This window comes from Billgrantia endophytica (genome assembly GCF_002879615.1).
GTDB lineage: Bacteria > Pseudomonadota > Gammaproteobacteria > Pseudomonadales > Halomonadaceae > Halomonas > Halomonas endophytica.
Genome location: NZ_PNRF01000017.1, coordinates 1 through 115,343 on the forward strand (window position 1 = coordinate 1; position 115,343 = coordinate 115,343).

The 115,343-nt window shown below is 64.0% G+C and carries 98 protein-coding genes and 2 tRNA genes; 44 read left to right on the plus strand and 56 right to left on the minus strand.

What is annotated here, in order from left to right:
- Both C1H69_RS08625 and C1H69_RS08630 read left to right on the plus strand, forming a co-directional pair.
- Nucleotides 1-876, plus strand: an 876-nt coding sequence (locus tag C1H69_RS08625) for an SDR family oxidoreductase (RefSeq protein WP_205738440.1), incomplete at its 5' end; no start/stop codon positions are given.
- 14 nt (nt 877-890) lie between these two features.
- The gene (locus C1H69_RS08630; RefSeq protein WP_102653002.1) at nt 891-1,652 is read left to right on the plus strand and encodes an SDR family NAD(P)-dependent oxidoreductase; all 762 of its coding nucleotides are present in this window, start codon (nt 891-893) and stop codon (nt 1,650-1,652) included.
- 533 nt (nt 1,653-2,185) lie between these two features.
- On the opposite strand, the gene C1H69_RS08640 is transcribed toward C1H69_RS08630, so the two are convergent.
- Nucleotides 2,186-3,127 carry a LysR family transcriptional regulator gene (locus C1H69_RS08640; protein WP_102653004.1) on the minus strand — a complete coding sequence of 314 codons (942 nt, stop codon included), beginning with the start codon at nt 3,125-3,127 and terminating at the stop codon, nt 2,186-2,188.
- 86 nt (nt 3,128-3,213) lie between these two features.
- Between C1H69_RS08640 and C1H69_RS08645 the strand changes: the two genes are divergently transcribed.
- On the plus strand, nt 3,214-4,131 hold the full coding sequence (locus C1H69_RS08645; protein ID WP_102653005.1) for a DMT family transporter: 918 nt from the start codon (nt 3,214-3,216) through the stop codon (nt 4,129-4,131).
- Nucleotides 4,132-4,255: 124 nt separating this feature from the next.
- On the opposite strand, the gene C1H69_RS08650 is transcribed toward C1H69_RS08645, so the two are convergent.
- The 5 genes from C1H69_RS08650 to thiS all read right to left on the minus strand — a co-directional run bounded on the left by C1H69_RS08650 (nt 4,256) and on the right by thiS (nt 10,183).
- Complete coding sequence (locus tag C1H69_RS08650) at nt 4,256-6,919, minus strand: EAL domain-containing protein (protein ID WP_165789445.1); 2,664 nt, start codon at nt 6,917-6,919, stop codon at nt 4,256-4,258.
- 185 nt (nt 6,920-7,104) lie between these two features.
- A complete protein-coding gene (locus tag C1H69_RS08655) occupies nt 7,105-8,361 on the minus strand; it encodes an RNA polymerase factor sigma-54 (RefSeq protein ID WP_102653007.1) in 1,257 nt (418 codons plus the stop codon).
- The gene (gene trmB, locus C1H69_RS08660) at nt 8,358-9,104 is read right to left on the minus strand and encodes a tRNA (guanosine(46)-N7)-methyltransferase TrmB (RefSeq protein WP_102653008.1); all 747 of its coding nucleotides are present in this window, start codon (nt 9,102-9,104) and stop codon (nt 8,358-8,360) included. Before trmB ends, C1H69_RS08655 begins: the two co-directional genes overlap by 4 nt.
- A gap of 30 nt (nt 9,105-9,134) precedes the next feature.
- Nucleotides 9,135-9,932 (minus strand): thiazole synthase, encoded by a 798-nt coding sequence (locus tag C1H69_RS08665; RefSeq protein WP_102653009.1) that lies wholly within the window; start codon nt 9,930-9,932, stop codon nt 9,135-9,137.
- A gap of 50 nt (nt 9,933-9,982) precedes the next feature.
- A complete protein-coding gene (gene thiS, locus C1H69_RS08670; RefSeq protein WP_102653010.1) occupies nt 9,983-10,183 on the minus strand; it encodes a sulfur carrier protein ThiS in 201 nt (66 codons plus the stop codon).
- Between the two features lie 106 nt (nt 10,184-10,289).
- Between thiS and C1H69_RS08675 the strand changes: the two genes are divergently transcribed.
- The gene (locus tag C1H69_RS08675) at nt 10,290-10,667 is read left to right on the plus strand and encodes a DUF423 domain-containing protein (RefSeq protein ID WP_102653011.1); all 378 of its coding nucleotides are present in this window, start codon (nt 10,290-10,292) and stop codon (nt 10,665-10,667) included.
- On the opposite strand, the gene C1H69_RS08680 is transcribed toward C1H69_RS08675, so the two are convergent.
- Nucleotides 10,664-11,077 carry a PaaI family thioesterase gene (locus tag C1H69_RS08680; protein WP_102653012.1) on the minus strand — a complete coding sequence of 138 codons (414 nt, stop codon included), beginning with the start codon at nt 11,075-11,077 and terminating at the stop codon, nt 10,664-10,666. The genes C1H69_RS08675 and C1H69_RS08680 overlap by 4 nt on opposite strands.
- 172 nt (nt 11,078-11,249) lie before the next feature.
- Complete coding sequence (locus tag C1H69_RS08685) at nt 11,250-13,424, minus strand: malate synthase G (RefSeq protein WP_102653013.1); 2,175 nt, start codon at nt 13,422-13,424, stop codon at nt 11,250-11,252.
- A 366-nt stretch (nt 13,425-13,790) separates the two neighbouring features.
- Between C1H69_RS08685 and C1H69_RS08690 the strand changes: the two genes are divergently transcribed.
- Entirely contained in the window at nt 13,791-14,774 is a 984-nt protein-coding gene (locus C1H69_RS08690) for an alpha/beta hydrolase (RefSeq protein WP_102653097.1), read from the plus strand.
- Nucleotides 14,768-15,250: a hypothetical protein gene (locus C1H69_RS08695; RefSeq protein WP_102653014.1), complete on the plus strand. Its 483-nt coding sequence runs from the start codon at nt 14,768-14,770 to the stop codon at nt 15,248-15,250. The genes C1H69_RS08690 and C1H69_RS08695 overlap by 7 nt, the downstream gene beginning before the upstream one ends.
- Nucleotides 15,251-15,254: 4 nt before the next feature.
- Here C1H69_RS08695 and C1H69_RS08700 read toward each other — a convergent pair whose 3' ends face one another.
- Together C1H69_RS08700 and C1H69_RS08705 are read right to left on the minus strand one after the other, a co-directional pair.
- The gene (locus tag C1H69_RS08700; protein WP_102653015.1) at nt 15,255-16,760 is read right to left on the minus strand and encodes a YifB family Mg chelatase-like AAA ATPase; all 1,506 of its coding nucleotides are present in this window, start codon (nt 16,758-16,760) and stop codon (nt 15,255-15,257) included.
- 75 nt (nt 16,761-16,835) lie between these two features.
- Nucleotides 16,836-17,168, minus strand: a complete 333-nt coding sequence (locus C1H69_RS08705) for an accessory factor UbiK family protein (protein WP_102653016.1) — start codon at nt 17,166-17,168, stop codon at nt 16,836-16,838.
- Nucleotides 17,169-17,458: 290 nt separating this feature from the next.
- Between C1H69_RS08705 and C1H69_RS08710 the strand changes: the two genes are divergently transcribed.
- The 3 genes from C1H69_RS08710 to glnK all read left to right on the plus strand — a co-directional run bounded on the left by C1H69_RS08710 (nt 17,459) and on the right by glnK (nt 19,583).
- On the plus strand, nt 17,459-17,797 hold the full coding sequence (locus C1H69_RS08710; protein ID WP_102653017.1) for a P-II family nitrogen regulator: 339 nt from the start codon (nt 17,459-17,461) through the stop codon (nt 17,795-17,797).
- 39 nt (nt 17,798-17,836) lie between these two features.
- Nucleotides 17,837-19,087 carry an ammonium transporter gene (locus C1H69_RS08715; RefSeq protein WP_102653018.1) on the plus strand — a complete coding sequence of 417 codons (1,251 nt, stop codon included), beginning with the start codon at nt 17,837-17,839 and terminating at the stop codon, nt 19,085-19,087.
- A 157-nt stretch (nt 19,088-19,244) separates the two neighbouring features.
- Nucleotides 19,245-19,583, plus strand: a complete 339-nt coding sequence (gene glnK / locus C1H69_RS08720; protein WP_102653019.1) for a P-II family nitrogen regulator — start codon at nt 19,245-19,247, stop codon at nt 19,581-19,583.
- Nucleotides 19,584-19,717: 134 nt separating this feature from the next.
- Here the strand turns inward: glnK and C1H69_RS08725 are convergent, their stop codons facing one another.
- The gene (locus C1H69_RS08725; RefSeq protein ID WP_102653020.1) at nt 19,718-20,494 is read right to left on the minus strand and encodes a ferredoxin--NADP reductase; all 777 of its coding nucleotides are present in this window, start codon (nt 20,492-20,494) and stop codon (nt 19,718-19,720) included.
- A 146-nt stretch (nt 20,495-20,640) separates the two neighbouring features.
- On the opposite strand from C1H69_RS08725, the gene C1H69_RS08730 reads away from it, so the two are divergent.
- Nucleotides 20,641-21,567, plus strand: a complete 927-nt coding sequence (locus tag C1H69_RS08730) for a LysR family transcriptional regulator (protein WP_102653021.1) — start codon at nt 20,641-20,643, stop codon at nt 21,565-21,567.
- 156 nt (nt 21,568-21,723) lie between these two features.
- Here C1H69_RS08730 and C1H69_RS08735 read toward each other — a convergent pair whose 3' ends face one another.
- The 5 genes from C1H69_RS08735 to phnD form a co-directional block, all read right to left on the minus strand.
- Nucleotides 21,724-22,152, minus strand: coding sequence for a host attachment protein (locus C1H69_RS08735; RefSeq protein WP_102653022.1), 429 nt, complete (start codon nt 22,150-22,152; stop codon nt 21,724-21,726).
- Between the two features lie 111 nt (nt 22,153-22,263).
- On the minus strand, nt 22,264-23,073 hold the full coding sequence (gene phnE, locus C1H69_RS08740; RefSeq protein ID WP_102653023.1) for a phosphonate ABC transporter, permease protein PhnE: 810 nt from the start codon (nt 23,071-23,073) through the stop codon (nt 22,264-22,266).
- Nucleotides 23,067-23,885 (minus strand): phosphonate ABC transporter, permease protein PhnE, encoded by an 819-nt coding sequence (phnE, locus tag C1H69_RS08745; RefSeq protein ID WP_102653024.1) that lies wholly within the window; start codon nt 23,883-23,885, stop codon nt 23,067-23,069. Before phnE (C1H69_RS08745) ends, phnE (C1H69_RS08740) begins: the two co-directional genes overlap by 7 nt.
- Nucleotides 23,872-24,678 (minus strand): phosphonate ABC transporter ATP-binding protein, encoded by an 807-nt coding sequence (gene phnC, locus C1H69_RS08750; RefSeq protein ID WP_102653025.1) that lies wholly within the window; start codon nt 24,676-24,678, stop codon nt 23,872-23,874. The genes phnE (C1H69_RS08745) and phnC overlap by 14 nt, the downstream gene beginning before the upstream one ends.
- Nucleotides 24,679-24,767: 89 nt before the next feature.
- Nucleotides 24,768-25,769: a phosphate/phosphite/phosphonate ABC transporter substrate-binding protein gene (phnD, locus tag C1H69_RS08755; RefSeq protein ID WP_102653026.1), complete on the minus strand. Its 1,002-nt coding sequence runs from the start codon at nt 25,767-25,769 to the stop codon at nt 24,768-24,770.
- 157 nt (nt 25,770-25,926) lie between these two features.
- Here phnD and C1H69_RS08760 point away from each other — a divergent pair, with 157 nt between their 5' ends.
- Complete coding sequence (locus C1H69_RS08760; protein WP_102653027.1) at nt 25,927-26,517, plus strand: histidine phosphatase family protein; 591 nt, start codon at nt 25,927-25,929, stop codon at nt 26,515-26,517.
- A 128-nt stretch (nt 26,518-26,645) separates the two neighbouring features.
- Nucleotides 26,646-27,077, plus strand: a complete 432-nt coding sequence (locus C1H69_RS08765; protein WP_102653028.1) for a hypothetical protein — start codon at nt 26,646-26,648, stop codon at nt 27,075-27,077.
- A 29-nt stretch (nt 27,078-27,106) separates the two neighbouring features.
- Here the strand turns inward: C1H69_RS08765 and C1H69_RS08770 are convergent, their stop codons facing one another.
- The 10 genes from C1H69_RS08770 to C1H69_RS08815 all read right to left on the minus strand — a co-directional run bounded on the left by C1H69_RS08770 (nt 27,107) and on the right by C1H69_RS08815 (nt 39,795).
- Nucleotides 27,107-27,835: an amino acid ABC transporter ATP-binding protein gene (locus C1H69_RS08770; protein ID WP_102653098.1), complete on the minus strand. Its 729-nt coding sequence runs from the start codon at nt 27,833-27,835 to the stop codon at nt 27,107-27,109.
- Nucleotides 27,836-27,983: 148 nt separating this feature from the next.
- Nucleotides 27,984-29,084 (minus strand): amino acid ABC transporter permease, encoded by a 1,101-nt coding sequence (locus tag C1H69_RS08775; RefSeq protein WP_102653029.1) that lies wholly within the window; start codon nt 29,082-29,084, stop codon nt 27,984-27,986.
- A gap of 9 nt (nt 29,085-29,093) precedes the next feature.
- Complete coding sequence (locus C1H69_RS08780; RefSeq protein WP_102653030.1) at nt 29,094-30,284, minus strand: amino acid ABC transporter permease; 1,191 nt, start codon at nt 30,282-30,284, stop codon at nt 29,094-29,096.
- Between the two features lie 115 nt (nt 30,285-30,399).
- Nucleotides 30,400-31,428: an amino acid ABC transporter substrate-binding protein gene (locus tag C1H69_RS08785; RefSeq protein WP_102653031.1), complete on the minus strand. Its 1,029-nt coding sequence runs from the start codon at nt 31,426-31,428 to the stop codon at nt 30,400-30,402.
- 195 nt (nt 31,429-31,623) lie between these two features.
- Nucleotides 31,624-32,646 carry an amino acid ABC transporter substrate-binding protein gene (locus tag C1H69_RS08790; RefSeq protein ID WP_102653032.1) on the minus strand — a complete coding sequence of 341 codons (1,023 nt, stop codon included), beginning with the start codon at nt 32,644-32,646 and terminating at the stop codon, nt 31,624-31,626.
- 211 nt (nt 32,647-32,857) lie between these two features.
- On the minus strand, nt 32,858-34,414 hold the full coding sequence (gene ahpF, locus C1H69_RS08795) for an alkyl hydroperoxide reductase subunit F (protein WP_102653033.1): 1,557 nt from the start codon (nt 34,412-34,414) through the stop codon (nt 32,858-32,860).
- 180 nt (nt 34,415-34,594) lie between these two features.
- Nucleotides 34,595-35,158, minus strand: a complete 564-nt coding sequence (gene ahpC, locus C1H69_RS08800) for an alkyl hydroperoxide reductase subunit C (RefSeq protein ID WP_102653034.1) — start codon at nt 35,156-35,158, stop codon at nt 34,595-34,597.
- Between the two features lie 138 nt (nt 35,159-35,296).
- The gene (locus C1H69_RS08805) at nt 35,297-37,261 is read right to left on the minus strand and encodes a M1 family metallopeptidase (protein WP_102653035.1); all 1,965 of its coding nucleotides are present in this window, start codon (nt 37,259-37,261) and stop codon (nt 35,297-35,299) included.
- A 13-nt stretch (nt 37,262-37,274) separates the two neighbouring features.
- Nucleotides 37,275-38,432, minus strand: coding sequence for a ChaN family lipoprotein (locus tag C1H69_RS08810; RefSeq protein WP_102653036.1), 1,158 nt, complete (start codon nt 38,430-38,432; stop codon nt 37,275-37,277).
- A gap of 31 nt (nt 38,433-38,463) precedes the next feature.
- Nucleotides 38,464-39,795, minus strand: a complete 1,332-nt coding sequence (locus C1H69_RS08815; protein WP_102653037.1) for an MFS transporter — start codon at nt 39,793-39,795, stop codon at nt 38,464-38,466.
- Nucleotides 39,796-40,064: 269 nt separating this feature from the next.
- On the opposite strand from C1H69_RS08815, the gene C1H69_RS08820 reads away from it, so the two are divergent.
- Nucleotides 40,065-40,385: a hypothetical protein gene (locus C1H69_RS08820; protein WP_133154962.1), complete on the plus strand. Its 321-nt coding sequence runs from the start codon at nt 40,065-40,067 to the stop codon at nt 40,383-40,385.
- A 206-nt stretch (nt 40,386-40,591) separates the two neighbouring features.
- On the opposite strand, the gene ligB is transcribed toward C1H69_RS08820, so the two are convergent.
- From ligB to C1H69_RS08865, 9 genes are all read right to left on the minus strand, one after another.
- Nucleotides 40,592-42,337 (minus strand): NAD-dependent DNA ligase LigB, encoded by a 1,746-nt coding sequence (gene ligB / locus C1H69_RS08825; protein ID WP_338066168.1) that lies wholly within the window; start codon nt 42,335-42,337, stop codon nt 40,592-40,594.
- Nucleotides 42,338-42,385: 48 nt separating this feature from the next.
- The gene (locus tag C1H69_RS08830) at nt 42,386-43,354 is read right to left on the minus strand and encodes a CobW family GTP-binding protein (RefSeq protein ID WP_165789446.1); all 969 of its coding nucleotides are present in this window, start codon (nt 43,352-43,354) and stop codon (nt 42,386-42,388) included.
- Nucleotides 43,314-44,936 (minus strand): amidohydrolase, encoded by a 1,623-nt coding sequence (locus C1H69_RS08835; RefSeq protein ID WP_102653041.1) that lies wholly within the window; start codon nt 44,934-44,936, stop codon nt 43,314-43,316. The genes C1H69_RS08830 and C1H69_RS08835 overlap by 41 nt, the downstream gene beginning before the upstream one ends.
- Nucleotides 44,937-44,948: 12 nt before the next feature.
- Nucleotides 44,949-46,118: a M20 aminoacylase family protein gene (locus C1H69_RS08840; RefSeq protein ID WP_102653042.1), complete on the minus strand. Its 1,170-nt coding sequence runs from the start codon at nt 46,116-46,118 to the stop codon at nt 44,949-44,951.
- Nucleotides 46,119-46,194: 76 nt separating this feature from the next.
- On the minus strand, nt 46,195-47,859 hold the full coding sequence (locus tag C1H69_RS08845) for an ABC transporter ATP-binding protein (protein WP_102653043.1): 1,665 nt from the start codon (nt 47,857-47,859) through the stop codon (nt 46,195-46,197).
- Between the two features lie 4 nt (nt 47,860-47,863).
- Nucleotides 47,864-48,748 (minus strand): ABC transporter permease, encoded by an 885-nt coding sequence (locus C1H69_RS08850; protein WP_102653044.1) that lies wholly within the window; start codon nt 48,746-48,748, stop codon nt 47,864-47,866.
- Nucleotides 48,748-49,689, minus strand: a complete 942-nt coding sequence (locus C1H69_RS08855; RefSeq protein WP_102653045.1) for an ABC transporter permease — start codon at nt 49,687-49,689, stop codon at nt 48,748-48,750. Before C1H69_RS08855 ends, C1H69_RS08850 begins: the two co-directional genes overlap by 1 nt.
- A gap of 119 nt (nt 49,690-49,808) precedes the next feature.
- A complete protein-coding gene (locus tag C1H69_RS08860; protein ID WP_102653046.1) occupies nt 49,809-51,422 on the minus strand; it encodes an ABC transporter substrate-binding protein in 1,614 nt (537 codons plus the stop codon).
- 53 nt (nt 51,423-51,475) lie between these two features.
- Nucleotides 51,476-52,984 carry a M81 family metallopeptidase gene (locus C1H69_RS08865; protein ID WP_102653047.1) on the minus strand — a complete coding sequence of 503 codons (1,509 nt, stop codon included), beginning with the start codon at nt 52,982-52,984 and terminating at the stop codon, nt 51,476-51,478.
- Nucleotides 52,985-53,150: 166 nt separating this feature from the next.
- On the opposite strand from C1H69_RS08865, the gene C1H69_RS08870 reads away from it, so the two are divergent.
- The 9 genes from C1H69_RS08870 to C1H69_RS23550 all read left to right on the plus strand — a co-directional run bounded on the left by C1H69_RS08870 (nt 53,151) and on the right by C1H69_RS23550 (nt 63,866).
- The gene (locus C1H69_RS08870; RefSeq protein ID WP_102653048.1) at nt 53,151-53,960 is read left to right on the plus strand and encodes an IclR family transcriptional regulator; all 810 of its coding nucleotides are present in this window, start codon (nt 53,151-53,153) and stop codon (nt 53,958-53,960) included.
- Nucleotides 53,961-54,064: 104 nt separating this feature from the next.
- Nucleotides 54,065-54,466 (plus strand): hypothetical protein, encoded by a 402-nt coding sequence (locus C1H69_RS23800; RefSeq protein WP_205738441.1) that lies wholly within the window; start codon nt 54,065-54,067, stop codon nt 54,464-54,466.
- 247 nt (nt 54,467-54,713) lie between these two features.
- Entirely contained in the window at nt 54,714-57,707 is a 2,994-nt protein-coding gene (gene fdnG, locus C1H69_RS08885; protein ID WP_240609889.1) for a formate dehydrogenase-N subunit alpha, read from the plus strand.
- 12 nt (nt 57,708-57,719) lie between these two features.
- The gene (fdxH, locus tag C1H69_RS08890; protein WP_102653051.1) at nt 57,720-58,640 is read left to right on the plus strand and encodes a formate dehydrogenase subunit beta; all 921 of its coding nucleotides are present in this window, start codon (nt 57,720-57,722) and stop codon (nt 58,638-58,640) included.
- Nucleotides 58,637-59,338, plus strand: coding sequence for a formate dehydrogenase subunit gamma (locus C1H69_RS08895; protein ID WP_102653052.1), 702 nt, complete (start codon nt 58,637-58,639; stop codon nt 59,336-59,338). Before fdxH ends, C1H69_RS08895 begins: the two co-directional genes overlap by 4 nt.
- 1 nt (nt 59,339) lies before the next feature.
- Nucleotides 59,340-60,272: a formate dehydrogenase accessory protein FdhE gene (gene fdhE / locus C1H69_RS08900; RefSeq protein ID WP_205738442.1), complete on the plus strand. Its 933-nt coding sequence runs from the start codon at nt 59,340-59,342 to the stop codon at nt 60,270-60,272.
- 82 nt (nt 60,273-60,354) lie between these two features.
- Nucleotides 60,355-61,821 (plus strand): L-seryl-tRNA(Sec) selenium transferase, encoded by a 1,467-nt coding sequence (gene selA, locus C1H69_RS08905; RefSeq protein ID WP_102653053.1) that lies wholly within the window; start codon nt 60,355-60,357, stop codon nt 61,819-61,821.
- Nucleotides 61,818-63,746 carry a selenocysteine-specific translation elongation factor gene (selB, locus tag C1H69_RS08910; RefSeq protein WP_102653054.1) on the plus strand — a complete coding sequence of 643 codons (1,929 nt, stop codon included), beginning with the start codon at nt 61,818-61,820 and terminating at the stop codon, nt 63,744-63,746. The genes selA and selB overlap by 4 nt, the downstream gene beginning before the upstream one ends.
- A 24-nt stretch (nt 63,747-63,770) precedes the next feature.
- Nucleotides 63,771-63,866 (plus strand) — tRNA-Sec (locus tag C1H69_RS23550).
- A gap of 53 nt (nt 63,867-63,919) precedes the next feature.
- Here C1H69_RS23550 and C1H69_RS08920 read toward each other — a convergent pair.
- Complete coding sequence (locus tag C1H69_RS08920; RefSeq protein ID WP_102653055.1) at nt 63,920-66,649, minus strand: AsmA family protein; 2,730 nt, start codon at nt 66,647-66,649, stop codon at nt 63,920-63,922.
- A gap of 415 nt (nt 66,650-67,064) precedes the next feature.
- Between C1H69_RS08920 and C1H69_RS08925 the strand changes: the two genes are divergently transcribed.
- The 4 genes from C1H69_RS08925 to C1H69_RS08935 all read left to right on the plus strand — a co-directional run bounded on the left by C1H69_RS08925 (nt 67,065) and on the right by C1H69_RS08935 (nt 70,273).
- Entirely contained in the window at nt 67,065-68,066 is a 1,002-nt protein-coding gene (locus tag C1H69_RS08925) for a sugar kinase (protein ID WP_102653056.1), read from the plus strand.
- Nucleotides 68,067-68,152: 86 nt separating this feature from the next.
- Nucleotides 68,153-68,290, plus strand: coding sequence for a hypothetical protein (locus tag C1H69_RS23555; RefSeq protein ID WP_165789448.1), 138 nt, complete (start codon nt 68,153-68,155; stop codon nt 68,288-68,290).
- Nucleotides 68,291-68,583: 293 nt separating this feature from the next.
- On the plus strand, nt 68,584-68,826 hold the full coding sequence (locus C1H69_RS08930) for a DUF1127 domain-containing protein (protein ID WP_102653057.1): 243 nt from the start codon (nt 68,584-68,586) through the stop codon (nt 68,824-68,826).
- A gap of 154 nt (nt 68,827-68,980) precedes the next feature.
- Nucleotides 68,981-70,273 (plus strand): MFS transporter, encoded by a 1,293-nt coding sequence (locus tag C1H69_RS08935; RefSeq protein ID WP_102653058.1) that lies wholly within the window; start codon nt 68,981-68,983, stop codon nt 70,271-70,273.
- Nucleotides 70,274-70,327: 54 nt separating this feature from the next.
- Here the strand turns inward: C1H69_RS08935 and C1H69_RS08940 are convergent, their stop codons facing one another.
- A complete protein-coding gene (locus tag C1H69_RS08940; protein WP_205738443.1) occupies nt 70,328-71,053 on the minus strand; it encodes a FadR/GntR family transcriptional regulator in 726 nt (241 codons plus the stop codon).
- A gap of 155 nt (nt 71,054-71,208) precedes the next feature.
- Here C1H69_RS08940 and C1H69_RS08945 point away from each other — a divergent pair, with 155 nt between their 5' ends.
- From C1H69_RS08945 to C1H69_RS08960, 4 genes are all read left to right on the plus strand, one after another.
- Nucleotides 71,209-72,093 carry a fumarylacetoacetate hydrolase family protein gene (locus C1H69_RS08945; RefSeq protein ID WP_102653059.1) on the plus strand — a complete coding sequence of 295 codons (885 nt, stop codon included), beginning with the start codon at nt 71,209-71,211 and terminating at the stop codon, nt 72,091-72,093.
- Between the two features lie 123 nt (nt 72,094-72,216).
- The gene (locus C1H69_RS08950; protein WP_102653060.1) at nt 72,217-73,326 is read left to right on the plus strand and encodes a Bug family tripartite tricarboxylate transporter substrate binding protein; all 1,110 of its coding nucleotides are present in this window, start codon (nt 72,217-72,219) and stop codon (nt 73,324-73,326) included.
- 86 nt (nt 73,327-73,412) lie between these two features.
- Entirely contained in the window at nt 73,413-75,383 is a 1,971-nt protein-coding gene (locus C1H69_RS08955) for a tripartite tricarboxylate transporter permease (RefSeq protein WP_102653061.1), read from the plus strand.
- A gap of 96 nt (nt 75,384-75,479) precedes the next feature.
- Nucleotides 75,480-75,956, plus strand: a complete 477-nt coding sequence (locus tag C1H69_RS08960) for a peroxiredoxin (protein WP_102653062.1) — start codon at nt 75,480-75,482, stop codon at nt 75,954-75,956.
- 13 nt (nt 75,957-75,969) lie between these two features.
- On the opposite strand, the gene C1H69_RS08965 is transcribed toward C1H69_RS08960, so the two are convergent.
- The 9 genes from C1H69_RS08965 to urtA all read right to left on the minus strand — a co-directional run bounded on the left by C1H69_RS08965 (nt 75,970) and on the right by urtA (nt 84,915).
- On the minus strand, nt 75,970-76,302 hold the full coding sequence (locus C1H69_RS08965; protein ID WP_102653063.1) for an FmdB family zinc ribbon protein: 333 nt from the start codon (nt 76,300-76,302) through the stop codon (nt 75,970-75,972).
- A gap of 10 nt (nt 76,303-76,312) precedes the next feature.
- Nucleotides 76,313-77,542: a formamidase gene (gene fmdA / locus C1H69_RS08970; protein WP_102653064.1), complete on the minus strand. Its 1,230-nt coding sequence runs from the start codon at nt 77,540-77,542 to the stop codon at nt 76,313-76,315.
- Nucleotides 77,543-77,684: 142 nt separating this feature from the next.
- Nucleotides 77,685-78,743, minus strand: coding sequence for an AAA family ATPase (locus C1H69_RS08975; protein WP_102653065.1), 1,059 nt, complete (start codon nt 78,741-78,743; stop codon nt 77,685-77,687).
- A gap of 19 nt (nt 78,744-78,762) precedes the next feature.
- Entirely contained in the window at nt 78,763-79,809 is a 1,047-nt protein-coding gene (locus tag C1H69_RS08980; RefSeq protein WP_102653066.1) for an aliphatic amidase, read from the minus strand.
- Between the two features lie 176 nt (nt 79,810-79,985).
- Complete coding sequence (urtE, locus tag C1H69_RS08985; RefSeq protein WP_102653067.1) at nt 79,986-80,675, minus strand: urea ABC transporter ATP-binding subunit UrtE; 690 nt, start codon at nt 80,673-80,675, stop codon at nt 79,986-79,988.
- Nucleotides 80,676-80,689: 14 nt separating this feature from the next.
- Nucleotides 80,690-81,436 (minus strand): urea ABC transporter ATP-binding protein UrtD, encoded by a 747-nt coding sequence (urtD, locus tag C1H69_RS08990; protein WP_102653068.1) that lies wholly within the window; start codon nt 81,434-81,436, stop codon nt 80,690-80,692.
- The gene (urtC, locus tag C1H69_RS08995) at nt 81,433-82,644 is read right to left on the minus strand and encodes an urea ABC transporter permease subunit UrtC (RefSeq protein WP_102653069.1); all 1,212 of its coding nucleotides are present in this window, start codon (nt 82,642-82,644) and stop codon (nt 81,433-81,435) included. The genes urtD and urtC overlap by 4 nt, the downstream gene beginning before the upstream one ends.
- A 15-nt stretch (nt 82,645-82,659) precedes the next feature.
- A complete protein-coding gene (gene urtB, locus C1H69_RS09000; RefSeq protein WP_102653070.1) occupies nt 82,660-83,580 on the minus strand; it encodes an urea ABC transporter permease subunit UrtB in 921 nt (306 codons plus the stop codon).
- Between the two features lie 87 nt (nt 83,581-83,667).
- The gene (urtA, locus tag C1H69_RS09005) at nt 83,668-84,915 is read right to left on the minus strand and encodes an urea ABC transporter substrate-binding protein (protein WP_102653071.1); all 1,248 of its coding nucleotides are present in this window, start codon (nt 84,913-84,915) and stop codon (nt 83,668-83,670) included.
- Nucleotides 84,916-85,220: 305 nt separating this feature from the next.
- Between urtA and C1H69_RS09010 the strand changes: the two genes are divergently transcribed.
- Both C1H69_RS09010 and C1H69_RS09015 read left to right on the plus strand, forming a co-directional pair.
- A complete protein-coding gene (locus tag C1H69_RS09010; protein ID WP_102653072.1) occupies nt 85,221-88,574 on the plus strand; it encodes a hybrid sensor histidine kinase/response regulator in 3,354 nt (1,117 codons plus the stop codon).
- Nucleotides 88,571-89,479, plus strand: a complete 909-nt coding sequence (locus C1H69_RS09015) for a response regulator transcription factor (protein ID WP_102653073.1) — start codon at nt 88,571-88,573, stop codon at nt 89,477-89,479. The genes C1H69_RS09010 and C1H69_RS09015 overlap by 4 nt, the downstream gene beginning before the upstream one ends.
- A 53-nt stretch (nt 89,480-89,532) precedes the next feature.
- Here C1H69_RS09015 and C1H69_RS09020 read toward each other — a convergent pair whose 3' ends face one another.
- Nucleotides 89,533-90,630 carry a substrate-binding domain-containing protein gene (locus tag C1H69_RS09020; RefSeq protein WP_102653074.1) on the minus strand — a complete coding sequence of 366 codons (1,098 nt, stop codon included), beginning with the start codon at nt 90,628-90,630 and terminating at the stop codon, nt 89,533-89,535.
- A gap of 131 nt (nt 90,631-90,761) precedes the next feature.
- Between C1H69_RS09020 and C1H69_RS09025 the strand changes: the two genes are divergently transcribed.
- The 11 genes from C1H69_RS09025 to atzF all read left to right on the plus strand — a co-directional run bounded on the left by C1H69_RS09025 (nt 90,762) and on the right by atzF (nt 104,925).
- A complete protein-coding gene (locus C1H69_RS09025) occupies nt 90,762-91,256 on the plus strand; it encodes a formate dehydrogenase subunit gamma (RefSeq protein WP_102653075.1) in 495 nt (164 codons plus the stop codon).
- Nucleotides 91,253-92,797 carry a formate dehydrogenase beta subunit gene (locus C1H69_RS09030; protein WP_102653076.1) on the plus strand — a complete coding sequence of 515 codons (1,545 nt, stop codon included), beginning with the start codon at nt 91,253-91,255 and terminating at the stop codon, nt 92,795-92,797. Before C1H69_RS09025 ends, C1H69_RS09030 begins: the two co-directional genes overlap by 4 nt.
- A gap of 19 nt (nt 92,798-92,816) precedes the next feature.
- Nucleotides 92,817-95,699, plus strand: coding sequence for a formate dehydrogenase subunit alpha (gene fdhF / locus C1H69_RS09035; RefSeq protein WP_102653077.1), 2,883 nt, complete (start codon nt 92,817-92,819; stop codon nt 95,697-95,699).
- The gene (gene fdhD, locus C1H69_RS09040; protein ID WP_102653078.1) at nt 95,696-96,535 is read left to right on the plus strand and encodes a formate dehydrogenase accessory sulfurtransferase FdhD; all 840 of its coding nucleotides are present in this window, start codon (nt 95,696-95,698) and stop codon (nt 96,533-96,535) included. The genes fdhF and fdhD overlap by 4 nt, the downstream gene beginning before the upstream one ends.
- A 10-nt stretch (nt 96,536-96,545) precedes the next feature.
- On the plus strand, nt 96,546-96,800 hold the full coding sequence (locus C1H69_RS09045; protein ID WP_102653079.1) for a formate dehydrogenase subunit delta: 255 nt from the start codon (nt 96,546-96,548) through the stop codon (nt 96,798-96,800).
- 251 nt (nt 96,801-97,051) lie between these two features.
- On the plus strand, nt 97,052-98,665 hold the full coding sequence (locus tag C1H69_RS09050; RefSeq protein ID WP_102653080.1) for an ABC transporter substrate-binding protein: 1,614 nt from the start codon (nt 97,052-97,054) through the stop codon (nt 98,663-98,665).
- Between the two features lie 10 nt (nt 98,666-98,675).
- Complete coding sequence (locus C1H69_RS09055; protein ID WP_102653081.1) at nt 98,676-99,704, plus strand: ABC transporter permease; 1,029 nt, start codon at nt 98,676-98,678, stop codon at nt 99,702-99,704.
- A 3-nt stretch (nt 99,705-99,707) separates the two neighbouring features.
- Nucleotides 99,708-100,595: an ABC transporter permease gene (locus C1H69_RS09060; RefSeq protein ID WP_102653082.1), complete on the plus strand. Its 888-nt coding sequence runs from the start codon at nt 99,708-99,710 to the stop codon at nt 100,593-100,595.
- Nucleotides 100,596-100,606: 11 nt separating this feature from the next.
- Complete coding sequence (locus C1H69_RS09065) at nt 100,607-102,283, plus strand: dipeptide ABC transporter ATP-binding protein (RefSeq protein WP_102653083.1); 1,677 nt, start codon at nt 100,607-100,609, stop codon at nt 102,281-102,283.
- The gene (locus C1H69_RS09070) at nt 102,280-103,014 is read left to right on the plus strand and encodes a GntR family transcriptional regulator (protein ID WP_102653084.1); all 735 of its coding nucleotides are present in this window, start codon (nt 102,280-102,282) and stop codon (nt 103,012-103,014) included. The genes C1H69_RS09065 and C1H69_RS09070 overlap by 4 nt, the downstream gene beginning before the upstream one ends.
- A gap of 75 nt (nt 103,015-103,089) precedes the next feature.
- Nucleotides 103,090-104,925 (plus strand): allophanate hydrolase, encoded by a 1,836-nt coding sequence (gene atzF / locus C1H69_RS09075; RefSeq protein WP_240609887.1) that lies wholly within the window; start codon nt 103,090-103,092, stop codon nt 104,923-104,925.
- 244 nt (nt 104,926-105,169) lie between these two features.
- Here the strand turns inward: atzF and C1H69_RS09085 are convergent, their stop codons facing one another.
- From C1H69_RS09085 to lhgO, 5 genes are all read right to left on the minus strand, one after another.
- Complete coding sequence (locus tag C1H69_RS09085; protein ID WP_205738444.1) at nt 105,170-106,309, minus strand: XRE family transcriptional regulator; 1,140 nt, start codon at nt 106,307-106,309, stop codon at nt 105,170-105,172.
- 344 nt (nt 106,310-106,653) lie between these two features.
- Nucleotides 106,654-106,730 (minus strand) — tRNA-Arg (locus C1H69_RS09090).
- A 78-nt stretch (nt 106,731-106,808) separates the two neighbouring features.
- Nucleotides 106,809-107,954 (minus strand): hypothetical protein, encoded by a 1,146-nt coding sequence (locus C1H69_RS09095; protein ID WP_102653086.1) that lies wholly within the window; start codon nt 107,952-107,954, stop codon nt 106,809-106,811.
- Entirely contained in the window at nt 107,951-108,793 is an 843-nt protein-coding gene (locus tag C1H69_RS09100; protein ID WP_102653087.1) for a hypothetical protein, read from the minus strand. The genes C1H69_RS09095 and C1H69_RS09100 overlap by 4 nt, the downstream gene beginning before the upstream one ends.
- Before the next feature lie 44 nt (nt 108,794-108,837).
- Nucleotides 108,838-110,037 (minus strand): L-2-hydroxyglutarate oxidase, encoded by a 1,200-nt coding sequence (gene lhgO / locus C1H69_RS09105; RefSeq protein ID WP_102653103.1) that lies wholly within the window; start codon nt 110,035-110,037, stop codon nt 108,838-108,840.
- Nucleotides 110,038-110,326: 289 nt separating this feature from the next.
- Between lhgO and C1H69_RS09110 the strand changes: the two genes are divergently transcribed.
- Nucleotides 110,327-111,250 carry a c-type cytochrome gene (locus C1H69_RS09110; protein WP_102653088.1) on the plus strand — a complete coding sequence of 308 codons (924 nt, stop codon included), beginning with the start codon at nt 110,327-110,329 and terminating at the stop codon, nt 111,248-111,250.
- An 81-nt stretch (nt 111,251-111,331) separates the two neighbouring features.
- Here the strand turns inward: C1H69_RS09110 and rep are convergent, their stop codons facing one another.
- The 4 genes from rep to pyrE form a co-directional block, all read right to left on the minus strand.
- Nucleotides 111,332-113,383 carry a DNA helicase Rep gene (gene rep / locus C1H69_RS09115; protein WP_102653089.1) on the minus strand — a complete coding sequence of 684 codons (2,052 nt, stop codon included), beginning with the start codon at nt 113,381-113,383 and terminating at the stop codon, nt 111,332-111,334.
- A 3-nt stretch (nt 113,384-113,386) separates the two neighbouring features.
- The gene (gene trmL, locus C1H69_RS09120; RefSeq protein WP_102653090.1) at nt 113,387-113,869 is read right to left on the minus strand and encodes a tRNA (uridine(34)/cytosine(34)/5-carboxymethylaminomethyluridine(34)-2'-O)-methyltransferase TrmL; all 483 of its coding nucleotides are present in this window, start codon (nt 113,867-113,869) and stop codon (nt 113,387-113,389) included.
- A 69-nt stretch (nt 113,870-113,938) separates the two neighbouring features.
- The gene (locus tag C1H69_RS09125; RefSeq protein ID WP_102653091.1) at nt 113,939-114,511 is read right to left on the minus strand and encodes a YfaZ family outer membrane protein; all 573 of its coding nucleotides are present in this window, start codon (nt 114,509-114,511) and stop codon (nt 113,939-113,941) included.
- Nucleotides 114,512-114,554: 43 nt separating this feature from the next.
- Complete coding sequence (pyrE, locus tag C1H69_RS09130) at nt 114,555-115,211, minus strand: orotate phosphoribosyltransferase (protein ID WP_102653104.1); 657 nt, start codon at nt 115,209-115,211, stop codon at nt 114,555-114,557.
- Nucleotides 115,212-115,343: the final 132 nt, after the last annotated feature.

Consider the following 115,343-nt stretch of genomic DNA (forward strand, 5'->3'; position numbering starts at 1 on the left):
CGAAGCTCCCATGGAACCCCGGCCGGTACGGTCGGCAGGTTCCGCACTCAACCGACCTGGAAAAAAATGACCAAGACAATGCTGATTACCGGTGCCTCCAGCGGCATCGGCAAGGCAACCGCGAAGCTTTTCGCAGCGCGTGGCTGGAACGTCGTCGCCACGATGCGCACACCTGAAAAGGAAGTGGAACTGCGCGCGTTCGACAACGTCCTGGTGACCCAACTCGACCTGACCGACGCGGCGTCCATCCGCTCGGCCGTGGAAGCCGCCATCAGCCGCTTCGGCCGCGTCGACGCCTTGTTGAACAACGCCGGATACGCCGTCTGGGGGCCGCTTGAGGCCGTGTCGACGGACGCCATGCGCAAGCAGTACGAGACCAATGTCATCGGTGTCATGGAGACGATCAAGGCCCTGGTGGGCCATTTCCGCGCCAATCGTGCAGGTCTGATCCTCAACGTGTCGTCGATCGGCGGGATCCTTACCTTCCCCCTCGGAACGCTGTATCACGGCACCAAGTTCGCGATCGAAGGGCTTTCGGAAGCCCTGAGCTTCGAGATGCGCGAGATCGGCGTCACCGTCAAGATCATCGAGCCGGGCGACACGCTGACGGGCTTCAAGGTCGAGTTCGCCACGGACGATGCGATGCCCGAGTATCAGCCGGTGATCGAGAAATTCGCGCAAGGCTACAAGCCGATCAAGGCGGCGGGCTCCGAGCCCATCGTCATCGCCGAGGTCATTTTCAGGGCGGCGACCGATGGCACGGACCAGTTGCGCTATCCGGCGGGCGACGATTCGGTGGCCAAGGTTGCCAAGCGAAAAGCCGAGGATGAGGCGACTTTTCTCGCCGATATACGCCGCCAGTTCGCTATCAACTGAAATAGGAAGCCGCGATGAAGTCTCGATTCGAAAACAAGGTCGTGCTGATCACCGGTGCGGCCGGCGCCCTCGGCGAGGCGATGGCTCGCGTCTTCGCCGCCGAAGGCGCAAGCGTTGCGTTGGCCGCGCGCTCCCATCACCAGGAGAATGCCACCAGAGTGGCGGCCGAGATCGGCAACGACTCCCTGTTCGTGCCGCTCGATGTGGCGGACGAGGCGAGTTGGACCGACGCGGTCGCCCGCATCGAGGATCGCCTCGGCCCGATATCGGTGCTCGTTCTCAACGCGGCCCATGCGGCCAACGGCGGTGTCGAAAAGGTCGAGACCGCGCAGTGGCGGAAGTCGATCGAGACCAACCTGACCGGAAGCTTCCTCGGCATCCGCGCGGTCGCGCCTTCCATGCGCAGAGCCGGCGCCGGTTCGATCGTCATCGTCTCGTCCGTCGCCGCCCTCGACAAGGCGCCGGGTCTGGTCGCCTACGGGGCGAGCAAATGGGGCCTGAGGGGGCTGATGCGAACGGCGGCCTGGGAACTGGCGCGGGACAAGATCCGCGTGAACGCGCTGCATCCCGGGATCATCGAAACGCCGCTGGCCTACAATCCCGACACCGGCAAGCAGTGGGCGCCGACCGACAAGCTCGCCATTCCGCGAAATGCCGAGTCCGCGGAGGTCGCCAGGTACGTGCTGTTCATGGCGTCCGACGATGCCGCCTACACCACCGGCGCGGAATGGCTGGCTGACGGCGGCTTCATGCTCGGTCCTGTGGAGCCGTCATAGCGGCCATTGACAGCAACACCTGTATGGATGTCGTACTCGTGGCTCGCGTGGAGATGCCTGGCAGTGCCACCCGCGCGCTTGGGGCACATGGGTCGCCGGGAGGCTGGGCATGTATGAGAAGTCGCTGAAATCACTTCCGGAATGGCCACGACCCGGCACGGGGTGCGGGGTGCAGTCTCTCCATCTGGCGGCACTGAACTCCGGCATAACAAAAAAGATTCGCATTTGCGTTGACAAGGTAAATGAGAATGATTACATTGAGGATGTGGCGTTGATGAGGCGCCACGCCATAAGAGGAATCGCCAGTTTTCTCGTTATGGTTTCTCCCTCTCATTGCTAGTCACGGTCTTGCCGCGCCCTCCCAGAGGGCGCTTTTTTTTGGTTCATCGCACTTTGTCGGGAAACGCGGCACGGATCTTCAGGAAAAAGTACGCCAGTCGCGACGCGGAGCGGCGCCCCCACAGGGAGGCAGGAACAAACCGCTGTCGGAGGCAGCGTCAACTCGCGACTGCGGTGGTTTCCCAGGCCGGCGATCATCGCCACGACGGCGGCCTGCGGCTTTCAGGTCCTGATGATCCGCCAGTCCGCCAAGGTCCTCGCTGGCTGAGGCGCTCACGCAAGAGATTGGCCAGGGCATCCACCGCGGGCTGCGATGCGGCGTCGATATGGCGAGCGAAATGCAGCCTCGCTTCACAACGCTTCAGCGGTGGCAAGCCGTCTTCCGGCCCGAGTTCACGCATGGCCGTGGTTAGCCTCTCACGGTCGAGCACACTGATCGCCAAGCCCATTTCCACCGCCTTTTCCACGGCATGAATGCTGGTACTGGTGAATACCGCATGCCAGGACTTGCCGATCGCTTCCAGTGACTCGATCGCCAGCGCGCGATAGGGGCAGTCGACTTCATGGAGAGCCAGGGGCAAGCGTGGCCTGGTGCCAAGGCCTCCCACTCGCGGCCCGGCCCACACGGGCGTGGTAAGCCACAGGGTTTCTCCACCCGGCAGCGAGTGCGGACGATCCAACACCACTCCCAGCGTCAGCTGGGAGCGGCTCAACTGACGCGCCAGCTCACCACTGGTTGCGGTCACGACCTCGAGCAGAACGTCGGGATGATAGGCCATGAACTCTGGCAGCACACTGCCCAGCAACTCGCGTGCGTAGTCTTCCGGCAACCCCAGGCGCACCTTGCCGCCCAGCCCACGGCCGGTGAAGCGGGACAGCATGCCGTCGTGCAGGCGCAGTAGCTCGCGAGACTCCTGCAGCAAGGCCTCGCCTATTGCCGTCGGCGTCACGCCACGAGAGCCCCTCTCCAGTAGTCGTGAGCCCAGTGTCTCTTCCAGGCGCTTGATCTGCATGCTGATGGCGCTGACGGTGCGATGACGCTGTTGCGCCGCCGCCGCCAAGGAGCCGAGTTGGGCGGCAGCCTGAAAGCTACGCAACAACTCGAGGTCCAGCGCTGCGACAGGGACTTCAGGCATGTTGAAACCTATATGCAGGATTAGTCGATTTATTGAAGTCTACTTTTCTCTCATGCTCTGGGCTAGTTCATTGCAGGGGAGAAAAGATGCGCCCGTCATGGCTGTCATTTCTGGTCGCCTTCGGCTTCGTGGTGTGCTGGAGCTCGGGGTTCGTCGGCGGAAGGCTGGCGACCGAGGCCGAGACACCGGTGCTGGCACTGTTCGCCTGGCGCTTCCTGCTGGCCAGCCTGTTGGTCGGCCTGTGGTGGCGGTGGCGCTGGAGCGGTCCGCTGGCGCACCGCGATGTCCTGCGTGAAATGGCGGTAGGCAGCCTGACCATGGGAGGCTATCTGCTGGGGGTGATCCTGGCGATAGAGCAGGGAGTCAGCACCGGAGTCACCGCGTTGATCACCGCGCTGCAGCCGCTACTGGCGGCGGCGCTCGCCGGACGCTGGCTTGGCGAGCGCCTCGCCCCCCGAGGCTGGGTGGGCATGATGGTCGCCATGCTGGGCGTGGTGGTGTATGTGGTCGATGATATCGAACACGGCGGCAGTGCTCCCCTCTGGGCCTACGTTTTGCCATTGGGCTCGGTAGTAGCGGTGACGCTGGGCAGCCTGCTATCCGTGCGCTGGGCAACGACGATGCCACTGTCGGCAACCTTGGCGACGCAGCTCCTCGCCGCTACCGGGATTTTTACGCTGGCCGCCTTGATCGACGGCAGGGGAGCCCTCCCGTTTCCCAACGGCCCGCTCAGCATCACCGCGATAGGCTGGCTGGTCGTCCTGTCGAGTCTTGGCGGCTATGGATTCTTCGTCGCCAGCCTGCGGCGGTTCGGGGTGACACCGACCTCGGCCCTGGTTTACCTGACGCCCGCCGTGACCCTGCTGTGGGCGGCGGCCATGTTCGGTGAGCGTCCGAGCATCCAGGGCATCGTCGGCATGGGCATTGCCATCGCCGGAGCGGGCCTGGCTATGCGCGGCGCGCTATGCTCAGATCCCATACCGTTGTGCAAGGGCCACTGCTGATCGATCCATCAGGTGGCACTGGAAGTGCCTGCATGATTCCTGCAGCGTGACCTGCCGGCACAAGAACCGCCTGTGAAGCAAAAGACCGAGTCTTCTCCTCCTTGCCCCTTTCATCCGCGCAGTATCATGGGCGAGATAACAAACCAGAAGCCCCATCCCACCTTGTCCCAGCCTCGATATAGGAACCAATGAAAGACAAGGTTTCGCTCCTGGCCATGGGCCGGGCGAAGAGATAGCCCTGGATTTCGTCGCAGCGATGCTCCCGCATGAAAGCGAGTTGGGCATCGGTTTCGATACCCTCGGCGACGATCTTCAGCCCCATGTTGTGAGCCAGGCCGATGGTGGCGGCAACGATGGAGGTGTCGTCGGCGTTGCCCGGCACCCCGGAGACAAAGGACTTGTCGATCTTGAGCACCTGTACCGGAAAGCGCTTGAGGTGGTTGAGACTGGAAAACCCGGTGCCGAAATCGTCGATGACCAGCGATACGCCAAGGGCATTGATCTGACACATGGTCAGGATGGCCTGATCCACCTGGTGCATGATCATGCTCTCGGTGATTTCTATTTCCAGCCGGGCGGGTGCAAGTCCGGTCTGTTGCAGAATGCCGGCCAGCCGCTCCGCCAGGTCCGACTGCCAGAACTGCCGGGCGGAGAGATTGACGGCGATCTTGATCGGATGGCCCAGGGTGGCTTCCAGTTGGCGACTAAACAGGCAGGCTTGGCGGATCACCCATTCGCCTAGCGGCACGATCAGGCCGGTCTCCTCCGCCACGGAGATGAAGCGGTCCGGCGCGATCAACCCGTGCTCGGGATGTTGCCATCTGACCAGCGCCTCCAGGGCGGTGATGTGCCCGCTTTGCAGGTCGAGCTGAGGCTGGTAGTGGAGCACGAACTGCTGCCGTTCAAGCGCCACATACATTTCCTCCTGGATCTGCAGGCGCTCACGGGCCTTGCGGTTCAGATCCTTGGTATAGAACTGGGCGTTGTTGCGGCCCTTGGCCTTGGCCCGGTACATGGCCGCATCGGCGTTGCGCAGCAGTGCCTGGGTATCCTCGCCATCGCGGGGATACAGGGCGATGCCGATGCTGCAGGTCACGTGCAGGGTCTGGTCATCCACGAAATACGGCCGATGCAACGCCGCTAGAATTTTCTCCGCGATGGCGGTTACCGTATCCTCGCGGACCTCTTGCAACAGGACGACGAATTCGTCGCCGCCCAGGCGGGCAACAGTATCCACCCGGCGCACGCTGCCGCGGAGGCGAGTGGCAACGGCTTGCAACAGCCGGTCGCCGGTGGCGTGCCCGAGGCTGTCGTTGATGTGCTTGAAGAGATCGAGGTCGATAAACAGCACCGAGAGTGTCTCCCGGTGGCGTTCGGCCGCGCTGATGGCCTGTTGTAGACGATCCAGGCACAGCGCCCGGTTGGGCAGATTGGTCAGCGAGTCATAAAAGGCGAGATGCTGGATTTTGTCATCGGCGCGCTTGCGGTCAGTGATGTCGAGCACCGTACCGACAGCCCGCAGCGGGACACCGTCGGCATCGACTTCCAGTTCGGCCCGCACATTGACCCAGCGGGTTTCCCCGCCAGGGACGATGCGGTAGTCGACGTTGTATGGGGTACCGTCCTCCAGTGTTTTCCGCCAGGCATCGGTGACCATGGACAGGTCTTCCGAATGGACGGGAACGGCGCCGCAGGAAGGCGCCTGACTCGTGGTGACACCGAAGATGCGGTAGGTTTCGGCGGACCAGCTCAGGTGATTCTCCGCCAGGTCCCAGGACCAGCTACCAATGCCGGCCACGGCCTGCGCCCGGATCAACATGGCCTGGCTCTCCCGTAGCGCCCGCTCCTGACGCTCCCACTCCGTCAGGTCCTTGATGATCACCAGAAGCCCCGCTTCTTCTCCTTCTCCTTCTCCTTCGCCTTCTTCTCCTTCTTCATGAACGATGCCAGTCAGTGTGACCGAGACCGGTTTCCCCCCGGTATCACCGGGCTTGCCCAGGCGGTAGATCAGATCCTGATGCACGCTGTGATCCAAGGCGGTTGCCTTGGCGAGATCGATGAAGCTGTCGGGGGGCGCAAATTCCTGTTCTAGACGAACGACGCTCAGAAGAGGCTGGCCGTGAACCTGCTCCGGGTCGAGATCCAACTGGCGCAGAAACGCCCGGTTGGCGGATAGAATCGTGAGATCGGTGGAAAGCACCACCAGGCCATCGGGGATATGGGCGAACACCAGCTCCGTGTATCTCTTCAGGGCGAGAATGGTCTGCTTGCTGGCGTGGTTGTATGTGTCGATGGCCAGGCTCATATCGAACAGGACGATCTTGATGAGCGACTGCAGTGTGGCAATGAGCTCGCCGTGGCCCCCCTCGAGCCGCTGGTGAATCGTCGGCAGCAACCCCACCAGATAGTGAGCGTAGGCGCCGAGGTACCAGGTGGGATCGAGGCCGATACGCTGGTGGACGATGCCCACCTTGAGCCGGTGGTGAACGTAGCGCTCGCCGTAGTCACCGGCGGTCAGCGTGTCGAAATAGGCGGTCTGACTGGCCTGCAGCCGCTGCAGGGTGGCGGTGTCGGGGATGAGGGAGCGGGTTTCCTCGAACTGCAGCAGATGCTCGTAGAAGTCCTCGGCAAAGGGGTGGTCCAGTTCCTCGAGAGCACGATGGAGCCGTTTCAGTCGCTCGATGTCATCACGGCCAAACTGCAGGAACGCCTTGCGGTTGGAGATAGAGGCCTCGTCCAGCCCGAGTGAGTGGACGAGGCTGCTCACAAGCCCCTGCACCGACTTCATACCGTGCACCCAGGACAGCCAAGGGTATGAGACGAGCTTGCTTGCTTGCTTGCTTGCTTGCTTGCGCAATTTATTCTCCACTCTCACGCGCATTGGAGGCCAGCCGCCAGTCGTGGGGTACTCTCACTGGCTATCAAAAGGGCGCGGGTTTAGACTGACCAGTCCTATCTCTCCTATCTCTCACTTTACGGACTCATCCGGTTGCACTGGGGCGGCGAGCCGAAAATTCTACAAAAAAGCTGATACAGGTCACGTTCCGCCTGCCGCCAATTCTGATCGACCAGGTTGTAGCGCACCCGCGCGTACCCTTTTGTGATGTACCGGTACAGCACGTGATTTCCACTCCTGCCGCTGTGATGATCACTCAGGCGCTTGCGCAGATTACCCGCTGAACCGATGTACACGATATTGGATATCGGCAATGGCTGGATGTTCTTTAGGGTTTCCTGCTGTAGGGGGTTTTTCTGTCGTGTGTCTTTCGCATCCATCGTCAGCGAGTGGGACGGCACCCGTATTTCGTAAACGCCAGGGCAAGTGGGCACGAAGGTCTTCAGGGCCTGGCGGTTGAGGACGACCGGGTTGGAAAAGGTTTCGGTAGCGGAAAGGTACCCTCGCCCCCCGTGGCGGTGGCGGTAATCGGGAATGGCCAACTCATGCCGTATGTCGGTAACGGTTCTGCGCAGCAGGGGCACGCCGTGGCGCCGCAGATGATTGGCGATGGCCTGGTCCGTGAGGGGCTTCTCCAGAGTGCCGTGCGCCATCCACTGCCGCTCCCGCCGGATGACATGCTCGACCAGGTGGGCATAAACCTGCCGGGGGCGGGGCATCAGGCTGGCCAACTGCACGGGAGCACCCTGCGACAGCACGATGGGCAGGTCCCGGGCCAGACGGGAAATACGGCTGGTATCGACCACCATGTCCAGGCTGCCTTGGGCCTGTAGGTGACTCGCGCACTGGGTCTGCGTCAGTGGCCGCAACAGGGTGCCGTCGCCGCTACCCAGGTAGGCCGCCTGCTCGTGCAGGATGAGCCTCACCAGAGCCAGGGTCAGCCGGTTTCTGGTGTTGATCAGGCGCAACTTGGGCAGCAGGGCCCGGATATGACCTTCTTGCCGGGCGAGCAAAGGAAGCTCTTCCAGGGCGTCGCCAACGACGAACCGGTACTCACACGCATAGTGACGTTTCAGAAAGTGCAGCTCAAATCCGTCCCCACCGCTTCTGACCACGCCAAGACTGCCGGCGACGTTCCCCGGCGGGGCATTGGCAAGAACCGCGCCGTCGAGCAGCCGGGGAAGCAGTTGGGATGCCAGAGCCTGATACTCGCGGGACTGTTCGACCCGAACGACGAAGCGACGAAAGGCGGACAGAGGCATTTCGAGGATACGCGCCAACGAGATCTTGCCCAGCAGAGCTGGTTCGAGATGCCTGGTGGTCGGGGTGCTCAATCGGCACGCCGATAGATCAAATCCCACACCCCATGCCCGAGCCGCTCGCCCCGGGCCTCGAACTTGGTCAGCGGACGAAAGTCCGGGCGCGGCACATAGGGTGCCGTTTCGCTGGTGGCAGTGTTGACGTAGCCCGGCGCCGCATCCATCACCTCGGCCATCCACTCGGCATAGGCCGCCCAGTCGGTGGCCATGTGCAGCTTGCCGCCGAGCTTGAGCCGCGTGCGAATCAATTCGACGAAGGCGGGCTGGACGATGCGCCGTTTGTGGTGCTTCTTCTTCGGCCACGGATCGGGGAAGAAAAGCTGCAACGTATCGAGGCTGCCTTCCGGCAGGCACTGCTCGAGCACCGCCAGGGCATCCTCGCGGTAGATTCGGATGTTGGTCAGGCGACGCTTGTCGGCCTCGTCGAGCAGCTTGCCTACCCCCGGGGCATGGACTTCGATGCCGATGAAGTCGGTTTCGGGGTAGCTCTCGGCCTGCTCGATCAGTGAGGCACCCATGCCGAAGCCGATCTCGACCACCCTGGGCGCCTGGCGCCCGAAGAGCGCATCGAGATCCTGGCGCCCCTCCGCCAGCGTGAGCCCCAGCCGTGGCCAGATCTCCTCCAGCCCCCGGGTCTGGGCCTGGGTCATGCGCCCGGCACGCAGCACATAGCTCTTGATGCCGCGACGATGCAGGGGTGCGTCCGGCCCGTCCGGGCCGGTTGTCGAGGAGGCGTTGTCGTGGGGCTGGTCGTTCATGGGATCGGTCAGGGGCTCTCTGGCGTTGGTTCAGCCGTTGATACGGCCGGCGAAGGGAGAAGACGGGGCGGCGCTTTGTCGGCGTGGCATGCGTCCAGCCAGGAAGGCTTCGCGGCCGGCCTCGACGGCCTTCTTCATGGCGCTGGCCATCAGCACCGGCTGACGGGCATGGGCAATGGCCGAGTTCATCAGTACGCCGTCGCAGCCCAGTTCCATGGCCATGGCGGCATCCGACGCCGTGCCGATCCCCGCATCCACCAGCACCGGCACGCTGGACTGCTCGATGATCAGGCGAACGTTGTGGGGATTCTGGATGCCGTGGCCGGAGCCGATCAATGAGCCCAGCGGCATGATGGCACAACAGCCCATCTGCTCCAGCTCGCGGGCGACGATGGGATCGTCGCTGGTGTATACCATGACGTCGAAACCGTCCCCGAGCAGCGCTTCGGCCGCCTTGAGGGTCTCGACCACGTTGGGGTACAGGGTGTGGTCGTCACCCAACACTTCGAGCTTGACCAGCTTGTGGCCGTCGAGCAGTTCCCGGGCCAGCTTGCAGGTGCGCACCGCGTCCTTGGCCGTATAGCAGCCGGCGGTGTTCGGCAGCAGGGTGAAACGCTCGGGCGGCACGATATCGAGCAGGTTGGGCTCACTGGCCTCCTGGCCCAGGTTGGTGCGACGCACGGCAAAGGTGACCACCTCGGCGCCGGAGACCGCGATGGCTTCGGCGGTCTCGTCGAAATCCTTGTACTTGCCGGTGCCGACCAGCAACCGCGAGCCGAAGACGTGGCCGGCGATCCGCAGCGGCTGGTCCTGAATGAAGTCTGTCATCGAGTGTGCCTTTGTCTTGAGTCTGGAAAAGTATTGCTCACCGTTCCGGTTCATCCGCCGCCGATGGCATGGACGATCTCGATCCGGTCGCCCTGGCTCAGGCGTGTCGCCTCGTGCTCGCTTCTCGGCACGATCTCTTCATTGAGCTCGACGGCTATCCGTCGCCCGGTCAAACCAAGGGTATCGATCAGCTGCGCCACCGTGAGGTCTGCGGTGAGGTCACGTGCCTCTCCGTTGAGCTGGATCTGCATGGCGTCCTCTCCATTGACGAGTGTCGCGGGCCAACATTGTAGCCGGTTCCCGCTCCCCGGGGTACGGTGGGCAACGATGCAACCCGCAAGACGAGGAGAGATATCGATGCAGGACCGACTCTGGTGGAGCGTAACGGCACTGTCGGGCGCGCTGGTTGTGATGGCGGGCGCGTTCGGCGCCCATGCCCTGGAAGGCCAGTTGGCCCCGCGGCTGGTTGCCGCCTTCGAGACGGGGGTGCGCTATCAGGCCTGGCACACCCTGGCGATGCTGGGCGTTCTGGCCTGGCGCGCCTCACACCCTTACCGCGGTCAGGGCCTGGTACTGGGGCTTTGGACAGCAGGAATCGCGCTGTTCTCCGGCTCCCTTTATGCCATGGCACTATCCGGCGTGCGCGGGCTGGGCATGATCACGCCGATCGGTGGCGTGCTGATGATCGGTGGCTGGCTGGCACTGGCGGCCTGCGTCCTGCGCAGCCGGCCCTAGTCGTTGTCGGGCAGCACGTAAGTGGCCGTCACCAGTGCCACCGGCGCTTCGTCACCGGCGGAAAACAGCTGCACCTCGCCCACCGCCAGGCGTCGGCCCAGCTTGAGGAGGCGCGCGTTGGCGATGACGTCACGGTCCCCCCGGGGCCGGCGCAGGAAGCGGCAGTGGAGGTCACTGGTCACGGCCATGGGCTCCGGACCGATCTGCGCCAGGATCGCCACGTAGAGGCAGACATCGGCCAGCCCCATCAAGGTGGGGCCCGACACGCTCGCCCCGGGCCGCAGGTGCTCGTCCTCGATGGCCAGGCTCATGGTGGCCCGCATGTGATCGACACCCTCGATGGTCCCGGCGCGCTGGGGAAAGACCTCGTCGAGAAAGTCTTCGATGGCGGCGGCGGTCATCACGGTCATGGCATGGCTCCCTGCGGAAAAATAATGATGGTGCGACCGGATCAAGATAGTCGAGGCGGCCCGGCCCGCACAGTATCCGAACGTCGCCGGCTTCAACGAAAACGCCCCCACGGTCGAAACCACGAGGGCGTAACGTAACGCCTTGCGTGCGGCGCTATCAGACGACGGCGGCCTACTTCGCCTTGTGCACGGCGCGCCAGTGGTGCAGCAGCGGCTCGGTGTAGCCGGAGGGCTGGACGCGCCCCTTGAAGATCAGGTCGGAAGCGGCCTTGAAGGCTGTCGAGCCGGAAAAGTCGTCGCTCATGGGTACATAGGACGGGTCCCCGGCGTTCTGGCTATCGACCACCTTCGCCATGCGTTCCAGCGTTTCCTGAACTCGCTCGGCGTCGACCACGCCATGGTGCAGCCAGTTGGCGATGTGCTGGCTGGAAATGCGCAGGGTGGCACGGTCTTCCATCAGGCCTACGTCGTGAATATCCGGCACCTTGGAGCAACCCACGCCATGCTCGACCCAGCGCACCACATATCCGAGGATGCCCTGGCAGTTGTTGTCGAGCTCCTGCTGGATCTCCTGGTCGGACCAGTTGGCCTCGGCGGCCACCGGCACGGTGAGCAGGTCATCCAGCAGATCGGACTCGCCCTGGGCCTCCAGCTCACGCTGGATGCCGGTCACGTCCACTTGATGGTAGTGCAGTGCGTGCAGGGTAGCGGCCGTGGGAGACGGCACCCAAGCGGTGTTGGCACCCGCCTTGGGGTGGACGATCTTCTGCTCGAGCATGGCGGCCATCAGGTCCGGCATGGCCCACATGCCCTTGCCGATCTGGGCACGGCCGCGCAGGCCGCAGGCCAGGCCGACCTGGACGTTGTTGCGTTCGTAGGCACTGATCCAGGCGGCGCTTTTCATGTCGCCCTTGCGGATCATCGGGCCCGCCTCCATGGCGGTGTGCATCTCGTCGCCGGTGCGATCGAGGAAGCCAGTGTTGATGAACACCACGCGAGAGGTGGCCTCGGCGATACATGCCTTGAGGTTGACCGTGGTGCGACGCTCCTCGTCCATGATCCCCATCTTCAGGGTGTCACGGGCCATGCCCAGCAGGTCTTCCACGCGACCGAACAGCTCGCTGGAGAACGCCACTTCCTTCGGGCCATGCATCTTCGGCTTGACGATGTAGACGGAGCCCGTGCGTGAATTGCGCGCCTCGCCGGCACCCTTCTTGAGGTCGTGCAGTGCGAGCAGGCCGGTGACGATGCCATCGAGGATGCCTTCCGGCAGTTCGTTGCCATCGGCATCGAGCACCGCCGGCGTGGTCATCAAGTGACCGACGCTACGCACGAACATCAGCGAGCGCCCCGGCAGGGTCAGCTTGCCGCCATCCGGCGTGGTGTAGTCGCGATCGGCGTGGAGACGACGGGTAATGGTCTTGCCGCCTTTCTCGACCTGCTCTTCCAGGTCGCCCTTCATCAAGCCCAGCCAGTTGCCATAGACGCCGACCTTGTCCTCGGCGTCCACCGCCGCCACGGAGTCCTCGCAGTCCATGATCGTGGTCAGGGCCGCTTCCACGAGCAGATCCTTGACTCCCGCCGGATCGGTCTTGCCGATGGGGTGGGAGGGGTCGATCTGGATTTCCAGGTGAAGTCCGTGATTGACCAGCAGGATCGCCTCGGGCTTGGCGGCATCGCCCCGGTAGCCGACCAGCTTGCCGGGATCCTTGAGCCCGGTCTCACGGCCGCCGTCCAGGGTCACCACCAGGTGGCCATCGCGAAGCACGTACTTCACGGCGTCACGGTGGGAGCCTGTTGCGAGCGGAAGGGCACGATCCAGCACGCCGCGGGCATAGGCAATGACCTTCTCGCCACGCTTGGGATTGAAGCTCGCGCCCTTTTCGGCACCATCCTCTTCGGAAATGGCATCGGTGCCATACAGCGCATCGTAGAGGCTGCCCCAGCGAGCGTTGGCGGCATTCAGCGCATAGCGGGCATTGCTCACCGGCACCACCAATTGCGGGCCGGCCTGAATGGCGACTTCATTATCGACGTTGGCGGTAGTGACCTTCACCTGGGAGGGGACATCCACCAGGTAACCGATTTCCTTCAGGAAGCCACGGTAAGCGGCCATATCACGCACCGTACCGGGATTCTCGCGATGCCAGACGTCCAGCTGTTCTTGCAGATTCTCGCGTTCGGCGAGTAGTTCACGATTCTTTGCTGTCAGATCATGAAAGATGGCGTCGACACCGGCCCAGAAGGTCTCGGCATCGATGCCGGTGTCCGGCAGAGCCTGCTCGGAAATGAAGCGATCCAGCTCGGCGGCCACCTGCAGGCGGTGGTGAGTGACGCGTTCTGACATGGGTATCTCCTCGTGCATGGCGGCGGAACACTACGATCCGCCGCCGCAATCCGTGGGGGTGAAACCACTGCTATGGCGCCAATTTTGTGGAAAACTGTTCCATATGTAAACCCAAGGAGGGATCTACCGTACTAGACATAGGGTTAAGTGTCAGCTTTTCACTGCGCCGAGCCTGGCTATCAACCTATGCGCTTCGGGTCCATGCCGCCATCGGCAATGTGCTCGGGAGCCATATGGAAGACCTTATGATCGGCAGACTCGAAAGTCTCGCCGGGTCATGTGTAAACTGCCCTCAAGCGCCATGGCGACTGGTGGCCGTGAATGATGGTTCACGGAGCGAGCCTGCCTTACCTGTCGGAGGATGCGATGACCGACTTCAGTCCCCTGCAGGCCCTGGGGCCGATAGCCCCTTTCAGCTCGGATGCCAGTGAGCCGCTGGCCGGCTATCTCGATTATTATGGGCTGTCGCCATTGCTGACCGAGCATGTTGGCCTCTACGTGGGCTACCTGGAGACGAAACGCTATCAGCTCTGGACCCAGGTATGGAGCCCGCCCGAGGCAATCGGCACTGCCTTCGTCGTTCACGGTTACTTCGATCACCTGGGGCTCTATCGCCACCTGCTGGAGCGGCTGCTTGAGCGAGGCTGGCGCGTGGTGCTCTGGGATCTGCCCGGACACGGTCTTTCCAGCGGTCGCCGTGCCTGCATCGATGACTTCGCCCACTATGGCGAGTGCCTGCGTGCGCTGCAGGATCAGTTGGGCGCCCGGGGGCTGGCCCCTCGTCCCTGGCTCGGCATCGGCCAGAGTACCGGCGCTGCCATCCTCGCCACGGACGCGCTCAGCCGCCCCGACGACGGCCGCTGGTCGGGACTGGCCCTCCTGGCTCCGCTGGTACGCCCTACCGGGTGGCCTCAGGCGAGCTGGCTGCATCTTCTGGTCGGCCCCTTCGTTCGCACCCTGCCTCGGCGGTTTCGAGAAAACTCCACCGATACCGAGTTCGCCGCCTTCCTGCGCGAACACGATCCGCTACAGTCCGAACATCTGTCGATCAACTGGGTCAGTGCCATGCGGCGCTGGATGCCGCAGCTGCTGGCCATGCCACCGAGTGAACTGCCAACGCTGATCCTGCAGGGCGAGCAGGACCTCACCGTGGATTGGGAGTGGAACCTGGCGGTGCTGGAGCGCAAGTTCCCCAACGCCCGCATCCACCGTCACCCTGAGGCCCGTCACCACCTCGTCAATGAGGCCGAGCCCATTCGACATATCCTCTTCGCCGCCCTGGACGACTTCATTGCCGACCTGGAACCCCGGTCAGTCCCCGAACCCACCGAGTCGTCCCCACGATGCTGAGACATGCCCTTATCCTGCTGATGGCGCTGTTGCTCCTGGCCGGCTGTGCCGCCCGGCCCCCCGAGCCCGATCCCATTCGGCGAGCCCTGCAGAACCTGAGCGACCGTGCCACCGACCGGATGATGCAGGTCGACGAGCTGCAGCCACCGGGCGACCAGGTACTTCTTCTCGTCTCTCCCGAGGTCGAACGCAGCCTGGAGATCGAACCCGAACGCTTCCTGGAGACCCTGACCCGAGCCCTGTTGAGTGTCTCGCCCGGCCCCCAGGTACTGGATTGGCGTCCGGCCATGGCCGGCGATGGGAGTGCCCACCAGTGGCGCCTGGAGACCCGGCTGGAGGCCACGGCTCCCCGGCTGCGGCTTTCCGATCGCGACCTGTTGCCCTATCGGCTGACTCTGACGCTTTACCGCCCGGACAACAATGGCGCCCTGTGGCAGACCGAAATCGAGGGCGCCTTCGATGCCACCGCGCTGTAACCCGTCAGCCCTGGCGGAGCTGCCGGTCCAGCTGTCGATAGCCGATGGCCTCCATCAGCTCATTGCGCTCCGGCTGCGGCTTGCCGGCCAGGTCGGCAAGGGTCAGCGCCACGCGCAGTACACGATGGTAGGCCCGAGCGGAAAGTCGCAGCCGCTCGAGAACACCAGCCAACCAGGCACGGTCCTTCGTCGTTAACGCGCAGGCCGCCTCCAGTTCACGACTTCCCAGGTGAGCATTCAGCGCTCCCCGGGCATATTGGCGCTGGCGTGCCGACATCACTCGCTCCCGCACGTCCGCCGAACTCTCGCCCGTCTCGCGGGAAGTCAGCTGTTCCGGCGACAGCGCCGGCACTTCCACCTGCAGGTCGATTCGATCGAGCAGCGGCCCGGAAAGGCGCGTCTGGTAGCGCTGGATCTGAGCCGCCGTGCACTGGCATGCCTGACGGGGGTCGCCCAGATGGCCACAGGGGCACGGATTCATGGCGGCAACGAGCTGGAAGCGCGCGGGAAAACGCCGCTCGTGATTGGCCCGCGCAATATGAATCTTTCCCGACTCCATGGGCTCACGCATCACCTCGAGTACGTGGCGGCTGAATTCGGGCAGCTCATCGAGGAACAATACACCCTGGTGGGCAAGCGAGATTTCCCCGGGTCGCGGCCACGAACCGCCACCGACGAGGGCTACCGCGCTGGCGGTGTGGTGGGGTGCGCGAAAGGGGCGGCGCCCCCACTGCTCGGAAAGCGGCAGCCCGCACACCGAGCGAATAGCGGCCACTTCCAGGGCTTCATCCTCGGTAAGCGGCGGCAGGATACCCGGCAGGCGACTGGCCAGCATGGTCTTGCCGGTACCTGGCGGCCCCGCGAAAAGCAGGTTGTGGGCTCCTGCAGCCGCGATCTCGAGAGCCCGTCGCGCCTGGTGCTGCCCCCGCACCTCGGCAAGGTCGCCCTCGATGGCCAGTGCAGCAGGTGGTGCTTCGAGCCGATGCGCGGCGATTGGCGTTCGCCCCTGCAGGTGGGCCACCACGTCCAGCAGATGGTCGGCCGGCAGAACCTGGAGATCGCCGGCAAGCGCCGCCTCGTCGGCATTCTCCCGCGGCACGATCAGCTTGCGTCCGGCACGCCGGGCGGCCAGGGCCAGAGGCAGGACGCCGGTAATGGGCCTGAGCCGGCCATCCAGCGCCAGTTCGCCAACGCTTTCGATACCGTCGAGTACCTCGCCCATGAGCTGGCCCGATGCCACCAGGATGCCCAGGGCGATGGGCAGGTCGAAACGCCCGCCGACCTTCGGCAGGTCGGCGGGCGCCAGATTGAGCACGATGCGGCGGGTATTGGGGAAGTCAAAGCCGGCATTGACCAGGGCGCTGCGCACCCGCTCACGGCTCTCCTTGACGGCGGCCTCCGGCAGGCCGACCAGCGTCATGCCCGGCAACCCGTTGGCCAGGTGGACCTCGACCTGTACCTCGGGCGCTTCAAGCCCCAACCCGGCCCGTGTGGCAACGATTGCCAGCATCGTGCGACCCCTCGCGGTCAATATGCGTAGAGGTCATAGATTAGCACTACTGCATAAGAACCGCCGGTAGGTCGGTCAACGCCCGGCGTTTCCCTCATCGGCGTCTTCCTCGGGCTTGCTGTCCATCGAGTCGGTGGCTGGGGCTGGCTGCCCAGCCTCACTGCGTGTTGCCACCGCCTCTTCCAGTGCCGCGACCTGCTGCTCCAGTGTCTCTACGCGGATACGGGTACGCTGCAGGACTTCCATGAGAATGTCGAAATCCTCCCGCGACACCAGCTCCAGTCGATCGAAGGCGCCACGCACCACCTGCTGTACGCCTTTCTGGAACTCCTCGGGTGCGTGGCTGGCTCCCTGCAGGCGCTCACCCAGCTGTTGCGCCAGTCGGCTGATATGGTCAGGTCTCACCATGGTGCTCTCTCCTTGCATGAATATCGTTGCCTAATAGGATACGCAAGGCTTGGCAGCCACGCATTCCCCTTGAACGCCCCGCAATGACGCGCCTGCACCACCACCAGGCACCAGCCTGGTGCATCTCTGTTCTCTAACACTTGCCTTCGTGCCGCTGCGAAACCCCTTTTTTCTCTTAATTACCTGAATTAACAATACATCCATTCCAGGTGGCACGTGTCTCGCTTTACAGGATTAACCCACTCATTAGACGGCCCGGGCCGTCTTGCCATCCAGCCGGGAGATTCGAGATGAAGCTCATCACCGCCATCATCAAGCCATTCAAACTCGACGACGTCCGCGAGGCATTGGCCGACAACGGCGTCCAGGGCATCACCGTCACCGAGGTGAAGGGCTTCGGTCGTCAGAAGGGGCATACCGAGCTCTATCGGGGTGCAGAGTACGTGGTCGATTTCCTGCCCAAGGTAAAGGTAGAGGTCGCCGTGGACGACGCACGCCTGGAGAGCGTCCTGGAAGCCATCTGCGGGGCCGCCAACAGTGGCAAGATCGGCGATGGCAAGGTCTTTGTCACCCCGCTTGAAGATGTCATCCGTATCCGTACCGGAGAGCGCGGCCCTGATGCCGTGTGATAACCATTTGTTGTTTTCAAGGGCCCTGGAGAGACTCAAATGATTGAATTGGCAGAGCTGAGTTATGCGCTCGATACCTTCTATTTCCTGATCTGCGGCATTCTGGTGATGTGGATGGCCGCCGGCTTCTCGATGCTCGAGGCTGGTCTCGTCCGCTCCAAGAACACCGCCGAGATCCTGACCAAGAACATTGCCTTGTTCGCCATTGCCTGCACCATGTACCTGCTGTTGGGTTACACCATCATGTATTCCGGCAGCGCGGGCGGCTTCCTGCCAAACCTGGGCTTCCTGATCGGCGGCGAGAACAGCGTGGATGCCGTCACCGCTGGTGGCGACGACGCCCCCTACTATTCGATGCGCGCCGACTTCTTCTTCCAGGTGGTGTTCGTGGCAACCGCCATGTCAATCATCTCCGGCGCCGTGGCCGAGCGCATGAAGCTATGGGCCTTTCTCGCCTTTGCCGTGGTGATGACCGGTGTCATCTATCCGGTGTCGGGCTACTGGACCTGGGGTGAAGGCTGGCTGGACGCGATGGGCTTCTCCGACTTTGCCGGCTCAGGCATCGTGCACATGGCTGGTGCCTCCGCCGCCCTGGCCGGGGTGCTGGTTCTCGGACCCCGCAAGGGCAAGTACGGCAAGGACGGCAGCATCCATGCCATTCCCGGCGCCAACCTGCCGCTGGCCACCCTGGGTACCTTCATCCTGTGGATGGGCTGGTTCGGCTTCAACGGCGGCTCCGAGCTGAAGCTCTCCGACGTGGCCTCCGCCAACAACGTGGCCCAGGTGCTGGTCAATACCAATGCCGCCGCCGCCGGTGGCGTGCTCACCGCCCTGATCCTCGCCAAGGTGTGGTTCCGCAAGGCCGACCTGACCATGGCCCTCAACGGCGCCCTGGCCGGCCTGGTGGCAATTACCGCCGAACCGCTGGCTCCCACGGCGCTGGGCGCCACCCTGATCGGTGCCGTGGGCGGCGCCATCGTGGTCGCCTCCATCGTCGGCCTGGACAAGTTGAAGATCGATGATCCGGTCGGCGCCATCTCCGTCCACGGCGTGGTCGGTATCTGGGGTCTGCTGGCTGTGCCGCTCACCAATGCCGATGCGGCCTTCGGCACCCAGATCATCGGCGGCCTGGCCATCTTCGCCTGGGTCTTCGCCGCCAGCCTGGTCGTGTGGCTGATTCTCAAGGCAGTGATGGGTATCCGGGTCAGCGAGGAAGAGGAATACGAAGGCGTCGACCTCGCCGAATGCGGCCTGGAGGCCTACCCCGAGTTCAGCGTCGCCAACAAGTGACGACGCATACCGAGTGAGCTGGCGTGCTCCACCTGGCCCCCTTCGGGGGGTCTTTTTTTATTCCTACCCTTCGCGGTGTATGCTTGAGTCAACGGGACCTACACGATGACGGGGCTCCACCCCCGCGAGCCCATTCAGGATACTGAGGATAAAGCCAATGAAACTGGTGACCGCCATCATCAAGCCATTCAAGCTCGACGACGTTCGCGAGTCGCTCTCCGACATCGGCGTCCAGGGCATTACCGTGACCGAAGTGAAAGGCTTCGGCCGTCAGAAGGGCCATACCGAGCTCTATCGGGGCGCCGAGTATGTGGTCGACTTCCTGCCCAAGGTAAAGGTGGAAATCGCCGTGGATGACGACATGTCCGAGAAGGTCATCGATGCCATCACCCAGGTAGCCAATACCGGAAAGATCGGCGATGGCAAGATTTTCATCACACCGCTGGAGCAGGTCGTGCGTATCCGTACCGGCGAGACCGGCAAGGACGCGGTCTGACCCACCATCACCCAGGAGGCGCTCATGGCTTCAGGCTGTCGGCCGGAGCGTGATCGAGCAAGAAGCCCTGCCGTTGGCAGGGCTTCTTGCATTGGGCCACGTGGCTCGTCCCGCCGCTCGACGACTCCACGGCCTCATTTTTCGACAAAGGCACGCTCGATCACATAGTCGCCGGGTTCGCCCATGCGTGGCGAGATGTTGAAACCCATGTCGTCGAGCAGGGCGCTGGTTTCGTCGAGCATGGCCGGGCTGCCGCAGATCATGGCGCGATCCTGCTTGGGGTCCAACTGGGGCAGACCGGTATCCTCGGCCAGCTTGCCGCTGCGGATATGGTCGGTCAGGCGGCCCATGGTACGAAACGTTTCCCGGGTCACGGTGGGGTAGTAGACCAGCTTCTCGCGGATCTCGTCGCCCAGGTACTCATGAGCCGGCAGCTCCTTCTGGATGAAGTCGGCATAGGCGAGCTCGCTGACGCTGCGCACGCCGTGCACCAGCACGATCTTCTCGTAGCGCTCGTAGGCTTCCGGGTCCTGTATCAGGCTTATGAACGGTGCCAGGCCGGTTCCGGTCGAGAGCAGGTAGAGATTGCGCCCCGGCAGCAGGTCGTCGGTCACCAGGGTGCCGGTAGGCTTGCGGCTAACCATGATCTGGTCACCCACTTTCAGGTGTTGCAGCCGTGAGGTGAGCGGACCGTCGGGAACCTTGATACTGAAGAACTCGAGATGATCCTCGTAGTTGGGGCTGGCGATGGAGTAGGCGCGCATCAGCGGCTTGCCATTCACTTCCAGGCCGATCATCACGAACTGACCATTCTTGAAACGCAGGCTGCGCTCACGGGTGGTGCGGAAACTGAACAGAGTGTCGTTCCAGTGATGGACGCTGAGGACCTCTTCCAGGGCAAACTTGCTCACGACCGGCTCCTTGATATTCCATTGGCGAATAACGTCGCCGCTTTAGCTGTGACGGTAATTCTAAGCGCTCGCCATATATCTGTTAAATGGGTAGTTTGTATAAAGCATATCTATAATGTGAATATACTGCCATCCGGAGCCACGTCATGCGCTACACCCTGCGCCAACTGGAAGTGTTCGTCGCCGTCGCCCAGCACGAGAGCGTTTCCCATGCCGCTCGCGTGCTGGCGCTGTCGCAATCGGCGGCCAGCAACGCTCTCGCGGAGCTGGAACGACAGTTCGACTGCCAATTGCTCGACCGAATCGGCAAGCGCCTGAAGCTCAACGCCCTGGGTTTCCAGCTCCTGCCCAAGGCAGTGGCCCTGCTCGATCGGGCCGAGGAGATCGAGGAACTGCTGCGCGGCCAACGCGGTGTCGGCTCGCTGGACGTGGGGGCAACGCTGACGATTGGCAACTACCTGGCCACCCTATTGATCAGCGATTTCATGCAGCGGCATCCCGACAGCCGGGTACGGCTGCAGGTACGCAATACCAGTGCCATTATCGAGCGTATCGTTCACCACGAACTTGACCTGGGTCTGATAGAGGGCGATTGCCAGCATGAGGACGTGGTGGTGCAACCCTGGGTGGAAGACGAACTGGCGGTGTTCTGTTCCCCGCGCCATCCCCTGGCCCAGGCCGACGAGGTGGACATGGAACGGCTGCTACGCGCCGATTGGATCATGCGTGAGCAGGGCTCCGGCACGCGGCTGACGCTGGAGCATGCCACCCGGCACCGGCGCGGCCGCTTCAATATTCTGCTGGAGCTCGAGCATACCGAGGGAATCAAGCGGGCGGTGGAGTCAGGGCTCGGCATCGGCTGTGTCTCGAAGCTGGCGCTGCGCGATGCCTTTCGCCGCGGCAGCCTGGTTCCGGTCCCGACGCCGGAACTGGACCTGAGTCGACAGTTTGCCTTCATCTGGCACCGACACAAGTACCTGTCCACCGGTATGCGTGAGTTCCTGCGACTGTGCCGGCAGATGACCGAAGGGATCCAGCGCAGCGATGAGATCGATCTCCCACCGATACCCTGAGCGGCTCGGCGACCGCAACCGTGGGGCTTCCCATCGCCCCCTCCCACCCAGGTCGGCATGGGGTGTGCGGCCGCAGGCATCGGGCCCCAGCATTGAAAGCATCCCGCGGCCCCATCAGGGCGCTGGTATTGGCAGGGGCCGACTCTTGAGGCGTGATCAGCGCATGTCGCTAACCGCTTCCTGGATATCGATCAGGCTGGCCTTGGTGAGGTCCTTGGCCAGAGAGTGGATGATGAGCTTGCTGGAGGGCCCGTCCAGCTTGTCGCGCAACAGGCCAAGGAAACGCGGGGGTGCCACCAGGATCAGTTTCTCCATGGTGTTGTCGACCCGCGCCTTGTAGACCCGTTCGGCAACCTGCTTGGCGAAGATATTGGCCTCATGATCCGTGGCCACGCTATCACCACTGGTGGAACGTGAGGTGGTGGACATCGAATCGTGCACCTCGGCGCTTCGACCGGTTACCAGATCACCCTCGTGCAGTCGTCCTTCAGGGTGCACCAGACTCTCCTTCTCCTGCAGCTTGAGGGCGTCGCGCGTGAACACGCGTGCCCGTGCTGCATCGGCCACCACGATATACGTTGTCATAGCCTCTCCTTGATGCGGGTTGATGAAAGTCCGCCAATTCCGGCTGACGACCCTCACCCTTCAACATGGCAAGGGCGGCTCGCATGGTCAACCGGCCAAATGCCGGGCAAGCTAGAGCACCTTGCCCCTCAGAAGGCTGGTAACGGCCTCGCCGATCAGGACCAGCACCACGATGGCGATCAGGATGGTGGCCACGGTGGGCCAGGCAAAGGTGTCGATCGCCCCCTGCAGGATGACGCCGATGCCACCGGCGCCCACCAGGCCCAGCACCGTCGATTCGCGAATGTTGATGTCCCAGCGCAGGATGACGATGGCAAAGAAGGCCGGCATCACCTGGGGCACGATGGCATAGGCGATCACCTTGGCCTTGGAGGCTCCCGTGGCTTCCATGGCTTCCACCGGCCGCCGATCGATCTCCTCGATCGCCTCGCCCATCAGCTTGCCGATGAACCCGATGGAGCGAAACATGATCGCCAGGATCCCGGCCAGCACTCCGGGGCCGAAGATCGCCACGAACAGCAGCGCCCAGATAATGGTATTGACCGAGCGGCTGGATACCAGGATGAAGCGCCCCAGCCACAGGCAAGCCCGGTTGGGCGTCGTGTTCTGCGCGGCAATATAGGATACCGGCAGGGCAATGAAAATCGTCAGCATGGTCGCCAGGGTGGCGATATGCACCGTCTCGATCAAGGCACTGACGATCTGGGCGAGACCCCGCGGATCGGGGGGCCACATGCGTGCGCCCAGGCTCGATATCTGATTCGGGGCATCCCATACCCAGGGCCAGAAGATATCGATGTCGCGCACCGTCCAATAGACCACCATCAGCGTCACCAGCATGACCGCGTAACGGATCAGGCGCTCCTTGCGGTCATAGCGCTGCCAGACGCGATCCGCCAAGGCTCCGGCTTGATCTACCATATCTTTTTCCTTACCCAGCCGCTGATGCCTTCGCTGACCAGAATCACCGCGATGATGATCAACAGGATCGCGAAGGCGAAATCATAGTCATAGCGTCCGAAGGCGTTCATCAGGGTGCCGCCGATACCCCCGGCACCGACGATCCCCACCACGGCCGAGGCCCGCAGGTTGCTGTCGAGCTGGTACATGGAAAGCCCTACCTGGCGCGGCAGGATCTGCGGGAAGACCGCATAGAAGAGGGTAGCCATATAGCCGGCGCCGGCTGCGCGCATCGCTTCCACCTGCCCCCAGTCGATCTCCTCGATCTCTTCCGCCAACAACTTGCCGACGAAACCGATGGAGTAGAGGGTCAGAGTGAGAATGCCGGCCAGGGGGCCGAAGCCAACCGCGGCCACGAACAGGATGGCAACGATCACCGGATGGAAACTGCGCGAGATGATGATGACCGCTCGACCGAACAGGTAGATCGGTAGCGGCGCGATGTTGCGAGCCGCCATCACCGCAAAGGGTATCGACAGCATGACACCGAGCAGGGTCGCCAGAATGGCGATCTGGAAGCTCTCCTTGAATCCGGTCAGCAGCAGGCCTCCGCGCTCGAAGCTGGGAGGAAAACCCCCGCCGAAGATGCGGGCCGCCCGGGGCAGGCCCTCGGCAATGCGGTCCCAGTTGAACGGCAGGCTGCCGAAAGCCCAGACCAGGTAAACCACCAGCAGCAGCCACAGCCCGTAGCGAAGGACCGGATTGGCGATGAAGGAAGGCTTGTGCCAGGTCCTGGGCCCCGGCGTCGTACCGGAGGCGTCAGGTCTGGTCATGGATGACTCCAGATTCGGCCTTGTCGGGCTCAGCGGTGAGTTCCTCTTCAGGCGCCTCGATGCCGCCATAGATGGCGTCCAGGGCATCCTTGGTGAAATCGGCCGGTGCACCATCGAAGATCATCTTGCCATGGCGCAGGCCTACGATGCGTTCGGTATAGGTCTTGGCTTGGGCGACGTTGTGGATGTTGATCAGCACCGGCAACGACAGCTCGCTGGCCAGGCTCTGCAGCAGGACCATGATCTGCTCGGACGTGCGCGGGTCCAGTGACGCCGTGGGCTCGTCGGCCAGCAGGACCTCCGGCTCCTGCATCAGGGCGCGTACCACACCGACTCGCTGACGCTCGCCCCCTGACAGTTCGTCGGCACGCTTGTTGGCATAGTGGGCAATTCCCACCCGCTCCATCAAGGTAAAGGCACGCTCGATATCGGCCTGGGGATAACGCCTCGAGATGGCCTGATAGAGATTGACATAGCCAAGCCGACCGGCCAGTACGTTCTCCATCACGGTCAGGCGATCGATCAGATTGAAACCCTGGAAGACCATGCCGATCTTGCGTCTCGCCCTCCTGAGGGCGCCCCCCTTCAGCGTGACGAGTTCCATGCCATTGAGCCGGATCGAGCCCGACGTAGGCTCAACCAGGCGATTGATACAGCGCAGCATGGTGCTCTTGCCAGCACCCGAGGCCCCGACGATGGAGACGACACTGCTGCCTTCTACCATCAGGTCCAGTTCCTTCAGGACCGGTTCATCACGCCCGTAGCGCTTGACCAGTTTGGAGATTTCCAGCATCCATCCACCTCATTATGCAGAGACCCGGCCGGTGGCCGGGGGCTCATACCCCGGCCGGACAAGACGATTCGCCCGATAGACCGCCAGGCTTACTCCTGCTCCAGGTCTTCGCGTGTATAGCGCACGTCGTTGGCCGCTTGGATGGTGCGGATCATCTCCCAATGCTCTTCGTAATTGATGGGTATGAACTTGTCGACACCCTCGAATTCGTCGCCCAGCGCGGTGCCGGTGAAATCGAAGGAGAAGAAGGCTTCCTCTATCTTTTCTACCAGATCGGGATGCAGGTTGTGGGCGTAATTGTAGGACGTGGTCGGGAAGGCGTCCGTCTCGTAGATGATCTTGACATCGTCCTCGTCGTAGAGGCCTCGGGCGGCCATGCGTTCGACCACCTCGGAAGCCACCGGCGCTGCGTCGTAGTCGCGTGCCACCACACCGAGCATCGACTGGTCGTGGCTGCCGGAATAGACCACCTCGTAATCCTCGTCGGGGACGATGCCGAGATCCGGGAACAGAGCCCGCGGTGCCAGGTTGCCGGAATTCGAGGTCGGCGAGGTGTGCGCCACCCGCTTGCCCGCGAGATCCTCGAGATCGTCGATGCCGGATTCGACGTGCGTGTAGACCTGCAGGGTATAGCCGAACTGGCCGTCATCGGAACCCATCAGGGCGAAGGGCACCGCACCGGCCAGATTCACCGCAAAGGGCGTCGGCCCGGTGGAGAAACCGGCGATATGCAGGCGGCCGCTGCGCATGGCCTCGACCTGCGCCGAGTTGGATTGCACGGCAAAGAAGCGCACGTCACGTTCGGTCACCTCCTCGAGGTGATCGATGAAGGGCTGCCAGATATCGGAATAGATGGCAGGGTCCTCGACCGGGGTATAGGCGAAGACCAGGGTGTCGGGGTTGTCCCATTCGGACTCGTCGGCAGGCCGGTCGGCGACCATGTTGCCATCTTCATCGCAGTAGAGGTCATCCAGGTCGCCACGTGGGCAGTCGGCTTGCGCCTGGGCGGATACGATCATTGCCAGGGGCAACAGGGAAGAAAGAGCCAGGGCGGCGAGAGGGTGCTTGTTCGGGATCTTGTGTGCTTTCATGGCGTGTCTCTCTGTCGGTCGTTGTTATAGGGTTATCGCGGACATGGCATACGGTGGGTAAGGTAGTCTCCAGATGATTGGTCGAAAGCGAACATGTTTCCGCATATCATGATCGAAAACGAAAACTCACGTTCAATCTAGGTAGTATGACGATAGCATGTCAAACAGTTTCCTCAACGCCCCGACCCCACGTCGCAACCACTATCTGCTGATGCGGCACGGCCATAGCCAGGCCAACGAACGGGGGCTGATCGTCAGCACGCCACGGCTCGGCCTGACCAGCTTCGGTCTGTCACCGCGGGGCGAAGCTCAGCTGGAAGCGCTGGTCGCCGACTGGCGCTGGCCAGAGCCGACCCGCATTCTCCATTCGGATTTCCAGCGCACCACCGAGACCGCGGCATGGGTGGCCAAACGCTTCGGGCTTTCCCTGCAGGCCGAGCCGCGTCTTCGGGAGCGAGTCTTCGGCGAATTCGAAGGCCAGCCTGACGAACACTATGCACGGGTCTGGGCCCTGGATGCGCATAGCCCCGAGCATCGTGAGCATGCCGTGGAAAGCGTAGCCAGCGTAGCCGCCCGGATGCAGGAGGTCATCGCGTCGCTGGAAAGTGAACGCCGGGGCGAGACCATTCTGCTGGTCAGCCACGGTGACCCGTTGCAGATATTGCTGACCGCACTGGGCGGACGGCCACTGAGCCAACACCGGGACCAGCCCCCTCTCCCGCCCGCCAGCATCACGCCGCTGACATGACCCCACGATCCGTTGATCGACGTAAGCAGCTGCACTCGACAACCAAACTGAGGTAGCATCCAGGCTTGCCGGCAGGGATGCCGAAGAAATCATCGTACCGCGATGTGCATCCAACGGGAGGACCCCTGATGCGACAATTCCTGTTCCCCCGCCGCCCACTGTCCCGCGGCACCCTTCTCACTTGCCACTTGCTGCTGCAACTCGGCCTGCTGGCCGGTGCCGCACTCTGGCTGATACCACGCACCCCCTGGCTGGCGCCCGTCGACTGGGCTGGCACCTGGCCTGTGCTCGCCATGGCGGCCGGTCTCTGGCTGTTGGCCGCCATGGTCCTGCGCCTGCTCGCCGAGCTATGGCTGCTGCCCCATCACATCAGTGAACGGGCTGGCTTCGCTCCCAGCGCAGTGGTCACCCGGTCCTTCGAGCGCCGCCCCGCGGTACATGCCGAGGAAGCTGCCTGGACCAGCGAGGCGCGTCACATGGAGACGGAACCCAGTGTGCTGGGCTCTGCCCGCGTCACACGTCCCGCAGAACCATTGAAGCCACAGCGCACCGCCAGCTGACCCGGCACAGGGGGTAGGCCTCGCTCGCCTCAGTGGCCCAATATCTGGCTGAGGAAAAGCCGGGTGCGTTCGGAGCGGGGGTTGTTGAAGAACGGCTCTGGCGCGTTCTCCTCGATGATCTGCCCCTGGTCCATGAAGATCACCCGGTCGGCCACGGTCTTGGCGAAGCCCATCTCATGGGTCACGCAGAGCATGGTCATGCCCTCCTTGGCCAACTCGATCATGACATCGAGAACTTCCTTGATCATTTCGGGGTCCAGCGCCGAGGTGGGCTCGTCGAACAACATCACCTCGGGATGCATGCACAACGAACGCGCAATGGCGACCCGCTGCTGCTGGCCACCGGAAAGCTGGCCGGGGTACTTGCGAGCCTGTTCAGCAATCTGTACCCGATCGAGATAGCTCATGGCCAGCGCCTCGGCCTCGCGGCGCGGCTTCTTCTGTACCCACATGGGCGAGAGGCAGCAGTTCTCGAGCACGGTCAGGTGCGGGAAAAGGTTGAAGTGCTGGAACACCATGCCCACGTTGCGGCGGATCTGTTCGATGCGCTTGATGTCTTGGGTCAAGGGGATGCCACCGACCACGATCTCGCCCTGCTGATGCTCTTCAAGGTGGTTGATGCAGCGGATCAGCGTCGACTTGCCCGAGCCCGACGGCCCGCAGATGACGATACGCTCGCCCTGCCTGACCTCCAGATAGATATCGCGCAGCACATGGAAGTCGCCATACCACTTGTTGACGCCGCGCATCTCGACCATGGGGGTGTCGGCGCCAGCCTTGGATGTTGATGCCTGTTCACTCATTGATGTCATTCCTGTCTCGGGTGACGCTTAAAGAAACGATGATTCATGTCGCGAGCGATGGGAGGCTGGCCGCCGCCGGCGCGCAGCAATGAATCGGCCTTCCCTAGCGCCTGTGGCCGGTATGCAGTTTACGTTCGAGGTACTGGCTGTAGCGTGACATGCTGAAACAGAAGATCCAGAACACGAATGCCGCGAAGACATAACCCTCCAGGGCAAAGCCCAGCCAGCGAGAATCCGACAGCGCCGCCTGGACGATACCCAGCAGGTCGAAGAGACCGATGATCATCACCAGGGTGGTATCCTTGAACAGCGAGATGAAGGTATTGACGATGCCGGGAATCATCATCTTCAACGCCTGGGGCAGCACGATGAGCCCCATACGCTTCCAGTAACCCATGCCCAGGGCAGCCGCCGCCTCTTCCTGGCCCCGCGGGATCGCCTGAAGCCCTCCACGGATCACCTCGGCCATATAGGCGCTCTGGAACAGAGTGATACCAATGAAGGCCCGGATCAGCCGGTCGACGCTGATACCGGTAGGCATGAACAGGGGCAGCATCACCGAGGCCATGAAAAGTACCGTGATCAGCGGAACGCCGCGCCAGAATTCGATGAACACCACGCAGAAACTCTTCACGATGGGCATCTCCGAACGCCTGCCCAGCGCCAGCATGATGCCGATGGGCAGGGCGCCCACCATCCCCACTATCGCCAGCACCAGGGTCAGCATCAATCCGCCCCAGCGATGGGTCTGTACTACCGGCAGGCCGAAGTGGCCGCCGTAGAGAAGGAAGTAGGCGAACACCGGGAAGCCCACGAGTGTCGCCAGCGCCACCCAGCGCTTGTACGGCAGCCGCGGTATCGCCAGCCAGGCAATCAGACCGGCAAAGGTGGCAAAGGTCAGGTTGACCCGCCAGATCTCGCTTCCCGGGTAGAGCCCATAGATGAACTGGCCGAGACGGGCGTTGACGAACACCCAGCAGGCGCCTTCCCGGGAACAGTCGTCACGACTGGTGCCGACCCAGTCGGCATTGATGAAGGCCCACTGGATCGTCGGCGTCAGCAACACGTAGAGCAGATAGAGCCCCAGCAGGGTGAACGCCGTATTCACCGGCCCGCTGAACAGGTTGGTACGCAGCCAGGCCACCGCGCCAATGGTGCTATTGGGTGCGGGGCGCGCCTCGATCATCTTGGATTGGATTGTCATGGCGCTCTCCTAGCGTTCCACCAGCGCCACGCGGGCGTTGAACCAGTTCATGAACATCGATACCAGCAGGCTGATGGTCAGGTAGACCGCCATGGTCATGGCGATGACCTCGATCGCCTGCCCCGTCTGATTGAGCGTGGTACCGGCGAACACCGACACCAGGTCGGGGTAGCCGATGGCAGTCGCAAGTGACGAGTTCTTGATCAGGTTGAGATACTGGCTGGTCAGCGGCGGTATGATGACCCTCATCGCCTGGGGAACCACCACCAGGCGCAATACCAGATTGCGCGGCAGGCTCAGTGCCTGGGCGGCCTCGGTCTGCCCGTGAGAGATCGCCTGAATGCCCGAGCGCACGATCTCGGCGATGAACGACGCCGTATAGATGGAGAGCGCCAGCCACAGCGCCAGGAATTCGGGGATGACCGTGATGCCACCGCGGAAGTTGAAACCACGCAGCTCCGGCACGTCCCAGGTGACCGGGACACCGGTGGCAACCAGCACCAGAAGCGGCAAGCCGAGGATCAGCCCCAGCGAGATCCAGCCCGCCGGGAGACGCTTGCCGGTGACCTCATGGCGACGCTTGTTCCAGACCACCAGGGCGATGCTTGCCATCACGGCGACGCCGAAGGCCAGGGGGATCAGGCCGAAACCGGATTCGAACAGCGGCTCGGGCAGGTAGAGCCCGCGCACGTTGAGGAAGACCACCTCACCCAGCGACAGGCTGTCACGGGCGCTTGGCATGGCCCGCAGTACGGCGTAGTACCAGAAGAAGATCTGCAGCAGCAGCGGAATATTGCGAAATATCTCGATGTAGCCGTTGGCCAGCCGGGCGATCAGCCAGTTGGGTGAAAGCCGGGCAATACCCACGGTAAACCCGATGATGGTGGCCGCCAGCACCCCCAGAGCAGAAACCAGCAGGGTATTGAGCAGGCCCACCACGAAGGTACGGCCGTAGGTGCTCTGGGAGGAGTAGTCGATCAGGCTCTGGACGATGCCAAAGCCCGCGGTATTGGACAGGAAACCGAAGCCGGTCGTGATGCCACGGGCGGCCAGGTTAGCCTGGGTGTTGCCGACGATATAGAGCAGGAAGGCGGCTACTGCCGCGATCAGCATTATCTGAAACATCAGAGCGCGCTTGGCGCGATCACGCCAGAAAGGCGGTTTTTGGCCCACTGGCCGGGCCTGGGGTCGAACGGACATGGAAAGACTCTCCGCCTGGATCCGTCAAGCAGGTATGCAAGCCCTGATCCGGGGTAACCGGATCAGGGCATGACAAGGCTCGAGGCGCCGTGATGCAGCGCCTCGGACGGTTCGGTCAGCGAATCGGCGGGGCGTACTGGATGCCACCTTCGGTCCACAGCGCGTTGATGCCACGCTCGATCTGCAGCGGCGAGCCCATGCCGACATTGCGCTCGAAGCTCTCGCCGTAGTTGCCTACCTGCTTGATGATGTTATAAGCCCAGTCGGCGTTGAGGCCCATGGCTTCACCGTAGTTGCCATCCTGGCCCAGCAGGCGGGCCACGTCCGGCGACCCGGAGTCGAGCATCTCGTCGACGTTCTCGCTGGTGATGCCGAACTCCTCGGCGTTGACCATGGCGAACAGCGACCACTTGACGATGTTGAACCACAGATCGTCGCCCTGGCGCACCACGGGGCCCAACGGCTCCTTCGAGATCACTTCGGGCAGGATGATGGCGCTATCGGGATCGGCGAGCTGTATGCGCAGCGCGGCGAGCTGTGAGGTATCGGAGGTCAACACGTCGCAGCGCCCCGCCTCGAAGCCACCCACGGTCTGTTCGGAGGTATCGAAGACGATGGGGTCGAACTCCATGCCGTTGGCACGGAAATAATCCGCCAGGTTGAGCTCGGTGGTGGTGCCCGACTGCGTGCAGATGGCGGCGCCATCGAGCTCCTCGGCGCTGGACACGCCCAGGTCCTGAGACACCAGGAAACCCTGGCCGTCGTAGAAGGTCACGCCAGTGAAGTTCAGGCCCAGGGTGGTGTCGCGGACGGTGGTCCAGGTAGTGTTGCGCGACAGCACGTCCACCTCGCCGGACTGCAGCGCGGTGAAGCGTTCCACGGCATTCAGCGAGATGTAGCGCACCGCCTCGGCATCGCCGAACACGGCGGCCGCTACGGCGCGGCAGACGTCGACGTCCAGCCCCTGCCACTCGCCCTGGTCATCCGGGGCGGAGAAGCCTGGCAGGCCATCGCTCACGCCACACTGCACGGCGCCACGGTTCCTGGTGTCATCCAGGGTGGAAGCCTGTGCCACGGTAGTGGCACCGAGTACCAGAGCGCCTGCCGAGGCCAGCAGGACCAACTTGTTTTTCTTGCTCAGCATGGGGATCGTCCCTTCGCAGAAATATTATTGATGTGTAAGTCATGCGTCGTGCATGTGTCCGCACCTTAGCAAGGTTTGTTCCAACTTAGGGATAGGGTAGGCGAAACCATTATTCAACGATCGAGCCAAAGGCGATACGGCTCGGTCTCCTGCCCCCAACTAGTGCCGCTTTCTCTGCTCATGCACCGTTTGGAGTCAACGCACTGGCGGCGCATACTGGATACCGCCATCGGACCATAATGCATTGAGCCCTCGGGCGATCTTGAATTCTGAGCCTTCGCCCACGTTACGCTCGAAGACTTCGCCGTAGTTGCCCACTTGCCTGATGATCTGGTAGGCCCAGTCGGCGGAGAGACCCATACCCTGCCCATGATTGCCGTCTTCACCCAGCAGACGCGCGATATCCGGATCGTCGGAGGTACGCATCTCGTCGACATTGTCGCTGGTGATCCCCATTTCCTCGGCATTGAGCATGGCGAACAGCGACCACTTGACGATGTTGAACCATTGGTCGTCGCCCTGGGCCACCGCAGGTCCCAACGGCTCCTTGGAGATGACCTCCGGCAGCACCACGGCACTGTCCGGGTCTGCCAGTTGCATGCGCTGGGCATAGAGCTGGGAGGCATCGGTACTGAGCACGTCGCAGCGCCCCGCCTCGAAGCCGCCAATCGACTGCTCCGGCGAGCCGAACACTACCGGCTCGTATTCCATGCCATTGGCCCGGAAGTAGTCGGCCAGGTTGAGCTCGCTGGTGGTACCGGACTGGGTGCACACCGCCGCGCCATCCAGTTCCTTGGCACTCTGAACACCCAGGTCGCTGGCCACCATGAAGGCCTGGCCATCGTAGTAGCTGACCCCGGTGAAGTTGATGCCGAGGGTGGTATCGCGGGTGGATGTCCAGGTAGTGGTACGAGACAGCACGTCCACTTCGCCGGACTGAATAGCCGTGAAGCGTTCTACCGAGTCCAGCGGCACGAAGAGCACGCTCTTGGCGTCACCCAGCACTGCCGCGGCAATGGCCCGGCAGATATCGGTGTCCAGGCCACGATAGTCATCCTCGTCATCCAGGGCCGAGAAACCGGGCTGGGCTGCATTCACGCCACAGCGCACCTGGCCTCTATCCTGGACGTCATCCAGGGTAGCGGCCAGGGTCAGCCCGATTCCGCCCAATACCAGTGCTGCGACCGATGGCACCGCTATCCGCCTGTTGTTCGACATGAAGGTATCCCTTTCACTCTGTAGGTACGTTATTGATCGATGGCCAAGTGTATTAGCCCATGCTGCAGCACCTTCACCATAGTCGTTTGCCGACAGGGGGCCCACATGATTCTTTGGCGGGGCGACGAGAACGAAATGCCCCCACAGGACGAACCTGTGGGGGCATTCTTGGATGGAACAGAGGCCGGCGGGATCCGCCGGCGACCGCCGGTCAGCTACGGATCAGGTAGTCGAAGGCGCCCAGTGCCGCCTTGGAGCCTTCACCCATGGCTATGACAATCTGCTTGTAGGGCACGGTGGTGACGTCGCCGGCCGCGAAGATGCCCGGCACGGAGGTCATGCCGCGGGCATCGGTGACGATTTCACCACGCTCCGAGAGCTCGATGGAGGAATCGGTGAGCCACTCGGTATTCGGCACCAGGCCAATCTGTACGAAGACGCCCTCCAGCTCGAGCTTGCGCAGCTCTCCGCTGGTCCGCTCCTCGTAGGTGAGGCCATTGACCCGCTTGCCATCACCGTTCACTTCGGTGGTCCGGGCCCCCTTGATCACATCCACGTTGGGCAGGCTGGCGAGTTTCTTCTGCAACACCGCATCGGCACGCAGCTCGTCCATGAACTCGATCAGGGTGACATGCTCGACCAGGCCGGCCAGGTCGATGGCCGCCTCGACACCGGAGTTACCACCACCGATTACCGCCACGCGCTTGCCCTTGAACAGCGGACCATCGCAGTGGGGGCAGTAGGCCACACCCTTGTTGCGGTACTCGTCCTCGCCAGGCACGCCCATCTCGCGCCAGCGGGCGCCGGTTGCCAGGATCAAGGTCCGGCTCTTGAGCGAGGCGCCCGATTCGAACCGCACCTCATGCTCACCGCCAGGCTGAGTGGCCGGCACCAGCTTGACGGCACGCTGCAGCGGCATGATGTCCACATCGTACTGCTTGACGTGCTCTTCCAGTGCGGCCACCAGCTTAGGCCCATTGGTTTCCGAGACCGAGATGAAGTTCTCGATGGCCATGGTATCGAGCACCTGCCCACCGAAACGCTCGGTGGCGACACCCGTGCGGATGCCCTTGCGAGCCGCATAGATGGCTGCCGCGGCGCCGGCAGGGCCGCCGCCCACCATCAGCACATCGAAACTCTCCTTGGCGTTGAGCTTCTCGGCATCGCGCTTGGCGGCACCCGTGTCGACCTTGGCCAGAATCTGCTCGAGGCTCATGCGCCCCTGGTCGAAGGGTTCACCGTTCAGGTAGATGCTGGGGACCGACATCACCTGGCGCGTCTCCACCTCGTCCTGAAACAGCGCGCCATCGATGGCGACATGCCGCACGTTCGGGTTGAGCACGGCCATCAGGTTGAGAGCCTGCACCACATCGGGGCAGTTCTGGCAGGAGAGAGAGAAGTACGTTTCGAAGTTCAGCTCACCTTCGAGGCCCTTGATCTGCTCGACCACGTCGTCGGAGGCCTTGGGCGGGTGCCCGCCGACCTGCAGCAGGGCCAGTACCAGCGAAGTGAACTCGTGCCCCATGGGGATCCCGGCGAATACCAGGCCGGTGTCTTCCCCGGGGCGATTCAGTGCAAACGACGGGACACGGGCATCGCGACCGTCGCCGTGCAGGGTAATCTTGTCGCTCAGGCTGGCGATCTGCTCCAGCAGCTTGAACAGTTCCTTGGATTTGGCGCCGTCATCGAGGGATGCGACGATCTCGAACGGTTGGGTGACCTTTTGCAGATAGGTTTGCAGCTGGCTCTTCAGATTGTCGTCCAACATGACAGCGGTTCCTTCATGTCTGGCTCATGAAAACAGCAAGCATCGGCGCAGTACACACGGCTGGAAGCCAGCGTGGAGGCGAGATGGTTGCACGTGTCTTGAAAAGCACCCGGGCGGAGCACGCCCGGGCGTGGAACTCACGAGGTCAGGGGGCAGACCCGTGGGTTCGGCAAGCGTCGTTTAGATCTTGCCGACCAGGTCGAGAGACGGAGACAGGGTCTCTTCGCCTTCCTTCCACTTGGCGGGGCAGACTTCGTTCGGGTTGGCAGCCACGTACTGGGCAGCCTTGACCTTGCGCAACAGCTCTTCGGCATTACGGCCGATGTTGCCGGCATTGATCTCGACGATCTGGATCTTGCCTTCCGGGTCAATCACGAAGGTGCCACGCTCGGCCAGACCGGCTTCCTCGATCAGTACCTCGAAGTTGCGCGAGATGGCCAGGGTCGGGTCGGCCAGCATCGGATACCGGATCTTGTTGATGGTCTCGGAGCTGTCGTGCCACGCCTTGTGGGTGAAGTGGGTATCGGTGGAGACGCCATAGACCTCGACACCCAGTTTCTTGAACTCCTCGTAATTGTCCGCCAGATCACCCAGCTCGGTGGGGCAGACGAACGTGAAGTCAGCTGGATAGAAGAAGAAAATGTTCCACTTGCCCTTCAGGCTGTCTTCAGTGACGTCGATGAATTCGCCGTTGTGGAAGGCGGTCGCTTTGAACGGCTTGACTTCAGTATTGATCAGGGACATGTCGTAATGCTCCTTGTCGGTGGTTTTGATCCGAATACGAGGCCCATGATACCCACGAATCCTCGATAGACTAAATTGAATGCTACCATGGTGGTGATAAGCCTTGCCTATGGGAAAGCCGCAACGTGTTGAAAAGACTCACCGGGAGAAGTCGATCCGCAGCCCATCCTCGCTTCCCGGCCAGGCACCGGCAGCGATAGTGTCGCCCGTGTCGTCCTGGACCAGGTAACTGCGATGCTGATGGTGTCGCAGTGAACCGGCAAGCCGGCTCATGCTCTCACGATCGTCGGCGCTCAGCGCCACGACCCGGCTCCCGGGGAGCGTCCACATTCGCGCCGTGCCCCGGCGTGCCATGTCGCCGGGTGGATCGGGCAGGTCCCGCTCGGCCAACCAGTCGACCACGGCTTCGGTATCGCCAATGACCAGCATCGGGGTGGATTCCTCCGACGCCCTATCGGAAAACGATGCCAGTGACCGACCCAGCGCGTTCTGCCCCAGCGGCGCCCAGTCATCATCCAGGGCCAACAGGCGGCTCTCCGGATGCAGGGCGAGACGCCTCAGGGTAAATGGCGCCCCGTCGAGCTGGCGCAGCAAGTCATGATCGGGGTCGACGGCCAGGGCCAGGGGTTCCTCGTCAAACGACAGCGAGAACCTGTCTTGCCGGGTCTCGAGTGCGACATCATGACGCACGGACCCGCTCCTGGTTTCCGCCACCACAGGCACGCGCAGCGGCCACGGTGCGCCAGGCCCTGTCTGTTCGAGCACGCCTCGCACCGTCCACCCCTCCTCGGTTTCGCTGCGCTCCACCGCCGCCAGGCTCAAGGCCGGTCGCCCCGGCTTGTACTGCCAGGCGTCGAAGAAGCCCGTCAGGTCTTCATCGGCCGTCTCGCTGAAGCTCTCGGCCAGATCGAACCAGCTGGCGGTGTGGAACATGTGCTGCCTGGCAAAATGCCGCAACCCGGCATCGAACGCCTCGTCCCCGATACGCTGGCGCAGCATGTGAAAGAGCATGGCGCCATGCTGATAGCCCACCAGCCGCAACGCCGGATCGTCGTCACCACGGAAGTCCACCAGCCGCTTGTCGAATGAGCCGGGCAATGCCGCCAGGTCGACTAGCCAACGCCGGCGGGTATCGCGACCATCACCGCGCTGCTCATCGAGATGGTAGTCGGCCAGGTAAGTGGTGAGCGCCTCCGACCAGTTGCCGCTGGCATGGTCCACCCCGACGCCAGCCCCCCACCAGGCGTGCATCAGCTCGTGGGCCAGCGAGGTGTGGGGGATGAACGGCAATGGAATGACCCTCTCCCCGAGCAGGGTAAAACCGGGAAAGGCCAGTCCCAGCGGCGCAGGTGACGCGGCAATGGTGAAACTGTCGTAGGGGTAGGGACCGACGCGCTCGCTGAACTGCGCGAGGTAGCGGCTGGCATGCTCCAGATAGGTCTCGGCGTGAGCATCATCCAGTTCAGCGGGAAACAGGGTGCGGATACGTACGTCACCCACCCCATGCTGACGCTCCAGCCACGGGCCCGTGGCCAGTTCCACCCACTCCGTTCGCGGATGGTAATGCCGCACCCGGTAGCCCGCCTCGTCATTCCGCGGCTCATCGACCAGCGAGCCCGTGGCCACCACCCGCTGGCCATCCGGCACCTGGACCTCGATGTGCAGCGCAAAGGGCCCCAGCTCGGCAAACTGCGGATGCCAGCCGCTGGCAGCCGGTAGCAGGCTGCCTTCTGGCGAGACCATCAGCCGGCCACTATCGGTTTCGAGCAAGCCATTCCAACGCAGCGTTACCGACTCGGCCTCCTGCGGCACCGTCAGGCGATAGCGTCCCGCCGAAACCTTCTCCAGCGGTAATGATGCCCCGTCGGCCATCGCCTCACTGACCTCGAGCTCAGCCTTGAGCTGGAACACATCCGTGCGAGGCGGAGGACGCACGACCATGTCACCCTGGATCTGACGCGATGACGGGTCCAGTCGGACGCTCAAGTGGACCTCGTGCTCGGCGTCTTCCCAAGCCGGATCATCGGCATGGGCAGGCATTGAAAGCGGCAAGGCCAGTAACAGTGTCGCGACCATACTGGCCAGCCAGGCACGACCCGACATGTCTTCTACCTCATTACGTTGATCGTGGTGGAAAACGCGCCAGGATCTCCCGCTCATCACCGTTACGGCGTATGGCCAGCGGCAGCAGGGTGCCCGGCCGCTGCTGCCGCACCAGGCCGGTCAGATCGGCGGGGCGAGTCAAGGACTCCCCCGCGGCGCGCAGAATGATGTCACCCGCCTCCAGACCTGCCTGTTCGGCAACGGAGCCTTCGAGGATGGCGTGGATTTCGATGCCCTCCTCATGCGGGGTGGTATAGATGCCCAGCTGCATCGGGACCATCGCCTCATGCCAGCTGCCATCGATGGCAAACACCGCTCGAGCCAGGCCGTCCGGCGGAGGCTGGCATTCATCTCCATCCACCGGCCAGGGCAGCAGCGCCGTGTGATTCGCGATACCGAGATCCGACAACTGGTGGGGGACACCCTGTTCGAACTGCAGATGCCCCTGGCCGATCAGTCCGACGACCAGACCGGCCGCGCCCTGCGCGTCGGCAAGACCCGACGCCATGGCACGGTCCCAGACCAGTTGGGCATTGATGAACCGCTCGAGCCCCGCCTCATCGCTCTGGGTCGGATGCCGCTCATAGATGGCTGCCAGCCTTTCGCGGTAGGCCTCAGGCGCCTGGGCCGGCGCGGTGATACCGAATCGCTCGGTTTCCGGTATCGCGTCCCAGCCTTCGCTCACCAGCCGGCCACGCAGCTCCGGCGTCACATTGATCGCCTTGAGCGGCACCTGGTGCAGGCGTGCGAAATGCAGGATCGGAAGGTAAAGATCGAGGTCGAATCCCCAGGCTGTCCGCCAACCGCTCTGGTCGAGGAACCCCTGCTCGTCGAGCTCACCTGCCACCCAGGCATCGAGCGCCGGCTGGGCCTCCCGCGGCAGCATTTCCAGGGCAATCACCATGTCGGGACGCCGCGCATGCAGCCCGGCCAGGGTGTGCAGCTGCCAGCGATGATGATCCCGATTGTCATGTTGTTCGCCAAGCAGCACCACGTCACGCTCTTCCAATTCCGCGAAGAGTGCGTCCGGCGCCAAGCGCTCGCCACCAGGCTGAAACCACTGCCCCGGAGCAGGGCAGGTATCTGCCCTCACCGACGTGACACTGACGGCAAGGAGGCCTGCCAGGCAGGCGAGCGCCACAAGACCGGCGCGGGAAGCAAGGGGGGGCATCAGTGATCTCCATGGCCAGAACACACTCCCATCATGGCGCATTCTTCTGGTCCCAGGCAGCCCCCATTGACACTGCCGGTGCGCTTTCCGCCACGTCATGCTCGAAGTTCAGCGCCATCTGGGCCGGTTCGAGGCGGGGGTCAAGCTCGGCGAAATGCGGCGTTTCGAGTGCCGGCACCGCCACGAAGGGTTCCTGCTCCACCTCACCGGACTCGCCGTGACGGGTGCTCAGGCGCACCATCACGAACAGCCCCAGCGCCAGGGACACCGACCCCAGGAAAAGCCAGAGCCCGTCCGGGCCGACCAGTTGCATGACCAGGGAGGCGCTGAAGGGGCCGATGATCGAGCCGATGCCATACCAGATCATCAGCTTGGCGTTGGCCGCCACCACTTCTCCCGGCTCCAGCCAGTCATTGGTATGGGCCAGGCTCAGTGAGTAAAGGGTATGCAGCATGGCCGTATGGAAACAGGCCACCAGCAGCAGCACCAGGAAGTCGAGCCGGGCCACCAGGGAGACGATAGCCCCGGAGACGGTCATCACCATGGCCATCCCGAGGATGACCTTGCGCCGATCGATGCGGTCGGAGAGCCGCCCGAGCCCCCACTGGGCAAACAGCGCCACCATGGTGGTGATGGCCATGAAACGCGCCGTCTCGCCGGTGGTCAAGCCGATCTCCTGGCCATAGAAGGGCGTCATCGCGAAGAAGGCCTGGGCCATCATCCCGGCGGTGAATGCGCCCACCAGCCCCACCGGAGCGCGCTCGAAGAGCGCCTTCAGGCGAATCTTCCGCGGCTGGATGTCGAGGGCCTGTCGGGGGCCATGGATACGATGGATCGACAGCGGCACCAGCGACAGCGCGAAGAGCATGCCGACCACCGAGAATAACGCTGGCCCCGAGGGGTCACCGAAATTGAGCATCCACTGGCCACCGGCCAGCGACATGGTCGAGATGATCATGTACAGGCCAAGCACCTGACCTCGGTTGGCGTTGGTCGACTCCCCCGACACCCAGGACTCCATCACCATCAGCATGCCAGCGGTCGCGACGCCACCCACCAGGCGCCAGGCCAGCCACGCCCAGGGGTTGACCCAGAGCCCGTGCAGCATGGCGGTCACCGCCAGCAGGCCCGCACAGGCGGCAAACACCCGGATATGACCCACGCTGCGGATGCGCTTCTCCAGCAGGTAGCTGCCCAGCACGAAACCCAGCGAGAAGCTCGACATGAGCAGCCCCGCCATGTGCGAGGGAAAGCCCTCCAGTGACATGCGCACCCCGAGCAGGGTCATGATCAGGCCATGGCCGAGCAGGAAGCTGATCTCGCAGACGAAAAGGATCGGAAGGGTCGCTGGCAAACTACGCAACTGGTCACTCCCTTGAACGGGCTCGGGCACACGGCACGGAGCAATTCCGGCCTCCATTGCCGGATGTGAACGATGTCGGCATTGTAGGTGCCATAGGCATGACGCGTCAGCGGCGTCCTGGAAAATGTGGTAACGAAATGTTATAGAGAAGCAGGCACGACAAGCCTTGATGGTATTAGCGTCGCGGTGCACTTGATTCCAATATGGCAAGAGCGTCGAACGACTCTTTGCCATACTCGACAAGACCGTACTCAATGCATAGGGGCAAGATGAAAACGGAACTAGAGGATTTCGAGGAAAGCATGCGGCGTGAAATCAACGCCTTTCAGAATCCCAAGGAAGGGAGCAAGCGGCCGTCTCGTTCGGTGCCGGCTCATGAGAACACCAAACCGGGCCAGTCGGCCAGTTCCTACAAGACCGGCCATCTCGTCAAGCTGGCCGTACGGACCAAGCCACTCGAACTGGACAGCGTCTTTGAACACCACTCCACCAGCATCTCCAAGCTCGAGGCTCAGTTGGAGGCCGAAAAGGCGGCCAAGAAAGCCGGCTATCCCATCATCGGCCACCTGATCGAGATTCAGCGCCTTTGACATCCTCTCAACCCTAAAAGCATGAGAGGTGGCGTCAGCTCGCGACCGCGGTGTCGCCCAATGCTGGCAATAGCCGCCAATGACGGCGGCCTCCGCCCAGGCGCCTGCGGCGCCAGTCGCGACGCGAAGCGGCGCTCCAACAGGAAGGGAAAGCCGAGGCGTCGGACCGGGCGTTCCTACAGGGCGGAAGTGAAGATACGCTCGCGCTACCGTACGGCGTCAAGATTGTCCAACCAGGCTCGAACTTCCGGATCACCGAAGAAGGCCACCAGTTGGTCGGCAGTGACCTCGCCAATGCCGGCGTGCTGCCGCCAGGCGCCATGCGGGCGCCGCCGGAGTTCCTCGAGACGGATCTCGCCCCGGGTATCACGTAGCAGCGAATCCTCGACCGCTGGCATGCCCAGCGCGCGCAGCCATCGAGGCAAGGGCCGCGACGCCGCGGCATCGAAGGTCTCGCGCCACTGACGGGCACGCACCGCGCCGACCCCGGACGCCGTCGCCAGCTGCGCTTCGCTGAGTGCCTGCCAGTCGAGCAGGCCTTCGATCAGCCCGGCCTCGATCAGGCGTTTCCAACTACCTTCGCCAATCCCCGGCATATTCAGCCCATCCCGGCTGGAGAGCCAGGTCAGGCGTGCCAGGAATTGACTTTCGCAGCCGGGGGCCAGGCGCAGGCAGCTGAGCGGGTGATATGCCCCCGGATCGGGCGGCGAGATCGTTTCACGGGGCTCATGACGAATCAGCACTCTCTCGAATCGAGGAATGGTCAGGCCAGCGAGGCGTATCACCACCTGGTCCCCTGGCCGGATATCCTGCGCCTTCCACTGGTCCAGCGAGCCAAGGCTGACACGCCGTATCGTGCGGTCATCGAGAGAGGTTGGATAGAGCTGCAGCACCGGCGTGATCTGGCCAGTGCGGCCGATGCTGAAATCCACCCCCCTCACCATCGCCAGGCTCTGGCTGGCAGGGTATTTCCAGGCCACGGCCCAGGCAGGCGGGCCGGGTTGCCACTGATGTGGCGCGGGATGGCTGGACTGGCGGATGACGATGCCGTCGGTGGCAAAGGGAAGCGCCTGCCGGTACCAACGCTGCCGCCACTCAACGACGTCCCGAGGGCTTGAAACGGACTGGGTATAGTGTCGGCTATCTTGCAGCCCCCAGGCATGCAGCGCATCCAGTCGTCTATCCAGCGTCTCCGGGCCCTCGGGCCAGTCCCACACGAACAGGCCAATCTGGTCGGCATCGTCCGGGGACAGTTGGCGGCGGGCCATCAGCCCGATGATCGCACTGCGGGCACCGTCACTGCCTCGTTCCGCTTGTACGTGGGCATCGCGGCGATGGTAAAGCTCACCCTGTAGCACGATACGCGTGGCCGGCGGTTCGGAGAGCCGTTGCGGGACGGCCGGAATGCGACGGGCATGGTGCAGCCAATCCTGGCCCGTGATTCCGTCGCCCCGGCTGAGGGCTCCAGCGAGTTCGCCCCGTTCATAGATCAAGGTGACCGCCACGCCATCGACCTTGGGCTGTACCCAGAGCCCGTGATGGTGGCGACGCTGCATCCAACGGCCCAGGGCGTCGTGGTCGGCGAGTTTGTCCAGGCCGGTCTGGGCCACGGGATGGGGCTCGGCACCCTGGCTTTCCCGGGGAGGAATAGGCGTACCGGGGCCGTCAAAGCAGGCACTCCAGTCGTCGAGGCGACGCCTTGACTGATCATAGAGGCTGTCCTCGACCAGCCGTTCGCCGCGTTGATAATAGGCTTCATCCCATTCGGCGATCCGCTCGCCGAGTTCCGCCATCGCCCTTGAGGCCTGCGCGGGAGACCAGTTCGGACAACCCGCGTTTGCCTGCGTCCATAGCGACATCAGCACGACCAGCAATGCAACGCAACGCGTTGATACACGACCTCGCCCCATGGAGCCCACGCCCTTTCGTAACGATTTACGTTCCGGAAACATTGGCCGACAGGATAGAGACTGGAAACGTTGACGCGCCACCAAGGGAGATCACTTTTCGCGATTCTGATTGACCACTGCGGTCTCCAGGCAGGTCACGAGGGCGTCGAGCCCCGGTTCGCCCTTGCCGATCAGCACCAGGGCCTGGTGCCTGGCCGACGGCAGGGGGGAAAGGCGCAGCTCACCGGCGGTCCACTGCACTGCCAGCATGTCAGCGGGTGCGTCATGACTGCGCAGCATGCCCTTGGCGCGCAGCAGCAGCACGCGAGCGGCATCGAGCAGGCTTTCCAGGCGTTCGATGTCCACCGGCGCGTCGAGATGAACCGTTCGACTGACAATCGATGACGCTGGCTTCGCCAACCTGGCGAAATCCGGCCATGATGGCATGGCACGTCGGGAAACCTGCCGCCGGCAGGGGGGGGCCACGGGAGGCAGCCAATCGACTCTGGCATGGGGGTTTATCGCCTTGATCCGTTCAAGGGCTGCGTCCGCCGCACCGCCTGGCATGGCGTGATAGCGACTAACCAGGATATGACCGACATCGCGAAGCTGGTCGTGCACGATATCGCCGACCGCGTCGTCATCGAGCAGCGACCGGATCGCCGACAGGTCGACCAGCGTATCGGCCCGCCCCAGTCGATATCCCCGGGCGGCATCGAACAGCTGCATCAGCGGACGTGGACGAGCCACACCGCTCGCCTCGAGGACCAGGCATTCGGGCGGCCCAGGCCACCGGCGTATCTCGGTCAGCTGAGCCGATAGATTGCCGGAGATCCCGCAGCAGGCGCAGCCGTTATTGAGGCGCAGGACACCGTCCTCGCGGGCGTCGATCCATTCAGCATCGATATTGAGCGTGCCGAAGTCATTGATCAGGAACAGGGCATTACGCAGCCGGCCTGCCCGGATCAGCTGATTGATGCGGGTCGTCTTGCCGCTGCCCAGAAAGCCGCACAGCAGCAGGGTATCGATGGGGGCCGGTTCAGGCATGGGTGGTGGGCCGCCCTCCCAGCAGAGTCGCATGCACGCCGATCTCCTTGAGGGACTTGTCGCCCTGCAGCGGGTCATCATCGAGTACCGTGACATCGGCCCACTTGCCGGGCTCCAGGCTGCCGATGCAGTGGTCCAGATGCAGCGTCCTCGCCGCACCCAGGGTGATGGCTTCCAGGGCGCAGGCGCGGCTGATGGCTTCCGCGCTGCCCAGCACTTCTCCCGATGCGGTCTCCCGGGTGTGGGCACAGTGTGCCGTGAACAGCGGCGACAGGGGTGTCACGGGAGCATCGCAGTGGATACCGAATGGGATGCCAAGGCGCTCGGCACTGGCGGTGGGTTCCAGCCGCTGGCAGCGATCGAAGCCGAGTGTGCGTGTACGGTGGATGTCGCCCCAGTAATAGATGTGGTTGGCAAAGATATTCAGGCAGGCGCCCAAGGCTCGGACACGACGCAGCTGGTCCTGGCGGATCAGCTGTACGTGCTGCAGGGTATGGCGATGATCGGGGCGCGGCCACAGGGTCAACGCCTCTTCCAGGGCTTCGAGGATGATCTCCACCGCTTCGTCGCCGTTGGTATGGATGTGCAGCTGCAGGCCGGCCTGGTGGTAGTGCTGCACCATGTCATGGAAGACCTGGGGCGGTGCGTTCCAGACTCCGTTGCTCGCCATTTCCAGGTAGCCGGGCCACATCAGCCGGGCAGTGAAGTTCTGGATGGCACCGTCGGTGACGATCTTGACGATACCGAAGTGCAGCTTGTCGTGATTGTGCCGCATCGCCTGGCGAACCCGCTCGCTGCCGGCCCCGGGCTCCCAGTCCAGCGCGTTGAGGGCGGGAACCAGGCGAACAGGGAAGTCCGGGTCGGCCGTGGTGGCGCGCATCGACGCAATGGCCTTCTCGCTCAAGGGGTTGAGCAGGTCGGTGATGGTGGTGATGCCCTCGCGCCTGGCGGCCCGGGCGTACTGCACGAGGGCGCGAGGCGTGCTGGCGGCTTCGAAGAAGTCGATGCCGTAATGATCGAATACCAGATGCATGGCCGGCAGTTCCTGAAGCTCACCGGTTGGCTGATCGGTGCTGTCACGCACGATGCCATCGATCTGTTTTTCCGACACCTGGATCGCATCGATCACGGCCGAATTGACGGTCATGACATGCAGGCTCGCATGCATGACGATGATCGGGACCTCCGGGCTGACCGCATCGAGTAGCCGCTTGTCCAGGCGTGCGCCATCGAAGTAGATCGGGTCGAAACCCCAGGCGATCAGGCGCTGATCGACAGGGAGTGCGGCGAGGCTGCGGCGCAGGCGTTGCTGGATCGAACCGGCATCTCGCACGCCTGCCCAGAGCGTACCATCGGGTGCGATCTTGTCGAACCAGCCCAGGTAGACATAATCCCAGATGATCCCCTCCAGGGCATGACTATGTCCCTCGACGAACCCGGGCATCATGACCTTGTCGGCGTAACGCTCGTCGATGACCACATCGCCTAAACGCTTTATTTCATCCAGCGGTGCCACGCTCAGGACACGGCCGTCCCGCACAGCCAGGCACTCCCCCGTCGGCTGGGAGGGGTTCATGGTGTAGAGCCGGCGAGCCGGGTAGACGGTGATATTCATGGCGGCTCCTTTTCATGTACCGACCGGCAGGCGTCGTTCGACCATGCGCGCCATGACGCTGGCCCCAACGGGAAGAATGCCGTCATCGAGCACGTAACCCGGGTTATGCAGGGGAATCGAGCCCTCATGGCCGATCCAGCAATAGGCTCCCGGCACGACTTTCAACATGTCGGCGAAATCCTCGCTACCGGTGACGAGCCTGCCCGTCTCCGAGGCATTGGCAGCTCCGACGATTTCCTGTGCCGCCTCGAGATAGGCCTGGGTGCACGTTGCATCGTTCACCAGCACGTTGAAGATGTTGCGCAGCTCCACGGTGATGCGCACATCATGGGCCCGCTCCAGGCCGGCACAGATGCTGCGGATACGTTCATGCGCGAGTTCGCAGACCTCGTCATCGAAGTAGCGGATAGTGCCGGCCAGAGTCGCTCCGTCGGGGATCACGTTATAGGCCGAACCGGCATGAACCTGCGTGACGGAGAGCACCAGTGGGCTTTCCGGAGGAGCGCTGCGACTGACCACCGTCTGCAGCTGCTGGATGAGCGATGCGGCCACCATGATCGAATCGTGCGATTGGTGAGGCATCGCCGCGTGGCTGCCGACGCCTTCCACGCGGATATCGAAGAAGGTGGCGCCGGCCATCGCCGGCCCCTGCTTGACGGTGACCTGGCCGGCCGGGCTGCCGGGATCGTTGTGGATGCCATAGATCTCGTCGCAGGGAAAACGCTCGAACAGCCCCTCCTCGAGCATTCGCCGGGCGCCGCCCAGGCCCTCCTCCGCGGGCTGAAAGATCAGGACGACGGTCCCGGCGAAGTGTCGCGTCTCCGCCAGGTAACGTGCGGCCCCCAGCAGCATGGTGGTATGGCCGTCATGGCCGCAGGCATGCATTCTGCCGGGATGTCTCGAGATATAGGGAAGGTCGGTGGCTTCCTCGATGGGCAACGCATCCATGTCGGCCCGCAGCCCGATGCAGCGCTGGCTCGTTGCCTTGCCCTTCAACACTCCGACCACGCCGGTGCCGGCGATATCGGTGTGGACCTCGTCCACACCCCAGCCCCGCAGCTTGTCGGCGACGATACCGGCGGTACGCGTCTCCTCGAATCCGAGCTCGGGATGAGCGTGGATATCGTGGCGGATATCGATCAGTTCATCGATGAATTCGGCAATGCGTGGCAGAACGGGCATGATCCTCTTCCTTGGTTCGCTTGGTGGGGACAACGGTTCGGGCCCTTGCGGTTCATGGCGTGCGCCCGGGTGGGCCTCAGGCAGTCCGAATCTCGCGGAAATTGGCGAAATCCCACAGGCGCCCGGGTGCGGCCTCGATCAGGGAGCGGGTGTAATCATGACGTGGTTGGGAGAGCACCTCGCCCGCGGGGCCGTACTCCACGACCACGCCGCGCTGCATCACCACGACATCGTCACAGATCTGAGCCGCCACACGCAGGTCGTGGGTAATGAACAGGATCGCGATACCCAGCTTTTCCTGAATGTCGTCGAGAAGTTCGATCACTTGTGCCTGGACCGAGACATCCAGTGCCGAGACGGCCTCGTCGGCCACCAGAACGTCAGGACGCATGGCCACGGCACGGGCGATGGCGATGCGCTGCCGCTGACCACCAGAGAATTGATGCGGGTAGCGAGCAAGCGCATCCCGCGGCAGACCCACCAGTTCCATCAGTTCACCCGCCCGCGACAGCGCATCGCGTCGCGTAATGCCGAAATTGACCGGGCCCTCGGTGAGGCTGCGTGAGACGGTCCAGCGCGGATTGAGGGATCGAAAGGGATCCTGAAAAACGATCTGGAAGTGCTTGCGGTGGGGCCTGAGCGCACGTCGTGACAGGCGCGCTATCTCGGTACCGGCGACCCGAATCTCACCCGACGTCGGGTCGACCAGCCTCAGAATACAGCGCGCAACGGTCGACTTCCCCGAACCACTTTCACCCACGATTCCCAGCGTACGTCCCCGCGCAATAGAGAGATCCACGCCTGTCGCAGCCAGCGTGCCGGCCTTGCGCACGAGAAAGCCGCCTTGGGCATAGACCTTCTCCATGTTGCGGACCTCGAGCACATTGTCGTCAAGCATGGCGGGACGAGTGGGTCGCGGCACGAGGCTCGGTACGGCGCTGAGCAGTTTGCGGGTGTACTCCTCCTGCGGCTGGCGCAGCAGACGCTCGACCGGCGCATGCTCGACAATGCATCCATACTGCATCACGTGCACGGTATCCGCGATTTCGGCGACCACACCCATGTCATGGGTCACGAACAGCACCGCCGTGCCATGCCTTTCCTGCAATTCGGCAATCAGCGACAGGATCTGCCCCTGCGTCGTCACATCGAGCGCCGTGGTCGGCTCGTCGGCTATCAGCAGTTTCGGCTCCAGCACCAGCGCCATGGCAATCATGATGCGCTGGCGCTGCCCACCCGATAGCTGATGCGGATAGGAGCCGTAGATGCGCTCGACCTCCGGCAGGTGTACCTGCGCCATGATATCGAGCACCCGCCCGCGTCGAACCTTCGACGACAACGCCTTCTCGTGAGTTGTGAGGACTTCCTCGATCTGCTCCCCCACGCGCATCACCGGATTCAGTGCCGTCATGGGCTCCTGAAAGATCATGGCGATACGGCGTGCACGCACCTTGCGCATGTCTGACGGAGAGAGGGTCAATAGGTCGGTATCATCCAGCCTTATCTCGCCAGCCGAGACCGTCAGCGATCCCTTGGGCAGCAATCCCATTACCGCGAGCGACGTCACGGATTTACCCGAACCGCTTTCACCAACCAGACACGCGGTCTCGCCGGCACGGATAGTCAGGTTGATACCGTCGAGGACCGGCGCGATATCGGGCTGGTCTGGCAGGCAGACCGACAGGTTGCAGATGTCCAGAATCGTCTCGGCCCGATCGAAATTGCGTGACTTGAACTGCATTGGCTCAGGCCTCCCGTTTCTTGAGACGCGGGTCGAGGATATCGCGGGCCGTATCCCCCAGCAGGTTGATCGACAGTATGCACAGCGACAGCATGAGCCCCGGCCAGAAGATCAGACCCGGGTTGACCTGAAAATAGGTTCTCCCCTCGGCCATGATGTTGCCCCAGGTGGGAATCTCCGTACTGACCCCGGCGCCAAGAAACGACAGGATAGCCTCGGTCAGGATGGCAGACGCGCAGATATAGGTGCCCTGCACGATCAGCGGCGACAGGGTATTGGGCATCAGGTGCTGCCAGAGAATCCTGGGCATGCTGGAGCCCAGCGCGATGGCGGCCTCTACATAGGGCTCCTCCCGTGCGCCAAGCACGACCGAGCGCACCAGCCTGACGACTCGTGGGACCTCGGGGATCGTGATGGCGATGATGACGGAGGTGATACTCGGCCCGCTCAGTGCCACCAGCGCAATAGCCAGCAGAATGGCCGGAATCGCCATCAGGCTATCCATGACGCGCATGATGATGGCATCGGCAATACGGAAAAAACCGGAAACCAGTCCGATCGCAAGCCCCACCAGTACACTGACGATCGCCGAACCGATGCCGATCAGCAGGGACACTTGGCCACCCGTTACGACGCGGCTGAACAGATCGCGGCCATAGGGGTCTGTTCCGAAAAGATGCTCGGCACTGGATGGCTGGAGCCGATTGGTCGAACTCATCTGAGAGGGGTCATAAGGCACATATAATGGGGCAAATACCGCCGCCATCACGATGGCCAACAGGACAATGACGGCAATGATCGGCCCGATGCCGAGACGCCACTTTTTCGGTAGCGACAAGGCACCAAGTACCACCTGCATCCCGGATGTGGGTTGCTGTACATCAGCCATCAGTAGCGAATCCTTGGATCGATCAGGCTGTAGGAGATATCGATGAGCAGGTTGACCAGCACATAAATACCAGCCGTAAGCAGAATCATGGCCTGGATGACCGGATAGTCACGTGCCAGGATTGCATCCACCGTCAGACGTCCGATACCGGGAATATTGAACACGCTCTCCGTGACGACCACTCCCGAGATCAGCAAAGCAAAGCCGGTACCGATGATCGTCATGATGGGCACCGCGGCATTCCGCAGCGCGTGGCGAAAAAGGACGACGTTCTCGCGGACGCCTTTGGCCCGGGCGGTACGAATGTAATCCTCTCCCAACACCTCCAGCATACTGGCCCGGGTCATCCGGGCGATCAGTGCCACATAGATCGTGGCCAGAGTCAGCGATGGCAGAATGGCGCGTTGAAAGAAGCCCATCAGGTCCTGCGTAGGATGGGCGTATCCCTGCACGGGCACCCAGCGCAGTTCAATGGCGAATATCTGGATGAAGATATAGCCGATCACGAATACCGGAACCGAGAATCCCAGTACGGAAAACGTCATGACACCGTAATCAATCCAGCTGCGGTGCCGCCAGGCGGCAATGACGCCCATCGGAACCGCCATCAAAACCGAGATGATGATAGTCATGACGGCGAGGTTTATCGTCGGGTTGATACGCCGGCCTATCATCTGGGATACGTCGGTATTGGAAATCAGCGAAGTACCCAAATCGCCCTGGAGCAATTGCCGGATCCAGTTGAAAAACTGAAGGTGAAGCGGATCGTTGAGGCCCAGCGATTCGCGGATCCGTTCCAACTGGGCCGCGGTCGCGGAATCGCCGGCAAGGATGGCAGCCGGATCGCCGGGCGTAAGCCTGAGCAGCAGGAATACGACCAACGCCACGATCGCCATGACCGGAATCACGCCCAGGATACGCCTTATGATATAGCCGAACATATCGGGACCTGCCCTTGCGCTGACTGGTTGCGCATAAGAGGGAATCGACGCAATGTTTCACCGCTGCCAGGAGAGCGAGGGTGGGCCGCTAATGAAAGCAGCCCACCGTGACACAGGCGTCAGTCACGCTTTTCCATATTCCAGAACACCGGTACCGGTGAAGGAATCATTCCTTCGATAGTGTTCCGCAACGCCTGGGGCATGTTGTACTGACCGAGCGGCACGTAGATCACCTCATCGAGGGCGTAGGCCTGGAGCTTTCGGGCGACGTCGAGCTGCTCGTCCTCGGTACTGGCGGCAATGTAATCGGCTCGCAACTGCTCGAGGTCGTCATCTTCGGGCCAGCCAAACCAGCCCTCATCGCCGCGCCCATTCAGCATCACATTGATCAGGGGGTCATTGATCTCGGGTATCTGCCAGTTGGTGAAAAAGATATTCCACCCCCCTTCACCCGGGGCGTCCATGCTGGCACGGCGGTTGACCAGCGTCTGCCAGTCCATGGCCTGCATGTCCACCTCGAAGCCAGCGTTGCGCAGTGCCTGCGCCGCTACCACGGGCTGATTGACGAGGCTGGCCACATCCGTCGGCTGCATCAGCACGATGGGCGTTCCGTCGTAGCCGGCCTCCTCCAGTCGTGCCCTCGCGCCCTCCTGATCACCACCGGCAAGCAGGCTTTCTGCACCGGATTCATCCTCGTACGGAGTGCCGCAACCAAAGATGGCACCGCACAATTCGTAGTACTCCGGGTCTCCCATCATGGTGGCCAGAATATCCTCCTGGCTCAGCGCCATGAGAGCGGCCTGCCGGATACGCTTGTCATCGAAGGGCGGGTGCTTGAAGTTCATGCGGCCCATCGTCTGGTAGCCCAGGGGATCACGCAGCTCGACCGTGACGTCGGGGTTGGCCTCCAGGATGGGCAGCAGGTCGACCTGGACCTGTTCCAGGTAGTCGATCTCACCGGAATTGAGCGCATTGATCGCCGTTTGCGAGTCCGGCATGGTCGTCCAGATCACCCGGTCGACGTTGACAACCTTGCCGCCGGCCATCCAACTGGCCGCTTCATCGCGGGGTTCGTAATCCTCGAAGCGTTCATAAGTGACGCTTTGGCCAGGGTCATACTCGTCTTCGACAAAAACGAAGGGGCCCGAACCGATATGCTCATCGATATTGCTGTCTGGTGAGGTTCCTGCGATACGGGCGGGCATGATGAAGGGTGGAACGGCGGCCTGCTTGGCCAGCGTGTTGATCAACGGCTCGAAAGGTTCGGACAGGGTCCAGACAATCGTATCGTCGTCGCTCGCTTCCAGGCTGTCCGTGACATCGAAGATCAGTTGACCGCCCGCGTCCCTGTTGCCCCAACGCTCCAACGATGCCACGACATCCTCGGCCGTTACCGGCTCGCCATCATGAAACAGCAGCCCATCGCGAAGCGTAAAGGTATAAACGAGCGCATCCTCCGAGACCTCCCAGTCCGCCATCTGCGGTTGGGCCTCGAAGTTCTCGTCCTGCGCGATCAGCACGTCATAGATCATGTAGCCATGATTGCGCGTGATATGGGCGGTGGTGGTTATCGGGTCCAGCACCCGTAGGCTGGAATGCATCACCGCCGTTATGGTGGTTTCCTCGGCCGTTGCCGCCATCGGGATGGACATTGCCGCTGCAGCAACGGCTGCCACAATGCCACCGCGTTGTACTGTCCTGAGACCGATCGACTTTCGTTCACGTTGTAACATGATGGTCCTCTTGTCTCGTCAGGTTGAGGTTCCCAACAACACGCGTCGAGCCGTCATTGCGTACCGTAGGTTTCCCCAAGTGGAAATAGCCGCATGCCTGGCGCAAGCCGGCGCCAGGGCAGGTCGGCGGGGCTGAAAGCCATCGGCCCGGGGGCAGTGCAGATGAGAATGGCGGATGCGATCGGCGCAAAGTCGGCGCGAAAGTGAGTCGAGCTCTTGACCACCAGAAGGCTGGCCTCTTCAGGAGAGATCCCGACAAAACGAAACATCTCACGGTCGGCCATTTGCGCCTTGCGGCTGGTGACAACGATGCGCACACCCCCCACTCGCAGACAGGCCGAAGGGCCCAGGTCGAGCCTTGCTCCGCCATAGAAAGGTCCCGGAGCCGTGAGCTTGCCATCCGCGAGGGTTTCCACGGTGACGCGCAGCGTGTAGGGGGCGTCGTCCGGCACCCCCGATTGCCCCCCAAGGGAAAGGAATATCTCAGCTCCCTCCCCCGCCTGGTGCGCTTGCGCCGCAGCGTGGGGATCAACCATCAGGCCAATGGCCGCCTCCTCGGCGCCAACCGCGACCAGTGCACGCAACATCCCCGTCGTGTTCGAATCGCCACCGGCCCCTGGATTGTCCTGCGTGTCGGCCAATACCACAGGGCCGGAGACGCCTTCCCTGACGAGACGCATGGCTTCGGCCACACCAGATTCGGCATCGTAGACCGGGCCCACGAAGGCGCCCTCCGCCTGCTCGTAGGCCCGGACAACTCGTTCGACTGCGGTTTGGGCAGCATCCGCCGTACCGGCGTAGGCGATTGCCACTGGGCCACAGTCTGGAAAATCCGCCGCAGGAAACCCCATGAATAGCGAGGTACTGACCACATCGTCCCGCTCCAGCTCCGCCACGAGCCTGTAGAGGCCGGCGCCGGGTTCCAGATCGGTACTCTGCCAGGAAATGGGCACCAGATAGGGAAGTCGCCGGTAGGCTTTGGCGATCGGCCGCCGGCTCTGCATCATACGGGTCAGAGCCTGGGCGGCGCGGCTGCCGGTTTCAGCCATATCGACGTGGGGGTAGGTACGAAAACCGACCAGGATATCCGCCAGCTCTACCATGCGGGCGGTTATGTTGCCGTGCAGATCAAGGCTGGCGGCGATGGGCACGTCCGGCCCCACGACATCACGCACCCTCGACAACAGCTCTCCTTCCCCATCGTCGAGATGCTCACATACCATGGCGCCATGGAGATCCAGGAAAACGCCATCCAGCGTGCCGGCTTCTCGCAGCCGCTCTATGATTTCCCCGGAAATGCGCTCGAAAGCCTCTCTGGTGACATGAGCCGAGGGAATGGCGCCAGTCCATAGCAGCGGTGCCATATCCCAGCCAGCCTCCTGGCCATGATCGACCGCCCCCGAAATGCCCAGATTGATGCCTCTGCAGTTTTCCAATAGCGCGGGACCACGTGCCAGGGGCATGTAGCCGCCCCCCTGCACGAAATCCGCATACTCTGCCTTGCTGGGCCCGAACGTATTGGTTTCGTGAAGGAAACCTCCCAGCGCTACCCGATAGGCCATCGTTGTTGTTCTCCGCTCAGAGCAGCGAAAAAGCCGCTTTGATATCGGTGGAGGTCTCTCAACGACACGGACTGTATCGCTAGACAATGCAGCCGCATTGAGACAACCTTCCAATCCAAGCTAGTTGCACCGCTAGCGGTTTGCAAACCTCAGGGGAACAGCGTGAATGCGAAACATCTTGAGATCCGAGCCCGGCGAGCGCCGTATTACCGATGAGCATCGCGACGACCCGCTATTCATTCAATCGATCGCACGCGCCATGCAGGTGCTTTCGGCCTTCCACCGGGCGGACAGCGCACTCAGTCTGTCAGAAATCGCCAAGGCGGCGAACGTCGACCGCAGCGCGGCACAGCGCATCGTCCATACACTTCGCCAGATGGGGTATCTCCGGCGTAACGGTGCTGGCAACGGCTTTCTGCCCGATATCCGGATGCTCGACCACACACTGGACTATCTCTGCCTGAACCCTATCGTGCGGCATGCCACTCCGGTCCTGCTGGAGCTGCGACGCAATGCTCAGGAACGCGTGGACCTGAGCCTCTTCGACGACCTGCGCGTGGTTTATGCCGCACGAATGCAAAGCAAGCGGGAAACCTTCTACGCCACGCTGGTGGGACACAGCGTGCCGACGTTCTGCAGTTCTGGCGGGCGGGCCATCCTTGCCAGTCTCGATGATGCAGAGGCCGAGGACATCATTGCGCGATCGAATCGGCGTCGTGTGACGCCCAGGACGATCACTGACCCGGCTGCCATCATGCTCAAGGTACAGGAGGCAAGAGACCAGGGTTTCGCGCTGGCAAAAGAGGAGATACTGGTAGGAGAAATCGCACTCGGCGTCGCCATTTCAGGGCCGGACGGGCGGCCTTGCGGTGCCATCCATATTGCTGGCTCACTGAGCGAGTGGAAGGAAGCGGATTTTCGAGACCGTTTCGCTCCCCTCGCCGCCGAAGCCGCCCGCGCCGTGTCCCGATTCTAGCCGCTCAGAATGCGTTATCAATCCTTGTTGGACGAACTGGCATGTCAAGGCAGGCAGGCTACGCTGATCGGTAGGATCATCGATAGCGCTTCCTGGAGTCGACCATGGAACGGTACGCGACACTGCTGCTCACCTCTCTTCTCCTCTTCGGCACTCTGGCAGCCAGCGCAACCGAGCCTGCCGGCCGGGTCGACGAGGCTCAGACGGTGCCATCCTCCGAAACCGGCGAGCACCAGGAAGAGATCTCGACGGGTGCTGCCGGCACCACCAGCGGCATCACGGGTTCGGACATGGACCAGGAGGACCAGACCACCGGGGGCGGCCAAAGCCGTGGGGACGAGCTGTTTCAGACCGAGGCGGCCGCCACGGACTCCGGCCCCGCCTATGAAACGGAATCACCCGAACGGGAGTCGCCCGAACTACCGGACGAACCGCTGGGCGCCGACTTGTCTGGCCATCAGGAAGATGGAGAAACGCAGGCCAGCACGGAAGAGTCTCCGGACTAACCCACGACTCGCCACTGTCATGGGGGCAAATCCCAAGCCTGCGACAACCCCTGCTTACAAATCTAAACATGGGGCTGTCGTTCAGGTTAGCGAGACTCGCTACGCTTTACCTAGCGACCCCTGTTTGTCGGCACCTTCGGACAGGCAGCATGAACCCAGGCAGGAGGCCATCATGACCCTAAGGGTAACGCGAAGACAGTTCTTCAAGCTCGGTGCGGCGGGGATGGCAACATCCAGCATGGCCATGATGGGCTTCGCACCCGAACCCACGGTGGCTTCGATCCGCCACTTCAAGCTCACCGGCGCCAAGATCACCCGCAGCAACTGCACCTACTGTTCGGTGGGGTGCGGGGTATTGATCTACAGCCGCGGCGATGCCGCCATCAATAACATCGATGACATCTACCATATCGAGGGGGACCCGGATCACCCGGTCAGCCGCGGCTCGCTGTGTCCCAAGGGCTCCGGGCTCCTCGACTACATCCGCAGCGAATCGCGCCTGAGATATCCCATGGTTCGCGAGCCCGGCTCCGACGAGTGGCAGCGCATCACCTGGGACGATGCCCTGTCGCGTATCGCCCGCCACATGAAGGATGACCGGGACGCCAACTTCGTCACCGAGAATCAGGCGGGCCATACGGTCAATCACTGGACCACGACCGGGTTCCTGGCGGCTTCCGCCTCGAGCAACGAGACGGCCTATCTGACCCACAAGATGGTGCGCAGCCTCGGCATGGTGGCTTTCGACAACCAGGCACGCGTCTGACACGGACCGACGGTGGCAGGTCTTGCCCCAACATTCGGTCGCGGTGCCATGACCAACCACTGGGTCGATATCCGCAACGCCGATCTGATCCTTGCCATGGGCGGCAATCCCGCCGAGGCACACCCCGTCGGTTTCCGCTGGGTCATGGAGGCGAAGGAGAAGAACGACGCCCGCCTGGTCGTGGTGGATCCTCGTTTCACACGCACGGCGGCGGTGGCGGACTACTTTGCCGAAATCCGCACCGGTACGGATATCGCCTTCCTGGGCGGCCTGGTCAACTACCTGATCGAAACCGACCGGATCCATCATGACTACGTCCGGGAATATACCGATGCCAGCCTGATCGTGGGAGAAGCGTTCGGCTTCGAGGACGGTCTCTTCACCGGCTACGACGAAACAGAGGGAAAATACGAAACCGACAGCTGGAACTACGACTACGACGACGAGGGGAACGCCCTGCGTGACCCCACGCTGCAGCATCCCCGTTGCGTCTTCCAGCTGATGCGCGAGCACTATAGCCGCTATACCCTGGACGTGGTGTCCTCGGTGTGCGGAACGCCAAGGGACAAGCTCCAGCGGGTCTGGGAGATGGCCGGCGAGACGGCCGTGCCCGGACGAACCATGACCATACTGTACGCCCTGGGCTGGACACAGCACTCCATCGGCTCGCAGATCATTCGTACCGCGGCCATCATCCAACTGCTGCTGGGCAACATGGGAATGCGCGGCGGCGGCGTCAATGCCCTGCGCGGCCACTCCAACATCCAGGGCCTGACGGATCTGGGGCTGCTCTCCGACCAGTTGCCCGGCTATCTGACCCTGCCGGACGATGACGAGCAGGCGTACGACGACTATATCCTGGAGCGGGCCCGCCCACCGCTGGTGCCGGACGAGGTCTCCTACTGGCGCCATTACGAACGTTTCCATGTCAGCCTGATGAAGGCGTGGTACGGCAATTCGGCGACCGCAGAGAACGACTGGTGCTACGACTGGCTGCCCAAGCTCAGTGAAAAACTCTACGACATCCTGCACACCTTCGAGCGGATGAGCCACGGCGAGATCACCGGCTACTTCTGCCAGGGTTTCAACCCCCTTGCCGCATTCCCGCACAAGGCCAAGGTCACCGCCTCGCTATCACGGCTGAAGTACCTGGTGGTCATCGATCCGCTGCGTACCGAAACCGCCGAGTTCTGGAAGAACCACGGCGAATACAATGATGTCGACCCCGCCGGGATCGGTACCGAGGTGTTCCGGCTGCCGACCAGCAGCTTCGCCGAGGAGGACGGCTCCATCGTCAACAGCTCCCGCTGGCTGCAGTGGTTCTGGCGAGCGGCACCGCCACCGGGCGAGGCGCGCCCCGACACGGCGATCCTGGCCGGGATCTTCCTGCGCTTGCAGCGCCTGTATCGCGAGGAGGGTGGCGCCTTCCCCGATCCGGTTCTCAATCTGCACTGGCCCTACCGCCATCCGGAAGAGCCGAGCCCCGAGGAGCTGGCACGGGAATACAACGGGTGGGCGCTCGAGGATATCGTTGACGAGGAACGCAACGTCATCTGCCGGGCCGGCGAGCAGGTCGAGGATTACGGCATGCTTCGGGCCGATGGCGGCACCGCCTGCGGCTGCTGGATCTTCGCCGGATGCTGGACCGAGGACGGCAACCAGATGGCGCGTCGTGACAATTCCGACCCCTACGGTACCGGTCAGACCCTGGGCTGGGCCTGGTCCTGGCCGGTCAACCGCCGAATCCTCTACAACCGGGCGAGCGCGCGCCCCGACGGCACCCCCTGGGCCGAGAACAAGGCCGTCGTCTGGTGGAACGGCCAGCGCTGGGTGGGCACGGACGTGCCCGACTTTCCCGTGGACTCCGACCCCACGGCCCAACTGGGGCCGTTCCTGATGAACCAGACCGGGCGAGGCCAGCTCTTCGCCAGGGACCGGCTGGCGGAAGGCCCCTTCCCCGAGCACTACGAGCCGTTCGAGACGCCCATCGCCAGCAATCCGCTGCACCCCCACAACCCGCTGGCCAAGCACAACCCGGGCGCTCGGGTGTTCGAGCAGGACAGGGAGAATTTCGGCACCTTCGAGGAGTTTCCCCATGCCGCGACGAGCTACCGCCTGACCGAGCACTTTCACTACTGGACGATGCACAACCGGTTGAACGCCATCGCCCAGCCCGAGAAGTTCGTCGAGATCGGTGAAAGCCTGGCGAACGAGCTTGGCATCGAGAAGGGGGATCGGGTGCGGGTCAGCTCCAAGCGCGGGCACATCGACGCCGTGGCGGTGGTGACCAAGCGTATTCGCCCCTTGCAGGTCGCGGGGCAGACGGTCCACCAGGTGGGCATTCCTCTTCACTGGGGCTTCCTGGGCGAGACGAAAAAATCGCACCTGACCAACACCCTCACGCCATCCGTGGGCGACGCCAACACCCAGACACCGGAGTACAAGTCGTTCCTGGTACGGGTCGACAAGCTCTAAGGAGAAGGCGAGATGAGAGGCGGCCAGATCAATCTGCAGGACATCATTGCCCGCTCGGCGACGACCGTGCCCTCGCCCCAGGTGCGTGACGGCGGCATCGACCCGGTAACCAAGCTGATCGACGTGTCACGCTGCATCGGCTGCAAGGCGTGCCAGGTGGCCTGCTCCGAATGGAACGACCTGCGCGACGACGTGGGCGAATGCGTCGGGGTCTACGACAACCCGCTGGATCTCACGCCGGACTCCTTCCAGGTGATGCGGTTCAACGAATACGAGAACGAGCAGGGCAACCTGGAGTGGCTGATCCGCAAGGACAACTGCATGCACTGTGCCGAACCGGGCTGCCTCGAAGCGTGTCCGGCACCCGGCGCCATCGTGCAGTACGCCAACGGCATCGTCGATTTCAATTCGGAACACTGCATCGGATGCGGCTACTGCGTGGCGGGCTGCCCCTTCGACATCCCGCGTATATCGAAGAAGGACTCCAAGGCCTACAAATGCACGCTCTGCTCCGACCGTGTCTTCCACGGCCTGGAGCCCGCCTGCGTCAAGTCCTGTCCCACCGGCTCGATCATGTTCGGCACCAAGGAGGACATGCTGGACCTGGCCGAGACACGGACGAACTTTCTCAAGAGCCGAGGCTATGAGAACGCCGGCATCTACGACCCCGAAGGGGTCGGCGGCACCCATGTCGTCTACGTGCTGCAGCACGCCGACAAGCCGGAGATCTACAACGACCTGCCGAAGGATCCGCGTATCAGTCCGATGGTCGATGCCTGGAAGGGCGTGACCAAGCCGCTGATGTCGGCGGCGGTCGGCCTCGCCGCGCTGACCGGTTTCTTCCATTACGTCACCGCCGGCCCCAAGGAGATCTCCGCGGAGGATGAAGAGGCAGTGCGCGCCGACGAGTCGAGCGAGGAGGAACGACAATGAGCCATCCCGGACGGGAGGAAGGCCTGCTTCGCTATGGCGGGTGGACACGTCTCAACCACTGGCTGGTCGCCATCAGCTTCGTGCTGCTGGTGCTCAGCGGACTGCCCTTCTTTCATCCCTTCTTCTGGTCGTTGACCGCCCTGTTCGGTGGGCCGACGATGACACGTATCGTGCATCCCTTCATCGGGGTGTTCATGACGCTGGTCTTCTTCATCATGGCCATCGCCTTCTTCAAGGAGAGCCTGGTCAAGCGCCACGATATCCAGTGGCTCAAACAGATCCGGGACGTACTGACCAACCGGGACGAGCGCCTGCCCCCGGTGGGCAAGAACAACGCCGGGCAGAAGATGGTGTACTGGATCATGCTGCTCTGCGTGCCACTGCTGCTGGTTTCGGGGATCGTCATCTGGCAGCCCTACTTCGCCGACGCCATGCCGATCACGATTCGACGCCTGGGTGCGCTGACCCATGCCTACGTGGCATTCCTGGCCATCATCACCCTGATCATCCACATCTATTCGGGAATCTGGGTGAAGGGGTCGTTCCAGGCCATGATCCGTGGCCGGGTCAGCAAGGCGTGGGCGAAGCATCACCATGATCTCTGGTACGAGGAAGAGATGGCGAAAGAGCGAAGGAGCCGGGAGATCCGGCGGGAAAGCCGGAAACCCCACCCACCGCAATCCCGAGGAACCGAATAACGTGAACCATGCATACGGCAACGCTCCGATGGGTGTCATGGACCCACCCGCCGTGGTGCTCCCCGACCCGGGGCACTTCGCCGTCCGGGCGCAGCGCCTGCATGCCCTGTCCGAACGCATCGAGCCGCTGGGGGCTTTCCTGGCCTTCATGGCGCAGCTCTCCCGGGCACAGCAGGTGGTGCTGGAACGCCATCAACCGCAATGGCTGCCCGAACCCGATGCCTTTGCGCTGGCCCTGAAGCACGGCATGCCACCGCTGGGCGTCGAGGCGCTGCGAGGCGACGTCGATTTCCACACCGAATTCGCCGCCCTCCTCGATGCGCTCGATCTCGCCATCGGCGAGGCGCAGCGACCGCTGCTGGCCGAGCTGCGCAAGATGCCTCGCAGCGGGATCGACCAGTTGGCGACCCGGGTGTTGACCGGAGACGCAGGCCTTCCGTCGCAGCGGGGGCTGATGCCATTGGTGGCGGCCGGCCTGCAGGTGGCCTGGCTGCGACTCGCACTGCGCCTGCCCGCTCCACCGCAGCGTCCGCCACCCGAGGCACGCGCGATCTGTCCATGCTGCGGCTCACTGCCGGTCGCCAGCGTGATCCAGATCGACCAGATACGCAGCGGCGTACGCTATCTGCAGTGCGGGCTTTGCGCCACCCAGTGGTACCTGGAACGAGCCAAGTGCAGCGTATGCGACCAGACCGGCAAGCTCGACTACCTGAGCCTGGAGGACGAAACCGGAGAACCCTTGCTCCCGGTGCAGGCCGAAACCTGCGGTGACTGCCACACTTACCTGAAGATAGTGCCGCGGGAATTCGATGCCCAGGCCGAGCCCCTTGCCGACGACCTGGCCAGCCTGGCGCTGGACCTGCTGCTGGCCGAGAAGGGGGAGTACCGGCGCAGCGGCTACAACCCGTTTTTGTGGGTCGGGAACGAGGGATGACCCGCCCCGGGACTGGTCGCACTTGGACGCAGGCCGGTCCACGTGCTATGCCATAGGGGTGTTTCAAACCTTCGGCACGGACATGACGACGACAACGGACGTTAGACGCAGCCTGCCCGCGGTCGATGCGCTACTGGCGCATCCCGCCCTGCAACAGGCCCAGTCGCGGCATGGCAAACGCCTGATACGGCGTGCCGTTCGCCAGACTCTCGACAAGGAACGGGCCTGTCTGGCACGCGATGCGGGAAATTCCCGGCTCCCCACCGCTGCGCCCGAGACGGCGATGACCATCGATGCCCTGGCAGAAAAGAGCCTGGCCCGTCTCTCGCAGCTGGCGCGCCCCCATGGCCGGGCGGTCTTCAACCTGACCGGCACGGTGATCCACACCAACCTGGGGCGCTCAACGCTTGCCGAAACGGCCATCGAGGCCATGACCCAGGCGGCACGCCACCCCATGGCGCTGGAATACGACCTGGAGAGCGGTGGCCGGGGCGACCGCGATCGCCTGGTCGAGGAGCTGCTCTGCGAGCTGACCGGGGCCGAGGCCGCCACGGTGGTCAACAATAACGCCGGCGCCGTACTGCTGGCCCTGGGCGCCCTCGGTGCCGGCCGCGAGGCGGTGATCTCCCGCGGCGAGCTGATCGAGATCGGCGGTGCCTTCCGCATGCCGGATATCATGCAGGCGGCGGGTTGTCGCCTGCATGAGGTCGGCGCCACCAACCGCACCCATGCGCGGGACTTCGAGGCCGCCATGAACGAGGCGACCGGGCTGATCGTCAAGGCGCACACCTCCAACTACGCCATTACCGGCTTCACCAAGAGCGTGCCCGAGCCTGTCCTGGCCGAGATCGCCCATGATCATGACGTGCCCTTCATGGTCGATCTGGGCAGCGGGGCATTGACCGACCTTGCGGCCTTCGGTCTGCCCTACGAAGCCCAGCCCAGGGACGCCATCGCCGCCGGTGCCGATGTCGTCACCTTCAGCGGCGACAAGCTGCTGGGTGGCCCCCAGGCCGGGATCATCGTCGGCAAGCGTGAGCTGGTCGCCAACATCAAGCGCCACCCGCTGAAGCGTGCGCTACGCCTGGACAAGCTGACCCTCACCGCCCTGGAGGCGACGCTACGCCTCTACCGCGACAGCGACACGCCACAGCGGGAGATACCCACCCTGGCGCTGCTGACACGCTCGGAAGCGTCCATCGCCGAGACCGGCGAGCGGCTTCTTGCGGCCACCCAGGCGCTGCTCGATGGCATGGAAGTGACGCTGGAACCCTGCATGAGCCAGCTCGGCAGCGGTTCGCTACCCGTCGACCGGCTGCCCAGCCGGGCGCTGGTCTGGCGCCCGCTGAGCGAGAACCGCCGTGCTCGCGCCCCCCTCCTCAAGCGCCTCGAGGGAGCGTTTCGACAGCTGCCCCGTCCGGTCATCGGTCGCCTCAGGGATGGCGCGCTACACCTGGACCTGCGCTGCCTTGCCGGCGCGGAAGAGGAGGCCGCCTTCATCGACCAGCTCGCGATACTGAAGGAATGCTTTGCCAGGGAGGGGGGATGATCGTCGGTACCGCCGGCCACGTGGACCATGGCAAGACCGCCCTGATACGGCAACTCACCGGGATCGATACCGATCGCCTGAAGGAGGAGCAGGCCCGCGGGCTCACCATCGAGGCAGGCTTCGCCTATCCCGAGGTCGAACCGGGCATCGAACTCGGCTTCGTCGATGTGCCGGGGCACGAGACGTTCATCCACAACATGCTGGCTGGCAGCGCGGGCATCGATACGGTGCTGTTGGTAGTGGCCGCCGACGATGGGGTGATGCCCCAGACGGTCGAACACGTGCAGATACTTCAACTGCTGGGGCTGACCCGTGGCATGGTGGCACTGACCAAGTGCGACCTGGTGGATGCGGCGCGGCGTGGGGAAGCGAGCCGTGAGATCGAGGCCCTGCTGGCCGACACGCCGTTCTCCGGCGCGGTGATCCATGCCCTGTCGAGCCGAACGGGCGAGGGTGTGCCGGCACTGCGCGATGCGCTGTGGACACAGGCCGCCGGGCAGCGTGCCAGGCCTGTCTGGGGTGCGTTTCGCCTCGCCGTCGACCGGGTCTTTACCAAGGCCGGCGCCGGCCTGGTCGTGACCGGTACGGCACTTGCCGGCCGCGTCGCCCTGGGCGACGAGGTGCGCCTGCTGCCGTCCGGACGCAAGGCGCGGGTGCGCGACCTGCGCCGGCAGAACCGCGAAAGCAACCAGGCCCATCAGGGCGACCGGGTGGCGCTCAACCTGGCCGGGTCCGGCATGGAGCGCGGCGTCATCAAGCGCGGCGACTGGGTGGTCGCCGAGACGCTGGACACGCCAGAGCGGCAGCGTCTCGACATCGACCTGCAACTGCTCGATAGCGCTCCGGCACTCAAGCATTGGTCGCCGGTGCATATACACCTGGGCGTGGCCCATCTCACCGGCCGCGTCGCGCTGCTCGAGGGACAGCGCCTGGCGCCGGGCAAACGCATGCTGGGCCAGCTGGTGCTCGACAGCCCGGTGCATGCCTGCCTGGGAGACCGCTTCGTGATCCGCGACCACGGCGGCCATGTCACCCTGGGCGGTGGCGTGGTGCTCGATGGCGACCCTCCGCGACGCGGCCAGCGCGCACCCAAACGTCTGGCCTGGCTGTCGGCGCTTGCCGATGTCGTGGCGGCAGGCCTCCCCTATGACCTGCAGCGGTCGCTCCAGGCGGCACTGGAACTCAGGCCCGACGGGCTGGACCTGGACGCCATGGCGCGCAATGCCAATACCGATCGGGCGGCCCTGGCGTCACTCGTCGAGGCGTTGTCTGGGCGTGTCGTGATGGCCCAGGGCGGGTCCAGGGCCTTTTCGCATCATGCCATCGAGTCGCTGGAGCGGCGCATCATCGAGACCGTCGCCGCCAATCACGAACGGGAGCCTTCGATGCCGGGTACCGAGCGCGAGCGGCTTGGCCGCCAGGTCATGCCCGACTTGCCCGGCACCTTCTTCCGACCGCTTGTGGATGGATTGCTGGATAGCGGCCAACTGGAGCGCCAGGGAGCGTTCGTCTCGCTGCCGGGACACCGTGCGACGCTCGACGAGGCCGATGAGGCCCTGTGGCAACGACTCGAGCCGCTCATCGCGGCGACGCCCTTTCACCCACCGAGGGTGCGTGACATGGCGGCCAGCGAAGGCATGGACGAGGAGCGCATTCGCCAGGTGCTGACCGCCTGTGCCCGCCTGGGCTGGCTCTACCAGGTCCGCAGGGATCATTTCTATCTCGCCCCGGCGGTACGTGAATTGGCGGGAATCGCCCGGGAATTGGCAGAGACGCATGGTGCCGTGCGCGGCGCCGAATTTCGCGACCGCATCGGCACCGGACGCAAACTGGCCATTCACCTTCTCGAATTCTTTGATAGGCTGGGGTTCACGCGGCGGGTGCGGGACGATCGTATCGTCCTCCGCGCCGACCTGTGGGACTAGCAAGAATGCAGCATATCGACTCATGGAAGAGGATCGACCCCCGGTGGGGCGGCCAGATTTCAAATCTGGCAGGGGCTGCCAGCGGTCCCTGGTGGGTTCGACTCCCACGCTCTTCCGCCATGCGCCTCATCCCGTCATTGTCTGGTCATCGCTCGCCGACGTTTCGCACACACCTAGTCTTCAAATTCAGCCAGCGCCTGCTCACAACCCATCCCCACCTCTTCACCTCCCCCCAGCTCCACCCAGGGCAGGATCGCGGTGGGGGGTGCGATAAGCGCACCGACAAGGGACACCACGCCGCGGACCATCAGCTCGGTCGTGATGACGTTCACTTCCGGCTCCCGCAGCGGCCCTTCCAGCTCCACCGGAGAGTTGCCGGTAAAGAACGTCACATCCTTGTTGTGCCCTTCGAACGCCAGCTCCAGCACTTCATGATCCAGGTCGATATGACCCTCGCCCGTAAAGTGGGCGATCTCGGTCGCCATGAAGAACTGATCCAGCGTCGCCAGGCCATTTTCCACCACGAAATGGACGTAGCTGCACTGGAGCTCGACCTGATCCTCACCCGTCAGGGCAGCGATCATGGCATTGGCGACGTTCAAGGGGAGCAGTTCGGCTGCGATGATGTCGAGCCAACCCTGGGACATGGCCAGCTCCAGTTCGCCAGCGAGCCCGGCCATCACCTCGTCCATCGAGCGACCGCGGTAGCGGAACTGGCCACGCCCCCCGATCATGCCAAGGGTATCCTCGGCCACCTCGGGCAGGTTGGCCTCCTGGAGCAGAGCCTTCAGGTTCACCTGGTCAAGGGCCAGGCTCAGGTCGCCTTCGAGTGCTTCCTGACGTGCGTCCATGACCCAGGAAGCGCTCACCTGGCCACCACCGAGCCCCACCTGCAGCGGCTCCACGGTCATCACGCCCTGTTCCAGCGTCATTTGCAGGCTCACATCGGTGAACGGCACGTGGCGCGCTTCCACGTTCTCCGCGCGGTAATCGAGCACGATGTCGGTACCACGCAGGGCTTCCAGGTCCCAGGGACGGTCGGGAAAGAGCCGCTGTCGGCGCTCGTCCTCCTCGGCCCACTGCTGCTGCTCGGGCGACACCGGCCCGTCATCGGTATCGGGGGCGATCCCCAGCATGGGAAGCAGGTCGTCGGCTTCCAGCACTTGCGTGGTCAGGGTCGCCCAGATCGTGGGTCGTTCGCCCAGGGCGATACGCACGTCGCCCTCCACGTCACTCTCGCCGAAGCGCCCCTGCAGCCCGTTCAGATCGAGCAGGTCATCGCTGAAGCTCAGATGGCTGCGGAGCTCATAGGGCGGCAATTCGGGCAGGTTCAGGCCGGTCAGGTCGGTGAGATCCGCCGGGTTGGGGCCCTCGAGGCGAAAATCGCCTTCCACCGCGTCGAGCTCGAGCGGCTGGACGATACTTCCGTCGAGATGCAGATGCGTGTCACCGGAACTCAGCGAGCCTGATACCGGGTAGGGAGTGTCGGGGCTGGCCAGGTCGAGCAGAGGGCCTACCACCAGGTCGAACGCAAAGGGCTCCTCCTCATGGGTCCCGTCGCCCACCAGGTGGACGCCGATCCGATCGGTTCCCGCGATGTCGCTGGAGTCCGCACGCAGGGAAAGGGCCAGCCCCCAGTGGGGAGCCCGATAGTCGAGTGCGGTATCGTCGACTACCAGCCCACCATCCACGATCCGCGTATTGAGACGACCCGCGAGCATGCCCAGTTCACCGACACCCAGCGGTGCCAGGGCGGCCGTGAGGTCAACCGAATCGAACTCCGCTGACACGTCCGCCGCCAGCCGCTGCTCCCGTACGTCGATGATGCCCTGCACATCCAGTCCGCCACTGGGCTCGCCATTGACATGCTGGGTCGCCCGAAGTCGATCCATGTCGAGACGGCCCTCCTCGAGACTGCCTTTCAGGGCCAGGTCGTGCAGGCTCTGATCGGCGTAGTGCAGGCGATCGATGGCAACGTCCAGGCGGGCCTCGTAGGCTTCCAGCACCTCCCATACGTCAACCAGCCGTTGCTCCCAGGCTTCCAGGGGATTCGTCCCGGCAGGCCCCGCCCCGGTGCCATTGCGCTCGTCCAGCAAGCCCCAGCGATTCAGGTCCAGTTCATCGGCGTCGAGCTGGACCTCGATACGCGGCACCTCTCTGCCGAGATCCACCATCGCCGCGCCGCTTACCCGGCTGTCGCCGATCCGGCCTTCCAGGTTATCGACGGCGCCTCGCCACTCCTCGGCCTGGTATAGCACCTCGGCCCGGAAGGCCAGCGAATCGTCGCGGATACGGCCCTCGCCGCTAACCTCCAGGTGCAATTCATCGACATCGCCGGGTGTCTCGAACTCGATGTCGAGCAAAGCCTCCAGGGCCACGTCACGGTAAACCAGCCGCCCCTGCCCGATGGCGAAGGACCGGGGCCAGAAGGCCATGTCCCCCTCGGCCTCGTCGTCCATCACGTCATCCCAGCTGGTCGTGCCGTCTTCGCGACGCGCCAGGTGAATGACGGGCCGCTCCGCCGCAACACGCTCAAGCTCTATCTCACCCTGAAGCAGGGCGATGGGATTCAAGGTAATGGCGAGCTCATCCACTCGCACCATGTCATCGTCATCGGCCCAGTCAGCGTTGCCGATGCGCAACGCATTGAGCCGCACCGTCACCGGCAAGCCCCAGGCAATATCCAGCTCGCCTATCTCGACCTCGCGGCCATCGAGCTGCCGGCCGGCCTGATCTTCCAGCCAGGCCCGGAACCAGGGCGACTCGAGGAACCAGGCCAGTGCCAGCACCACCAGCAGCACGCCGACGAGCGCCATACCCGTTAGTCGAACCGTCTTTGACACGTTACCGTCCTTGGTCGGCAGGCCGTCGGGGCTGCCTTCCGACTCGCTACCGATCAGCATCGTCGCTATCCATGAAGCCTAGCCCAGAAACCATCGCAAGCCATTGCTCGAATGGACGAACCGATCTATCGTGGGAACGATCCCACGATAGATCGGTTTCGCCACATGCCCCCTGTCGCTGCTCGTCCCACCATCCTTGAGGTAGCCCGTCAGGCCAACGCTTCCAGACGAATGTTTCCCGTTACGTCGTCGATGAGCGTAAACGGCTTGCGCCGGGGCTCCAGACAGATCAATCCCTCCGGAAACCCCGTTCGTGAACGGCAGGCTCTCCTCGACCAAGGCCTGTCCGCCGGCACATGCCGACCCTGATAGCGCGGGGCCCGCCCCAGCACCAGCTGGGTGATGCATAACAGCCAACGGCTTATTCACCCGGGACGGTATCGTTCCCATCTTCAGTCAACACGAGGTCGCCAGCATGTTCGACACCCACACCCCAACCAAGCCGCCCGACATTCTCGCCTTTGGCGAGGCCATGGCCATGTTCGTGGCCGATGACCTGGGGGAGCTGGCCGAGGTGGAGCTGTTCCATCGTCGCATTGCCGGCGCCGATACCAACGTGGCCATCGGCCTGGCACGGCTGGGTTTCCATGTCGGCTGGTTGAGCCGGGTCGGCGACGACAGTTTCGGCGTCTTCATCCGCCGTATGCTGGAAGCCGAGGGGGTCGACTGCCGACACCTGCATGTCGACACGGCGCATTCCACCGGGCTGATGTTCAAGGAGAGGGCACCGGGCGGCAGCGACCCTCGCGTCGAGTATTTCCGCCGCGGCAGTGCCGCCAGCCATATGACACCCGACGATATCGGCAAGGTCGACTTCACTGCACTTCGCCACCTACACGCCACGGGTATACCACCGGCCCTCTCGGACAGTGCCAGAGCACTTTCCCGGCAGGCACTGCGCGAGGCCCGGGCCAACGGCACCACCATTTCCTTCGACCCCAACCTGCGCCCCAGCCTATGGCAGAGCGAGGCCGACATGCGCGACACCCTGAATGAACTTGCAGGACACGCCGACTGGATCTTGCCGGGCCTGACCGAAGGCAGGCTGCTGACCGGCCATGAGACGCCTCATGACATTGCCGGCTTTTACCTCGACCGAGGCGCCAGCGCGGTGATCATCAAACTCGGCCCGGAAGGCAGCTACTATCGTGGCGTCCTGGGCGGCCGGGAGGAGAGCTTTACCGTGGCGGGGTTTCAGGTAACCGACGTGATCGATACCGTAGGGGCCGGAGATGGCTTCGCCGTGGGCGTGGTCAGCGCCTTGCTCGATGGCCGTTCGCCTCGCGAAGCCGTACGCCGCGGCAACCTGATCGGTGCCCAGGCGGTACAGGTGGTTGGCGACATGGAAGGATTGCCGAGCCGCCAGCGCCTGGTGTCTCTGGAAGCCGAACTGCCGCCGCTACTGCCGAGCAGCTAAGGCGCACCTCGAGCAGGTGTTCAAGCTATGCGGCCAGCATGCCTGGCTAGATCATTGCCCTGATCGCCCTTGGCCGGAAGGTCAACATGATGATCCCCGAAAAAGCCGGGCAACTCTCGCTTTCCCAGTTCGAGAATTCCGAGTTCTACGACCCGTTGACCCGTGCCCGCCGCGAGGCCTCGACGCGGCTCCAGGCAAGGGCTATCGCTGAGGGCCTGCCTTGAACCGCTTGACGCTTGATCAGCGATTGGTTAAAAGAAAAAGGTCGTTCGTTCCAGCGAACGGCACCCAATCCATCAGACATGGTGCCTCTCATGCGCTGGCAAACCCGCGTCAACCGTCCGAGCAAGCTACATCGCATTGCCAACAATGCGATGCGAGCCTGCCGTTGCCGCGTGCCAATCCGACACTGAGAATTTCCTGGCCGCGGCATGTGTCGCGGCCATGTGATTACCCCGCTTTTTCGGTCATCTCCTGTTCGCGCTGCATCCCGGCCTCCACTCGAGGAGACCGAGAAATGGCTGTTTCAAATAGTATCAAGACCCTGATTCGCGCCCTGCGCGCCCGTCTGATCAAGCGTCGTCAAGACGCCGCGTTAAGGGAGTGCGACCCGCGCATGCTCAAGGACATGGGCCTGCGCTGGGAGCGCGGCACTCTGGTTGCGATCAACCCCGAGCACGAGCCGCAGGCTCGTCGTCACAAGGCCATCACCCGCGACGCACATGAGACCTGTCCCCACTGCGGGAGCAGACTGACGTAGCCAACGCCCCGGCCACAGGAAGTGGCCGGGGCGACGTCGGCACCCCATGCCAACGCTGAGCATGCCAACTCGTTAGCCCTTTATCCATTAGCCGAGTGAATATCACGCCGGTAGTCACTAGAATCGAGGTTTTCGCTTCACTGCCGGACACGCCATGAGTACTGCCCACGCCGCCGCCCCACCCGCCGAAGAGCGGGTTGCCCTGCACCGCCAGTCCGGCTTCCTGAGTTTTCTGTCGTCGCGGCTGGCGGCGGTCTTCGCCATGCAGATCCAGGCGGTGGTGGTGGCCTGGCAGGTCTACGCCATGACTCGCGACCCGATGTCGCTGGCCTATGTCGGCCTGGCCCAGTTCCTGCCCATGGTGCTGCTGTTGCTGCCCGCCGGCGACCTGGTCGACCGCTTCCCGCGCAAGCGCATCCTGCAGCTGAGCTGGGGTGTCCAGGCACTGTGCAGCGCCCTGCTATTGGCGCTGTCGGCAACCGGCAGCGAGCGGGTTGGCGGTTTTTACGCCGTGCTGGCGCTGTTCGGCTGCGCACGCGCGTTCACCGGCCCGGCGCTGCAGAGCCTGCTGCCCAATATCGTGCCACGCTCACAGCTGGCGCAGGCCATCGCCCTGAACAGTTCGATCATGAAGGTGGCCGTCATCGGCGGCCCACTACTGGGCGGGATTCTGTATGCCGTGGGCGGTGGCAGCCTTGCCTATGCGGTATGTCTGGGCTGCTTTGTCACCGCCCTGACACTACTGCTGCCGGTACCAATCCGCTATGCCGAAACCGCCAAATCGCTGGAAGCCACCGCCTGGACGCGTTTCACTGCCGGGATCGGCTACATTCGCCGCCAGCCGATCATCCTGGGCGCCATCTCGCTCGACCTGTTTGCGGTGCTGTTGGGCGGTGTCATCGCGCTGCTGCCCATCTACGCCCAGGAAGTGCTCCACGTCGGCCCCGAGGGCCTTGGCGCCCTGCGCAGCGCCATCGCCGCCGGAGCCCTGCTGATGGGGCTCTATCTCGGCCTGCGTGGCATCAAGCGCCACGCCGGCCTGGTGATGTTCGCGGCGGTGGCGGTGTTCGGCATCGCCAACCTGGTGTTCGCCTTCTCGACGCTGTTCTGGCTGTCGTTCGCCGCCATGCTGGTGGCCGGAGCCGCCGACATGATCAGCGTCTATGTACGCATGACGCTGATCCAGTTGGCCACTCCCGACGAGATGCGCGGCCGGGTCAACGCCGTCAATATGCTGTTCATCGGCTCGAGTAACGAGTTGGGTGAATTCCGTGCCGGCAGCATGGCGGCCTGGTTCGGCGTAGTGCCGGCGGCGGTGATCGGTGGCATTGGCACCCTGGCGGTGGTCGGTGCCTGGATGCGCCTGTTCCCCGCCCTGCGACGGGTCGACCGTTTCGATGATGCGTCGGCCAGCGACCGCGGAACCGACCAGCGCCAGACAGCGTGATGGCGATAAGCGGCTGGACTACCGAGGAAATGCAAGCGCCATCGGGGGTCACTGCTACCGGCCCCGGCCAAACAGGTTTTGCTGCACCTCGCGCAGATGCTCTTCCAGCAGCGCATGGGCCGTGTCCTCGTCGCGATCGCGCAGTGCCGCGACGATGGCGCGATGCTGTGTCTCGTAGCGCTTGCGCCGTTCAGGCGTCAGTGAAATCCGCTTGAGCCTCCCCCACTCGCCTTCCTCCCGGATCAGGTTGGTCAGCTCGAGGATACGCAAGAAGAAGCTGTTGTGCGTCGCTTCGGCGAAGGCCTGGTGCAACGCCCCATCCCAGTGCTCGAATTCTTCGATGCCGGTGGAGGCCTCGGAGCGGGCGATGCACTCATCCATGCGCTCGAAATCCGACGCCGTGGCATAGCGCACGATCAGCGCTGCCATCTGCGGCTCGATCAGCAAGCGAGCTTCCATCAACTGCGCCGGGCTGGTCTGGACCGCCACCGATCGCGTGTCTGCGACCGGCGTATCGACCAAGGGAAACAGTTCAGTGACGCGCTCGGTGACGAAGGTGCCACTGCCTACCACCTGGGTGATCAGTCCCTGCTCCTTGAAGTTGCTCAACACACGCCGCACCGCACCGCGCGAGGCGGAAAATCTCTCACTGAGTTCGCGCTCGGTGGGCAGCCGATGACCCGCCGGAAAGCCGCCGGTTTCTATTTGCTGCTGGAGGTATCTGGCCAGTGATCGTGCACCGTCGGCACGCACCGCCTTACCCGGGGTCTTGTCGCTCACAGACTATCCTTCATATCGCGCCATGCAGATGACCAATGCTGGCAAATTTATACCATTTGGTCCCGCTATTCAAAAATCTTCCTTGAATTGGTACATTTCAAGTTCTACTATCGGTATTTACAGGACCAAAGCAAACCTATGGAGAACCAAGCCAGATGAAATTCGCCACGCTCCGCTCCGGCCCCGATCAGTCGCCCTTCATCGCCCTGGTGGATAGCGATGCCCAGCGTTACTGGCCACTATCGGCGCTGGTGCCTGGCTTCAACGGTGACATGCACCAGCTGGTACAGGACTGGGAAAGCCTGAAGGACAGCCTCTCCCCCAAGGGCGAGGGCCACCCTCTCGAAGAAGTACGCCTTGAAGCCCCCATACAACCACGGCGCAATATGTTCTGCGTCGGCAAGAACTACTTCGAGCACGCCGCCGAGTTCAGCCATTCGGGCTTCGACAGCAGTACCAGCTCCGACGATGTAGTACCAAAGTTTCCAATCATCTTCACCAAAGCCTATAACACCCTGATCGCCGATGGCGACGAGATCCCGCGTCACGCCAAGGTTACCGAACAGCTCGACTACGAGGCCGAGTTCGCCATCATCATCGGCAAGGGTGGACGCGGTATCGGCAAGACGGAGGCCTTCGATCACGTCTGGGGCTATACCGTGGCCAATGACGTCACCGCCCGCGACCTGCAGAAGAACCACAAGCAGTGGCACCTGGCCAAATCACTGGACGGCCTGTGCCCGATGGGTCCCTGGATCACCACCGCCGACGAGATCGACCCCAGCAATGCCAGCATCAGGTGCTGGGTCAACGGTGAACTGCGCCAGGAGGCCAACATTGGCCAACTGATCTTCGATATCCCCACCCTGATCGAAACCCTCTCGGCGGGCATCGAGCTCAAGCCCGGCGACGTGATCATCACCGGCACCCCGGTGGGAGTGGGCATCGGCTTCAGCCCGCCCAAGTTTCTGCAGACCGGCGATGTGGTTCGCGTCGAGGTCGAAGGCATGGGCGCCCTGGAGAACCGGGTCGGCCAGTAGGCCCTCTGCCGACAAGGCCCTCTCAGCGACCCGACCACGAGGTACCCATGACGAAGGGCGATCATCGCCCATCCGGTGACAGCACCAGGTTCAACAAGGTCCCAACAACGCCAGGAGCACGCCATGTTCGCTCATACAACGCTCACTCATGCATTCACACTCAAGGCTCTATCGATCGCCGTGCTGGTCGCCGCTGGCGGCAGCGTGGCAGGCCCCGCCATGTCCGACGACTTCTACGAGGGCAAGACCATCGAGATGGTCGTGCCCTTCGGTGAAGGCGGCGCCACCTATGTGGCGGCACAATTCCTCAGGCCGTTCCTTGAGAAACACCTCCCCGGCAATCCGCGCGTGGATGTGCAGACCCGCCCCGGTGGCGGTTCGATCCTCGGCGCCAACTGGTTCGAGCAGAACGCCGAGCCGGACGGTGAAACCATCCTGTTCACCACGTCATCGACCTCCAATCCCTACGTGCTGGACATGGAAGAGGTGGAATACGACCTGGCCGCCATGCGCCCGGCGTACAGCCTGCCCTTCGGTGCCGTGATCTATGTCTCGCCGAACACCGGCATCGACTCGCCTGCGGGTTTGAGAGAACCGGACATGCCACTGATCTATGGCGGGATCGCCGCTGCGGCCAGCGACTTGCCCACGCTGCTGGCTTTCGAACTGCTCGACCTCGAGATCCAGGCCGTGCTCGGCTTCGACGGACGCGGTCCGGCGCGCCTGGCTTTCGAGCGCGGCGAGACCAATATCGATTTCCAGTTCACGCCCGCCTACATGTCTCAGGTGGTCGACATGGTCGAGGCCGGCAGCGCCGTGCCGATCATGACCGGTGGCTCGGTCGGCGATGATGGCGTACTCAGCGAGCGTGACACCGCCTTTCCCGACTACCCCTCGGTCCATGAGGTCTACGAGGAGCTCTACGGCGAGGCCCCCTCGGGAGTGGAGTGGGACGCCTACCAGTCGATCGGCGCCGCCACCTTCAACTACGGCCTGACCGCCTACCTGCCGGAAGGCACACCGGACGAGATCCTCGATATCTTCGAGGAGACCATCGCTGCCATCAACGATGACCCCGAGTACCAGGAGCAGAGCATGGATGCCATCGGCGGCTACTCGCTGCTGCCCGCCTCCGAGGTCACCGAGTCACTCCGCGAGGCACTGCAGCCGTCTGACGAGGTACGCGAACATCTGCGTACCCTGCTCGCGGAAGAGTACGACGTCGATTTCTGATATCGCTGCTGCGCCGCGGCCAGCCCCACGCGTATAACGGTGGTGGTCCTGGCCGCATTTTTCTGACATCCGACAGGACGTATCTTGTGCTCGAGAACATCGCATCGGCATTGGTCATTCTCTTCGAACCCATGCGGCTGCTGGCCCTGTGCGCCGGCATGCTCGCCGGGATGATGTTCGGCATGCTGCCCGGCCTGGGCGGTGTAGCGGCGGTCTCGATTCTGCTGCCGTTCATCTATCTCATGGACAGCTACTCCGGCCTGGCCATGCTGCTGGGCGCCATCTCGGTGATCTACACCGCCGACACCATCACCTCGGTGTTGCTCGGTGCCCCGGGTTCGCCGGCATCGGCACCCACCGCCATAGAAGGCCACGCCCTGGCCAGGCAGGGCAAGGCGTCGCTGGCCCTCGGGGTGGGCTTTCTGGCATCGATGATCGGTGGGCTGTTCGGTGCGTTGATTCTCTCCGTGGCGATCCCCATCGCCGGACCGCTGGTACTGGCACTGGGCACACCGGAACTGTTCATGTTCGCCCTGGTAGGGTTGTGCTTCGCCGCCAGCATGGTCGGCAAGGACATTGCCGTGGGGCTGGCCACGGCTTGCTTCGGCATCTTGCTGGGGGTAGTGGGCGCGGCTCCCGCCGCCGCCAACTATCGCTTCACCTTCGGCCAGCCCTACCTGATGGACGGCTTGTCGCTGCCGATTGTCGCCCTTGGCCTGTTCGCCGTCGCCGAACTGATCGGCATGGTTGCCTCCGGCGGCGGCATCGCCGGAAAGCAGATGCCGCTCGGCAAGTGGGGGGAGAGCTTTCGCGAATTCTGGCGCCATCGCTGGCTGGTGGTGCGCTCATCGATCATCGGTATCTTCGGCGGTTTCGTGCCGGCGGTGGGCGCCAGCGCCTCGACCTGGATCGCCTACGGCCATGCCATAAGCTCGACCAAGGACAAGCGCCGTTTTGGCAAAGGCGAGATTCGCGGTATCGCCAGTTCGGAAGGCGCCAACAATGCCACCATCATCTCCGACCTGGTGCCGACCATGCTGTTCAGCGTGCCGGGCGGCCCAGCCGCAGCGATCTTCCTTGGTGCACTGTTCTCGTTCGGCTTCTATCCCGGCCCACGGATGGTCAGCGAGACGCCGGACCTGATGTACATGATCGTGTGGAGCGTGGCGCTCGCTTCCGTCATGGGAGCCATCATCTGCTTTGCCGTGACGCCCTACCTCGCCCGACTCACGCGCATCAACTTCTCGCTGATCGCCGCCCCGCTGCTGCTGATCATGGTCGCCGGCGCCTACCAGGGCACCCAGACCTTCGGCGATATTCTCGCCCTGCTGGTTCTCGGCATCATCGGCTGGCTGATGAAGAACGCCAATTGGCCACGGGCACCGGTACTGGTCGGTTTCGTGCTGGCCACACCGATGGAGCAGTACTTCTGGCTCACCACGCAGATCCACGGCGTCACCTGGCTGACACGCCCCGGGGTGCTGGTCATCGCCTCGCTGATCGTGATTCCCATGCTGCTCGGCCTGGTGCGCAAGCTCCGTCGGCGTCGTGCGAGCACTGCCGGGAGCCCATCCGCCGACCACTCACCGCCGGGCGACAGCGATGAGTCGCCACGGGACAGCACGATCCTGCTGATCACCGCGGGTCTGATGGTGGTGGCCTTCGCCTACGCCAGCCATGAAATGATGGGCTTTCGCAGCAATGCCCGGCTGATGCCGGCCATGGGCATCGTCCCAGGCGTGTTGCTCAGCCTGTACATCCTCGGCCGGCAGCTCTATCGCCTACGCCGGGATGGCAAGGTGATCCATCTCGACTCCCGCCAACAGTTACCGGTACTCGGAGGCATTCTCGCCTATGGCGCGGCAATGTGGCTGGTCGGCTTCAGCCTGGCCACCCCATTGTTGCTGGCCTGGCTGCTGCTGAGATGCGCGGGCATGCGCCTGGGCAGCGCAGCCCTCTACGGCCTGATCGTCTACGTGGCTGCCCAGGGGCTGTTCATCCTGATGCGTATCACCCCACCGTCGGGCACGCTGTTCACCCTGCCCATGCCGTGGTAATCGCCATGATATGCCGGCCGCCCAGCAGTGCTGGACAATGGCCGGCATTGCCGTAGGCTGATGGGTACGTTCATAGATGAGACCAAGGAGGCCTCGATGACGATCTCCACAGGCGACAAGCTCCCCGACGTCACCATCAAGACCAATGGCCCGGATGGCCCCCAGGACATCGCCACCGGCGAGCTGTTCGCCGGCAAGCGCGTAGTGCTGTTCGCCGTGCCCGGCGCCTTCACGCCGGGCTGTTCGAATACGCATATGCCCGGCTTCGTGATCAAGGCCGATGAGATATTCGCCAAGGGTATCGACACCATCGCCTGCCTGGCGGTCAACGACGCCTTCGTGATGGATGCCTGGCAGCGCTCGCAGAATGCCGAAAACATCACCATGCTCGCCGACGGCAACGCCGAGTTCACCAAGGCCATCGGCACCGAGCTGGATGCCAGCGGCGGCGGCATGGGCCTGCGCAGCAAGCGTTTCGCGTTGATCGCCAACGACGGCGTGGTCGAATACATCGGTGTCGATGCCAAGGGAGTGGACAAGAGCAGTGCCGAGACGGTGCTCGGCAAGCTCTAGGTTTTGCCCTGTCTCAATGGCTGATCATCCACGGCCGCGCCGAGGGGAACATCTTGTTGCCTTCGGCGGTGTAGAAGACCTTGGGCTTGTGCCTGGCGTGATGGCAACAGCCCTGTTCGCGCTCCGAGTCCCGGTTGCCGTGACGCGGCTCATGGGCGGCCCGCTCGTTTCGGGCCAGCGCCTGGCGCTTTTCCGGCGCCATCGCCAGCACGCTCGGGGCGACCAGGACCACCCGGGGCGACAGCAGCCCGCAGCGGGGGCAGGGGCAGGTCTCGCCAGCGGCGCTGATCGGCACCAGTTCGTGGAACAGACCGTGGTCCGCGCACTTGTAATCGTATAGCGGCATGACGCCCTCCTCATTCGTCCTTGGCCAATGGCAGATCCACGCCGCCCTGCACCATCGACGTGGGGCCGTCGGCGTTGGGCTTGATGTCGAACTCGAAGATGTCGGTGGGCAGCCATAGCGTGGCGCAGGCGTTGGGGATGTCCACCACCCCGCTGATATGCCCTTGCACCGGCGCGCAGCCGAGTAGCGAATAGGCCTGGGCCCCGCTGTAGCCGAACTTCTTGAGGTATTCGATGGCGTTGAGCACCGCCTGGCGATAGGCGATGTGCACGTCCAGATAGTGCTGCTTGCCCTCCTCGTCCACCGAGATGCCTTCGAAGATCAGGTAGTCGTCGTACTTGGGCGTGATCGGGCTGGGCTTGAAGATCGGATTCTTGATGGCGTACTTGGCCATGCCGTCCTTGATCAGGTTGACGCGCAGATGAATCCAGCCGGCCATCTCGATGGCGCCGCAGAAGGTGATCTCGCCATCGCCCTGGCTGAAGTGCAGGTCGCCCACCGAGAGGCCGCCGTCCTTGACGTAGACCGGGAAATAGACCTTGGCACCCCGCGACAGATCCTTGATATCGCAGTTGCCGCCATGTTCGCGGGGTGGCACGGTACGCGCGCCCTCGGCGGCGGCGCGCGCCTTGGCGTCACCGCCCAGCTTGCCCATGTGCGCGGTATCGGCATGGGGCAAGGTGGCCAGGGCGGGTACCCGCTCAGGGTCGGTGTCGTAGAGGGCCTTCTCGCGGCCGTTCCACTCATCGAGCATCGCCTTGGAGGGCAGGCAACCGATCAGCCCCGGATGGATCAGCCCAGCGAACTCCACCCCGGGAATATGCCGGGACTTGGTGAACATGCCGTTGAAGTCCCAGATCGACTTCTGCGCCTCGGGGAAGTGCTCGGTGAGAAAGCCGCCGCCGTTCTGCTTGGAGAAGAAGCCGTTGAAGCCCCACTGACTCTCCTCGAAGGTGCCGATGTCGAGGATGTCCACCACCAGCAGGTCGCCGGGTTCGGCGCCCTCCACTCCCACGGGGCCGGACAGGAAGTGCACCTGGGTGAGGTCGACGTCGCGCACGTCGGCGGCGCTGTCGTCATTGTGGATCTGGCCCCCGGTCCAGTCGTGGCACTCGACGATGAAGTCGTCGCCGGGCTTGACCATGGCCGCCATGGGGATGTCCGGATGCCAGCGGTTATGAACCTTCTCGTTCTCGTAGGGCGATTTGCTCAGATCGATCTTGATGATGGTATCGGCCATGGTCTGGATTCCTCGTGTTCCGTTCATTCGATGGGCAATGGCGCAGTCGGACCGCCGGCGGGACAGAAACGCGTTGCGTCATGTCCCACTATCGATAAGCGTAGAAGCCGCCGCCATTGGCGAAAACACCACCGCGACTACGTCATTCGACGTATTGCCCGGCATCGTCGGGACATACCTCCAGCACGCCGTCGAGCCGCCGGGCCAGGAAGTGGAACTCAGCGGGGGACGCGAGCAGCGCTCGGGCCAATGCCGGTTCCAGCTCGGCGCGCAGGCGACGCGACAGGTCCCGGGCACCGAAGCGAACGTCGTGCGTCCGGCATAGGTGGCGGCGGACATCGTCATCCAGTTCCAGATGGGCACCGCAGCGATCCAGGCGGCGATTGAGCTTGCCCAGTTCGATCTCCAGCAAGGTGGACAGCCAGCGACCGTCGAGACGACGAAACGCCAGGATGCGATCGATACGATTGAGGAACTCCGGGTCGAAACGCCGATGCAGCGCCTGCTCCAGCACCGCATCCTCCCCGCGCGGAGCGAGGCGCAGCCAGCGCCGCCAGCCATGCCGGAAGCGCTCGCGGTAGGCGGCGACGTCGCCGGCACCGACGTTGCTGGTCATGAAGATCAGCGTGTTGCGGAAGTCGATCCGGCGGGTACCGCCGGAAAGGACGAGCTGGCCGTTGTCCAGCACGTTGAGCAGCGAACGCACCACCTCGGGGCTGGCCTTCTCCAGTTCGTCGAACAGCACCAGCCCCGGCTTGCCGAAGCTGCCCTGAATGGCCTCGACGTCGAACAGCGTGTGGCCCTCCTTGCTGCCCACATAACCCGGTGGCGCGCCGGTCAGGGCAGCGGCGTAATGCTCCTGAGCCAGGGTGTTCATGTCGATGCGGCACAACGCGTCGGCACTGCCGTGAATGGCCTGGGCGAGCAGGCGCACGGTTTCCGTCTTGCCGACGCCGGTGGGCCCGATGAACAGGTGCACCGCCAGCGGCCGCTGCTCCGCGCCGATGTCGGCCTTGACCACCTGCAGCATGGCCTCCATGGCGTCCAATACCGCGTCCTGGCCGACGATGCGCTCGCGCAGCAGGACCATTACCCGCTCCGGCTCGAACAGGAAGCGCGACACCCGTTCCGCGACCAGCGAGTGGCGCTCGCCGGCGAGTTGCCGCCGCTGCTCCGCCAGCCGGTCATTGATGAATGGCATGGCCCGCTCCTCGCTGGTTTCAGCCGCCGGCAGCCCGCTCCCTGCCCTCGACCGGCAATTCGCCCACCGGACATTGCGCCACGCCGACGGTGCCACGGGTCAGCGCCTCGACGTTCTCCTGCGCCTTCTGCGCATCCATCACCCAGGTGCGGTAGAACTCGAAGGGACAGTCGGCGATGCCCTTGTCGCCGTCGCCGGAGGCGTGCACACCGGTGTAGCCACGATGCAGCAGCTTGAACAGGTGGTTCTGGGACTGGTCGTTGGCGCGGGCGTCGCGGATCTGGCTGATGGAGAGCTGGGCGTACTGGATACCCATCTCCTCCTCGCCGCATTCGCCCAGGGTACGGCCGTCGAAGCCGATGATCGCCGAGTGGCCGAAATAGCTGTAGACGCCATCGAAACCGGCGGCATTGGCCACCGCCACGTAGCAGTTGTTGGCCCAGGCCATGGTCTTGGCCATCAGCACCTGCTGCTCCTTGGCCGGATACATGTAGCCCTGGCAGCGCACGATCAGCTCGGCACCCTTCATCGCGCAGTCGCGCCAGATCTCCGGGTAGTTGCCATCGTCGCAGATGATCAGACTGATCTTCATGCCCTTGGGCCCGTCGCTGACATGGGTGGTATCGCCGGGATACCAGCCCTCGATGGGGCACCAGGGAATGCACTTGCGGTATTTCTGTTTCACCTGCCCGTGGTTGTCGATCAGTACCAGCGTGTTGTAGGGCGCCTTGCGCGGGTGTTCCTCGTGACGCTCGCCGGTGAGCGAGAACACGCCCCAGGTGTTCGCCTCCCGGCAGGCGGCGGCGAAGATGGCGGTCTCGTCGCCGGGCACGGTGGCGGCGGTGGCCATCATCTCGTCGTGGTCGTACATGATGCCCATGGTGCTGTATTCGGGGAACACCACCAGGTCCATGCCCGGCAGGCCCACCTTCATGCCCTTGATCATCTCGGCGATGTCGCGGGCATTGGCCAGCACCTCGTCGCGGGTATGCAGGCGCGGCATCTTGTAGTTGACCACCGCGACGCCCACGGTGTCGTCGCTGCTGGAAATATCGCCATGACGCATGTTGCACTCCTTCAGGATCGATGACTTTCAGGGTCGATTACTGGGAAAGGCGACCGTCATGAGCGAAGACGAGGCAAGGCGAAATGAAACGCAAAAGCGGAGTTTACTGGAGTAAATGAGCATTTTAAGTTTCATTTCAACACAGCATCGTCGAGCGCAGTAGGTCGCAGACACTCTCAGACCGCCAGGTAACTGGCAATCTTCTCCTGATTGGCGCTCTTGCCCTCCTCCTCGTGGATGATCTTGCCCTTCTCGATCACCGCCAGACGGTCGGCGATCGCCATGGTGAAGCTGAGCACCTGCTCCGACACCACGATGGCGATCTTCTTCATCCGGCGAATCTCGTTGAGGGTGTGGGCGATGTCCTTGATGATGGAGGGCTGGATGCCTTCGGTCGGCTCATCCAGCAGCAGTACCTTGGGCTCGGACACCAGCGCCCTGGCAATGGCCAGTTGTTGCTGCTGCCCCCCGGAGAGATTGCCGCCCTTGCGCTTGCGCATCTCGCGCAGCACCGGGAAGAGATCGAATATCTCGTCCGGCACCTTGCTGGTCTTCAGCGTTTCCAGACCCGACTCGATGTTCTCCATCACTGTCAGGTTGGGGAAGATCATCCGTCCTTGCGGAACGTAGGCCAGGCCCGCCGCCACCCGCTCGTGGCTGGGCAGGTTGCCCACCTCGCGGCCATCGAGCACGATGCTGCCCGAACTGCCCGGGAGGATGCCGATCAACGACTTGAACAGGGTGGTCTTGCCCATGCCGTTGCGCCCCATGATCGCCAGTGTCTCGTCCTTGGCGGTGACGAAGTCGATGCCATGAATGACCTCGCTCTGGCCGTAGCTCACCCGTAGATCCTTGACTTCCAGCATGACGGTAGCCTCCCTCAATGGCCCAGGTAGACGTCGATGACGCGCTTGTCCTGCTGGAGCGCGTCCATCGAACCCTCGGCAAGGATTTTCCCCTGGTGCAGCACGGTCACCTTGCCGCCCAGGGACTTCACGAACTCCATGTCATGCTCGATCACCACCACCGAGCGGCCCTTGGCGATGGCCTTGAGCAGTTCCGCCGTCTCCAGGCGCTCGCTCAGGCTCATCCCCGCCACCGGTTCGTCGAGCAGCAACAGCTCGGGGTCCTGGATCAGCAGCATGCCGATCTCCAGCCATTGCTTCTGGCCATGGCTCAGCAACCCGGCTTCCTGTTCCAGCTTGTCGTCGAGCTGGATCTCCCGTGCCACCTGGTGGATACGCTGTATGACCTCCTCATCGCGCTTGAAAGCCAGCGCGCCGAACACGCCACGCCCCCGTGGATAGGAGGCCTCGAGGTTGTCGAATACCGTCAGCCCTTCGTAGATCGAGGGGTTCTGGAACTTGCGACCCACGCCCTCCCAGACGATGCGGTGCTCGCTCATGCGGGTCAGCTCCTTGCCCTTGAACTTGATCGAGCCCTCGGTGGCGCGGGTCTTGCCGCAGATCAGGTCGAGCAAGGTGGTCTTGCCGGCCCCGTTGGGGCCGATCACCACGCGCATCTCGTTCTTGTCCATGTAGAAGGCCAGGCCCTCGATGGCCTTGAAGCCATCGAAGGAGACGGTGAGGTCCTCGATTGACAGCAGAAAGTCGGTATTCGAGCTCATGGCCGGCCCTCCGTGACACTGTCATGAGGCAGCGCGGACCCGGCCTTCGCGGTGGCGTCGCGACGGGCCCCTGGCACGACTGAAGCGGCCGGTGGCGTCGGTGTGTCTCCGGGGTGACGCGAGCCTTTCAGCTTGGCGACGGCGCGCTTGCCGTAGCGCTGGTAGACGCTGGCCAGCCCGTAGGGCAGCACCAGCACCACCAGGATGAACACCGCGCCGATCATCACCTGCCAAAGTTGCGGATAGGCCTCGGCGAACATCGTCTTGGCGTAGCTGACCAGCAGCGCGCCATACACCCCGCCGAGCAGCGACAGGCGCCCACCCACGGCGGCGAAGATGACGAACTCGATGGAGGGCACGATGCCGACGAAGGAGGGCGACATGAAGCCGACCTGCAGGGTGAACATGGCACCGCCGATCCCCGACATGAAGGCCGCCAGACAGAAGATGAAGACCTTGAAATTGGCCACGTCGTAGCCGGAGAAACGCACCCGGTCCTCGCGGTCGCGCAGCGCGGTGAGAATGCGCCCGTACTTGCCGTTGAGCACCCAGCGTCCGAGCAGCACGCAGCCGATCAGCAGCGTCGCGTTGAGGTAGTAGAGCAGGTACTGGGCGCTGTCGTCGCGGATGTCCCAGCCCTTCAGCGTACGCAGGTCGGTGATGCCGTTGATGCCGCCGGTATAGCCCTGCTGGCCGACGATGAGGATGGTCAGCACCACCGCCAGCGCCTGGGTGATGATGGCGAAATAGACGCCGCTGACGCGGCGCTTGAACATCGCGTAGCCGATCACGAAGGCGAAGGCGGCGGGCAATACCAATACGGCAATGATGGTAAAGGTGAGGCTGTTGAACGGCACCCAGAACCACGGCAGTTCGGTGATACGGTTCCAGTCCATGAAGTCGGGAATGCCCGGGGTGGTCTGGATACGGGTGCTCTCGGGATCGGAGGCTTCGAGCTTGAGGAACATCGCCATGGCGTAACCGCCGACACCGAAGAAGATCCCCTGACCGAGGCTGAGGATGCCACCGTAGCCCCAGCACAGCACCAGCCCGACGGCGACGAAGGCGTAGGTGAGATAGCGTCCGGCCAGATTCAGCCGGTAGAGGTCGAGCATCGCTGGCATCACGATCATCAGGATCGCCGCCAGGATCAGGATGCCGGCCAGGCCGCCGTGGCGGCCGTGGAGAAAACCGGGAAGCTTGATCATTTCAATTGTGCTCCTTCAGCGGCGAACCTTGCTGGCCACCAACCCTTCCGGGCGCAGCAGCAGGATGCCGATCACCGTCAGCAGGGTGAGGACCTTGGCCATCGAACCACCCATGAAGAACTCCATGATCGACTGGGCCTGGGCGATGGAGAAGGCCGAGGCGATGGTGCCGACCAGACTGCCCGCGCCGCCGAAGACCACCACCAGGAAGGTGTCGACGATGTACAGCGAACCGCTGGTCGGCCCGGTGGAGGAGATGGTGGTGAACGCCGCCCCGGCGATGCCGGCGATGCCGCAACCGATGGCGAAGGTCATGCGATCGACACGCTTGGTGTTGATGCCCACCGCACCGCTCATCTCGCGGTTGGCGGTGGTGCAGCGCACCCGCAGCCCCCAGCGCGAGCGATAGAGGAACCACCACACCGCGACGGTGACCAGTACGGTGAGCAGCATGATCGCCAGGCCGTTGAGCGGAATGTCGATCATCATCGTCGGGCGATAGGAGCCGCGCAGCCAATCCGGCACCGGTACGCTCACCTCACGAGCGCCGAAGGCCGAGCGAAAGCCCTGCTGCATGATCAGCGCCAACCCCCAGGTGGCCAGCAGGGTGTCCAACGGCCGATGGTAGAGGTGGCGGATCAATAGCCACTCGATGAAATAACCGACCACGAAGGCGGCCAGGAACGCCACCGGGATGGCCAGGAATACCGAAACGTCCAATCCCCCCGGCAGATGGCGCAGGGCACTGGTGAGCAGGTAGGTGGCATAGGCACCGATGACCATGAACTCCCCGTGAGCCATGTTGATGACCCGCATCTGGCCGTAGATGATCGCCAGACCCAGCGCCATCAACAGCAGCACGCTGAAGAAGCTCAACCCGGCGAAGCCCTGCATGACGAAGATGGCGGTTAGGTCTTGTGCGCTGAATCCACCCATGGTGGCTTCCCCCTGTAGCAGACAGCGTTGAGCGGAACGTCGTGGTGGGCCGTGGCGGCATCGCGCCGCCACGGCCAGGGGTGGGGCTTACTGATAGCCTTCCGGGAACGGGTTGGGCTCGATCAGATCGGACTCCCAGACCACCGTGGCCTGGCCATCGCCGTTCCAGCGCCCGATGCGGGTCTGGCTCCACAGGTGGCGGTTCGGGTGCACCTTGACGTAGCCTTCGGGCGCCGTGGTCAGCTCGATGTCGGCCATGGCGGCGGAGACCGCATCGACGTCGAAGCTGCCGGCCTTCTCCACGCCGGCCTTCCACAGCCAGGGGCCGAGATAGGCGGCCTGGGTCACGTCGCCGATCACGCTATCCTCGCCCCAGCGCTCCTTGAAGGCTGCGACGAAGGCGGCGTTGTTGTCGTTGTCGAGGCTCTGGAAATACTTCATCGAGGAGTAGAAGCCCTCGACGTTCTCGCCGCCGATCCCCAGCACTTCGTCCTCGGTGACGGAGATGGTCAGCAGCGTCTGGTTCTCGGCGTTGATACCGGCGGCATTGAGCTGGCGGAACCACGCCACGTTGCTGCCGCCGACCACGGCGGCGAAGATCACGTCGGGATTGCGCAGCCGGATGCGGTTGATGTTGGAACCGAAGGAAGTGTGGCCGAGAGGCGCGTAGTCCTCGCCCAGCACCTCGCCGCCGAGCACGTCCTCGATGTGGATACGCGCGATCTTCATCGACGTGCGCGGCCAGATGTAGTCCGAGCCGATCAGGTAGAAGGTGCGGGCGCCCTGCTCGTTCCATGCCCAGTCGATGCCGGCAAGGATCTGCTGGGTGGCTTCCTGGCCCGTGTAGATGACGTTGGGCGACTCCTCGAGTCCTTCATAGAAGGTCGGGTAGTAGAGCAGGCCGTTCTCGCGCTCCAGCACCGGCAGCATTGCCTTGCGCGAAGCGGACGTCCAGGCGCCGAAGATCGCCGCCACGTTGTCCTGGGTCAGCAGCTTGCGGGTACGGTCGGCGAAGGTCGGCCAGTCGCTGGCGCCATCCTCGATGATCGGCTCGATCTGGCGCCCCAGCACCCCGCCCTGGGCATTGATCTGCTCGATGGCCAGCTGCTCCGCTTCCACCGAGCCGGTCTCGCTGATCGCCATGGTACCGGTCAGCGAGTGCAGGATACCGACCCTCACCGTGTCGTCGGTGACCGCCAGGCCGGTGGTATTGACCTCCTCGGTGGATGGATTGGCGAACACGGAAGTGGATAGCGCCAGCGCCAACGGTAGCGCCGCCAGCCCCGCCAGTAAATGACGGCGCCGCCGCGATGTGGTGTCTTTGGTTGTTTTCATGTCGGTCCCCAGGTCAGCGAAGTGGGTTGTATGAGTCCCTCGCCGATCAAGTATGGGAACCCCGCCGCCAGGCGCCCATGCGGGGAATACTCCATGGCACTACGTCATTTGACGCATATCGTCCCGGCGACCCGGCACATAGGCTGCGATAGAGTCCAATGGCTTCCGCCACCCTTTCCGCTTACTTTTAGCGTGAGCAGTCGTCCGCGTGATGCGACGCAAGCGACGGCACACGCGACGAAAGGGCAAACAACAAGACGCCATGTGCAGGGTACCCCCCAGCGCACAGCAATGGACGGGCAAGCATGACGATTCAGCAGCGGATCTTTCGCGTTAGGCGCAACTACAACAAGTGGGTCGCCAACCAGACACTGGAAGACTTCGCGCTGCGCTTCACCGCCAAGTCGGCGCGCCGCTGGTCCGCCAGCCGGGTCGCGCTCACCGCCCTGGGTGCCATCTCCTTCCTCGCCCTGGAAGCCATCGGCGGGGCCATGACCCTCAACTACGGCTTCACCAACGCGGTCGTGGCGATCCTCGTGGTGAGCCTGACGATATTCCTGCTCGGCGTGCCGGTGAGCTACTATGCCGCCCGCTACGGCGTCGACATCGACCTGCTCACGCGTGGCGCCGGCTTCGGTTACCTGGGTTCCACGCTGACCTCGCTGATCTACGCCACCTTCACCTTCATCTTCTTCGCCCTCGAAGCGGCGATCATGGCCCTGGCACTGGAAGTGCTGTTCGGCATTCCCCTCACGCTGGGCTATGTGATCAGCTCGCTGGTGGTGATCCCCATCGTCACCCATGGCATCACCTACATCAGCCGCTTCCAGGTCTGGACCCAACCGCTGTGGATCATCCTGCAGCTGGCTCCTTTCGTGTTCATCCTGTTCCAGGACCCCGAATCGCTGGGGCGCTGGTCGGACTTCGACGGCCTCGACAACCCGGGGGGCGGCTTCGACCTGCTGCTGTTCGGTGCCGGGGCGACGGTGATGTTCGCGCTGGTGGCGCAGATCGGCGAGCAGGTGGACTTCCTGCGCTTCCTGCCCGAGCCCACCCCAGGCAAACGGCTGCGCTGGTGGCTGGCGATGCTGGCCGGCGGGCCCGGCTGGGTCATCGTCGGCGCCATCAAGACTCTGGCCGGCTCGTTCCTGGCGGTACTGGCCTTCTCCCACGGGCTGTCGCGAGGCGAGGCCCAGGAGCCAATGCACATGTACCTGGTGGCCTTCGGCCACATCACCACCCATCCCGCCACGCTGATGGCCCTGGCCGGCATCTTCGTGGTGCTCTCCCAGCTCAAGATCAACGTCACCAACGCCTACGCCGGTTCCATCGCCTGGTCGAACTTCTTCTCGCGCCTCACCCACAGCCACCCCGGCCGCGTGGTGTGGCTGGTGTTCAACGTGATGATCGCCCTGGTGCTGATGGAGATCGGCATCTACCGGGCCTTCGAGGCCATCCTCGGCAGCTACTCGATGGTGGCGATGGCCTGGATCGGTGCCCTGGTGGCCGACCTGGTGATCAACAAGCCGCTGGGCTTGAGCCCCAAGCACATCGAGTTCAAGCGCGCCTACCTCTATGACCTCAACCCGGTGGGCTTCGGCTCCGTTCTGCTGGCCACCGGCGTGGCGCTGGCGGCGCGTTTCGGTCTGTGGGGCGAAGCACCGGCGGCACTGGCCTCCTTCCTGGCGCTGCTCACCGCCTTCATCGCCGCCCCGGCCATCGCCCTGTACACCCGTGGTCGCTACTACATCGCCCGTACCCCGGAACCGGCCACCGCCACCCGGGGCCGCCCCTGCTGTATCTGCGAGCACCACTTCGACGACGAAGACATGGCCTTCTGCCCCGCCTACAACAGCCCGATCTGTTCGCTATGCTGCTCCCTGGACGCACGCTGCAACGACGCCTGCAAGCAGCACGCCGGCTTCCAGCAACAGCTCATCGACTGGCTGGGCGCGATCCTGCCGGAGCGCGCGCTCAAGCACCTCAATTCGCGCATGGGCCATTTCCTCGGACTGCTGATCCTGATCAGCCTGGTGATCGCGGGCTTTCTGGTACTGGTCTTCTATCAGCTTCCCGACCTGGGCCCGGAAATGCGCGAGCTGATGGCTACCACGCTGGCCAAGATCTTCGCCATCCTGGCGATCATCAGCGGCGTGGTGGCCTGGCTGTTCGTACTCGCCCATGAAAGCCGAGTGGTCGCCCAGGAAGAGTCCCACCGCCAGACGCGCATGCTGATGGCGGAGATCGAGGCCCACGAGAAGACCGACCTTGCCCTGCAACAAGCCAAGGAACTGGCGGAAGCCGCCAACCAGGCGAAAAGCCGCTACCTCACCGGACTCAGCCACGAGCTGCGCTCACCGCTGAACGCCGCCTTCGGCTATGCCCAACTGCTGGAGCACGACCCGAACATCCCCGAGAATCGCCGCGAGGCGGTGGCCGCCATTCGCCGCAGCACCGAACACCTTTCCGACCTCATCGAAGGTCTGCTGGAAATCTCCAAGATCGAGGCCGGGCGGCTGGAGCTCTACCGCAACCGGGTCCGGGTCAGCGCCCTGATCGACGAACTGGTGGTCATGTTCCGCCTGCAGGCGCAGGAAAAGGGCATCGACTTCGTCTTCCACAGTCAAGGGCGTATTCCGGAATGGGTCACCACCGACGAGAAGCGACTGCGCCAGATCCTCATCAATCTGCTCTCCAACGCCATCAAGTTCACCAACCAGGGACGCGTGACGCTGAACTTCCGCTATCGCAACCAGGTGGCCGAATTCACCATCCGCGATACCGGCGTCGGCATCGACGAGGAAGACATGCAGCGCATCTTTCGTCCCTTCGAACGGGTGCGCAAACCGGGCGTGCCGGCGGTGCACGGTACCGGCCTGGGGCTGACCATCACCAAGCTGCTGACCGACATCATGGGCGGCGATCTTCAAGTCAGCAGCCACCCCGGCATGGGCAGCGAATTCCGCCTCTCGGTGATGCTCTCCAGCGCCCCCCGAGGAGAACCCGAACGCACGCCGGACCACCCCGTCGACGGCTACCTGGGTGACCGTCGCACGCTGTTGGTCGTCGACGACGACCCCTCGCACCGGGGGCTGATCAGCGACATGCTCACCCCGCTGGGCTTCCAGGTCATCGAAGCGCCCGACGGCCAGACCGGCCTCGTCCTGGCACGCCAGAACGCCCCGGACCTGGTGCTGATGGACGTGGCCATGCCAGGGTTGGACGGCTGGCAGACCGCCCGCCGTCTGCGCCAGCAGGGCTATCGCGGCCCGCTGGTGATGTTCTCGGCCAGCGCCCGGGAGAGCCAGGTGGACGCCCTGGCCGGCGGCCTGCACGACGACTACCTGATCAAGCCGTTCAAGCTGGGCACCCTGCTCGACACCCTGGCCAGGCAGCTCAAGCTGAACTGGTTGCACCACAGCGAGCCATGCGCCGACACGACCGACCGCATACCACTGAAAGCGCTGGAACTGAACGGCGCACTGCGCGACGAACTGGTCGCACTGGCCGAGATCGGCCACCTGCGCGGCCTGCGCGACAGCCTGCGGCGAGCGCGCCGCAGCGGGGAGATAGCCACGCCCCTGGCGGACTCTCTGGAAAGTGCGCTGAGCCGTTTCGATTTCCATCGACTGATACGACTGCTGGAGGCTCCCCCATGACCGTCGCCACCCGCAAGGACCTGATTCTGGTGGTGGACGATTCCCCGGATTCCCTGGGTATGATCCACCACGCCCTGGATCAGGCCGGACTCACCGCCCTGATCGCCCTGGAAGGCACCCAGGCGCTCGACATCGCCGAGAAGATGGTTCCCGACCTGATCCTCATGGATGCCGTGATGCCCCACATGGACGGCTTCGAAACCTGCCGACGACTCAAGAGCCGCCCGGACCTGGCGGCCGTACCGGTGATCTTCATGACCGGGCTCTGCGATGCCGAGGATGTGATACGCGGCCTGGAAGCCGGTGGCGTGGACTATGTCACCAAGCCGGTACGCACCGACGAACTGATCGCCCGCATTCGCGTGCACCTCAACAACGCCCGCCTGACCCAAAGCGCCCACACCGCCCTGGACCGCCTCGGCCAGGCGTCATTCTCCACCGACGACCAGGGCCACTGGCGCTGGGCCACCCCTCAGGCGGAACAGTGGCTGGGCGGTGACGACGAACGGCGCCCCGAGCGCCTGGACAACCTGGCGGACTACATCCAACGCTGGTTGAAACGACAACCCCAGCCCGGCGATCAGTTGGCTCTCAACCTGCCACCCAGCGAACTGCGCCTGCGCTACCTCGGGGAATCCACCCCCGGCGAACACCTGTTCCGCCTGCTGCACCGCGACGGCGACGACGAAAGCCGGCTGCTCCAGACTCAACTACGCCTCACCCGTCGCGAGGCGCAGGTGCTGCTGTGGATCGCCCAGGGCAAGACCAACCGCGAGATCGGCCAGATCCTCGACCTCAGCCCACGCACCGTCAACAAGCACCTGGAACAGGTCTTCCGCAAGCTCGGCGTGGAAAACCGCACCGCCGCCGCCGCCATGGCGCTGCAGTGCCTCACCACCGCCTGAACGCTACTCATGGGACAGTGTCGTGGACTGGAACGCACCCTGAGAAAGGTACGTCAGAAAGCGCTGGCCTCCCGCCAGCTGGCGGGGTCCGTCTCCTCGAAAAGTGCCTCGACACTCGTTACCTCTCCGCAGCGGTTCGGGGCATAACCCGGCAGCGCCTTCACCGCCGACTGAAAGGTCTCGCTCTTGAGCACCTCGAGCAGGAACGCAAAGCGTGGCTCAGCCAGGCTGCGCTGATGGCAGACCAGCAGGTAGTGCTCCATGGCCAGCGGTACGAAGTCGAGCCCGAAGCGACGTGCCGCCGCCTCCACCCCGAAGCCCGCGTCGGCCATACCGGCGGCTACATAGGCGGCCACCGCCGAGTGAGTGTACTCCTCCACTTCATAGCCGCGGATACGTGACGCCGCGATGCCCTCCATCGCCAGCAGGCCGTCGAGCAGCGCCCGGGTGCCGGAGGCCGCCTGGCGATTGATAAAGCGCAACGAGCCTCCTGCCAGCCCCTCCAGGTCACGCAGCCCCTTGGGATTGCCCGGCGCCACCATCAACCCCTGGCGACGGGTGATGAAGCCGATCACCCGGTGGCTGCGCGGCTTGAGCAGGTCGCGATAGTCCCGGCTGATCGCCTTGCCCACCTCGCCCTGGGGCAGGTGGAAGCCAGCCAGGTCGCAGGCGCCGCGACGGAGCGCCACCAGGGCCTCCCGGGGGCTGCAGTATTGCAGGTCGAGGCGTAGCTCCCGAAGATGCTTCGGCAACAGCTCCACGGCAAAGCCATGACTGGCATGCAGACGCAACACCGGCTGGACCCCCTCCAGTTGCTGCTGGATGGCCAGATTGAGCTCCGACCCCAGGCTCTCCAGCTGCGGCCCCAGGCGGGCGATCACCCGCTGCTCGGCCCACAGCAGCTTCTCGCCCAGCGGCGAGAGCCGCGCCCCCCGCCCCCGCGCCAGTTCGGCCAGCGGGATGCCGAAGAACTCCCCCCACTTGTTGAGCAGGTTCCAGGCGTGCCGGTAGGAGACGCCCACGTCCTCGGCGGCCCGGGTCAGCTTGCCGTGGCGATGCACCGCCTCGAGCAGCAGAAACAGGGTCGGGTCGATCTGATTGCCTGCTTCATCGCTGAAGTACCAGGCCGGTGTGATCGTGATCCGCTTCATAGGAACAAACTTTCATATTTTGTGATTTCAGCGCAGATGCTAGCTTTGATAGATACCGTGACGCACGCAGTTTCTTAAATAGGAATGAACGTGCCTATATAAACAGAGACGACAAGAATCGGGGAAGCGCGATGAGCGAGTCTCGAGAGTGGACGCCGCAATCGATCCAGGCCGAGATCGATGCCCTGAAGCACCAGCCGGGGGCGCTGCTGCCCATCCTGCATGCCATTCAGGATCGTTTCGGCTTCATCCCGGAGGCCACCGTGGCGACGATCGCCGAGGCCCTGGGCCAGACCCGCGCCGAGGTGCACGGGGTGATCAGCTTCTACCACCACTTCCGCACCACGCCTCCCGGGCGTCATGTGGTGCAGATCTGCCGCGCCGAGGCCTGCCAGGCGGTGGGCGCCCGCCGGCTCGAGGCCCACGCAAAGGCACGCCTGGGCATCGACTTTCACCATACCACCGCCGATCGGGAGATCACCCTGGAGGCGGTCTACTGCCTGGGTAACTGCGCCTGCGGCCCCACTGTCCGGGTGGATGACAGGGTGCTGGGCCGGGTGACCCCCGAGCGCTTCGATACCCTGACCGACGAGCTGCGCACCCGGCTGCTGAAGGTGGTCGGATGAGCATTCGCGTCTTCGTGCCCCGCGACACCACGGCCCTTTCCCTGGGCGCCGACGAGGTGGCCGAGCGCCTGGTGCAGGAAACCCGCGCCCGTGGCCTGGCCATCACCCTGGTGCGCAACGGCTCCCGCGGTGCCGCCTGGCTGGAGCCCCTGGTAGAAGTGGAGACCACCGATGGCCGCCTGGCCTATGGCCCGGTCACCGCCGACGATATCCCGAGCCTGCTCGATGGGGGCTTGCTCGACGGGGGCCTGCTGGAAGGAGGCCATCCCCTGGCCCTGGGCGCCACCGAGGCACTGCCCTGGTTCGCCCGCCAGCAGCGCCTTACCTTCGCCCGTATCGGCCTCACCGACCCGCTCTCCCTCGCCGACTACCTGGCCCACGACGGCTTCCGTGGCCTGGCGGTCGCCCTGACCCGCACGCCCCAGGCCATCGTCGAGGAGATCAAGGCCTCGGGGCTGCGCGGCCGTGGCGGCGCCGCCTTCCCCACCGGCATCAAGTGGCAGACGGTGCTCGACACCGAGGCGGACCAGAAGTACATCGTCTGCAACGCCGACGAGGGCGACTCCGGCACCTTCGCCGATCGCCTGGCGATGGAGTGCGACCCCTATCTGCTGATCGAGGGCATGGCCATCGCCGGCCTTGCCGTGGGCGCCACCCAGGGCTATATCTACCTGCGCTCCGAATACCCGCTGGCCAAGACGATCCTCGACGAGGCCATCGTCCGCGCCGAGGCCGACGGCTACCTGGGCGACGATATCCGCGGCAGCGGCCAGCGCTTCCACCTGGAAGTGCGCCTGGGGGCCGGCGCCTATATCTGTGGCGAGGAGACCGCGCTGCTGGAGAGCCTGGAGGGCAAACGCGGCCTGGTGCGCTTCAAACCGCCGCTGCCGGCCATCGAGGGCCTCTTCGGGCGCCCCACCGTGGTCAACAACGTGCTGTCGCTGGCCGCGGTGCCCTATATCCTCGCCGAGGGGGCCTCGGCCTACTCCGATTACGGCATGGGCCGCTCCCGGGGCACCCTGGCGCTGCAGCTGGCCGGCAATGTCCGGCGCGGCGGCCTGGTGGAGCTGGCCTTCGGCACCAGCCTGCGTGAGCTGATGGAGGGCTTCGGTGGCGGCACCGCCAGCGGCCGGCCGCTGCGCGCCGTCCAGGTGGGTGGCCCCCTGGGCGCCTACCTGCCCGAGGCCCAGTGGGACCTGCCGCTGGACTACGAGGCCTTCGCCGCAGAGAGTGCGGTGCTCGGCCACGGCGGCGTGGTGATGTTCGACGACAGCGTCGACATGGCGGAGCAGGCACGCTTCTCCATGGAGTTCTGCAAGGTGGAGTCCTGCGGCAAGTGTACCCCCTGCCGCATCGGCTCGACCCGCGGCGTGGAGGTCATCGATCGCATCCGTGCCGGCAATGCCCGCGAAGCCAATCTCGAGTTGCTGGCCGATCTCTGTGACACCATGGTAGACGGATCCCTCTGCGCGATGGGGGGCATGACACCCTTCCCCGTCCAGAGTGTGATGAAACACTTTCCCGACGACCTGCAGCGCTGAGCGGGAGGAGGATGACGTCATGTTGCAACACTTCGATCCCAACGAGGTTTCTTTCGATAAGGACCATGGCACCCCGGCGCGACTCTCCGAGACGCTGGTCAGCCTGGAGATCGATGGCTTCACGGTGAGCGTGCCCGAGGGTACCTCGGTGCTGCGTGCCGCCAGCCTGGCCGGCATCCAGATTCCCAAGCTGTGCGCCACCGATAGTCTGGAGGCCTTCGGCTCCTGCCGGCTGTGCGCCGTACAGGTGGACGGCAAGCGCGGCACCCCGGCCGCCTGCACCACCCCGGTGGAGGCCGGCATGCGGGTGGCCACGCAGAACGAGCGGCTGGCTCGGCTGCGCCGCAACGTCATGGAGCTGTATATCTCCGATCACCCCCTGGACTGCCTCACCTGCTCGGCCAACGGCGACTGCGAATTGCAGGACATGGCCGGTGCCGTGGGGCTGCGCCAGGTACGCTACGGCTTCGAGGGCGAGAACCACCTGGCCGCGGCGGCCGATCACTCCAACCCCTACTTCAGCTTCGACCCCAGCAAGTGCATCGTCTGCTCGCGCTGCGTGCGGGCCTGCGAGGAGGTACAGGGCACCTTCGCCCTGACCATCGAGGGGCGCGGCTTCGATTCGCAAGTCGTAGCAGGACAAGCGGAGGCCTTTATGGACTCCGACTGCGTCTCCTGCGGCGCCTGCGTCCAGGCCTGCCCCACCGCCACCCTGATGGAGAAGAGTGTCATCGACGCCGGCCAGCCCGAGCACAGTATCGTCACCACTTGCGCCTACTGCGGGGTCGGCTGCTCCTTCGAGGCGCAGATGAAGGGCGATCAGCTGGTGCGGATGGTGCCCTACAAGGGCGGCGACGCCAATCACGGTCACTCCTGCGTCAAGGGGCGCTTCGCCTTCGGCTACGCCACCCATCCCGATCGCCTCACCACACCGATGATCCGCGACACCATCGATCAGCCCTGGCGCGAAGTGAGCTGGGAAGAGGCCTTCGCCTTCGCCGCATCGCGCCTCAAGGCGATCCAGGCCAGATACGGCCGCGAGAGCATCGGCGGCATCACCTCCTCGCGCTGCACCAACGAGGAGACCTATCTGGTGCAGAAGCTGGTGCGGGCGGCCTTCGGCAACAACAACACCGATACCTGCGCCCGGGTCTGCCACTCTCCCACCGGCTACGGCCTCAAGACCACCCTGGGCGAGTCCGCCGGCACCCAGACCTTCGACTCGGTGATGCAGGCCGATGCCATCCTGGTGATCGGCGCCAACCCCACCGATGCCCACCCGGTGTTCGGCTCGCTGATGCGCCGCCGCCTGCGCCAGGGGGCCCGCCTGATCGTCGCCGACCCGCGACGCATCGATCTGCTGAAGACCCCGCACCTCAAGGAGGCACAACATCTGCCCCTGCGTCCGGGCACCAATGTGGCACTGATCAATGCCCTGGGGCATGTGATCGTCACCGAGGGACTGGAGGATCACGATTTCATCGACCGGCGCTGCGATGGCGAAGCCTACCGGGCCTGGCGCGACTTCATCGTTGAACCGCACCACTCCCCCGAGGCCAGCGAGGCGATCACCGGGGTACCCGCCGAGGCCGTGCGCCGGGCCGCGCGCACCTACGCCACCGGCAACGGCGCCATCTACTATGGCCTGGGGGTCACCGAGCACAGCCAGGGCTCCACCATGGTGATGGGCATCGCCAACCTGGCCATGGCCACCGGCAATATCGGCCGCGAAGGCGTGGGGGTGAACCCGCTGCGCGGCCAGAACAATGTCCAGGGCTCCTGCGACATGGGCTCCTTTCCCCATGAGCTGCCCGGCTACCAGCACGTGGCCAACGCCGAGGCCCGTGGACGCTTCGAGGCCGCCTGGGGCGTCACCCTGGACGACGAGCCGGGGCTGCGCATCCCCAACATGTTCGACGCCGCCATCGAGGGCAGCTTCAAGGCGCTCTACGTGCAGGGCGAGGACATCGCCCAGTCCGATCCCAACACCCAGCACGTGGAGGCGGCGCTCTCCTCCCTGGAATGCCTGATCGTCCAGGACATCTTCCTCAACGAAACCGCCAAGTACGCCCATGTGCTGCTGCCCGGCTCGAGCTTCCTGGAGAAGGACGGCACCTTCACCAATGCCGAGCGGCGCATCAACCGGGTGCGTCGGGTGATGCCGCCACTGGCCGGCAAGGCCGACTGGGAGGTCACCGTCGAGCTGGCCCGCGCCCTGGGCTACCCCATGGACTACGCCCATCCGTCGGAGATCATGGACGAGATCGCCCGGCTCACGCCAAGCTTCACCGGGGTCAGCTATGCGCGGCTCGAGGCCCAGGGCAGCCTGCAGTGGCCCTGCAACGACGCCCACCCCCTTGGCTCCCCGACCCTGCATACGGACGACTTCCCCATCGGCCGAGGGCGCTTCGCCATCACCGAGTACGTGGCCACCGAAGAGCGCACCAACCGCCGCTTCCCGCTGCTGCTGACCACCGGGCGCATCCTCTCCCAGTACAATGTCGGCGCCCAGACCCGGCGCACCGACAACCAGCGGTGGCACGACGAGGATGTGCTGGAGCTGCACCCCTCCGACGCCGAGCTGCGCGGCATCCGCAACGGCGACTGGCTGGGCATCACCAGCCGCGCCGGCCAGACGGTGCTTCGCGCCCGGCTCAGCGAGCGCATGCAGCCGGGAGTGGTCTATACCACCTTCCATCACCCGGGCAGCGGTGCCAACGTGATCACCACCGACAACTCCGACTGGGCCACCAACTGCCCCGAGTACAAGGTCACGGCGGTGCAGGTGGAGAAGGTCAGCCAACCCTCTGCCTGGCAGCGACGCTTCGATGACTTCGACCGTCAGCAGCGCCGCCACCTGGCCGGGGCCCGGCAGGCGCCGGGCAAGGCAGCCGCCTCATGAACCGGCGGGACGACAGGTGGGACCGGCCGGTGGCGCACCACCCGGTGGAGGTGCGCCGAGGGTCGAGCGGCCACCTCGCCGCCCCCACGAAAGACGCCCTGGCCAGGGAAGTACCGGTGGCCCTGGTCTACAACGGCATCTCCCACGCGGTGATGATGGCGAGCCCCGCCGACCTGGAGGAGCTCGCCCTGGGCTTCAGCCTCTCCGAGGGCATTCTGGCGCACCTCCACGAGTGCCATGACCTGGAGGTAAGGGAGGAGGCCCGGGGCCTGGCGGTGCACCTGCGCATCGCCGGCCAGCGGCTGGCGGCGCTCAAGGCCCGGCGACGCAATCTCGCCGGCCGCACCGGCTGCGGCCTGTGCGGCACCGAGGCCCTGGAACAGGCGATTCGCCCCATTCCCCGGGTCACGGCCCCGGCGCTGAACGATGCCGCCATCCAGAAGGCCCTGAAGCATCTGGCCGATCATCAGACCCTGCAGGCACTCACCGGCGCCTGCCACGGTGCCGCCTGGTGCGACACCCGGGGGCGCATCCAACTGGTGAGGGAGGACGTGGGGCGCCACAACGCCCTGGACAAGCTGATCGGCGCCCTGGCCCGCCGCGGCAGCCCCATCCCGGACGGCTTCGCCCTGGTTTCCAGCCGCGCCAGCTACGAGATGGTGCACAAGAGCGCCAGCGCCGGCATCGGCGCCCTGGTGGCCGTCTCGGCAGCCACGGCCCTGGCGGTGGAACAGGCCCGGGAGGCCGGCCTGCTGCTGGTCGGCTTCGCCCGCCCGGGACGCCACCTGATCTATCATCGCCCCGCCGCATCGCCGCCGGCCCGGGCCCATGGCTGAGGAATCGAGGATGTCACGGACACAAGACGCGACCCTGGTGCGCATGGTCAATCAGATCGCCGCCAACCTGGGCGGCGGCCGGGACGAGACCCAGGCCGTGGCGGGCATCTGCCGCCATCTGGAGACCTTCTGGGCCCGGCCGATGAAGCAGCGCCTGATCGCCTGCCTGGAGCGAGAAGACGCCGAGCTGGCGCCCCTGGCCCGACGCGCCGTGCGGCAGCTGGCCGACCGGCTGGACGCTCGCGGTACGGCTACCAGGCGGTAATGACCCTGGCACAAAGGGCATTGATACGGGATGCCCACATGTGACAGCAGAACCACCCTGGTGCAAGTGCATGCACTTCATGGAGCGACCTGGTGCATTCCAGGCCGACCACACTTCGTATGCATGCGCCTAGACGCACCCGCACGCGCTGATTAATGCATTGATATTCGGTTGTTTGCTTTGCCGTTCAGCGGTCTTGGCCCGCGAAGTGTATGCACTTTTCCAAGTGCATACACTTCGAGGAGCCGACCATGAACCGCCGTGAATTTCTGAAGGGGACTTCCGCATTGACCGTCGGGGCCGTCTACCTGCCCTTCCTGAAGGCAATGCCTGCCCAGGCCAACGCCGACGAAACGCTCGTCGTGGTCATGGGCAGCACCATCAACAGTCTGGATATCCATCGCAGCGGGACCAACCGTCCCAGCTACCAGGTCGCGGTGAACTGCTACGACCGCCTGCTCACCTTCGGCACCAAGACGCTGGACGATGGCTCCCTGAGCTATGACTACGACAACCTCCAGGGCGAACTCGCCGAGTCATGGGAGGTCTCCGGGGATGGCCGCACCCTGACCTTCACCCTGCGCGAGGCCACCTTCTGGGACGGCCGCCCCGTCACCGCCCAGGACGTCAAGTGGTCGTTCGATCGCGCCGTGACCCTGGGAGGCTTCCCCACCACCCAGATGGCCGCCGGTTCCACCACCCGTCCGGAACAGTTCGAGGCCGTCGATGAGCGCACCTTCCTCATCCACTTGCCCCACGCCTCGAAGCTGACCCTGCCCAATCTCACCACACCGATTGCCATCGTCATCAACTCCGAGCTCGCCCTCGAGCACGCCACCGACGATGACCCCTGGGCGACGGATTACCTGCATCGCAACCCGGCGGGCTCTGGCGCCTTCATGGTGGAACGCTGGGAGCCAGGCCAGCAGCTGGTCTACCGCCGCAACCCCGACTGGGCCAGCGGTGAGTTGCCCGGCGCCGAGCGCATCATCCTGCGTGAGGTACCGTCCGCCTCAACGCGTCGCGCACTGCTGGAGCGAGGCAATATTCAACTCTCTCAGGACGTGCCCCCGCGCGATGCCATGGAGCTGGATGCGCATGCCAGCGTGCAGGTGGTCAGCACGCCAATCGAGAACTGCCTCCACGTGCTGTGTCCCAACCTGGCCTTCGAACCGTTCCAGGACGTCCGCGTCCGCCAGGCCATCGCCTGGGCCGTGCCCTATGAGGCCATCCTGCAGAATGCGGCCTATGATCGAGGCGTTCCCATGTGGGGCGGCGAGAGCAGCACGCCGGATGATATCCAGTGGCCCCAGCCGTTCCCCTACCACACCAATCTCGACAGGGCCCGCGCCCTGCTGGCCGAGTCCGACTACCCCGATGGCTTCGAGGTGCCGCTCTCCTTCGACCTGGGCCAGGCCGACTGGGCGGAGTCGACCGCGCTGCTGATCCAGGAGGCCCTGGGCCGGATCGGCATCACCGTCACCCTGGATCGGATTCCCGGCGCCAACTGGCGTACCCGTGCCCTGGTCGACAAGCAGCTGCCGCTACACCTGGAGAACTTCGGCGGCTGGCTCAACACCCCCTGTTACTACTTCTTCTGGGCTTATATCGAGGGCAACCTCTTCAACTCCTCGAACTACCACAATGAGGAGGTCGCCCAACTGGTCGACGAGACGTTGTTCATGGCCATGGACGATCCCGACTATGCTCCCAAGATCCGCCGCATGATCGAGATCGCCTTCGAGGAGGTGCCGCGCATACCGCTCTATCAGCCCGCCCTCAACGTCGCCATGCAACCGAACCTTGACGGTTACACCTTCTGGTATCACCGCCAGCTCGATCAACGCGTCCTGCATGGCCGCTAAGGAGCCTCCCATGACCACCCTGGCCCGAAGCCGGCTGGTGGGTTGGCGTCTACTTCAGGCGATTCCCGTCATTGTCGGCATCATCATTGTCTCGTTCCTGCTCACCCGGGCGCTGCCAGGGGATCCTGCCGCTTACTTCGCCGGCCCCGCAGCAGACGCCGCATCCATCGAGCAGACCCGGGTCAGCATGGGCCTGGACCGCCCACTTCCCATACAGTTCGTAACCTATGTGCAGGACCTGGTTCGCGGCGATCTCGGTATTTCCGTCTCGACCGGCCAGCCGGTGAGGCAAGAGCTCGCGACGCGGCTGCCGGCATCCCTGGAACTCACCGGCTTCGCCCTGCTGTTCTCGGTTGCGATTGCCATGCCGCTGGGCATCCTGGCCGCCACCCGCCCCAACACCTGGGTGGATCATCTATGCCGGGCGGTCGTGACTGCAGGGGTGTCGCTGCCGACCTTCTTTACCGGCCTGGCACTTATCTACGTCTTTTATTACCTGCTGGGTTGGGCGCCCTCTCCCATGGGTCGTCTCGACTTTCTCTATCTGCCGCCGCCGAAAGTCACCGGGTTCTATGTGATCGATGCGCTGCTGGCTCGTGATCTGGAGACGGCCCGTGCCACCCTGGCGCAACTGGCCCTGCCGGCCATCACCCTGGGGCTCTTCACCCTGGCGCCCATCGCACGCATGACCCGTGCCGCCATGCTCCAGATCCTGGAGGGCGAGTTCATTCGCACCGCTCGCGCGGCCGGCCTGCCGCGTCGCCAGATACTGCTCACCTACGCCCTGCGTAACGCCGTTCTCCCGGTCATCACCACCCTGGGCATGGTGTTCTCCTTCGCCCTTGGCGCCAACGTACTGGTCGAAAAGGTCTTCTCCTGGCCGGGCATCGGCTCCTACGCGGTCGAGGCACTGGTGGTCTCGGACTACGCAGCCGTCCAGGGCTTCGTGCTCACCATGGCCCTGCTGTTCGTCACTCTCAATCTGATCATCGACGTGATCTACACCCTGGTGGACCCCCGCCTGGGCATGGAGGAGTAAGCCATGACCACCCTGACAGCCGACAGCACGACACCGCTCGATGGGCTGCGCCGCTTCCTGCGCCACCTGCTCTACGTGATGACCGACAACCCCATGACGGCGGTCGCCTTCACGCTGTTCCTGCTGATCGTGGGCACCGCGGTGCTGGGGCCCTGGATCGTGCCCTACGACCCGCTGGCAACCGATGCCAGCCGCACCCTGCAAGCGCCCTCCTGGCAGCATTGGTTCGGCACCGACCAGCTGGGCCGCGATGTGTTTTCTCGTGTCGTGGTCGCCACGCGCCTGGACCTGATGATTGCAGTGACCGCGGTAGCCATTGCCTTCATGGTGGGTTCGACCCTGGGCGCCATCGCCGGCTTCTACGGGGGCTGGGCCGACCGCATCACCGGTCGCACCATGGACACCATCATGGCGTTCCCGCTGTTCGTGCTGGCCATGGGCATCGTCGCCGCGGCCGGCAACACCCTGGAGAACATCATCTACGCTACCGCAATCATCAACCTGCCCTTCTACGCGAGGATGGCCCGCACCGAGGTGGCCGTGCGGCGCAACGCGGGCTACGTGCAGGCCGCCAGGCTGTCGGGCAATGCCGACTGGCGCATCCTCGCCTTCCAGATCTTCCCCAATGCCCTGCCGCCGATGATGGTTCAGATCTCGCTGAACATGGGCTGGGCCATCCTCAACGCCGCCGGCCTCTCATTCATCGGCCTGGGCGTCATACCGCCCACCCCGGAGTGGGGCATCATGGTGGCCGAGGGGGCCAACTACATCATCTCCGGCCATTGGTGGCTGGCGCTGTTCCCTGGCCTGGCGCTGATGCTGGCGGTCTTCACCTTCAACCTGCTGGGCGACGGCCTGCGTGATCTGGTCGATCCGCAGCGTCGTACTTGAGGAGGCGTGTCATGAGAAAGCCACTGCTCGACATCCAGGGCCTCACCGTGGAGTTTGCCACTCGCAACGGCACCGTCACCGCGGTCCGGCAGGTCGACCTCCAACTGCACAAGGGCGAGACACTCGGCATCGTCGGGGAGTCCGGCTCCGGCAAGTCGGTCACCTCCTATGCGCTGCTGCGAATCCTCGATCGCGCCGGGCGGATCGCGAAAGGCAGCATCGTCTTCGGGGGCGTGGACATCGGCGGCGCCACCGAACGCACCATGGCCGAAATGCGCGGTCGTGAGCTGTCGATGATCTTCCAGAACCCGCGCGCCGCCCTGAATCCGATTCGTGCAGTAGGCCGTCAGATCGAGGACGTCATGATCCAGCACGGCCTGGCGACCCGCGGCAACGCCCGCCAGAAGGCCATCCGGATGCTGGAGGCGGTCAAGATCCGCGATCCTGAGCAACGCTACCACGCCTACCCCTTCGAGCTTTCGGGCGGGATGTGCCAGCGCATCGTGATCGCCATCGCCCTGGCCTGCCGCCCCCAGCTGCTGGTGGCCGATGAACCCACCACGGGGCTCGACGTGACCACCCAGAAGGCCGTCATGGACCTGATCGTGGAGCTCGCCACCGAGCGCCAGATGGCCACACTGCTGATCACCCATGATCTTGGACTGGCCGCCAGCTACTGCGATCGCATCGTGGTCATGGAGAAGGGCAACATCGTCGAGTCGGCGACCACCGAGCAGCTGTTCACTCGACCTCGGCACCCCTACACCCAGCGCCTGATGCGCGCCACGCCCCGCCTGGATGCCCAGGTCTCCGACCTGCTTCCCTCGGATGATCCACGGCGCGTCATACCTTCCCCACGCCCGTCCGGGGCACCCCTGCTGCAGGTGGAGCGGTTGGTCAAGATCTTTGGCAAGACGGATAGCGCCGATGCCGTGCGTGCCGTGGATGACCTCAGCTTTACGGTGCATCAGGGGGAGAGCCTGGGGCTGGTCGGTGAGAGCGGCTGCGGCAAGTCCACCACTTCGGCCATGGTCATGCGTCTACTGGACCCGACCAGCGGCAGCCTGCGCTTTGCCGGCACGGATCTCGCGACGATTCCCGCCAAGGCCTTTGCGCGTCACCCCATGCGCAGCCAGCTTCAGATGGTCTTCCAGGACCCCACCGACAGCCTGAATCCCCGCTGGAGCGCGCGCCACTCGATTGCCGACCCGCTGATACGCCTGGGCGGACTGTCGGGCCGCGAGCGTCATCAGCGTGTGGAGGAACTGGCCGAGCGTGTCGGGCTGCCGACGCCGCTGCTCGACCGTTTCCCGCACCAGCTCTCCGGCGGCCAGAAGGCACGCGTGGGGATCGCCCGGGCCATTGCCCTGGATCCTCGCCTGCTGATCCTGGATGAGCCGACCGCTGCCCTGGACGTGTCGGTGCAGGCGGTCGTGCTCAACCTGCTGGTCAAGCTGCGTGAAGAGCTCAACATGAGCTACCTCTTCATCAGCCATGACCTCAACGTGGTGCGTCTTCTGTGCGACCGGGTGATGGTCATGCAGACCGGGCGCATCGTCGAAGAGGGCCCCACGGCGCAGCTGCTCAGCGAACCGGCCCATGCCTACACCCGCGCGCTGCTCGAGGCCATTCCCCATCCGCCGGCCATGCCAGTGACTCTGCCACCGTCACTGAGGGAGATCGCATGAGCACACAATCCCCACTGTCACAGGCGCGGGAAGGCAACACCGTGGACGAGATGCTCGAGCAGGTGGCCGACGAGATCATCCGCGGGGATATCGCCCCGGGCACCAAGCTCGACGCGCGAGTCATGGCAGAGCGCTTCGCTGTTTCGCGCACGCCGGTGCGCGAAATGTTTGCTCACCTGGCGGCCATGGGGCTGGTAGTCAGGCGCCCCAACCGTGGCGTCACGGTGGCAGAAATTTCCGACGAGAACCTGATGGCCATGTACGAGGCCATGGCCGAACTGGAGGCCGCCTGCGCGCGTCTGTGCGCCCTGCGCATGACACTCAAGGAGCGACAGAGCCTGCAGCGACTGCACCAGTCCGCGCTTCACCATGTGCGCGATGGCACCACCGACGACTACGAGGCCTACAATCTCGAGTTTCACTCGCGCCTCTATGCGGGCGCGCATAGTCCCTGTCTGCGTGACATGGCGTTGACCACCCGCAGTCGGCTGCAGCCGTTTCGCCACGCCCAGTTTCGGCTGCCGCAGCGCCCCAGCCATTCATGGGAAGAACACGACGCCATTGTCGGCGCCATTCTGGCGGGAGACGCCGAGGCAGCGGCGCGGGCCACCCGTGCCCACGTGCTGCAGGTGAGCCACGGCTCGCGGGATTATCTCGAGTCCAATCGTGGCAATGACAGGCCACGTGGTGCCCACACACACCATGACGGCGACGGAGGTTGTGATGCTTGAACAGCCGCAGTCCGATCCATGCCGCGATTGCGGTTCTCCGAAGACATGGACAACGACATGAAAGGGAGTCTGAACATGGCACGAGACCTCACCCTTGGCACCGTGCAAGCGGCCTACCGCGCCGGCGAATTGACACCAACCGCGCTGATCGATGCGCTGCTCGACGCTGCCGACCAACGTGGCCACGACCCTGCCTGGATCACGCGGCTGACACGCGGGCAGCTCCAGGGGTATCTGGATCGCCTGGAAGGCGAGTCCCCCGACACCCTGCCGCTCTTCGGCATTCCCTTCGCCATCAAGGACAACATCGATCTGGCCGGGATTCCCACCACCGCGGGCTGCCCGGCCTTTGCCTATGTCCCGGATGAGAGCGCCTTCGTGGTGCAGCGTCTGATCGAGGCCGGCGCGATTCCGCTGGGCAAGACCAACCTGGACCAGTTCGCCACGGGGCTTGTCGGTGAGCGGGCTCTCGAGGCCTATGGCGTGCCCGGAAACGCCTTTGATGCCGAGCGGGTGCCTGGCGGTTCCAGCAGCGGCTCGGCGGTGGCGACGGCCGCCGGGCAGGTCAGTTTTGCGCTGGGTACCGACACGGCCGGTTCGGGCCGCGTGCCGGCCTGCTTTCACAACCTGTTCGGCGTCAAGCCCAGCCTGGGGCTGCTGAGCAGCCAGGGCCTGGTGCCCGCCTGCGCCACCCTCGACACCATCAGCCTCTTCGCGTTGACGGCGGACGATGCCGCCACCCTGCTGCAGACCTTGGCCATTCCGGACTCTCGGTGCCGCTGGTCGCGCTCGCATGACTTCGCGCTGCATGGGCAACGCTATGGTGAGCCCCCCGCCCGTTTCCGTTTCGGCGTACCACAGGAAGCGCGATGGCAGACCAATGCCGACTACACCGTCGCCATGCATGAGGCCATCACCCTGCTGGAGTCACTCGGCGGCGAGCGGGTGGAGATCGATGCCTCGCCGCTGCTGGCCGCCGCCCGGCTGCTCTATGAGGGCCCCTGGGTGGCGGAGCGCTATCATGCCATCCGTGAGCTGATGGAGAAGAATCCCGAGGCGGTGCATCCGGTGACGCGCGCGATCACGGCCGGTGGCGCCACCCCCCTGGCGGTGGACGCCTTCGACGCTCGCTACCAGCTCGCCGAGTACAAACGCCAGGCCGATGCCCTGCTCGCCGGAGTGGATCTGATGCTCACGCCGACCACTGTGGCCCACCCCACCAAGGCTGAGGTGGCGGCCGACCCCATCGGTGTCAACGCTCGGCTGGGGATCTGGACCAACTTCATGAACCTGCTGGACTACAGCGCCCTGGCGGTGCCCGTTGGCTTCACGACCAGCGGGCTACCGGTCGGCGTCACCCTCTTCGGGCGCTGCTTTGATGACCTTAAGCTGCTGAGCCTGGCGCGTGCCCTGGAAGCGACGCTGTCATTGCCGCTGGGGGCGACGGGAATCGCTCGCCCCGGCGCAGGGCGAATGCCGCCGGCCTGCGACGGTTACCTGGACGTGGTGGTCTGCGGGGCTCACCTGGAAGGACTGCCGCTCAACCATCAACTTGTCCATCGTGGCGGGAGGCAGATCGAGCGCACCACCACAGCGCAACGCTACCGGCTGTATGCGCTGGCCGGCGCCCCCCCGGCACGGCCCGCCATGGTGCGTGACGATGCCCACGGCATGGAGATCGAGGTGGAGGTCTGGCGCCTGCCGCAGCAGTGGGTCGGCAGTTTCCTGAGCGGGATCTCCAGCCCGCTGGGGCTGGGCCAGATCGAGCTGGCCAGCGGCGAATGGAAGGTGGGCTTCATCTGCGCGGCAGGTGCCCTGCATCAGCACGGCCCGGCCACGGACATCAGCCACTACGGCGGCTGGCGAGGCTGGCTGAATCACAGCGCGGCGACGTCGACTGCCTGCGCGTAGCGGCTGCCAGGCCCGGCCGGAACAAGATCGTTGCCAGTGTCGGGGATCTGGGCAACTGGCCGGACGGCATCACGACCAAGGACATCAAGCCGCGGAAGCGCCACCAGCACCATTACCGGCTACGTGTGGGCCGCTACCGCGTGCTGTTCGACCTAGGAACCGGACTGCGCGTGGTGTCCATCGAGGAGGTGAGAAAACGCGATGAGCGCACCTATTGATCAGGTGTTTGCGTCCAGCAGATACATCACACCCCCAGTTCCTTTGCGTAGTCCGTTATACGGCTTGGCTTCATATTCAGCAGGTTGCCAGCATCACGGAGCAGAACGCGACCGCTGAGGGCTTCGCTGACCAGGGCGCGGGAGAATCTCTCGCTGAGCTGGCCTTTCTGACGAAAATAAGTTGGCCCGCCCTCGGACCTCTCTCGGTTCCGGTGCTGCTGCTGAAGCTCATCAACATAGTCGCGATACGCTTGGGGAGAGATTTTCCCGAGGGTCAGCGCTCGCCTGGCGATTACCCAAGTGCTGACGCGGAAACGGGCTTCCAATTCTGGGAGATTGTCTTTCCAGTTATCAGAATCCTGCCAATGAGCAAGAAACTCCTCTCTGGGAGCCAGGAACTCAGCTGCAACGGCGTTGCAGAAGGCCTCTTCCCTTCGGTGTGTCTCGGGGCTGGCACCGGAAACGCCACTCTTGCCGATCCAGACATGTGCCAACTCATGAATTAGTGTGAACAGCCGAGCGACCAGAGTGTCCGCCTGATTGATAAAAATGACTGGGGCCAGAGCATCGGAAATCGCAAAGCCACGAAACTCCTGTACAGAAAGGGGGCGGCTGTGGTGATGAATGAAACCCTGCCGCATGACCAACACCCCAGCATCCTCAATCTTGCGGATCAGGCCCCGGTAGTATTCTTCCCAGTTCCCTCTCTCTGGATGTGCCGGAACATTCAGGGCGCGACGCATATCGTCCACGACCTCCATGAGGTCGGCGTCTGCGGTGAAGCGACCGACATTCGGGTTGCGCTCAATGCCTTGATCGCGGAGATAATCCGCAAACCACTCTTGTCGCCTCAGGACTATCTGGGTCATCTCGATCAGTTCCGGAGACACACCTTTGGGTGTTCGGCCATCAACGGTCCGAAGGTCCGGCAACGGCAGCGTCTCTTTGGGGGGCTGCCTCAGGTACAGATACCCGAACGGAACATGGGTGCGAGCAGCAAAGGTCTGAGCCTGTTTGAAGGTAGGCTGTTTTTCGCCGCGCTCCCAGGCATCAATCTTCTCTTCAGGAACCTTCAGCTTGGACGCCAGCGCAGAAATACTAAGCTGTGCTCGTTCACGGGCCCAGGTCAGGATGTCTGGATTTACTCCGGCGTATGCGATGGCCATGCTCATTCTCGATACAAAGTTGCTTGCGGAGCAGTTTCATCTCATCATTTCAGCGCCATCCTCCCCGGCGTTGCCCCCGGTTCGCTGCCGCCACCCTACGGCACGTGCCTCGATGCCTTGACGATGGCATCGCCCTACCTCGGCTTCCTCAGCCAGGGCGAGCACACTACGCCGCCCATCGACCTGTCACCTTGAGCAGCCTTGATCCTAGACCGACTTGACTGGCGTTCCCACTCACTTGGGGACGAGTTTCCGACACGTGTCACCTATATGTCACCTAGAACCGGCACTGACGAAAACAGCCACCGCGATTACTCGCCAAGTGGCTGTTTATCTTAATCTTTTGGCGCGCCCAGCAGGATTCGAACCTGCGACCCCTGCCTTCGGAGGGCAGTACTCTATCCAGCTGAGCTATGGGCGCGTTGCTTGATGAGAAGCGGCGATATCGTAACCGTCAGCGGTCGGGCTGTCCAGCCTCGCGGCCCGGCGGGTTCCTCGTTCAGGGCTCTCGTCCGAAAATTCGGTACTCCTCGGCTACTCCATCGACGTCTTCGGCCCGCTGGGTGGCCACTCGTAGCCGATGTTCCAGCGCACCGCCGCTGCTGGCCGTTACCGCGTCGAGCCGTTGGCGCACCTCTGCCCTGGCCCGAGCCACCTCTGCCTCGAGCTCCGCCTCCATATCGGAGCGATACAGCCCTTCCTCGGCTTTCAGCAGGGCATACTCGATGCCGGCAAAGCCGGCCAGTGCCACCACGGTTGCCGTCGCCCCGGCAAACAGCGCCCCCGGCCCCGTGGGCGAGGTCGCGGCCGTCGTGGTGGCACCGGTCGCGAGTGATCGTGCTCCGTGGGCACCCAGCCGCGCCACGACCCGGCCGGCCACCACCCTGGCTCCTCGCGCGGCTGCGCCAGAGGCAAGCCGTTGAACCAGCACGCGGCTCGCCACGAAACCGACCGCCCCACTGGCTCCGGCCGCCCCCCAGCGTGCCGCATCCCATTGGCCTTGAAAGACCTGTTCCAGTGTGAGATCGAGATCGATGGTGTGGGTCCGCTGGCCATCCTCGGCAGCCACGGCCTGGCGGTCGGCGTAACGCGCATGGAGGGTCCGACCGATGTCCTGCTCCAGCGCCTGTTGCGCCTGGGCCAGCCGAGTCGAAAAATCGGCCTGCAGCCCGGTCAAGGCCGTCTCGAAGCCGCTCTCCTCGATGAGCCGCTCGGAGAGCCTTTCTTCCAGCCACTCATCCAGATCACCGGTAATGGCCACTCCCAGCCGCAGGTAGCTTCCCCGAAGCGAAAAATACCAGTCGAGGTAGGCCGGTACCGCGGCGTCCAGTGGCGCAAAGGTGGTATCGAGTCGCTCGTCCAGCCAGGGCTTCATCTCGTCCTGCAGCCTGGCTTCCAGCCCCTGGGCGAGTTCCGCCAGTTCGCGTCCGAGGGCCGTGTGGGTCTCGGCATCCAGGATCAACGCCTCGCCATTGACGATCACCTGGAACAGCGGTGCCTCGACCCGGCTCTGGAGCAGCCGGTGCCCCTGGCCGAGTGCCAGCATCAGCAGGGCAATGACCAGCAGCGCAAACCCCCAGAGCGGCCAGCCCCATTGCCGGACCAGGAATGCCTCCGAGGGAGCGCTCCGCGCATGTCGCGTCACGGCGAGGCCTCCCGCTCATCCACTGCCTTTGCCCTGCCAAAGGTCTGCAGAGAGGCATCACGCAAGGTATCGGCCCCGACCAGCACACGAATGAAGGCCCAGGCAACGGCGCTCTGGATCAGCAGCAGCAGTAGCCAGCCGATCAGTGCCAGGCTTTCGCTGACCTCGCCTCTCTCCGTGGCATTTTGCATTGCCCAGTACTGGGTAAGCTCCAGGGCCCTGCCAAGCCGCTCGAAGAAGCTCAACAGGGTATCGCCTCCCACGCTCGGCACGTGGCGCATCAATGCCTCGTCCCAGCCCAGGCCGACCAGATAGGGCTGAGGTAGCCACAGCGCCATCGCTACCAGCCCCACCGTCAGCAGAAGGCCGCCCGGCCAGACCAGCAAACGACGGGTGACTGCCGGTGCGTAGGCGCCGATGACGTGGCGTGCCACGCGCCGCCAGATGCCGTTGCGCAGCATCACCAGAGCCACCGCGGCGGCCAACAGAAGCGGCCAGTAGACCGGCGACAGCAACCGCAGCTTCACCAGCAGCAACAGCGCGAGCAGGATAGCCGCCACCTGGTGCCAGGCGATCATCACCAACCCACCACGCAGCCAGCGATGCCAGGGCGAGGCGACGAGCAGGTACTGCCCCAGCCAGGCCCTGCGGCGCAGGCGTGCCGCCTCCAGGCTGCCGGCAAAGATCAGCTGTGCCGTGATCAGCCAGGCGGGCAGCAACAGCAGGCTGGCAAGGCCGGGGCCGACCAGTGACCAGAACAGCAGGATGAAGAGGGCGGCTGCCAGGTGGCCATGTCGACGCAGGGAGGTGCGCCATCCTGGGGAGGGTTGCCTGGCCATGGGGAAACCTCTCTCGCGAGTCGTGTTTTGAGCCGATGCCGGCCTCAGGTCGACTGTACCATTTCGCTGACCTTCTCCAGAATATGCCGCCCAATGGGAATCGCCGAAGTCGCCGCCGGGGAGGGCGCGTTGCAGACGTTCACCGTGCGACGGGTGTTCACGAACAGGAAGTCGTCGATCAGGCGGCCGTCGCGCGAGACCGCCTGGGCACGAACACCGGCGGGCCAGGGCTCGAGATCGTCCAGGGTCAGGCTGGGGCAGTACTTGCGAACCTCTTCGAGATATCCCTTCCGAAAGAACGAATTCTTCATCTCCACCAGGCCCGGCTTCAGATTGCGGCCCAGCGCCCTGAGGATACCCGGGTCGGTGAACATCCTTGCCATGTCGGGCAGCGAGATATCGTGCTTGCGATAGCCTTCCCGCTTGAGCGCCAGCACCGCATTGGGCCCCACCGTCACCGAGCCGTCGATCATGCGGGTCAGGTGAACGCCCAGGAAAGGCATCGAGGGATCGGGGATAGGGTAGATGAGATGATTGACGATGCCGCTCAGCCGCTCCGGCAGGCGATAGTACTCTCCCCGGAACGGGCAGATGGTAAAGCCGGGGTTGCGTCCCAGCAGGCGCACCACGCGGTCCGCCATCAAGCCCGAACAGGCCACCAGGTAGCGGCTGTTGAAGTCTCCCTGGGATGTTGTCACCACCACTTCACCGGTGCGCTCGGAGAGGCCGGTCACGGCATGGCCATAGCGAATCTGGCCGCCATGCCGCATGAACACCTCGCTCATCGCCTCGGCCACTCGAGCGTAGCTGACGATGCCGCTGGACGGCACGAACAGTCCTCCCAGGCCGACAATATTGGGCTCGCGCTCCTTCAGCGCGTCGGCCGATAGCCATTCACGCTCCAGGCCATTGGCAGCGGTACGCTCCCAAAGCGACTCCATGCGCTGCATTTCCTGCTCGTTGGTCGCCACCAGCAGCTTGCCGCAGATATCGTAGTCGATATCGTGCCGGTCGCAGAACTCGCGGGTGGCACGGTTACCCTCCAGGCAGAAGCGGGCCTTGAGGCTACCGGGAGTGTAGTAGACCCCCGCGTGGATCACGCCGCTGTTATGGCCGGTCTGGTGTCGGGCGGGGCCTTCCTCCTTTTCCAGCAGCATGATCTTCTTGTCGGGAAAGCGCTCAGCCAGCTGCATGGCCGTGGAAAGGCCCAGAATGCCGCCACCGATGATGATGAAATCGTACACGCAAGCCTCGTGTCGTCTGTGGGTCGCCAGGAAGAGGGCCTTCACGATACCCTGCCACAGCCCGCCGCTGCCACTTCTTCGGTCATTGGCACGCTTGGCGGAGAGCACCGTATGACCGTGATCCCGATTCCGCCATGCCTCTCATGCCAAAGACGTGGGCAACGGCGTTTTCCAGCGGTTTGGGTTATCGGTATACTAGTGCCCATTGTGCGTCATGGCGTCCACGGCTGTCGTGGCCAACGTCGCCACGAGCGGATAACGATTACAGGACCGTCGAGAGGTGGTAAGAGTGAAATCCAGCAAGCTGATCATGGGGTGTCTGGCCACCCTGGGCCTGAGCACGGGCGCCTCGTCCGTACTGGCCGAAGTGGATCGTGATGCCATTGCCGAACGTCTGAGGCCTGTCGGCCAGCTGTGCCTGCAAGGGGAAGATTGCGGCACCGTCGCTGCCAGCGCGAACGGAAACGGCAACGGCGAAGCGGCCAATGGCATCGATGGCGGCGCCATCTACAACCAGGTATGTATGGCCTGCCACGATACCGGAGCTGCTGCCGCACCCCGTCGCGGTGAAGAGGAGGAGTGGGCCGATCGCATCGGCAAGGGTTGGGATACGCTGCTGGATCACTCCATCAACGGGTTCAATGCCATGCCGGCCCGTGGCGGCAACCCGAACCTTTCGGACGAGGAAGTTGCCGCCTCCACCGCTTACCTGCTCGAGCCGGTAATGGACGTGCCGGAAGACGCCGTTGACGACGGGGCAGCGGCCGAAGAAGCGCCCGCGGATGAGCCGGCCGCCGAAGCGGCAACCGATGAAGACGCCGCGGCAGACGACGACGCGGTGGAAGACGAGGCCGAAGCGGCGGCGATTGCCGCCGAAGAAGCACCCGCCGACGATGCCGCGGTGGAAGAAGAAACCACTGACGAAGCCGCCGCTGATGATGACGCCGCAAACGGCGAGCCGGCCCATGCCGGTATCGATGGCGAAGCCATCTACAACCAGGCCTGCATGGCGTGTCACATGACCGGAGCCGCCGGAGCGCCGGTCCGTGGCGACGAGGGCACTTGGGGCACTCGCCTGGAGCAGGACATGGATACCCTCTATGACCACGCCATCAACGGCATCGGCGCCATGCCGCCCAAGGGTGGGCACATGCGCCTTTCCGACGACGAGGTAAGGGCTGCTACCGACTTCCTGGTCGAGCCCCTCCAATAAGTTTCGATTCGTCAGTCAGTTGGCCAGCGGGGCGTCTCTTCGGCGCCCCGCTGTCGTTTCCGCCCAAGCCTGCGGGATTCGTCAGCCCAGTAGCGAACGCAAACCGGCGATGGCGTCCTTGCCACGGGCCTGCTTCTTGTCCGGGTCCTCCCTGTCGGGCTGGCCTTCCCACTCCAGGTCATCCGGCGGCAGTTCGTCGAGGAAACGGCTGGGAGCGCAGTCCATCAACTCGCCGAAGGCCTTGCGCTGGCGAGCCAGCGTCAGCGTCAGGGTGCGCCGTGCCCGGGTGATGCCCACATAGGCCAGCCGGCGCTCCTCTTCCACGGTACCGGCCTCGATGGCGTTGCGATGGGGCAGCAGCTCCTCTTCCAGGCCCATCAGGTAGACGTGGGGGAACTCGAGGCCCTTGGAAGCATGCATGGTGAGCAGTTGCACCCGGTCGGTGTCATCTTCCTCGGCCTGCTGCTCGAGGATATCGCGCAGCACCAGCCGGGAGATGGCGGCTTCCACCGTATCGGTCTCGGTGTCCTCACTGGCGGTGCTCTCTTCCGGGTCCGCCTGCATCGACTTTTCCAGCTGGTCGATCAGGATCCAGACATTGGCCATGCGCTTCTCGGCAATGGTCGGCGCGCTGGCATTCTGGTAGAGCCAGGCTTCGTAATCCATCTCGTGCATCATGCCGCGAATGGCGGCAATCGCATCGCCCTGGTCCATGCGCTGTCGCACACCGTCGATGAAGTGTGTGAAGCGCCCAAGTCGTTCCACCGCCCGGGCCGGCAGCTGCTGCTCCAGGCCCAGCTCATGGCAGGCGGCGAACAGCGAAATGCCACGCTCGGTGGCGTAGTTGGCCAGCTTCTCCAGGGTGCCCGGGCCAACCTCGCGGCGCGGCACGTTGACGATGCGCAGGAAGGCGTTGTCGTCCGCCGGGTTGATCAGCAGTCGCAGGTAGGCCATGGCGTCCTTGATCTCGTTGCGCGAGAAGAAGGAGGTGCCACCGGAAAGCTTGTAGGGAATCTGGTAGTGCTGCAGTTTCAGTTCCAGCAGCCGCGCCTGGAAGTTGCCGCGGTAGAGCACCGCGAAGTCGCGCCAGGAGGCTGACTCCTTGATGCGCCGGGTGAGGATCTCGCTGGCCACCCGCTCGGCCTCGGCCTCCTCGTGACGGTTGACCACCACGCGGATCGCCGCCCCCTGGCCCATCTCCGACCACAGGGATTTCTCATAGACGTGGGGGTTGTTGGCGATCAGGGTATTGGCCGCACGCAGGATGGTCCCGGTGGAACGGTAGTTCTGTTCCAGCTTGATCACCTGCAGGCGCGGGAAGTCTTCGCCCAGGGTCACCAGGTTCTCCGGCCGCGCGCCACGCCAGGCGTAGATCGACTGGTCATCGTCGCCCACCACGGTGAAGGTCGCTCGCTCGTCCATCAGAAGCTTGACCAGCTGGTACTGGCTGACGTTGGTGTCCTGGTACTCGTCCACCAGCATGTAGTGGATCTTGCGACGCCAGCGAGCCAACGCCTCGGGGTCATCGCGCAGTAGCACCACCGGTAGCAGGATCAGGTCATCGAAGTCCACGGCATTATAGGCCTTGAGGTGGCGCACGTAGGCTTCAAAGACACGCGCCGCATACTGCTCGTTCTCGTCCGCCGCGTGGGAAAGCGCCTGGCCGGGCTGTATCAGGTCGTTCTTCCACTCCGATATCTGGTGCTGTACCTGGTTGATCTGGTCGGCGTCGACCTGAGCGTCCTTGTTCATCAGATCGCGCAGCAGGGCCTTGGCGTCTTCCGGGTCGAACAGCGAGAAGCCCGGCTTGTAGCCCAGCGCCTTGAGCTCGGCCCGGATGATGTTGAGGCCCAGGGTGTGGAAGGTCGATACCGTAAGCCCATGTCCCTCCTTGCCCTTGAGCATCTGCCCCACCCGCTCCTTCATCTCCCGGGCGGCCTTGTTGGTGAAGGTCACCGCGGCAATGCGCCGGGCGCTCATGCCGCATTCCTGGACCAGATAGGCGATCTTGGTGGTGATCACGCTGGTCTTGCCGGAGCCGGCCCCGGCCAGCACCAGGCAGGGGCCATCGATATAGCACACCGCCTCTTGCTGCCGCGGGTTGAGCTTGGCCAGGCGCTGCTTGATCGACATCACTTACTCCTTGGTGGCGCCATCGAGGGCGCCCCGATAGCCCAACTGGCGCCAGGCCTCGAACACGACTACCGCACAGGCGTTGGAAAGGTTCAGGCTGCGGCTGCCGGGCAGCATGGGGATACGCAGGCATCGGTCATCCGGCAGGGCATCGAGCATCGCCTGGGGCAGGCCTCGGGTCTCCGGGCCGAAGACCACGACATCACCGGGGCGGTAGGTTGGCTCATGATAGCCGGTATGCCCCCGGGTCGAGATGGCGAATACGCGCGGCGGCGCAAGCGCTTCGAGACATGCCGCCCAATCGCGATGTACCCGCACCGCGGCCCACTCATGGTAGTCGAGCCCGGCACGGCGCAGGCGCTTGTCGTCGAGCACGAAGCCCAGCGGCTCGACCAGGTGCAGGCGAAAGCCGGTATTGGCGCACAGCCGGATCAGGTTACCCGTATTGGGTGGAATCTCGGGTTCGAACAGCACGATGTCGAGCATGGCGGGCCTGCCAGGTGGAACGCACACGGGCCCCCGTAGGGGCCCGCCGGCACAGAAAAAGGAGTCGGGTCAGAAACTCAGGCGCACGCCGACCTGCGCACCCCGGTCCAGCGTGCGGGTACCACGGTCATTGTCGAAATCGGCTGCCGACTGACGCAGACCCACATAGCCATCCACGTTGGGCGTGAAGGAGTAGCGTGCCCGTATACCCACTTCATAGCCGTCATCCAGGTCGCTGCTGGTCACGACGCTTGGCGTATAGAAACCGTACCCGCCCACCGAGACATCGGGCATCTGCGGCAGGTAGACATACCCGTAGCCACCCAGGCCCAGGCCGCCACCGTTGCCGTAGTCGGTATCGTACTGGGTCCAGCGAGCCCCCACGCCGACATCCCGGTCGCGGTTGCGCTGCACGCCCAGCAGTTGGGCATGGTATATCGTCGCATCGTCACGGTAATCGCTGTGGAGCACGCCGCCCCCCAGGGCGATACCGTGAGCCAGCTCGCCGTTCGCCTCGAACTGCACGGCATCGGGGCCCAGGTTCAGGTCCAGACTGCTGGATGCGGCATGCGCCCCGGTCGTAACCAGCAGGGCGCCGCCTACCAGGGTGGCAAGGGCAAGCTGTCTGGTGAGGGTTTTCATCGAACACTCCTTAATGAGATATACGCGATCTCGCTTCCAGAATCTAATCGACAACGACACCGTAACGGGCACGGTAGTCGTGGATGGCCGCTGCGTGACTCCTGAACGCCTCACCTCCCTGCTCTTCAAGATAGGCGAGTACCATATCCAACGTCACGATGCTGATGACCGGCATGCCATAACGGACCTCGACTTCCTGGATCGCGCTCTGCTCGCCGGCCCCACGCTCCTGACGGTCCAGGGCAATGACCACGCCGGCCGCCGTGGCGCCAGCGGCCTCGATCAGCGCCATGACGTCACGGATGGCGGTGCCGGCGGTGATGACATCATCAATGATAAGGATACGCCCGGCCAGCTCGGCACCGACGATATTGCCGCCCTCGCCGTGATCCTTGGCCTCCTTGCGGTTGAACGCGAAGGGCAGGTCACGGCCGTGGTGATCGGCCAGGGCCACCGCCGTGGCGGCCGCCAGGGGGATACCCTTGTAGGCCGGGCCGAACAGCACATCGACCGGAAGGCCGCTCGCTTCGATGGCGCTGGCATAGAAACGGCCCAGGCGAGAGAGGGCACCGCCGCTGCGAAACAGGCCGGCATTGAAGAAATAGGGACTGACACGGCCTGACTTGAGGGCGAATTCACCGAACGTCAGCACCCCTTGATCGATGGCGAAACGGATGAACTCTCGCTGGTAGGCTTGCATGCTGGCCGACACGTACTTCCCTCGTTACACATAAGCCCGAAATCAGGCAGCCTATGCTTTATCATGTTTATCAATACGGGCCATTTACCCAAACGTCGAAACGTCGGGTATCATACACGCGCGACGTCAAAG

Coding starts and splice junctions, on each gene's coding strand:
- C1H69_RS08870 (WP_102653048.1), top strand. CDS start 53,151: ATGCGAAACATCTTGAGATCCGAGCCCGGCGAGCGCCGTATTACCGAT.
- C1H69_RS08950 (WP_102653060.1), top strand. CDS start 72,217: ATGTTCGCTCATACAACGCTCACTCATGCATTCACACTCAAGGCTCTA.
- C1H69_RS09025 (WP_102653075.1), top strand. CDS start 90,762: ATGAGCGAGTCTCGAGAGTGGACGCCGCAATCGATCCAGGCCGAGATC.
- C1H69_RS08920 (WP_102653055.1), bottom strand. CDS start 66,649: ATGCTGATCGGTAGCGAGTCGGAAGGCAGCCCCGACGGCCTGCCGACC.
- trmL (WP_102653090.1), bottom strand. CDS start 113,869: ATGCTCGACATCGTGCTGTTCGAACCCGAGATTCCACCCAATACGGGT.
- fdxH (WP_102653051.1), top strand. CDS start 57,720: ATGAGAGGCGGCCAGATCAATCTGCAGGACATCATTGCCCGCTCGGCG.
- C1H69_RS08865 (WP_102653047.1), bottom strand. CDS start 52,984: ATGGCCTATCGGGTAGCGCTGGGAGGTTTCCTTCACGAAACCAATACG.
- C1H69_RS08675 (WP_102653011.1), top strand. CDS start 10,290: ATGCAGGACCGACTCTGGTGGAGCGTAACGGCACTGTCGGGCGCGCTG.
- phnC (WP_102653025.1), bottom strand. CDS start 24,678: ATGCTGGAAATCTCCAAACTGGTCAAGCGCTACGGGCGTGATGAACCG.
- C1H69_RS08860 (WP_102653046.1), bottom strand. CDS start 51,422: ATGTTACAACGTGAACGAAAGTCGATCGGTCTCAGGACAGTACAACGC.
- C1H69_RS08820 (WP_133154962.1), top strand. CDS start 40,065: ATGAAAACGGAACTAGAGGATTTCGAGGAAAGCATGCGGCGTGAAATC.
- phnE (WP_102653024.1), bottom strand. CDS start 23,885: ATGACCAGACCTGACGCCTCCGGTACGACGCCGGGGCCCAGGACCTGG.
- C1H69_RS08730 (WP_102653021.1), top strand. CDS start 20,641: ATGCGCTACACCCTGCGCCAACTGGAAGTGTTCGTCGCCGTCGCCCAG.
- C1H69_RS09010 (WP_102653072.1), top strand. CDS start 85,221: ATGACGATTCAGCAGCGGATCTTTCGCGTTAGGCGCAACTACAACAAG.
- phnD (WP_102653026.1), bottom strand. CDS start 25,769: ATGAAAGCACACAAGATCCCGAACAAGCACCCTCTCGCCGCCCTGGCT.
- C1H69_RS08785 (WP_102653031.1), bottom strand. CDS start 31,428: ATGCTGAGCAAGAAAAACAAGTTGGTCCTGCTGGCCTCGGCAGGCGCT.
- C1H69_RS08710 (WP_102653017.1), top strand. CDS start 17,459: ATGAAGCTCATCACCGCCATCATCAAGCCATTCAAACTCGACGACGTC.
- C1H69_RS08640 (WP_102653004.1), bottom strand. CDS start 3,127: ATGCCTGAAGTCCCTGTCGCAGCGCTGGACCTCGAGTTGTTGCGTAGC.
- C1H69_RS23800 (WP_205738441.1), top strand. CDS start 54,065: ATGGAACGGTACGCGACACTGCTGCTCACCTCTCTTCTCCTCTTCGGC.
- rep (WP_102653089.1), bottom strand. CDS start 113,383: ATGTCGATCAAGCAGCGCCTGGCCAAGCTCAACCCGCGGCAGCAAGAG.
- C1H69_RS08780 (WP_102653030.1), bottom strand. CDS start 30,284: ATGTCCGTTCGACCCCAGGCCCGGCCAGTGGGCCAAAAACCGCCTTTC.
- pyrE (WP_102653104.1), bottom strand. CDS start 115,211: ATGCAAGCCTACCAGCGAGAGTTCATCCGTTTCGCCATCGATCAAGGG.
- selB (WP_102653054.1), top strand. CDS start 61,818: ATGATCGTCGGTACCGCCGGCCACGTGGACCATGGCAAGACCGCCCTG.
- ligB (WP_338066168.1), bottom strand. CDS start 42,337: ATGTTTCCGGAACGTAAATCGTTACGAAAGGGCGTGGGCTCCATGGGG.
- C1H69_RS09020 (WP_102653074.1), bottom strand. CDS start 90,630: ATGAAGCGGATCACGATCACACCGGCCTGGTACTTCAGCGATGAAGCA.
- C1H69_RS09030 (WP_102653076.1), top strand. CDS start 91,253: ATGAGCATTCGCGTCTTCGTGCCCCGCGACACCACGGCCCTTTCCCTG.
- C1H69_RS08665 (WP_102653009.1), bottom strand. CDS start 9,932: ATGACAGACTTCATTCAGGACCAGCCGCTGCGGATCGCCGGCCACGTC.
- C1H69_RS08705 (WP_102653016.1), bottom strand. CDS start 17,168: ATGGTGAGACCTGACCATATCAGCCGACTGGCGCAACAGCTGGGTGAG.
- C1H69_RS08855 (WP_102653045.1), bottom strand. CDS start 49,689: ATGTTCGGCTATATCATAAGGCGTATCCTGGGCGTGATTCCGGTCATG.
- C1H69_RS08775 (WP_102653029.1), bottom strand. CDS start 29,084: ATGACAATCCAATCCAAGATGATCGAGGCGCGCCCCGCACCCAATAGC.
- C1H69_RS09045 (WP_102653079.1), top strand. CDS start 96,546: ATGTCACGGACACAAGACGCGACCCTGGTGCGCATGGTCAATCAGATC.
- C1H69_RS08960 (WP_102653062.1), top strand. CDS start 75,480: ATGACGATCTCCACAGGCGACAAGCTCCCCGACGTCACCATCAAGACC.
- fdhD (WP_102653078.1), top strand. CDS start 95,696: ATGAACCGGCGGGACGACAGGTGGGACCGGCCGGTGGCGCACCACCCG.
- C1H69_RS08685 (WP_102653013.1), bottom strand. CDS start 13,424: ATGTCAGAACGCGTCACTCACCACCGCCTGCAGGTGGCCGCCGAGCTG.
- C1H69_RS09100 (WP_102653087.1), bottom strand. CDS start 108,793: ATGGCCAGGCAACCCTCCCCAGGATGGCGCACCTCCCTGCGTCGACAT.
- glnK (WP_102653019.1), top strand. CDS start 19,245: ATGAAACTGGTGACCGCCATCATCAAGCCATTCAAGCTCGACGACGTT.
- C1H69_RS08695 (WP_102653014.1), top strand. CDS start 14,768: ATGCTGAGACATGCCCTTATCCTGCTGATGGCGCTGTTGCTCCTGGCC.
- C1H69_RS08965 (WP_102653063.1), bottom strand. CDS start 76,302: ATGCCGCTATACGATTACAAGTGCGCGGACCACGGTCTGTTCCACGAA.
- C1H69_RS08770 (WP_102653098.1), bottom strand. CDS start 27,835: ATGGTCGAGATGCGCGGCGTCAACAAGTGGTATGGCGACTTCCATGTG.
- C1H69_RS08895 (WP_102653052.1), top strand. CDS start 58,637: ATGAGCCATCCCGGACGGGAGGAAGGCCTGCTTCGCTATGGCGGGTGG.
- selA (WP_102653053.1), top strand. CDS start 60,355: ATGACGACGACAACGGACGTTAGACGCAGCCTGCCCGCGGTCGATGCG.
- C1H69_RS08810 (WP_102653036.1), bottom strand. CDS start 38,432: ATGCCCCCCCTTGCTTCCCGCGCCGGTCTTGTGGCGCTCGCCTGCCTG.
- urtC (WP_102653069.1), bottom strand. CDS start 82,644: ATGATCAAGCTTCCCGGTTTTCTCCACGGCCGCCACGGCGGCCTGGCC.
- C1H69_RS08690 (WP_102653097.1), top strand. CDS start 13,791: ATGACCGACTTCAGTCCCCTGCAGGCCCTGGGGCCGATAGCCCCTTTC.
- trmB (WP_102653008.1), bottom strand. CDS start 9,104: ATGAACGACCAGCCCCACGACAACGCCTCCTCGACAACCGGCCCGGAC.
- C1H69_RS08935 (WP_102653058.1), top strand. CDS start 68,981: ATGAGTACTGCCCACGCCGCCGCCCCACCCGCCGAAGAGCGGGTTGCC.
- C1H69_RS08645 (WP_102653005.1), top strand. CDS start 3,214: ATGCGCCCGTCATGGCTGTCATTTCTGGTCGCCTTCGGCTTCGTGGTG.
- C1H69_RS08980 (WP_102653066.1), bottom strand. CDS start 79,809: ATGCGTCATGGCGATATTTCCAGCAGCGACGACACCGTGGGCGTCGCG.
- C1H69_RS08925 (WP_102653056.1), top strand. CDS start 67,065: ATGTTCGACACCCACACCCCAACCAAGCCGCCCGACATTCTCGCCTTT.
- C1H69_RS08845 (WP_102653043.1), bottom strand. CDS start 47,859: ATGCAGTTCAAGTCACGCAATTTCGATCGGGCCGAGACGATTCTGGAC.
- fdhF (WP_102653077.1), top strand. CDS start 92,817: ATGTTGCAACACTTCGATCCCAACGAGGTTTCTTTCGATAAGGACCAT.
- C1H69_RS08840 (WP_102653042.1), bottom strand. CDS start 46,118: ATGCCCGTTCTGCCACGCATTGCCGAATTCATCGATGAACTGATCGAT.
- thiS (WP_102653010.1), bottom strand. CDS start 10,183: ATGCAGATCCAGCTCAACGGAGAGGCACGTGACCTCACCGCAGACCTC.
- phnE (WP_102653023.1), bottom strand. CDS start 23,073: ATGGTAGATCAAGCCGGAGCCTTGGCGGATCGCGTCTGGCAGCGCTAT.
- ahpF (WP_102653033.1), bottom strand. CDS start 34,414: ATGTTGGACGACAATCTGAAGAGCCAGCTGCAAACCTATCTGCAAAAG.
- C1H69_RS08930 (WP_102653057.1), top strand. CDS start 68,584: ATGGCTGTTTCAAATAGTATCAAGACCCTGATTCGCGCCCTGCGCGCC.
- C1H69_RS09055 (WP_102653081.1), top strand. CDS start 98,676: ATGACCACCCTGGCCCGAAGCCGGCTGGTGGGTTGGCGTCTACTTCAG.
- C1H69_RS08700 (WP_102653015.1), bottom strand. CDS start 16,760: ATGCTGGCAATCGTTGCCACACGGGCCGGGTTGGGGCTTGAAGCGCCC.
- C1H69_RS09060 (WP_102653082.1), top strand. CDS start 99,708: ATGACCACCCTGACAGCCGACAGCACGACACCGCTCGATGGGCTGCGC.
- C1H69_RS08715 (WP_102653018.1), top strand. CDS start 17,837: ATGATTGAATTGGCAGAGCTGAGTTATGCGCTCGATACCTTCTATTTC.
- C1H69_RS09015 (WP_102653073.1), top strand. CDS start 88,571: ATGACCGTCGCCACCCGCAAGGACCTGATTCTGGTGGTGGACGATTCC.
- C1H69_RS08680 (WP_102653012.1), bottom strand. CDS start 11,077: ATGACCGTGATGACCGCCGCCGCCATCGAAGACTTTCTCGACGAGGTC.
- urtE (WP_102653067.1), bottom strand. CDS start 80,675: ATGCTGGAAGTCAAGGATCTACGGGTGAGCTACGGCCAGAGCGAGGTC.
- urtB (WP_102653070.1), bottom strand. CDS start 83,580: ATGGGTGGATTCAGCGCACAAGACCTAACCGCCATCTTCGTCATGCAG.
- fmdA (WP_102653064.1), bottom strand. CDS start 77,542: ATGGCCGATACCATCATCAAGATCGATCTGAGCAAATCGCCCTACGAG.
- C1H69_RS08760 (WP_102653027.1), top strand. CDS start 25,927: ATGTCAAACAGTTTCCTCAACGCCCCGACCCCACGTCGCAACCACTAT.
- C1H69_RS23555 (WP_165789448.1), top strand. CDS start 68,153: ATGATGATCCCCGAAAAAGCCGGGCAACTCTCGCTTTCCCAGTTCGAG.
- C1H69_RS08835 (WP_102653041.1), bottom strand. CDS start 44,936: ATGAATATCACCGTCTACCCGGCTCGCCGGCTCTACACCATGAACCCC.
- C1H69_RS08765 (WP_102653028.1), top strand. CDS start 26,646: ATGCGACAATTCCTGTTCCCCCGCCGCCCACTGTCCCGCGGCACCCTT.
- C1H69_RS09070 (WP_102653084.1), top strand. CDS start 102,280: ATGAGCACACAATCCCCACTGTCACAGGCGCGGGAAGGCAACACCGTG.
- atzF (WP_240609887.1), top strand. CDS start 103,090: ATGGCACGAGACCTCACCCTTGGCACCGTGCAAGCGGCCTACCGCGCC.
- ahpC (WP_102653034.1), bottom strand. CDS start 35,158: ATGTCCCTGATCAATACTGAAGTCAAGCCGTTCAAAGCGACCGCCTTC.
- C1H69_RS08630 (WP_102653002.1), top strand. CDS start 891: ATGAAGTCTCGATTCGAAAACAAGGTCGTGCTGATCACCGGTGCGGCC.
- urtD (WP_102653068.1), bottom strand. CDS start 81,436: ATGAGCTCGAATACCGACTTTCTGCTGTCAATCGAGGACCTCACCGTC.
- C1H69_RS08805 (WP_102653035.1), bottom strand. CDS start 37,261: ATGTCGGGTCGTGCCTGGCTGGCCAGTATGGTCGCGACACTGTTACTG.
- C1H69_RS09125 (WP_102653091.1), bottom strand. CDS start 114,511: ATGAAAACCCTCACCAGACAGCTTGCCCTTGCCACCCTGGTAGGCGGC.
- C1H69_RS09085 (WP_205738444.1), bottom strand. CDS start 106,309: ATGGCCATCGCATACGCCGGAGTAAATCCAGACATCCTGACCTGGGCC.
- C1H69_RS08945 (WP_102653059.1), top strand. CDS start 71,209: ATGAAATTCGCCACGCTCCGCTCCGGCCCCGATCAGTCGCCCTTCATC.
- C1H69_RS08975 (WP_102653065.1), bottom strand. CDS start 78,743: ATGCCATTCATCAATGACCGGCTGGCGGAGCAGCGGCGGCAACTCGCC.
- C1H69_RS08650 (WP_165789445.1), bottom strand. CDS start 6,919: ATGAAGTCGGTGCAGGGGCTTGTGAGCAGCCTCGTCCACTCACTCGGG.
- urtA (WP_102653071.1), bottom strand. CDS start 84,915: ATGAAAACAACCAAAGACACCACATCGCGGCGGCGCCGTCATTTACTG.
- C1H69_RS08850 (WP_102653044.1), bottom strand. CDS start 48,748: ATGGCTGATGTACAGCAACCCACATCCGGGATGCAGGTGGTACTTGGT.
- C1H69_RS08830 (WP_165789446.1), bottom strand. CDS start 43,354: ATGCGACTCTGCTGGGAGGGCGGCCCACCACCCATGCCTGAACCGGCC.
- C1H69_RS09065 (WP_102653083.1), top strand. CDS start 100,607: ATGAGAAAGCCACTGCTCGACATCCAGGGCCTCACCGTGGAGTTTGCC.
- C1H69_RS08735 (WP_102653022.1), bottom strand. CDS start 22,152: ATGACAACGTATATCGTGGTGGCCGATGCAGCACGGGCACGCGTGTTC.
- C1H69_RS09050 (WP_102653080.1), top strand. CDS start 97,052: ATGAACCGCCGTGAATTTCTGAAGGGGACTTCCGCATTGACCGTCGGG.
- C1H69_RS08790 (WP_102653032.1), bottom strand. CDS start 32,646: ATGTCGAACAACAGGCGGATAGCGGTGCCATCGGTCGCAGCACTGGTA.